We start from the raw sequence: 113,857 nt of genomic DNA on the forward strand, positions 1-113,857 counted from the left end.
CTGAGAGTCTGCGCCACAAACGCGACTGTCTCGCCGCTGGTTTCATCAGCCTGATCACTAAAGGCGTTCAGAAGGTTGGCGAACTGGTTCGCCGCCTCAGTACGCTGCTCGGCCTGATGGTTCTGCCAAGCCTGCCAACCGAACACAATGGCCAGGGCCGCACCAATGCCGATCAGCAGAGAACTGCCGTTCTTTTTCCACCAGTCCTTGATTGCCTGGATCTGTTCTTCTTCGGTGCGCAACTCTGCCATGAGGACTCCTGTAGTCGAATTTTGCTTTTGTATCAGTAAATTTGGTCAGATTCAGCTGGCCAGTGCTGCGGACAAAGTGTCGGCAAGCTCATCCTGGGCAACCTCGATTTGTGGTTCATCAGCACGCAAGGGCTTCAGTCCGACAGTTCCGTTAGCTACTTCGTTCTCGCCCAGAATCACCGCATAGCTTGCGCCGCTACGATCAGCTTTCTTCATCTGGCTCTTGAAGCTTCCGCCACCACAATGGGAAACGACCACCCGATCCGGCAAAGCTGCACGCAGTTTTTCAGCCAGCTGCATTGCCGGAGCCAACGCCCCCTCACCCATTGCCGTCACGTAGATATCAGCATTGTTGTTCACATAATCCGGAACCAGCTCAAGTGTTTCCAGCAGCAGAATAAGCCGCTCAAGGCCCATTGCGAAGCCAACCGCGAAAGTCGGCTTGCCGCCCAACTGTTCCACAAGCCCATCATACCGACCGCCTGCACACACAGTGCCCTGTGCACCAAGGCTGTCGGTTATCCATTCAAAAACCGTCTTGCCGTAATAATCGAGACCCCGGACCAGCGCCGGATTCACCGAATAACTCACGCCTGCGGCATCCAACAGTGCTTTCAGCCGGTCAAAATGCTCACGGGATTCCTCGTCAAGATAGTCGTCAAGACAGGGCGCGTTTTCCAGGATTCTGCGAGTGGAGGCATCCTTGCTGTCCAGGATTCGCAGTGGGTTGGATTCCAGACGACGCTGACTATCAGCATCCAGATCTGACTTGAACTGACTTAAATAGTCCACCAGTGCCGAACGGTAAACCCGGCGAGACTCGGACGTACCGATCGAATTGATCTCAAGTCGGGTATGCCCTTCAAGCCCCAGCGCTTTCCAGAGTCTGGCAGTCAATACCAGTAACTCGGCATCAACATCAGGGCCACTCATACCGAAACATTCCACGCCAATCTGGTGGAACTGACGATAGCGCCCTTTTTGCGGACGTTCGTGTCTGAACATCGGACCGGTATACCAGAGCCGGCGGGTCTGGTTAAACAGCAGACCGTGCTCCTCTGCCGCCCGAACACAGCCAGCCGTGCCCTCGGGACGCAATGTCAGGCTGTCACCGTTACGGTCTTCAAAGGTGTACATTTCCTTTTCGACAATGTCGGTAACTTCACCGATCGATCGCTTGAACAGATCGGTTTGCTCCACAATCGGCATCCGGATTTCCTGGTAGCCGTACTGGGCCAGAACCCGACGAACCGTAGCTTCCACGAACTGCCATACCGGCGTCTGCTCCGGCAGGATATCGTTCATCCCGCGAATTGCCTGAATCTTTGCCAATGTTAACCCTTAAACTCTGTCTGGATGATTATGCCCGGAAATGAAAACGATCAGTCGTCCGAACGGGCAATGATCGAATCTTCCTGTTCCTTGCGACGTGCCACTTCCTCTCGAATCAGACGCTCCAGATCTTCTGTCAATGTTGCATTATCCAGCTTCTGATTCGGTTTGCCCGCCATGTAGAAGAGGTTTCTGGGGCTGCCTCCGGTGAGTCCGAGATCCGCCACTTTGGCTTCACCCGGTCCGTTGACGATGCACCCGATGATCGCAACGTCGAGAGAATCGTTCACATCCTCAAGCCGAGATTCCAGATCATTCATCGTCTGGATGACATCGAAGTTCTGACGAGAGCAACTGGGGCAGGCAATGAAATTGATACCTCGGCTTCGAAGGCGAAGACTCTTGAGAATATCAAAGCCTACCTTGATTTCCTGAACCGGGTCTGCGGCAAGTGATACCCGGATCGTGTCGCCGATGCCATCCATCAGAAGCATGCCAAGACCCACCGATGACTTGACCGTACCGGAACGCAAGCCACCTGCCTCGGTGATACCAAGGTGCAGAGGCTGTTCAATCTGCCGGGCAATTTTGCGATAGGCATCTACCGTCATGAACACTTCTGATGCTTTCAGACTGACTTTGAAATCCTGAAAGTCATGACGGTCCAGGATGTCAATGTGGCGCATGGCTGATTCTACCAACGCGTCTGCCGTGGGCTCTCCGTATTTGCGCTGCAGGGACTTTTCCAAAGATCCGGCATTTACACCAATACGAATTGGAATGTTGCCATCCCGAGCGGCACTGATAACCGCGCTGACGCGATCATCGCGACCTATGTTGCCCGGGTTGATCCGAAGACAGTCCACACCGAGTTCCGCCACCCTCAGAGCGATCTTGTGATCGAAGTGGATATCAGCGACCAACGGGAGAGACACCTGTTCACGAATCTTTCCGAAAGCCTCTGCGGCGTCCATGGATGGAACAGAAACCCGCACGATGTCAGCACCCGCCTCCTGGAGCGCGCTAATCTGGCCAACCGTGGCCTCTACATCACAGGTATTGGTGTTGGTCATGCTCTGCACCGCTATGGGGGCATCACCACCCACAGGAACGTTACCCACCATGATCTGGCGAGATTTGCGTCTGATAATCGGGGAATCCTGTTTCATGTCTTACTGACCGATATAGAAATTTGATCGAGTTTCAGAGTGTCAGAGTAAATTCTGACCGGTTGTTGATAACCTGATAACCATCGATGTCCAGAGGTTCCCCCTGGAACCGAATGGATTCGACCGCATTAACTGCGCCAATAACAACCCGTAGCGGAGCCGGTCCGGCAACATCAATCTGCCCTCCGTCACGTTGAAGTGAATTCACCATACGGTTACCCGCGGCATCAACGACCTGAACCCAACAATCGTCGCTGAAACTGATCTGAAGGCGACCAGTATCGTCCGCCTCGGACACAGCAACGGAATTTTCCAGAACCGGCTCCGTGGTCTGGACAACTGTCGGAATCTGATCTGAGACAACGTCGACAGGCTCCTGTCGTGCATCTTCGTCGGCAACAGAATCCTCAACGGGCTGACGCTCGCCGGCATCCGCTTCAACAGATTGCGCCTCTGGGGCCACACTCTCTGATGGCATGGCAGTAGACGCGGACTCTTCCGAACTGGCTATCACTTCCGGCTCGCTTTGTTCCGGCTCTGGCACTGCTGCCGATTCGCCAGCGTCGTCCCGACTGTCCTGTACTGCCTCAGAGTCGGTTACCGGCTCAAAGGGAGACTCATCCTGTTGAGGAACCACAAACGTGAACGCCAGATACCCTGCCACACCAAGAATTACAAGAAAGAACAGCGCCTTGGCAAATCGTCGCTTTCGCCGCCTACGGCGCTCGATATCAACCAGGGGATTTGCTTCCTGCTCTTGTGCCCGTTGTTGCCGAATGGGCTCCAACTCCTGATCCAGAGCCGCAATAACAACATCTGCGCTCAGCCCTACGTGTTCCGCATAAGCCCGGACATACCCTTTCAGAAAGAGTTCGCTGTCAATCTGACTGTAGTCTCCGGCCTCTATCGCCTGTATAACCGCAGGACGTAAATGTTGCGCCGAGGCAATATCAGCCGAACTTAAACCGGCCTTCTCCCGTGCCTTTTGCAGAGTTTGCCCAACGGATTCCTTAATCTCTGGCTGTGCGCTTTCAGTTGCCATTAGAAATCAGCACCTTATATTGTTGATATTCGCCTGACTCCGGAAAGTTGTTTTTGAGCTGAAGGGCAAGACTCGCTTCCTGATCATCGTCATTGAGATAGCGAGCAATGCGGATGCCGGTAAGAAGGCTTTCCGGTGAGTGAACCAGACGCTGATCCCTTTGCATCAGTGAGATCAGGCGCGAATAGTAGCGTGCTGCAGTGTTGTAATTCCCGGACTCAACGGAGACTCGGGAAAGCGCCAGAAGCGAACGGGCGTCGCCCCGTGTAAGTTCTACGGCCCGGCGATAGGACGTGACTGCCGCCTCCAATTCACCGAGTCGTTCCTCAGTCATACCAAGGTTAAAAAACACAGACCCGCGATCCTGATATCCGGTATCCCGAGAAGCAGCGAGGAACTGGTCGCGCGCGTCGTCCATCCGCCCGTGGCCAAAAAGAAAGGCACCGTAGTAAACCCGAGCACGGGTAAAGTCTGAATCCTCAGATATTGCCTTCCTGAAGCTCCGTTCGGCCAACTCTGGCTCACCTTCAGCGTTGTACACCAGCCCCATCGCTGCCAGCGCGCCGGGTGCGCCCGGATCCAGATCCAGAGCTCTGTCCAGATGAAAACGGGCCCGTTCAAGGTTGCCCTGACCAATATAAGCGGTGGCAAGTTTTACATAGTTGTCGAGAGCTTCCTGACGGTCCGCTTCCCGTGAGAATCGACTATCGGTGGTGGTAACGCAACCTGAGACCAGCAGAGTCAGCAACATAACTGCCAACATGAAAAAACGTCGGTTTGCTGGAATTGTAATCACGGGTGTCCCCTTCCTAAAATGGGCTACAATACGTTCCTGACTCAGGGATTGACCTGCTGCACCTGAATATACCTCTGGCTTCGCCGGGTTCTGTCCTCAACCCGCCCCACCAACTGACCACAGGCTGCATCGATATCGTCACCCCTGGTTGTCCTGATCGTGGTGATGTAACCAGCCTCATTCAGAACGGTCTGGAACCGTCGGGTCGCGTTCATGCTCGGCCTCCGGAAATCACTCTCCGGGAAGGGATTAAACGGAATCAGGTTGATCTTGCATGGTAAATCCCGCAACAGCACTGCAAGCTCGCGAGCGTGTTCCGGTTGATCGTTCATACCCTCAATAACGGTATACTCGATTGTCGCCTTGCGCTTGTCGGGCAACCGCGCAAAGTAGCGCTTGGTTGCGGCCAACAGCTCCGCGATCGGATACTTTTTATTAAGCGGCACCAACTTGTTACGCAACTCATCATTGGGGGCGTGCAGAGAAATGGCCAGTGAAACATCAGTAACTTCCGCCAGTCGATCCAGCGCCGGCACCACACCCGATGTACTAAGAGTAACCCGACGTTTGGATATCCCGTAAGCCAGATCTTCCATCATGAGATTCATGGCATCGACGACATTGTCGAAATTAAGCAATGGTTCGCCCATGCCCATCATTACCACATTGGTAATCGGTCGGTCCGGACCCGGCTCAAACGGCATAAAGGCCTTGCGCGCAACCCACACCTGGCCGATGACTTCCGCCGCCGTGAGGTTGCGATTGAAGCCACGTTTTCCCGTGGAGCAAAAGGTACAATCCAGGCTACAGCCAATCTGGGAGGAAACACAGAGCGTACCCCGTTCGCCATCCGGAATCAGCACGGTCTCAACACTGTTGCCATTGTCCATCCGCATTACCCACTTGCGGGTGCCGTCTTTGGACGTTTCGTCGTAGACCACCTCAGGACCCCGAATTTCAGCCACCAGCTTGAGCTTTTCCCGGAGCGCCTTGCTCACATTGGTCATTTGATCGAAGTCATCAGCGCCACGCTGATGTATCCACTGCAACACCTGAGTGGCACGAAAACGCTTCTCTCCAAGGGAATCAAAGAAAGCCTCCAGTTTCGCTTTCGGCATCCCGAGAAGATTGGTTTTTTCAGCGGCCGCTGTCATTTCATAACCTCGATCAGATAACCAATTCGGAGGCGACCGGATGATCGCCTCCAATCAACCAGATCAGCCCCGCGGGCAGATCTCGTTGTCATTGAAGAAATAAGCGATTTCGCGCTCAGCGGAAGCCGCGGAATCAGAGCCGTGAACCGCGTTGGCATCGATAGAAGATGCAAAGTCCGCACGGATAGTGCCGGCATCCGCTTCCTTCGGATTGGTCGCACCCATCAGATCGCGGTTTTTAAGAATGGCACCTTCGCCTTCCAGAGCCTGGACAACCACCGGACCGGAGGTCATGAAGGCAACCAGATCATTAAAAAACGGGCGCTCTTTGTGCTCGGCGTAGAAGCCTTCAGCCTGCTCCTGGGTCAGGTGCATCATTTTGGCAGCAACAATATTCAGGCCGGCTTTTTCGAAGCGACTGTAAATTTCGCCGATCACGTTCTTTGCTACCGCGTCGGGCTTGATAATAGAGAGCGTGCGCTCAGTTGCCATGGTCTTTCTCCAGTTTGTGGATGGTAAAATTTCTGGCCTGCGATTATACGCAGTCCGGGGCAAACTTCCTACCGCACTGCACGGAGGCGGCTAACAACATCAACGATTTGCGAACTGGCGAAGGCCACTTCTTCTTCTGTAGTGAAGCGGCCGAAGGAAAATCGCAATGCCCTATGGGCCTGCTCATCACTCAGACCGATGCCACAAAGTACGTAAGAAGGCTCTACAGTGGCCGAGGCGCAGGCGGAACCGGAGGAGACAGCCAGATCGCGGAGCCCCAGCATAAGGGATTCAGCCTCAACGCCCTCAAAGGAAAGATTCACAATGCCCGGGACACGCCGGGTTACACTGCCATTGAGACTGACACCGTCCAGAGAGCTAAGCCCCTCGAGGAAAGCCTCACGGAGCGCTTCCAGCTTTGCCATCTCCTGCTCAAGTTCTGCCCGAGCCAGGGCGAAAGCCTGACCCATACCCACAATCTGATGAGTGGGCAAGGTTCCGGAGCGCATTCCTCTCTCATGCCCACCCCCATGAATACAGGCTTCAATACGAACGTCCGGAGACCGCCTCACATAGAGAGCACCCACCCCTTTCGGCCCGTACACCTTATGCCCGGACAGCGCCAACAGGTCCACCGGCATAGAGGTGACATCCACCGGCATCTTCCCGGCGGCCTGGGCTGCATCTACATGAAACAGAATGCCTCGCTTCCTGAGTTCGGAACCAATAGAGGCCACGTCGGTAATGGATCCGAGCTCATTGTTGACCAACATCAGGCTGACCAGCACGGTATTGTCCCGGAGCGCATCCATTACCTGGTCGCAGGCAATCGTTCCGTCTGCGGCAGGATTCAGCCAGGTCACTTCGACACCCTGGCCCTCCAGCCACTTGCAGGTATCGACAACCGCTTTATGCTCAATTCTTGAAGTAACCACATGAACACCCTGGCGACCTGCTACAGCACCCTTGAGCGCGAGGTTATCCGATTCTGTGGCACCTGAGGTCCAGACAATCTCGCGAGGATCCGCATGGATCAGCTCCGCAACCTGCTTGCGCGCCGTCTCCACAGCGGCTTCCGCCTGCCAGCCGTAAGCGTGGGTTCGGGATGCAGGGTTTCCGAATACACCGTCCAGAGTCAGGTATTTCATCATTTCATTAGCAACAGCAGGATCAACGGGCGTCGTGGCCGCGTAGTCCATATAAACAGGCTTTTTCATGGGTTCCGGGAACTTGTTGGTATCAGGCCGGCGCCTGATCAGACAGGCGTTCGGTGTTGATGGTTTCAGAGCCGTTGTCGGATTGGAGGCGATTTTGCCGATCCGCAACCTGGCGAATTTCATGCTTTCGCATCAGATCTCCGAGACTGATCTCGCTAAGGAACTGATGAATCTGGTCACTAAGATCGGACCAGAGATGATGAGTCAGGCATTTCTCGCCGTTCTGGCAGTCGCCCTTGTTACCACAACGCGTGGTATCCAGTGATTCACTGACGGCGTCAACGACTTCGGCGATGTACAGGTCTGCCGCAGGGCGGCTTAGTCTGTAACCGCCCCCCGGGCCACGAATACTGATAACCAGTTTCTGACGGCGGAGACGTGAGAAAAGTTGTTCCAGATAGGACAGTGAGATTTCCTGGCGAGCCGAAATATCGGCCAGACTCACCGGCCCCTCGCCCCCATGGAGAGCCAGGTCCAGCATTGCCGTAACAGCATAGCGGCCTTTGGTGGTCAACTTCATAGTGCCAGCCCCGTGACGGGATTGAATCTCGAAAAGCAGTCCAGAGTATGGATTAACCAACTATTTCAGTCAAGTATTCAGCGACGGACCTCTTCGTCGTCCCTGACACAATCGAAATCTTCCTCCTGCAGAGGCGGCAACTCGCCATTCTGGTAGTCGCTATTCACCTTACGCAAAGCCTTGCACATAGTCTCAATGCGGTCGTCTACCGCGTGCATGTGGTCGAGCAAAGACCGCATGGCCCGGGCAACCGGATCCGGCATTTCTTCAGTGACACCATAGGCGTCGAAGCCCATCCGCTCTTCCATTTCTTTGCGACGGACATCGTCTTCGTCCTGACGCTTTACAATGACCCTTCCGGGAATGCCAACGACGGTCGCACCCTCGGGTACCGCCTTGGTGACTACTGAATTTGAGCCAATCTTGGCACCCTCACCCACGTCAAAGGGGCCAAGGATCTTGGCGCCGGCCCCGACCACCACACCGTTACCGATCGTCGGGTGACGCTTCCCCTTATTCCAGCTAGTCCCACCAAGAGTAACCCCCTGGTAAAGCGTGACATCATCACCAATAACGGTGGTTTCACCAATAACGACACCCATGCCGTGGTCAATAAAGAATCGACGGCCAATGGTTGCACCCGGATGTATCTCAATACCGGTCAGCCAGCGGGCGATCGTTGAAATTGTGCGTGCCAGCCACTTGAGCCCCAGCCCCCACAGCCAGTGAGAAAAACGGTGAAAGAGCAGCGCATGCAGACCCGGATAATTGGTCAGGACCTCAAAGGTATTCCTGGCGGCAGGATCCCGGTGAAAAACGCTGTTAATGTCTTCCCGCAAACGCTCAAACATGGCCATTGTCCTGTTCCGAAGCCTCTGTGCCGGCCTCGATTGATTTGCTGTTTCTCCCGGCACCTGCCGCCTTCTGGGCGGCCGTGAGGATGCCTCGGAGAATATTGATTTCCATCTGATCCAGCCTCGCGCGCTGGAACAGGCGCCGCAGGCGTGTCATGAGTTGCCGCGGATTCTCCCGTCGATGAAAGTCCACATCGATCAACATCTGTTCCAGGTGCCCGAAAAACCCTTCCACATCCTGAACTTTTGCGGCCGGCACATCCCAACCTTCATCACCCGGCCTGATCATCGACTTAAGGTATGGGCTCCCTTCCCCGCCTTCAAGGCTGCGCAAATAATACATTCGCAACTCATAGCACATCACCTGCACTGCCATGGCCAGATTCAGGGAGCTGTAATCCGGGTTGGACGGTATATGAATATGATAGTGGCAACGCTGCAACTCATCGTTACTCAACCCATGATTTTCCCGACCGAATACCAGCGCCACAGGCCCGCTCTCAGCGTGACCGGACGCCGCGGCTGCAGCCTCAGGTGGCGCACAGACCGGCCATGGAACCTTCCGTCCCCGAGCACTTGTACCCATAACCAACACGCAATCCGCCAACGCCTCATCCAGAGTCGGGACTACCTGCGCGCCATCAAGCACGTCTGAGGCGCCTGCAGCGCGGGCGTAGGACGCCTCATCCGGAAAGGAGTTGGGGTTAACCAGCCAAAGATTTCCCAACCCCATGTTTTTCATGGCGCGAGCCACAGCACCGATGTTGCCCGAGTGGGATGTCTCGACAAGGACGATCCGGATGTTCTCCCGGAATGTCTCCGTCCCTTCCTGTGGAAGTGCGCTTTTGTGCATTGTTAGCAGACCCAATGTTATTGATCAGGCCGGCTATCATAGCAGAAAGCACCCGGGTCCTGCCCCTCCGGAGAACCCGTAACCTCTGGTTATCCGTGCTATTGCTGAGTCAAAAAACATACAAGCGGGGTGATCTTTTGCTATCATAGCCGGCCTTCACACACCCGGATAATGAACACTCAGATGCAACCAGCTATTAAAATGGCCCTGCGCGTCGCGCGTCAGGGGTCCGATTATCTGAAAGCCCACTTCGAGCGCCAGGAACCCACCGGCAAAGACGACCAGGAACGCCGTCGTCAACTGGAGCGGGTCGAGCAATCCATCTACGACAATTTCGCAGAACAGCTCGAGAAAGCCTACAAGGACCACAGCATCGCCCCTCTTAATGAAGCGGATGCCGGTACCAGCGAAAAAAGCTGGCACATTTTTCCTGTGCTGGGCCGCGAAAACTTCCTTCGGGGAATTCCGGAATTCGCATTGGCACTGTCCCAGAAGAAGAACAACCGCACCGAGAACCTTCTGCTGGTGAACCCCGTTACGGGCGAAGAATACTCGGCAAGCCGTGGCCATGGTGCTGCTCTCAATAGCCGTCGCGTTCGCGCCTCGGGTATCAAACTGACCGAGAAAGCCGCCATCGCCACCAACCTCCTGGACCAGGCTCGCAAGAGCGAAGACCCTCTGCTCTGGGGAGAAATGGCTGCCGTTCTGGCTCGGGATTCCGGAATGTTCCGCACATCCGGCTGCGTGGTACTGGATATCGCACGGGTTTCCGCCGGCCTGATGGATGCAGCAATCATTTTCCGCCCTGAGGCAGCAGACGTCGATCTGGGTGTCACGCTGGCCATGGAGTCCGGCGCACTCACCGGCGATTTCTCAGGCAATCCATCCACCGGTAATGCCCGCCAGTTAGTCGTCGCAAACCCGAAGCTGTTTCGCGAAGTACTCAAAGTACTGCACCCCTTCCGGGGCCGATTACCACGCTGAAGCTATCAGCGGAAAACACAGGCATAAAAAAAACCGCCATCATCCAATGGCGGTTTTTTTATGTCCCAATCAGAAGATCAGGTGCGATTACATCCTGTTCAGCCATTCCGGCGGCTGTTCCTCTTCCTCTGAATCATCAGCACCCTCTTTCTTCGGCACAATCAGGTCATCCCGGGACACTCCCATAAACATCAGGAGATTCGCGGATACATAGATTGATGAGTAGGTACCGACAACAACACCGATTATCAGGGCCAGAGCGAAATTATTAATGGCCTCGCCACCCAGGAAGTACAGCGCAATCAGGACCACCAGCGTGGTACCCGATGTATTTATGGTCCGGGTAATGGTTTGGTGAATCGACTCGTTAATAATGTCCCAAGCCTCACCGACACGCATCTTCCTGAAGTTTTCCCGGATACGATCCGCAACAACAATCGTGTCATTCAACGAATACCCGATAATCGCCAGCAGCGCTGCCAGAACGGTCAGATCAAATGTCCACTGGAAGAGCGAAAACACGCCAAGAACGATGATCACATCGTGAGCCAGAGGCACCACCGACGCGATACCGAACTTGAACTGGAAACGCATACCAACGTAGGCCAGCACAACTAGCAGAGCAATCAACAGGCCCAGCCCGCTATCCTCCCTGAGTTCTTCACCAACCTGGGATCCGACGAACTCGGAGCTGACCAGCTCAAGCTCGGCACCATTCTCCTCGAGTACCCGGGTTACCTCCGGTGCCAGCTGGTCGTTCCCAGCCTCAGCCATCCGGATCAGGACCGTGGTGTCGGCGCCGAAATTCTGGACAGAAAACTGCTCGTAGCCAGCAGCATCCAGTTCGGAGCGAATATCATCAAGTTGCGGAGCCGCTGCATATTCGAACTCAACAGAGGTTCCACCAGTGAAATCCATGCCAAGGTTCAGGCCACGCACAGCCAGCAGCGCGATGGACGCCACGACAAGTGAGATGGAGATAACGGAAGCAATCTTCCGCAACGCCATAAAATCAAACGGTTGCTTCTGATCTTCAGACATTGGCGAGCTTTCCTCCGATCGACAGTTTCTCGACCCTGCGGCCGCCATAAACAAGGTTAACAACGCTGCGACTGACCATCAGGCCAGTGAACATTGACGTCAGGATCCCGATGCACAGTGTTACCGCAAACCCTTTCACCGGACCGGAGCCCATGGCAAAGAGGATCACCGCCACCAGCAACGTTGTGATATTTGCATCAAAAATGGACACAAAGGCCCGCGAATAACCCGAGTTAATCGCCGTCTGGGGCGGCACTCCGGATCGGAGCTCTTCCTTGATACGTTCAAATATAAGGACGTTGGCATCCACGGCCATACCCACAGTCAGAACGATACCGGCAATACCTGGCAACGTCAGCGTAGCCGAGAGAATCGACATACACGCCACGAGCAACATAAGGTTCAGCGTCAGCGCAATATTCGCGACCACGCCAAAGCCACGGTAATAAACAAGCATGTAAAGCAGTACCAGACCGAAACCAAGGGCGACCGACATTATGCCTGCATCGATATTCTTCTCACCAAGGCTAGGCCCAATGGTCCGTTCCTGAACAAAATACATCGGAGCGGCCAGCGCACCTGCGCGCAACAGCAATGCCAACTCCGCCGCTTCCGGAATCGAATCCAGTCCGGTAATCCGGAAGCTGCTACCCAGCGCAGACTGCACGGTGGCAAGGCTGATAATGCCCTTCTCTACAACGCGATTCTCAATGTCCTGAGGCTCGCCATCCACCATGCGCGTTTCGGTTTCGGTGCGATACTCGATGAACAGCACCGCCATTCGGCGTCCGATAGCGTTACGGGTCGCCCGATTCATCAGGTCACCACCCACAGAATCCATGGTGATATTGACCTGCGGCTGACCATTCTCGTCAAAGGCCTGTTGCGCATTAGCAACATTATTACCCGTCGCAATTACTGCCTGTTCAAGGCGGGCAGTGCGCTGAGGCTGATCACGGAAACCGAAGGCCTCGGTTTCGCTGCTGGCCGTATCCTGACGAGCCTCCATGCGGAATTCCAGATTCGCCGTTGCCCCCAGAACACGCTTCGCTTGCGCGGTATCCTGCACGCCCGGAAGCTCAACAATAATCCGATCATTGCCTTGCTGCTGAACAAGCGGTTCCGCCACACCGAGCTCATTCACACGGTTACGGATGGTTGTGAGGTTCTGATCCAGCGCATAGTCTTTGATCGACGCCACTTCAGTTTCTGACAGGGTCAGTACCAAAAGGAACTCATCACCTTCGGTCTGTTCATCGAGCAAAAATTCGTTGTACTGATCACGCACCAGATTGAAAGCTTCTGTCCGTGACGCCTGGTCCCGGAAACTCAGAACAACTTCCCGATTATCCTGCACGTCGCCACCACGGTAACGAATCCGCTCTTCCCTCAACTCCCGCTTGATCTGGCCGGACATCGCCTCCAGCCGCTGACCAACCGCGGTTTCCATGTCGACTTCCAACAGGAAGTGAACACCGCCACGAAGATCCAGGCCCAGCTTCATGGGCCCTGCGCCCAGACTCTTTAGCCAGCCAGGCGTCGAAGCTGCCATGTTCAGTGCAACGAGGAAGTCTTTACCCAGAGCCGACTGCACTAGTGGGCGAGCCTGCAATTGGTCTTCAGAATTTGTCAGACGGATCAGAGCATCCCGATCCTGAAGAGCACTGCTTTTTACCTCTATGCCCTGGCTTTCGAGAACATCAACGGCCCTCTCCAGCAAACCAGAACTCACTTCGGTGCTACTGCGAGCTCCAGTGATCTGTATGGCGTAGTCGTCGGGGAAGAGATTGGGCAAAGCGTAGATAAACCCGATCACGAGAGCGACCAGGATAACCAGGTTTTTCCAAAGCGGATACTTGTTCAGCATGGGATCCCTTGTAGCCGGCCTAGTAGCCGGCCTTGGTGTTTCAGCCAGGAAGATTCAGACCGGCCACCAGGGATGGCCGGCTAAACAGCCCCGCTCAGATGTCCTTGAGCGTGCCTTTCGGCAGGGCCGCAGCAACAGCTACTTTCTGGACCTTGATCTCTACATTGTCGGCAACTTCAACAGTGATAAAATCATCGGTTACTTTGGTAATCTTGCCGGCAACACCACCGGACGTCACAACTTCGTCGCCCTTGTTCAATCCGGACATCAAAGCCTTGTGCTCTTTCGCTCGCTTGGACTGCGGACGCCAGATCAGGAAGTAGAAAATCAGGATAAAGCCTGCAAAAAAGATCACCTGACCCATAACACCCATTCCCTGAGCACCCGGGTCCTGCGCCATCGCCAGCGCAGGCATCAGGGCCATAAGGCCAGCAACGAGCATTTTAATTGATTTCATTGAATATCTCCGTTGGTTTAGCGAATAGATCAAACAGTGCTCATGGGCGGTACGGTCTCTCCGCGCAGAGCATAGAAGTCGGTTACAAAGCTCGACAATGTACCTGCTTCAATGGCCCCACGCAATCCAGCCATCAGGTTCTGATAGAACCGGAGGTTGTGGATTGTATTCAGTTGGGAGCCCAGCATTTCTCCACATTTATCCAGATGATGCAGATAACTTCTCGAAAAATTCTGGCACGTATAACAGTCACAGCGTTCGTCCAGCGGTGCAGTATCGTGCCGGTGTCTGGCATTTCTGATCTTCACAATACCGGTAGAGGTAAACAGGTAACCATTGCGGGCATTTCGCGTTGGCATCACACAGTCAAACATATCCACCCCGCGACGGACCGCCTCAACGATATCCTCCGGACGCCCCACACCCATCAGATACCGGGGTTTATCCTCCGGCATTTTCGGTGGCAAATGATCCAGAATGCGGATCATGTCTTCCTTCGGCTCGCCGACCGACAGTCCGCCAATAGCGTAGCCATCAAAGCCAATGCTTGTCAGACCCTCAAGTGACCTATCCCTCAAGCCTTCGTACATTCCGCCCTGAACAATGCCGAACAATGCTGCAGGATTCCCCTCATGGGCATCCTTGCTCCTTTGAGCCCAACGCAGCGACAACTCCATTGAGTCCTTTGCCTGGCGCTCAGTGGCAGGGTAAGGCGTGCATTCGTCGAATATCATGACGATGTCCGACCCAAGATCCCGCTGGACCTTGATGGCAATTTCCGGAGACAGCTTTACCGGCGAACCGTCCACCGGTGAACGGAAGGTTACATCGTCCTCGGTAATCTTTCGCATCTCACCGAGACTGAACACCTGAAAGCCGCCGGAGTCGGTAAGGATGGGCCCCTGCCATTGAGTGAAATCATGAAGGTCTCCATGAGCCTTGACCACTTCGGTTCCGGGCCGGAGCATCAGATGGAACGTGTTCCCCAGAATGATTTCCGCGCCGATTTCCTGAATATCACGGGGCAGCATTCCCTTGACGGTACCGTAGGTGCCCACAGGCATGAACGCTGGGGTTTCAACAGTTCCCCTGGGAAAGGTCAGACGGCCACGACGGGCTCGACCATCTTCCCCCAACTTTTCGAACGACATGAAACAGGTTTGCGTCACAAGGCCTCCCCGGCACTATCGTTGCCGGCTTCATTGGATTCCACGGCTGCCCCCAGCAACATCCCCCGACTGGGTTCCTGCCCACTGATAAACATGGCGTCACCGTAACTGAAAAAGCGGTAGCGTTCCGTCACTGCTTCACGGTATGCAGCCATTACATTGTCATAACCTGCAAACGCACTGACCAGCATAATCAACGTGGATTCCGGCAAATGAAAGTTGGTTATCAGGGCGTCAACAGTCTGGTAACGATATCCCGGATAAATAAAGATATTGGTTTCACCGGTAAACGGGCTGAGACGCCCTCCGCGGCTGGCGGATTCAAGAGAGCGAACCGAGGTGGTGCCCACGGCAACCACACGACCTCCCCTCGCCCGTGTCCGCGCCACAGCATCAACCGCGTCCTGTGGAACGTTCACGATCTCACTGTGCATGGTGTGATCTTCAATCTTATCCACCCGCACCGGCTGAAAGGTACCCGCACCTACGTGCAGAGTCACAAAGGTACTTTCAATACCGCAAGACGCCAACTGTTCCAGAAGCCCCTCGTCGAAATGCAGACCGGCCGTAGGCGCAGCAACGGCTCCTGCCTCCTGCGCGTATACAGTCTGGTAGCGCTCCCGGTCGGCAGACTCGTCCGGGCGATCGACATAAGGCGGCAGCGGCATATGGCCGATACGCTCAAGTACATCCAGTACTCGCTCTGAGGTCTCGCACACGAGATGGAACAGGGCCTCATCCCGACCAGCCATGCGCAATGAAGTGCCGTCGTCCAGGATTACCTTCTGCCCCTCTTTCAGGGCTTTAGAAGCCCGTACATGGGCAATAATTTCATGGTCCCCAACCACTCTTTCAACCAACACTTCTACCTGACCACCGGTTTCCTTCTTGCCGAAAAGCCGCGCAGGTATCACCCGTGTATTATTGAAAACCAGCAGGTCGCCGGGCTGGAGGAGGTCTGGAAGATCACTGAAGACCCGGTGTTCAAGCGCGCCGGAAAGGCCATTCAGACAGAGTAATCTGGACGCACTACGGTCTTTGAGTGGGTAGCGGGCGATCAATTCGTCCGGCAGGTCAAAATGAAAATCGGAGACATTCATGGAATGGACTGTTAACGACGCCGAAGAAAAGAAGATGGTAGCGGCGGGCGGACTCGAACCGCCACGGGTTTTACCCCAACGGATTTTGAATCCGTCGTGTCTACCAATTTCACCACGCCGCCATCGGAGAGTGTGGGGATTATACTGAGCTTAATCGCGAAAGCAACAAGCCAAGGTATACAACTTACCTGCCACCCCGGATATTTATAGCCTGTCGAACAGAGACAACTGAGACACCTGAGCAAAAGATTGCTGAGCCGCCTGCAGCACGAAGCTCTGGAAACTCAGGTTACTTATTGCTTCTGCGTAGTCCAAATCCTGCAATTGAGACCGGATTTCATTGGTATAAAGGGCGGAATCCTCAAGGAAGCTCTGAGTTGACTCTACAGCATTCATCCGCCCGCCCAACTCGGTCTGTTTCAGGAGAATACTTTCCTGGGCGCTATCCAGATTGATCAGAGAATTGGCAATCAGGTCATCGTATTCAGTCTGCCCTCCGGGCGCACTCTTGTCGATGTCTTGCAAACCTGAAATCAGGTTCTCAATGGTTCCGAACACAGACTGTTTTTCGTTGATCTTGAGCGTAAACACATCGCCCGCGCCAGGAACCGCGTCTGTTATGGTGGCCTCCACCCCTGCAACGGTAAACGGTTCCCCGCTCTCATAGAGCACCGGATCTACCGCCAACGCGTTGCCCTGATTATCAAACGCTCTCAACTCCGGAGGGTTCGGTGCTCCAGTGTCAATCACTTCCACCGTGATATCGTTCGGGAACGCGTTGGGATAAGCGGCATTCAGATCTGCTTCATTAACCAGGCTCACGCCTGAAATGGCGGCGGCCGGCGTAAACACAGCAGTGTGTTCGCCGGTAATGGCCACGGGAATCTTTTCAAAAATGTCCTTGCCGTTATCGCTGATGGGGACAGTAACGCCGTCATCAATCTCCAGGACTCGCTGGCCTTCATCGCCCTGATAAAACCAGCTACCGGTCGAATCCTGTTCAAAAGCCTTCACCGAGCCCTGGAATCCACTGAAGATGTATTCGCCCGAAGCATCCCGGGTGTTGGCAATATCCGCCAACTGCCCCAGGCGCTCCTCCAACTCGTAGGAAATCGAGAGCCTGTCGTTGGCAGACAGCGATCCATTTCCCGCCTGAACAGTCAGTTCGCGTATCCGCTGAATCACATCAATCGAGCTTTCCAGCGCACTTTCTTCCTGGCTCAGTCGATTATTCGCAAGGTCTGCATTGCGTTGATAGGTTTCAACTCGCGAAAGTTCCTGATCGAGCTTCAGAATCCGGGCCGCCGCTACCGGGTCGTCGGACGGTTTGTTCACCCGTTTTCCTGTGGAGATCTGTTGTTGAGTGTTATTCAGATTGGCATTCAATTCCTGAAGCCGGCTAATACCACTCGAGAAAATCTGCTGTGATGAAATCCTGATCATGTCACTTCACCTCAACCGTTACCGGAAAGTCTGCAACAGGGTATCAAACAGGTCCTGAGCCACCGACATAACCTGGGCTGAGGCGTTATAGGCGGCCTGATACTGGATCAGCCGGCCAGCTTCCTCATCCAGGTTTACACCGGATACCGATTCCTTTTGACTGGTTGACTGCTCGAGGAGGGTTTTGCCAGCATCCACGTCCAGCTGGCTCTGACGGGTTTTTACACCAATATCCTCTACCAGGCCGGCGTAGCCCTCAGCGAAACTCTGACTGCCTCCATTGAGCGTATTGGCAGTGCCCAATGACGCAAGCGCTTCGGCATTTCTGTTATCGGAAACGCCATTGGCATTAAAGACAACACTAAACGTATCTCCGATCGCCGGCCTTCCGCTCATTTCAAACTGATAGCCTTGATAGGCATCACCAGCGAGCGGATCTGAACTTAAGAACGTTTTGATTTCCAGGGGGTTATAGGTTCCGGCTTCGAGAGTGTTACCACTTTGGTCGGTGATTTCGTAGCCAAACGTATCGTTGCTCGAGTCATAGCTTGTAAACTCGAGCACTACCGGCCCGTTCGCAAGTTGGCCACTGGTTTCAAACCCGGGAAGCAGCACATTGGTATTCGGATTCCGCACATTGAGCATCGTGCCCTGACTGATTGTCCCTGTGCCGATATTCTGGTCGCCGGTTTCAAGTCGAATAGGACTGGCAAATGCCAGGTCTTCCTCGCGGTTTACTTCGAGCTCGATGTTCGCTGCGGCATTACGTGTCGGCTCTATCAGATATTTATCGCCGGCGTTAAAGGTGCCGCCCTCAACTTTGATATTGAAACCGGGCATGCCGATCTCAGACTGCACCGGATCCGGAAGACGTCCCTGGCTGACCGTTTCTCCGCTCTCCTGATCGATCACCTCAAAGCTCCGACCATCGCCACTGAACTGTAAGGTCCATCGGCCGGCAGGAAGTGCAGAGCTGTCTGTAATTTCAACGGCCAACTGGCCCGTAGTAGAGCTTGAGTTGTTGGCGTTGGGAACAACCCGGTTGCTTTGAGCCTCTGGCGAGTTGATGTCAGAAAAGAGCATCCCCCCCAGATCACCCTCCAGATCCATCCCGATCTCATGCTGCTGATTCAGGGTATCTGAAAGTGCAATGGCAATCCGGCCAAGCTCATCAAACGCCGGCTTCAGGCCTTCGGTATCGAATCGCAGAAGTCCACCAAGCGTCCCACCGGTAATCTGCTCATTGATGTTCAGCGTGCGCCCGCCGCTGTTCAAGGTGAATTCCAGGCGAGTCGGATCCTCTGCACTTTCCTGGGTCCCGAAGGTCGAAGCATTGCTGCCAACCACAAGAGACATGCCGTTCGACAGGGATACGTTCACCTGACTGCCATCCGCCGAGCTGACCTTTATATTAACCAGCTCGGAAAGCTGACGGAGTTTCTCATCCCGCTGATCCAGCAGCTCATTAGGCATCTGTCCCTGGGCAAGGCCCGGTGATTCAGAAATTGCCAGATTCAGCTCTGCGATACTCTTGAGTAGGGTGTTTGCGTCGTTGACGCCCTGCTCCATCTGCGTTTTGATCGACTCCCGCTGCTGAATAAACTCCTGATTCAAGGCCTGGAACCGGTTAACTACCTGTTGCGCTTCGCTCAGTACAAGCTGGCGCTGAGGTAACGATGTTGGATCTTCAGCTGCGTTCTGGAGGCTGGCGAAAAAATTATTCAGCGCATCACTAAGCCCAGTGCTTTCGCCACCCAGCAGGTTATCAAGTCTCGACAATTCGGAATTCAGGGCCTCTTGCTCGCCGAACAATGTGCTGTCTTCCCTCACCTGCTGAACCAGGTATTCATCGGTCAGGCGTCGGATGTCGTCGATATATACGCCGCTGCCAATCGTTCCCGCACCGGTGCGCTGCCCTTCCTGGGTTTCAAAAATCACCTCTTGACGACTGTAACCCGGGGTATTGGCGTTGGTTATGTTGTTGCCGGTGGTGTTCAATGCGGTCTGGTGACTCAGGACGCCTGTCAGACCAATACCTATCAGCCCTGCCATAAAATTTACTCCTTCATCCCGTCACTGCCCATCGACAGCGTCATCAGTGAGTCACGGTTCATGATCTGGCGGATCTTGTTGCCATAGTCCGGATCTGTTGCATAACCGGCCTCTTGTAACTTCTCGGCAAAGACCTCTGGCTGATCTGCTACCGACAGAACCTCCCGGTAACGGGGATTGGATTCCAGGAAAGACACATAGTCCCGAAAGCTCGACTCGTAGTCCCCGTAGGCCCGGAAGTTGGCCTGCTCTTTCATCGGCAAGCCTTCCCGGTATTCCGTGGTGGTAATGGATACACTGTCGCCCTGCCAACGGCTATCAGCCTTGATCCCGAACAGATTGAAACTGGGTTCGCCCTGTTCACCCCGAATCATGTGTCGTCCCCAACCCGTTTCCAGGGCAGCCTGAGCAACCATAAGCTTCGGATCGATACCTGTGTCTTCGGCAATCCGCTCTGCGACCGGCAACAGTTCGGTGACAAAATGCTCCGGCGAGTCGAATCGGTCAGGCAGCTGCGATGACGTCGATTGCGCAGCCTTAACGGCCTGCACAGCCACGGTAGCAACCTCCTGGACCCTCTCAGGCAACCCTTTCGACAGAGCGGGCAGGCTGCGGTCGTAATCCGCAAGGCTCGTTTTATGCCCGGGAAGTCTGCCACCCTCTGCATCCATTCCCGGGATCTGCTGGCTTAATTGCTGCACCAGCGCCTCGGCGAGCCCACTGCCCTGGCCTCCGGCCATGGTCAGGCTCATCTGGCTGTCGAACATATCGCGGTACAACTCGGACTGATTGCTGTTCAGGTAATTGCCCTCGGCAAAAACATCACCGGCCTTGCGCATGGACTTCAGCATTTCAGACAGAAACAGGCTCTCGAACTGACGCGCCACTTCGCGCAGCGCGGACTGCTTGTCGGAGCGAGCCTGGGATTTCAGTGCATTCAGACCATTGAAGTCGGTATACACCTGAGCCTGTTGAACCGTGTAATCCTGCATCACGTCACCTAGATAACGATCAGCTCGGCACGCAATGCGCCGGCCTGTTTCAGTGCTTCGAGGACCGCCATGACATCCCCTGGAGCTGCGCCTACCTGGTTCACAGCCTGAACAATCTGGTTAAGGGTGACCGCCGGTCCGAACTTGAACATCCTTGCCGGCTCCTCGGTAATGGCGATCTGGGAATCCTGCTCAAGAGCAGTGTTACCACCCGCGAACGGATTGGGCTGCTCAACGTTGGGATTTTCCTGAATGGTGACGGTCAGGTTGCCATGAGTAACCGCCGCCGGGCTGACCTGGACATTCTGGCCGACCACGATGGTGCCAGTACGGCTGTTAATCACCACTTTTGCGGCATCCTGTGCCGGATCCACCTCGATGTTTTCAAGGATCGAGAGGAAGCTGACCCGCTGGGATGGATCCCGCGGCGCACGAACGGAAACCGACGTGGCATCGTGGGCGTAAGCCATATCCGGACCGAGACGGCCATTAACGGCCTCCACCACCCGACGTGCCGTTGTAAAGTCCGGACGCAAGAGATGGAAGGTGATGGTGTCACCCTGACTGAACGGCGATTCGACTTCCCGTTCGATCGTTGCGCCGTTGGGTATACGGCCAACGCTGGGGACATTAACCGTTATTTTTGAGCCATCCTGCCCCTGAGCACCAAAGCCACCGACAACAAGGCTGCCCTGGGCCATGGCGTAAACCTGACCGTCAGCACCTTTAAGGGAGGTCATCAACAAGGTGCCACCTCGAAGGCTGTCCGCGTTACCAATGGAAGAGACCGTAATGTCGATTTCCTGCCCGGTCTTGGCGAAGGGTGGCAATGTCGCACTCACGGTAACCGCTGCAACGTTCGCCAGTTTCGGGTCAACGCCCTCCGGCAGGGTTACCCCGAACTGGTTCATCATGTTGCGGAAGGTCTGGTTAGTGAACGGAGCCTTGTCACCCGTACCATCAAGCCCCACTACCAGGCCATAGCCTACCAGCTGGTTATTACGAACCCCTTTGATTCGGGACAGGTCTTTGAGCCGGTCCGCCATAACCGGGGCAGCAACAACAACCAGTGCCAGCACCCAGGCCAGAAAACGACTCATACTCATAACGGCCACCACTCACTGTTAAAGAAGCGGGCAACCCAGCCCATCTGGTTGGCCTGATCGAAATCACCGGTACCGCCATAGGCAAATCGTGCGTTGGCAATGCGGTTTGAGGCCACTGTGTTGTCGGGCTGAATATCCTGGGGGCGAACCAATCCCGTCAAACGAATGTATTCATCGCCATTGGTCAAAGACAGCCACTTTTCACCACGAATCTTGAGGACGCCGTTAGGCAATACCTCAGTCACTGTCACGGTAATGCTGCCAGCGAGGCTGTTGCTCTGATCAGCCTCAGCGCTGCCCTCAAAATCACGGGCCTGGCTCAGCGATGTCTCAATACCAAAGTTGCTCTTGCCCAGAATGGTGGGCTCGGGCAACGAGATGTCATTGTCCTTGGTAATGCTGGTCTCGGCGTTCTTGCTGGCCCGGGTGGACTCCTCCAGATTAACGGTCAGGACATCGCCAACGTTCAGAGCAACCGTATCTCCGTAAAAGTTATAGTTGCGTGAGGCCTGATAAATGGATCCTGACTGAGTATCACGCTGCATCATGGCCTGTGGTCGCACCGGCGCATACTGCGGATCGTCCGGAATCGCACGGGGCCGGCTCATGGCCGTACAGCCCTGAAGCAGGATCAGGAAGAACACAATGAACAGCGTGCTGATGCCTGACCGTGCCTGCTTGAATGTCATCAGGTTCATGACGTCACCCCTGGCCACGTTAGCCAATATTGTTGGTAATGAACTGGAGCATCTGATCGGTTGTGGAGACCACTTTTGAGTTCATCTCGTAAGCTCGCTGGGTGGTAATCATATTCACCAGCTCTTCCACGACTTCGACGTTCGAAGACTCGATCGAGCCCTGCTCGATGCTGCCAAGGCCTGCCAGTCCAGGCTCGCCCTCAGCCGGATCACCACTGGCATTGGTAGCCTTGAACAGGTTATTACCAATTGCCTGCAATCCCTGGGGGTTAATAAAGTCAACCAGCGTGATCTGGCCAAGGTTCACCGGTGCGGACTCGTCATCCGTTACGGCCGTTACGGTACCGTCGTTACCGATGGTGATATTCGTCGCGCTCTCAGGCACGTTGATGGCCGGCTCCAGGGGATATCCGTCCGGGTTGACCACATCGCCATCAGCATTCAACTGGAATTGACCATCACGGGTATAGGCAATCTGCCCGTCCGGCAACTGCACCTGAAGGAAACCCCGGCCATTGATTGCCATATCCAGAGGCTGTTCGGTTATCTGCAGGTTGCCCTGCGTGAACTGCTTGGCCGTGCCGACAATACGTACACCGGTACCCAACTGCAGACCGGAAGGAAGTTCGGAGTTCTGGGTTGTCAGACCGCCCGGCTGCCGGTTGATCTGGTACAGGAGATCCTGGAAAACGGCTCGATCCCGCTTGAACCCGGTGGTGTTAACGTTCGCCAGGTTGTTGGAAATGGTGGACATATTCGTGTCCTGAGCGCTCAACCCGGTCTTACTGACCCAAAGTGCTGGATGCATGCTACTTACTCCTTGCCGGCGGGCAGTGAGGCGGCCAGTTATTGCCGCTTCTGGCCCACCAGGCCAATGTTTTCAGTCGTTACTTAAAGGTTCTGCAACAGACGTGCCGTTGCTTCGGAATTCTCGTTGGCAGTGGTCATCACCTTTACCTGCATCTCGTATTGCCGGGACAGCTGAAGGTTCGAGATCATCTCTTCCACCGCATTGACGTTGGAGCTCTCCAGGAACCCCTGAGCAATCCTGAGGTTGGCGTCTGGTGGTTCCGGGCCATCCAGGGCCTGATCCGGCTTGCGGCGCATGTGCCCGTCAAGACCCTTTTCGAGGGCTTCCGAAGGTGGATTGACCAGTTTCAGCCGGTCCACTTCGACCAGCTGGTCAGGCGCTCCACCAACAGGAACAATTGAGACGGTGCCGTCGGCGCCAATCTGGACGTTATCGAAAGGGGGAATCGCAACCGGCCCGCCATTACCGAGCACCAGCTCGCCATTACCCAGTCGAACCAGGCCATTGACATCTATCTGGAGACTTCCGCTACGGGTAAAGACTTCCTCGCCCTGATCGTTCTGGATAGCAAGCCATCCGTCACCTTCTACCGCCACATCCATCTGTCGACCGGTTTCCATGAGAGCACCTGCAGACAGATCCGTACCGGGCCTTTCAGTCATGGCATAGGCGCGGGTCGGGTGATGCTCCCCGTAGACGGGCATACTGCGGGCCTGAGCGAAGTCCTTCTTGAAGCCGGTGGTGCTGACGTTCGCCAGGTTATTAGCATGGGCCTGCTGGGCCAGCATATTCTGCTTGGCGCCAGACATACCGATATATAAGGCTTTGTCCATGGGAAAACTCCTGCCGGAATTTTGACTGTTTCCAGTCTTCCTGCAGGAGTCGTGCCATATTCTCTAGTTTGCGGTATTAACGGAGGTTGATGATGGTCTGAGTGACCGCATCGGAGGTTTCAATGGTCTTGGCGTTGGCCTGATAGTTGCGCTGGGCAATGATCAGGTTAACCAGCTCTGCAGACAGATCCACGTTGGATTCCTCAACCGAACTGGCCTTGATAGACCCCAGTGTTCCAGTATCCGGCGCCCCGATAATGGGTTGACCAGATTCAAAGGTCTCAACCCAACTGGTATCCCCAACCGGGGATAGCCCGTTGGTATTGTTGAACGATGCAAGGGCTACCTGACCCAGGGACTGGGACTGGCCGTTCGTATACCGCGCAAACAAAACCCCCTGATCGGAGACGTCGAGCCCGGAAAGCCTGCCAGTCGTGTAACCGTTCTGCTGTTGGTCATTGACCCCGAACTCCGCGCCGTACTGAGTGGTTCCACTAAGATTGATAACAAAAGCAGAAGTCGTTGGCGGATCTGGAATCGGTGTCACAACGTCCTCGCCATCAGCAGGTGGGCCATCCGCCCCGTTCGGCTGGCCATCAACGTCTTTCGGAATCCAGTCTGCAATCAGAACTTCGCCATTTGCATCTCCGTCTATCGACTGCAGTACCCCGTCTTGATCGAAGCGTGCCGTATACGGGGAAACGTCTGTGCCCCCAACCGATTCACCGTCGATCTGAACATAGACCGACCACTCACTGACACCCACTCCATCGCCTGGCGACGGGTTTTTCACAAAAAACTGCGTCAACTCATGAGAATTGCCAAGGCTATCGTAGATGCTGGTTGATGTAGCGTGGTTGTAGGTGCGCTGATCCAGCGGGTTGAATGCGTTCGTGATTGACAATTCGCCAGTATCATAGCCGCTAGCGACCAGACTGGTTATTGCAGGATCATTCGGGTCAGTGGTGGTTATATCCTGAATGCTTCGATCAGCGAAGACTTCCAGGTTGCCGACCTTATCGTAACCGGTCAGGCTTCCTGTTGTGCCGTAACTCACAGTCAGATCAGAGCCACGGTTATCGATAATCCGGATGTCCTCAATAGGGTTACCAGATCCATCTTCCGAATCAATCAGGAAAGCTGAAACCGAACTGGCATTAGAGGAATTGATGGCATCTATCAAACCCTGCTTTGTCGTTGCCCCCGACGTTGAAAAAATACTCTGACCATCGATTTCAAGCTCGAAAGCAAAGTCCGGATCAGCCAGAACCGCCTCAAGTGAGCTGACGCCACCGCCATCATCTTCAAAAACAAAGTTAGTGGTTGCAGAAGACGACACCCCGTCAATCCCGTTCAACTGGTCTGCAATTTCCCTTGCGGTTATATCTCGCGTACTGCTTCCACCGTCATCCGACACAGTAGCAGGGATTGTAATCTGCTGGTTGGGACTCCCATCCGCATAAGAGATGATAAATTCATCGCCACCATTGGCAATCAGGTCCTCAACAGACACCCCACCAAATTGCGTGACTCTGGATTCAAGCACCGCCTCTCGCGAATCAAGGTTCAGATCTGAATCCAGATTCGTCGTCCGGCGTGGCGCCAGATTGTCAGTTTCAATCTGAAGATCACCGCGAATACCGGAAAGGTTACCGTCCTCATCGGCCGTGTAACCCTGAACCCGCATCGACTGGTTGTTGGTTACGTACCCCTCCTTGTCGATACTAAACTGCCCCGCCCGGGAATAGCGAATCTCCCCCCCATTATTGAGGATAAAGAAACCGTCACCAGAGATTGCCATATCCAGCCCGTTATCTGTGAAGCTGATATTGCCCTGGCCAAACGATTGCGTTACATCCTGAACCCGCACACCGTCGCCGATCGGGTTGGTGCCTGCGCTCAGGAAACCGCTGGCGTATAGGTCGCCAAACTGGGTCTTGCTACTCTTGAAGCCCACCGTGCTGGCATTTGCAATATTATTGCCGGTGACATCCAGATCCACCGATGCCGCACGAAGGCCACTCAAACCTGTATTAAATGCCATGGTTAACCCCTTGGTGTTTCACCGGTTTCAGTTGATTTGCTGTACATCAGACAGGGCGATAGAACCCATGCCTGCTAGATTCAAGGTAACGGAACCGCTCTGGCCCAGAGAAACACTGTCCACGTTCGCACTCACCATAGTGCTCAGTTGCTCCTGTCCATCAGGATAAGAGGCCTCTGCCACAATCCGGTAGGACCCGGCCGGCAAGGAATTGCCGTTACCGTCCAGCCCATCCCAGCTGAACGAAACAACACCGGCCTGACTACTTCCCATGTCAATCTGGCGCACCAACTCACCACTCTGACCTTCGATCGACAATCTGAGGCCACCGGTAGAAGCAGGAACCTCAATGGTTCCGGTAATCTCGCCACCAGCGTCCAGGATCCCGATCTCGGACGGCGCAAGAACCGTTTTACCAACCATCGCAGAGGCCTGCAGTGCCTGGGTCGAACGGAACTGACTGACCACATCTTCGACAGTCCCGGACAGGTTTTGCATTTCCTCAAGTGAGCTGAACTGAGCCAGTTGGGAGATGAACTCGCCGTTGTCCTGGGGTTCCAGAGGATTCTGGTTTTTTAACTGCGCCAGCATCAGTTCCATGAACTCGTTACGCCCCAGGTCACTGGTACCCTGGGTGCTATCCTGCTCGCTCAGCTGATACTGGCTCAGAACATCCGACGCGCTTGTTGCGTTTACTGCAGTCATGCTGTGCTCCTCACCGTATTACTGCTGACCAAGTGTCAGAATGCGCTGCATCATGGATTTGGCGGCATTCATGACATCCACATTCATCTGGAAACTTCTGGACGACGACATCATATCGGCCATCTCCTCAACGACATTCACGTTCGGATAAAAGACATAACCGTCCTCGTTCGCCGCCGGATGATGAGGCTCGTATCGCATTTGCAGCTCTGCATCACTCTCAACAATGCCGTCCACCCGAACACCAGCACCGGGACCTTCGTCGCCGGCCATGGGCAGACCGCCCTGCCCCGGATTCAGCAAAGACTGCTGGATAGCCGAAAAAACCGGTTTTCGGGCCCGATAGGTTTCACCGGTACTGGAACTCGCCGTCTCGGCGTTCGCAATGTTGGATGCGGTGGTATTCAGCCGCAGTGATTGCGCTGTCATGCCGGAACCGGCGATATCAAAAATGCTGCCCAGTGACATGAAAACTCTCCTTCGCTAATCCTTTGACCGCGGTTTATTCGCCCGTAAGGGCTTTGCTTAAACCGCTGAACTTACTGTTCAGAAACTGGAAACTGGCCTGAAAATCCATGGCATTTCGCATAAAACGGGTCTGTTCCTGTTGCGCATCCACCGTATTACCGTCAACCGACGGCTGATCGGGGATCCGATACATCAAATCGCTGTCCGAGGCGATAGACGAAGTGTCCATATGGGCATCATCCGTCTTCGTCATCTGGAAACCACTGACAGACTCCTGGGCCTTCTGCATCATGGCCTGAAAATCGACATCTCGCGCCTTGAAGCCTGGCGTGTCGGCGTTCGCCAGATTGTTTGCCAGAACTTCGGCACGCTTGACGCGCGCTTCCACAGCGTGCTGATGAATGCCCAAAGCGTTATCGAACGAAATTGCCATGTTGCCTCCCGAAATCCGCAGCTATATGCCGACCTTCTTTTGCCGGCTGTGCTCTCTGACAGGGATAAAGCAAGCTGAATGCCAGATTTCACATGAGACTGAAAATAGCCAAAGAATCCAGTATTAACGGGCGTTCAGAGGGTGTGATCAGGAGTTTTCAGGAAGGCAGAGCGAAATGGATTCAGGAAAAGCGGCAAATTGCTTCCCCCGGCCATGGCCGGGGAAGCCAGGGAAAACCTTAAGGCCAGTGGCGCACGAATTCATCCACTGTCGGCCGGGGCACCGATGGTTTTGCGGAGGATACACTGCCGGTATAGAGGAAACCGACGATTTGTTCATGATCATCGAGCCCTAATCCGTGCCGGACTGATGCCTGGTAAGCCATGGGACCAGATCGCCACATCACGCCGAATCCCGCATCCTGCAAGGCAAGCTCAAGAAAGCTCATGCCCGCCGCAGCAGACATCACCTGCTCAACCTCAGGTACTTTTGGATGTACCTTCGGGGAAGCGATTCCGACAATCACCATAGGAGCCCGAAGAGGCGCACTCTTGAGCTTGGCAATGTCTTTGGCATCACTGTTATTCGGGCAGGTAGAGGCAAACAGCTCTCCAAGCGCCTCCAACCCCTCACCTTCCACAACCAGATAACGCCAGGGCCTCAGAAGCGCATGGTCCGGCGCACGCGCTGCGCAAGCAAAGGCGCGCTCGAGAGTCTCCCGGTCCGGCGCGGGCGACTCCAGCCTGGGCTCCGAAGAGCGGTTCAGGAGGAAATCGGTAACTGCTGTCATATCTGCTCGCTGTCTGGTGATTTTCGGGTTCTGTGTACTGAAACAATTCTCGATAGTGAATTGTGGCATATACGTAATGCTGTTAACCTTTAGTCGTAGTCGGGCCTGCCAACAATTATAAATGACGCGGTCGTACAATGGTGAGTGGCAACGCAATGAGCAACCAGAAAACCTTCAGCACTTTCTCCGAGTTCTACCCTTATTACCTCGAAGAGCACTCCGACGTAACCTGTCGTCGTCTTCATTTCACCGGCAGCCTGCTGGTCCTGATCGTGGCCTTATGGGCACTGACTACCGGCAAATTTTTATGGCTTCTTGCCCTACCCGTTATCGGATACGGTTTTGCCTGGGTCGGTCATTTCAAGTTTGAGAAAAACCGGCCTGCCACCTTCAAATACCCACTCTACAGCCTGATGGGCGACTGGGTCATGTTCCGCGATATGCTCATTGGCAGGATCCGTTTCTGAGATGATGAGTACCCCGGCAGACCTTCGCAGTGCCAGCAACGCCGCTGGCCGGTCCATGGCGCTTGAGGCGTCGGGTGACCCTATTGCCATTCCGCCGATGCCGGATTACAACGGTCGGGTGCTCGCCTATACGTCTACGGCACTCATTATTGTAACCGGTGTTCTGCAGGGTGCGTTTCCCCAGTGGCTTATGTGGTTGATCACAGGTGCGCTCACCTGGCCCCACATCGCTCACGCCCTGACCCGCCGCACGTTCCTGAGACATTCCGCTCGCATTCGTCAGAAAATGCTGATCTTCGATTGCATTTTCGGCGGCGCGCTCATTGGCTGCATCGGGTTGATCGTCATCCCTTCGCTGGCAGTCGCGCTTATGCTGATGTTCAGCTGCCTGATTGTCGGGGGCATTCGTCAGTGGGTTCTCGGCACTGTTTTCATGGCCGCAGGCATTGCTGGCGCCGTGGCAATTCTCGGACCGGCAGACGGGCCGCATTCACCGCTGTTAACCAGCATTGTCTCGATCCTCTCAACCGGGCTTTATATCTGTGTCACCGCTTATTACTCGCATCAACAGGCGCGGGCACTGATGCTGGCAAAGACCCAGATCCAGAACCAGCGGGAACAATCCATCGCACTCTCCCACAAGCTGTCGAAATACCTTTCTCCCCAGGTCTGGCAGTCGATCTTTACCGGTGAGCGAGATGTCCGCCTGGAGACTCAGCGCAAAAAACTGGCGGTGTTCTTTTCGGACATCAAAGGTTTTACCGAACTATCCGAGGAAATGGAGCCAGAGGCGCTGACAGAGCTGCTGAACCACTATTTCAATGAGATGTCGGAAGTCGCCCTGAGATATGGCGGCACCATCGACAAGTTCGTTGGCGACTCAATCATGGTGTTCTTTGGCGACCCCACCAGCCGGGGCCAGCGCGAGGATGCGTTTGCCTGCGTTTCCATGGCAATCGATATGCGCAAGCACATGAAAATCATGCGCCAGAAATGGCGCAGCCAGGGCATCAAGACGCCACTTGAAATTCGGATGGGGATCAGTACGGGCTACACCACCGTAGGCAACTTCGGTGCTGAAAACCGGATGGATTACACGATCATCGGCAAGGAAGTGAATCTTGCCAGCCGGCTTGAATCTCTGGCAGAGCCCGGTGAAATCCTGGTTTCCTATGAGACCTTCTCGCTGATCAAAGACAAGATCATGTGCCGGGACAAAGGCGAAATTACTGTGAAAGGCTTTGCCAAGCCGGTGCCAATCTACGAAGTGGTCGACTTTCGTCGCGATATGGGACCTAACCGCAGCTTCCTGGAGCATGAACACAGCGGCTTCGCCATGTACCTGGATTCCGACAAGATCACGGAAAAGGAACGCAGGGTCATTCTCTCCGCCCTCGAAGACGCCGCAGACCGCCTTCGACGGGAAGAAGACGTTTCATGAGGCGCCGTCCTGGCACCTCAATCGAGTCGGCTTACTGACGTATCAGCCGCGGGCCGGCGTCCATACCGGTCTCTGTGCTTCGCCAGGGGTTGATGTCCAACCCACCGCGCCGGGTGTAACGGGCACATACCGTCAGGGAATCGGGGACGAACCGGCTCATCAGATCGGTAAATATCGTTTCCACACAATGCTCATGGAAATCCTGTTTTTGTCGGAAACCCACCACATAACGAAGCAGTGCCGCCCGGTCTAATTTTGGCCCGGTGTAGCTGATCAGCAACGTGGCCCAGTCGGGCTGCCCGGTGACCGGGCAGTTGCTCTTCAGAAGATGGGAGCACAGATGCTCGGTCACCACCTCTTCACCGGCTGTCAGCACGTCCGGTGAATACTCGTAGACCACACTGCTCACCAATTCATCATCAATGAGTTCAAAACCGCCAGGGCGGCCAATCGCCTCTCCTGACTCATCCACACTCAACAGGCTAACCTGAACCGCACCACCGCAGGCACTGGAAAGATCCTGCGTGATCACTTCAGCGACCTGCTCCCCGGATGTATAGATTGCCTGGTTCAGTGAGTTCAGATAAAGCTTCAGCGATTTGGACTCTATGATCGATGGCGAAGCTGCAGGAAAGACAATTTTTGCCCAGGCCACCTGAGGCACGCCATTTGGCCGAAGCCAGGAAATCTCCCAGGCCTGCCAGAGATCCTCGCCAAACCATGGCCAGCGGCCATCTTCCAGGCCAAGGCGCCGACGGTTTTCCATCCGCGGTACAGGAAACAACAGGCTTGGATCATAGCTGTCCGGGTATTCGCTTGTCTTGCCAAGCGGCGCATCATTAAGTGCCATAACGGTTCCTGAAATCAGTGGCGAATGCCTTTACCACGCGCCAGCATTCGCAGGGCAATGAATGCCAGTATGGAGATGAAAAGCAGAATCATACCAAGAGAAACAAACGGATTAACGTCTGAAACTCCCAGAATCCCGTACCGGAAGCCATTGACCATATACAGGATAGGGTTCGCCATAGAAACGCCCTGCCAGAATCCGGGAAGAAGATCGATGCTGTAGAAAACACCCCCCAGATAAGTCAAAGGCGTTAAAACGAACGTAGGTACGATGGAGATATCATCAAACTTGGTCGCCAGCATGGCATTGATGAAGCCACCAAGGGCAAACAACGCTGAGGTAAGAAACACAGTCAGAACCATCATGGGCAGATTGTGGATCGACAACTGGGTAAACGCCAACGAGAGCAGCGTTACAATCAAACCTATCCCAAGCCCTCGGGCCATACCACCGGTCACATAGCCTGCCAGAATCACCCAGTTCGGCACTGGCGACACCAACAGCTCCTCAATACTGCGCTGGAACTTCATGGAGAAGAACGAAGACACCACATTTGCGTAGGAGCTTGTGATCACCGACATCATGATCAGGCCCGGTACGATGAATGACATATAGTCGAAGCCACCCATCTGCCCGATCCGCGAACCAATCAGGTTACCGAAAATAATGAAGTACAGGGTCATGGTAACCGCCGGCGGCAACAAGGTCTGCGCCCAGATACGGGTAAACCGGCGAATCTCCCGGACAACGATCGTACTGAATGCGGTAAAAATGGCGTGTGGTGTCATGCTACACCCTCCACTGACTGTCCCGAATCGGCTGCATTCTCCTCAACCATCCGGATAAACAGCTCCTCCAGTCGGTTTGCCTTGGTACGCATGCTGACCACCTTGATTCCCAGTTGCTCAAGCTGCACAAAGACCTGATTGAGCCCCAGGCCTTTTTCAACCTCCACTTCCAGCGCGCCTTCCCCGTCAAGCCGAGCGGGAAAACTGGTCAGTTCAGGAGCCACATCCAGCGGTTCCTCAGTGTCGAGAACGAAGGTCTCCACACTGAGCTGCTGAAGCAACGCCTTCTTGCTGGTATTCTTGAGGATCTTGCCGTGGTCGATAATGGCAATATTCCGGCAAAGGGCTTCCGCCTCCTCAAGGTAGTGAGTTGTCAGGATGATGGTGGTGCCCTGCCGGTTCATTTCTTCCAGAAAAGCCCACATCGAACGCCGAAGCTCGATATCAACACCGGCGGTCGGCTCATCGAGGATCAGCAGTTTGGGTTCATGGACCAGAGCCCGGGCAATCATCAGCCGGCGCTTCATTCCTCCAGACAGCATCCGGGCGGGAGTATCCCGCTTGTCCCAGAGACCAAGCTTTTTCAGGTACTTCTCAGCCGACGCATAGGCCTGCTTCAACGGAATTCCGTAGTAGCCGGCCTGGGTCGTCACGATATCAACAACCTTCTCGAACTGATTGAAGTTGAATTCCTGCGGCACCACACCGAGATTCAATTTGGCATCCGACAGATGGGTATCCGTATCGTATCCAAACACCCTGACCTTACCCTCGGTCTTGTTCACCAGGGAGCAAACAATACCAAGGGTGGTCGATTTGCCAGCCCCGTTGGGACCAAGCAAGGCAAAAAAGTCTCCCTCAGCAACATGGAGATCAATCCCCTTGAGAGCCTGAAACCCATCACCGTAGGTTTTAGTGAGTCCCTCAATTTCCAGTGCGTTGGTCATAAATCATCCCGGTTCGGTTAAAACGGCAATGAACGGGCTCAGCCGTCAGCCAGAAATTAGATTGCTATTTATTGTGACAAAGGCGCTGATTTCAAGGCCCCTGCCCGTCAATGCAGTTGCCGGGTAATAACGGAAACTGCGACAGGAATCCCGGCATAAGGCAGACCCCGCTCTTATAATGCGGTTACAACAACTTACAAAACGGGCCGCCGCACTCAGAGTGCGTGCACGCTGAATCAAAGGGATGTACGACCTATCATGAGACCCGCTCACCGCATCCGTATAACGTATACGCTGTTAGGAGCTCTGGCACTTTCTGGCTGCCTGGAAAACGACAGCGACTCCGGCGACGACACCAGCACTGGTCGTGTTAACTATAACGGGTTCAACGGCCTGACTTACCAGACGGCCAGCCAGGCGGGCACCACCAATGCCGATGGGCAGTTCCGCTATTACCCCGGCGAAACCCTGGTATTTCAGGTGGGAGACCTGCAGCTGGCCAGCGACGTGCCAGCACAGCAATACGTTACCCTGCTGGAATTCTTTGAAGCCACCCGCACATCCCTGCAATCAGCGATGGTGGATGACGAAGGTTTAAGTACCCATACACTGACCGAACAACAAGTACTGCAAAACACAACACTGATGAATCTCTCCCGATTCCTAATGCTTCTGAACTGGAACCAGAACGTTGCAGAAGGCGAAGGAATCGATATTCGTGACCGGGTTATCACCCAGCTGAATGCCGCCCTACCAAACCTTACAGCAGAGATTGATTTCAATGTCACCGAAGCCGAATTCACGGCTACCGATCCGATGTCTCCGGCTAATCAGCTTCTGGCCGCTATCTGCTTTTACCCGGAAGACGATGAGCTGTGTAATGAAGCTCCGACCCAGGAGGAAATCAATAACGCGCCTCCGCGGCCAGACAATGACGAGGATCGCGATCCGGATATCGAATACAGTGAAGATTTGCAGGCAAAAAAGGATCGGATCGAAAACGCTGTGCGCACAATGGAGGACATCGACGCAGACGATGCCCGGAATTATCTTTCAAGAGAACTGAAAGCAATCAGCACCACCGTCGCAAACCGCTATTTTCTCGATGACTACGAGGCCAGCCATCTATCCACAGATACAGATCTGCATCAGGTAACGATTCGAAAAATCGGGGGCTCCCCCTCTATTACAGAACTAGAGGCAATCAGCACCCGCCCCCACGATGTCCAGATCAATTCAACCGACTGGCAAAGCGGAGAGGTCGAGTATTTTGTAGCAGGCCCCACCGGTGGAGAGTCCGAACTTCTGCTCACTTTCCGCCCCGAACATACTTATCGGTGGGTGCGCAAACAGCTGCGGGTGATTATCCGCTAATCAACCGGGACAGGTTCCAGCGGGACTCAACACCAGTTACATCATAGGAAGACGGGTCCAGCCCTTCAGTGCCGTGCGGCAGGCAATCCCGAACCCGAACCGTCTCTGACGCTTCTTTACCGTCATTGTATCTCGCCAGATCAATGATCTTAGCGGTTTTCAGGGGTTTGCATGCGGTGTCTGTCATTACCATAACGCGAGGCCAAAGCCGGCGTTCGGGGGAATGTGAAACCACGATACCCCGCTGACCATCGGTCAGCTCAACCAGGCTGCCAGTCGGGTAGATACCAATTGCCTGGATGAAATTCTCAACCAGGTCTTCCTGAAACTCAATATTACGCATTTCGTAAAGCAGAGTTACCGCTTTTGCTGGCGTCATGGGTTCATTCTGAGAACGAGGTGCAATCAAGGTTTCGAAGAACTCCGCAATACCGGCCACCTTGGCCAGTAGCGGAATACGATCCCCCCGGACACCCTCGGGGAAACCAGATCCGTTGTGACGTTCACGATGCCCCTGAACCACACTGAGCACCGCTCGTGAGAGCCCGCTTCCCTCCAACATGGCAACACCACGACTGACATATCCGCGGTATATCAAATATTCCTCGGAATTCAACTGACCTTCCCGGGCCAGCAATTCGGCCGGCAGAGCAGTCTTGCCTACCTGCGACAGCAAACAGCCCAGACCAAGGTGATTCAGAAGCCCCTCATTCAAGCCAAGACGGCGCCCGCATACCAGCGCCCATACTGACGTGTTCAAGACGTGCCGGTACAGGTAGCTGTCACTAACGCGGGTGCGACTGAGCCATAATAAGGCATCGGGCTGGCGAATAACGCTACTCACCATTTTGCTCGTGATCTCAGCGATCGGCCTGATATCCGGCACGGCTTCGGTACGAAGGGTCTCGAAAAGCTGGTCCAACACCAGCTCCACATCATCAAGCAGGCGCTTGGACGCTTTCATTTCCTTTTTAAGGCTGGTGACGGTTTCGTAGGTTACCGGCTCACGAATGCTCAGCGGCGGCAATTGAAGCTGTTCTCGCCCACCACCACGTTTAGTCAGTGTCTTGCCAAACGCCTGCTTGCCACCACCTTTTACCGACTTCGATTCCCGCGTTTCCGCCTCGTCGACCATTACCCACTTGCAATGGGACACCAGGGCTCGGATATCGTCCTGCGAACGGATATGAAAACCCTGTATTGGAAACGGCGTCTGGTGCCACGGTCGGTCAAGATCAGACACGAACATGCCTACTACCAGATCATGTACTGCGACTTTTTTCTGCTGGACACCCACGGGGATACCTCACACAACCCATTCTTCGATGGATACCATTCTGACCGACTGGCCGGAAGACACAATTACAATATAGTATCGTCAAGTAACTCAAATGCGACAAAGCGTAACGCTAATATTCAACTGGAAACAGAATGTAGCAATGTGACAGCAGTCACACATTTTCGTCAAAAAGTGTCACTCAGCGTCACATACCGATTCATCGAATTCCGGCAATCTAGCTTGCATCGAACCGCGTGGCACCTTGCGAACATACACCGTATAAGGCACTGACGAGGCCCTCAGGTAATCGAAATTCAACGCTTCTGAACCCTGCCCCTCAGCGACAACCGAAGGCGTGCATGAAACCAGTAGCTCCAGTTTGTCACCCACCTCGGCAACACGGGCCGCAGGATCCGTCGGATTAATAGACACGCAGCGGATCTCTCCGGTTGCCGGCTCTTCCGTCCCGGCGACAAGATCCTTACCAGGCTGGCCACATGCACGAATGCCTTCGCCACAACTGGCCAGGTTGGCGTCATCGCCATCATGCAGACGCCAGATACGGTCGCTGCATTGTGTCTCCACTTTCACCGGCGTTGCCTTGTCTCCGGTCAGCCACCACCCCGGGTAATCAGCGCTCTGCCAGGACAGCCGCACCTGACGTGGTTCTCCTGACGAATTTTCCGCCGGGAACATCGCAAAGTGGGAGTAGTAACTGGCACAGCCCGACATAAGCGACAGCATCAGGCTTCCAATAACTGGCTTGTAGACTCGGGATAAGGCTGAAAGGATCATCTGGCGCATGCATTCCTGATGGTGACTCCCTGGGAAGGCTCATTATCCCTGGCAGGCATTTCAAATCCGCCGATCAGTCACCATTCTGGTCAAACTGAAGGCCATATCCATCATTGGTATTGCGTACGACCACCATTTCAAGCACCGGAGCGGAAACGGGTAGCCCCTGGACTTGCACGGTGACCTTATCACCCAGACTGGGGGTAAACGGCTCTGTGTCGACAACAACGAATACTCCGCCGTCGGAGATATCCCGGGTCGAGAATACGAACTCCCCCAGTTCGGCATGAACCACTTTTACTTTCGCACTCATGGCAGTGCGTATGTGCTCTCTTCGATCGTTCTCATCCATCTGACGATTCCACTACTTTTCACATAGTTTTTATAGTCTTCTGAAGCATAACACCATTTCCAGAGAAATATGCCAACGGAGATATTGACTGTACGCTTAATAGAAATGAGAATGGTTGACGTTTTTAAACGCCTGCCAATCTCAACGCAGGCAAATCATTACTGGAAATACCTGAAAGGATAGGATTATGCGAATGAAACTGGCAGCGACCGCAGCAATCGCCCTGACAGCCATGCCTATGGCGGCCTCTGCAGACGGCGAGGTTAACATCTACTCCTACCGCCAAGCATACCTTCTCGAACCCCTCCTCAATGCATTTGAGGAAGAAACCGGCATCCAGAGCAATGTGGTATTTGCCAAAAAGGGTCTCGCTGAACGCCTGGAGCGTGAAGGTCGCAACAGCCCTGCCGATGTCGTCATGACGGTAGATATTTCCCGTCTGAATGACCTGGTAGAGCGTGACCTGGTTCAGCCTGTGAAAAACGACACCCTGGAAGAGAACATCCCGGACAATCTGCGTCATCCAGAAGGTAAATGGTTTGCACTGACCAGCCGTGGTCGCCTGATCTTCGTTTCAAAGGATCGCGTTGAGGAAGGCGAGATTACCACTTACGAACAACTGGCAGACGACAAGTGGGATAACAGAATCTGTACTCGCAGCGGCAAACATCCCTACAACATCGCCCTGTTCTCCTCCATGATCGCCCACCACGGTGAGGCTGAGACAGAGAAGTGGCTGGAAGGCCTGAAGGACAACCTGGCCCGCAAGCCTCAAGGTGGCGATCGTGACCAGATCAAGGCTATCGCAGAAGGCGTTTGCGACATTTCCATCGGTAACAGCTACTACTACGGCAATATGCTCAAAGATGAGAACCAGCGTCCGGTTGCAGAGCAGGTTCGCCTTGTGTTCCCGAACGCCGAAGGCCGGGGAACCCATGTGAACATCAGCGGCATTTCCCTGACCAAAAGCGCGCCAAATCGCGAGAACGCCATCAAACTGATGGAGTTCCTGTCATCGCCTGAAGCCCAACGCATTTATGCCGAAGCGAATACCGAGTACCCGGCGAACCCGGACGTAAAGCCTGCCGGATTGGTTGCCGGATGGGGTGATATTCACCCGGATGACCTCTCACTGCAGGAAATTGCCGACAATCGCAATGCGGCAGTCAAGCTTGTTGACCGCGTCGACTACGACGGCGAATAAGGGTCAGTGGTGAGGGTGGTTCCGCCACCCTCACCGGCCGACAGGCATACGGCGGGGTAAATCGTTCATGGCCCCAGCCATTGCAGGCGTCGGGCGACGTGACTACAATCTCCAACCTTCAAAGGGAAAGACCCTCCATCCAGACACAGGAACACTATGAGCGAGGCCGCAACCAGCATTAACCCCGGGCTATCCCAGCCCCTGCTGGCAAAACGCACCTCCCCCAGATGGATGATCAGCGCCCTGCTGACCACCGCCATTGTGGTACTTCCGGTGTTCTCAGTCGTTTTCCTGGCGTTTTTTCCTGAAGAGAACATCTGGCCCCATCTGATCGAAACAACCCTACCGCGCTACCTGACAACGACCATCAAGTTAATGATTGGTGTCGGTGCCCTGACCCTCGTCATCGGTCTTGCCTCTGCCTGGGCGGTCACCATGTGCGAATTTCCCGGGCGCAAATTCTTCGAATGGGCCATGTTACTGCCGTTTGCTGTGCCGGCTTACGTCATAGCCTATGTCTACACGAGCCTCCTCGACTATGCCGGGCCAGTACAGGGCGCGCTCAGGGATCTCTTCGGCTGGACCACTGCAGCCGACTACTGGTTTCCGGAAATACGCAGCCTTGAAGGCGCCACCCTCATGATCGGGCTGGTCTTGTATCCTTATGTTTACCTGCTAGCCCGGGCCGCCTTCCTGGAACAGTCGCCTTCTCTCTTTGCGGTGAGCCGTAGTCTCGGCCATTCGGCACTTAGTACCTTTTTCAAGGTGGTTCTGCCCATAGCCCGACCAGCGGTTGCCGTAGGCCTTTCACTGGTACTCATGGAAACGCTGAACGATTTCGGGACGGTGGATTTCTTTGCGGTACAGACTCTCACAGCGGGCCTGTTCGACACCTGGATGAACCTGGGAAATCTTGGCGGCGCAGCCCAGATTGCCACCACCATGCTGATCTTCGTTGTTATTCTGGTTACCCTGGAACGCTACTCCAGGCGGCGCCAGCAACAATTCGCCGCCCGTGACAACCGAGAACCGATCCGACGCTTCACCATGTCATTTCCCCGCCAGATGGTTTGCATCGCTGTATGCGCATTGCCGGTGGTATTCGGATTCGTTATTCCCGGCGTCACACTTGGGATCTATGCCTGGGAATATTTTGGTGAAAGCTGGACGCCCGACTTCGTTCGGAATACTTTCAACAGCTTGTTCCTTTCAGGCACCGCCGCACTTACGACCATTTTGATCGGCGTCACCCTTGCTTACAGCCGCCGCCTCCACAATACAAAAGGTATGCAGGTCCTTATGCGCCTGTCCAGCCTTGGCTATGCCATGCCCGGAGCAGTGCTGGCGGTGGGCGTTATTGTACCACTGGCAGGTTTTGATAATTGGCTTGATAGCCTGATGCGAGATGCCTTCGGGATCAGTTCAGGCCTGCTACTGAGCGGTTCAGCATTTGCATTGGTGTTTGCCTATACCGTTCGGTTCCTGGCGGTTTCCGCCGGCAGCGTCGAAAGCGCACTGCAAAAGATTACACCGAGTATGGACATGGCGTCCCGATCCCTGGGGCATAGCCCAGGCAAGACTCTGGTTCGGGTTCATCTGCCAATGCTCAGAGGTACGCTGGTTACAGCGGCTCTGGTTGTGTTCGTGGACTGCATGAAGGAATTACCGGCGACCCTGATATTAAGGCCATTCAATTTTGAGACACTGGCCACCTATGTGTACCAGTTTGCGTCTGATGAGCGTCTGTATCATAGCGCCCTTCCGGCCCTGATAATCGTCCTGGCAGGCATAGTTCCAATCATTCTGATGAGCCGCTCAATCTCCAACAGTCGCTCAATCGCCTGATACGTCAGACGATTATCGAGACGCCACATCCTTGACCACAAAACGCCCCTGGAATACGGCAACAGGGTCACCTTCAGGCATGGTTTTCGGCTCGCCGCAGAACACCTCGGCGGTCAGATCCAGCCGACCCTTGCCATGCCTGGCAAGGCTTCTGCGAAAACGCTCCGGTATTTCATCACCCGGCAGACGGCAGATGACATAGAAATCAGAGGTAACCGGTTCAAGATAGTCGATATTCCCGTTCTGAACGACCACACCTCCCTTTAACCCAAGATCCGACAATGCAAGCTCAGTCAGTCCCCAGGCTGCAGTGACCGCCGCCGAGTATACGCTTCCTCCGAAACCGGTACCCTGATGGTTACTGTTAGGCTCCAGAGGTGCGCTAAGCAACAACGAATGGCCATCCCACGAATGCAATTGAATAGCCAATGCCCGAGAAAGGGGAATCTCGTCGTAGATACGTTTCTGGAAAAGGGACAGCTGGCTCATAACATCCTCCTGACATCTCTCCAGTCTAGGCTGGCTTCCCTCTTTTCCCTATGCGACTTATGTCGGTTTTCATCACGAAAAAGCCCGGCAGTGCCGGGCCAGAAGTTCCTCATCTGTCCTGCCAGGAATTACTGCCAGATAACAGGCTGACGCTGGGCATACCAGTGGTCGACTTTCTCCTGATAGGCGTCCTCAACCACGTTACGCTTCAGCTTCATCGTTGGTGTAAGAAAGCTGTTTTCAATCGACCATTCGTCGCTGACTACGGTGATGAACGCCAGCTGCTCATGAGGATCCACCGTCTTGTTCACATCAGCAATAAGCTGCCTGAAGCTTTGCTCGATCTCCTGACGAAACGCCTCATCCGCCATCTTCGGGCGAATCTCCTCACCCAGCATGACCAGCGCGTGAGGTTGAGTCTGATTGGCCCCCGAGACGCACACCATTTCAATGGCGTCGTGAGACATCAGGCGGTTCTCGATGGGCGCAGGCGCAATGTACTTGCCTTTACTGGTCTTGAAGATTTCCTTGATGCGGCCGGTTATCTTGAGTCGGCCCATTTCATCAATCTCGCCCTTGTCACCAGTCTTCAGGAAACCGTCCTCGGTAAAGGTTTCCCGGGTTTTCTCCTCATCCTTGTAGTAGCCCATCATGGTGGCCGGACTCTTGATCTGAATCTCACCTTCAGGGCTGATGCGGGTTTCAACACCCGGCATGGATTCACCCACGTACCCGGTTCTCGAGCGGCCCGGTTTACTCATGTGAGAATAGGCAAAATTCTCGGACATGCCGTAGCCTTCCAGCAACTCCAGGCCGAGGTTGCGATACCAGTCCAGAACATCGCTTGCCAGTGGCGCGGAACCGCTGCCAGCCAGCTTGACCCTGTCCAGACCGAGGCCCTTGAGAATCTTCTTCTTGATCAATTTGTTCACTACCGGAATCTTCAGCAACCGGTCCAGCTTTTTCTTCGGCAGCTTCTGAAGAACGCCGTGCTGAAATTTCACCCACAACCGCGGCACCGACAGGAACAACGTCGGCTGCGCCCTCTGCAGATCCTTCACGAAGGTATCCAGAGACTCGGCAAAATACAGCTCGAAACCGGCATACAACGATGCCAGTTCCACAAAAGTACGCTCGAATACGTGGGCCAGCGGCAGATAAGACAGCATGCGTTCGTCGGAACCCACACCCAGCACCTCCATACCTCCCTCTGCTGCATAAGCCATGTTGCCAAAGCTGAGCATTACACCCTTGGGTTTACCGGTACTTCCAGAGGTATAAACGATCGTGGCCAGTTCATTGGCATCACGCTGAACGCTTTCAGTCAGCGGGGGATACCTGGACACGATATCGTCCCAGGTTTCAAAATCGTTGGACGGGCTCAGGGGGAAGGAAATACAGCGTACCGACTCTGGAACACCGGGTTTCATCATATCCCAGTCATCCAGTTTGCCAACAAACACCACCTCACACTCGGCGTGGTTAAGGATGTACTTGACGGTATCCCCATTCAGCGTGGGGTAGAGTGGAACAGAAATGTGTCCAGCCATCCAGATAGCCCAATCCGTCATGATCCAATGGGCGCAATTTTTGGAGATAAGACCAATCCGACTTTTTTCCGGGAGGTTCAGGGACTTCAGATAAGACGCCATACGCCTTGCTTCATCCACCGCCCGGCCCCAGGTATATTCAACCACCTCCCCGCCGCCGACAGGCTGGGTCATGTAGAGGGAGTTCTCCTTGGCCTTCTCCCAGTGATAGACCATATCAAGGGGAAGTTTGTTTGTTGTGTCCATGGATCTTCCTTGCAGTTCGTTATTTGAGTTATAGACAACTGATCATTAGACTTTTGTAGGGTATTTCAACTTAACATGAGCCGTCAAAGCGTGACACATGCAAATTGAATATCAGCTACACGGATCACAACCCGGGCATCATGTGACACCACATCCCCTACCCCCTAGCCCCTGTGCCTGTGGTAAACTTTCGCGCCTTCAGAACTGAAATATTCCAGTTAACCTACCCGGAGATGGGCATATGGCCAAAACAACCCTGCGCACACTTCTCGGCGCCACGCTGCTGGCACTGACAACCCTCGTTCAGGCACAGGAGCCCCGTGTTGTTGCCATCACACAGATTGTGGAGCACCCGGCACTGGACGCAGTCTACCAGGGCGTTAAAGACGAGCTCGCCGAACACGGATTCGAAGAAGGTAACAATCTTGAAGTCATGCACGAAAGTGCCCAGGGCAATTCAGCCATCGCATCACAGATCGCCCGCAAGTTTGTCGGTGAAAGCCCTGACGTTATCGTTGCAATCGCCACTCCGTCTGCCCAGACGGTTGCTGCCGCTGCGCGCAAAACGCCCGTCATTTTCTCTGCGGTCACTGACCCACTTGGAGCCAAGCTGGTAAGCAACCTGGAAGCTCCGGGTGCCAACATCAGCGGCGTGAGTGACATGCTCCCCATAGACAAGCATCTGGACATGCTCCAACGCATCATGCCGGACGCCAAGCGCATTGGTACCGTTTACAATCCGGGTGAGGCCAATGCCGTTTCCCTCGTGGAGTTGCTGGAAGAACGTCTGGATGCCCGCGGCCTTGAACTGGTCAAGGGCGCTGCCACTAAAACGTCCGAGGTTCTGGGTGCCGCACGCTCCCTGGTTGGCAAGGCGGACGCGATTTACCTGACCACGGACAACACTGTCATCAGTGCCGCCGAGGCAGTTATTTCCGTTGGTGAGCGCGCGGGCATTCCAGTATTTGCAGCAGATACCGCCACCGTAGAACGCGGCGCTGTCGCTGCCCTGGGCTTTGACTACTACGATCACGGTCGCCAGACCGGTGCCATGGTTGCTCGGGTACTGAACGGTGAGAACCCCGGCGACATTGCTGTCGAAACCATGGAGAAGCTGGACCTTTTCGTAAACCCTGCCGCTGGCGAGCGCATGGGCATCTCACTGTCGGATGAAGTGATCGCGGATGCCGAAAAAGTAATCGATAGCTCCAAGTAATCCCTGAACCCTCACGGGCGGCTCCCCTCCGGGGCCGCCCGCTTTTATTACTGGTGATACCCAACCATGTTGAGTGACATTGCCCTTTATGGTGCCGTCGAGACAGGACTGATCTACGGCCTCGTCGCCTTCGGCATTTATCTTTCCTTTCGGGTGCTTGATTTTCCGGATCTCACCGTCGATGGCAGCTTCCCTTTGGGCGCTGCCGTGGCCGCAGTATTGATCATTGAGGGCTGGAACCCCTGGTTGGCCACTGGCTGCGCTGTGATGGCCGGCATGGCCGCCGGTGCCGTTACAGCGTTGTTGAATGTAAAACTCAACATTCTCAATCTGCTGGCCTCCATTCTGACCATGATTGCGCTCTATTCCGTCAATCTGCGCATTATGGGGCGGCCGAACGTTGCCCTTCTGACCGAAGAAACCGTTCTGACGCCCTGGTACGATCTGGACCTGGCCTACCATCAGGTGCCGGTGCTGCTGTTCGTTATTGTGGTTTTTATTGCCCTGCTCCTGTTGTGGCGCTTCATGAAATCCGAAACCGGCCTGGCGATGCGTGCTACTGGTGCCAATGCGAGAATGGCAAGAGCCCAGGGCATTGCAACCGGTGCCATGATCGTACTTGGTGTCGCCGTTTCCAACGGCCTCGTTGGCCTTGCCGGTGCTCTTTTTGCCCAGAGCCAGGGCGCCGCCGACGTCACCATGGGCGTAGGTGTGATCGTCATTGGTCTGGCATCCCTGATCGGCGGTGAAGCCGTAGTGACACCATCGACTGTGGTCCGCGCCCTGATTGCCTGTGTGGTGGGGGCGATTATCTATCGACTGGCCATCGCTTTTGCGCTGAACGCCGATTTCCTTGGCCTGCAAGCGCAGGATCTCAATCTGATTACCGCTGTTCTGGTAACTCTGGCTATCGTTTTGCCCGGCGTACGCTCATCCATTGCCGGCAAACTTTCCCGCAACAAGGCCTGAGGAGGCGACATGATCAGTGCAACCGATCTCCGGCTTACGTTCGGCAAAGGGACACCGCTGGAAAACCCCGCACTCCGGGGTATGAGCCTGACCGTTAATCAAGGCGAATTCGTCACCGTGATAGGCAGCAACGGTGCAGGCAAGTCCACCTTTCTGAACGCCCTTGCCGGCGAAGTGCTGGTAGACAGCGGCCAGATCATCGTGGACAACCTGGACGTTACGAAGCTGCCCACCCACAAACGCGCCGGACGAGTTGCCCGGGTTTTCCAGGATCCGTTGGCAGGTACCTGCGAAGGGCTGAGCATTGAGGAGAACCTGGCGCTGGCCATCAAGCGCGGCCAACGACGGGGCCTGACATCCGCGGTTAAAAAGCAGTACATGGAAAAGTTCAGGGACAGCCTCTCGTCCCTGAATCTCGGCCTGGAGAAACGCCTCGGAGATAAGATGGGCCTTCTTTCAGGCGGACAGCGTCAGGCTGTCAGCCTGTTAATGGCGAGCCTGACGCCTTCCAGCATCTTGCTTCTGGACGAGCACACCGCCGCTCTGGACCCCAAAACCGCCGCTTTCGTGCTGGAACTCACCACCAAGATCATCGAAGAGCAGAAACTCACGGCTCTGATGGTGACCCACAGCATGAAGCAAGCGCTGGAAGTCGGCAGCCGTACGGTGATGCTGCATCAGGGCCAGGTTGTATTCGATATCGAAGGCCGGGACCGAGAAGGCCTGGAAGTGAAAGATCTGCTCGGCCTGTTCGAAAAACAACGTGGTCTGGAAGTTGATGACGACAGCCTCTTACTGGGCTAAAACGACGGGGCCTGATTGGCCCCGTTGCCCTTCCCACCATTTCATTTCGTAAATTACGGACTGAAATTGATCAAATCCCTCTTGACATACTCTCCTTAGAAAAACACTAGATGTAGTGTTTTTGAGTCTTGAATCCCAAACCGCTGTTTTGGAATATATTTCCCGGTTTCAAGCCTCGTTTGATTGATTTTCTTTGCCCGGTCGTCTTTATCAATAGTTGCGCCCTTCTTCACAGACCACTATATCCTGTTATACTTCCTTCATATTCAACCTATATATAGTGGTTAAAAAGAAAACAGACCCAAAGCCAATCAAACGTTTTTACGGGGTATGGCGCCGTCAGCACAAGGTCTGGCGCCGTTAAAAGAAGACATATCGGAAGACAGAGGGTGGAAATGAGCGCTAAGGCACAGGCAGTGGTAACGACAATCCCGATGCAGGAAGCTTCGATCGACATCTGGCACAGCAAATACCAGTTGAAGACCAAGACCGGCGAACCCGTAGACAAGAACATCAACGCGACCTACGAGCGAGTTGCCAAAGCCCTGGCTGAGGTGGAAAACAAAGCAGTTCGCACAGAGCACATGAAAAATTTCATCTGGGCTCTGCAGAACGGTGCCATTCCTGCCGGCCGCATCACCTCGAACGCTGGTGCCGAAGCGCACAAGCCGGCAACATCTACCATTAACTGTACCGTTTCCGGCACCATTCAGGATTCCATGAATGACATCCTGGAAAAGAATCACGAAGCCGGGCTTACCCTCAAAGCAGGCTGTGGTATCGGTTATGAGTTCTCGACTCTGCGTCCAAAAGGTGCCTACGTAGCTGGCGCCGGAGCCACCACCTCCGGCCCGTTGTCCTTCATGGATATCTTCGATCGCATGTGTTTTACCGTATCGTCTGCCGGCGGCCGCCGGGGCGCCCAGATGGCTACGTTCGATGTACACCACCCTGACATCATCGACTTCATCCAGGCCAAGCGCGAAGACGGTCGCCTGCGCCAGTTCAACCTGTCACTCCTGATCACCGAAGACTTTATCGAGGCCGTTCGCAACGGCGACGACTGGCACCTCTCCTTCCCTGTTACCCAGAAGGAAGTGGAAGACGAGAAGCTGGATCTGAGTGACGAGAGCCAGTTTGTGTACCGTGATTTTCCGGAACAGAAGGGTTATGTGATCAACGATGAAGGCAAGGTTGCCTGCCGCATCTATCGCACCCTGAAAGCCCAGTTCATCTGGGACACCATTATGACCAGCACCTACGACTACGCCGAGCCGGGCTTTATCCTGATCGACAAGGTCAACCAGATGAACAATAACTGGTTCTGCGAGGATATCCGCGCCACCAACCCGTGCGGTGAGCAGCCTTTGCCCCCGTATGGCAGCTGCCTGCTGGGCTCGGTAAACCTGACCAAGTTCGTTGACTACCCGTTCACCGACAAGGCGAGCTTCAACTACGAGAAATATCGCAAGGTGGTAGGCATCTTCACCCGCATGCTGGATAACGTAGTAGAAATCAACGGTCTGCCGCTGGCCGAGCAGCGCCATGAAATCACCTACAAGCGCCGCCACGGCATGGGCATCCTGGGCCTGGGTTCCACTCTCGCAATGCTGCGCATGCCCTACGGTTCTGACGAGTCCGTAGAGTTCACCGAAGAAGTCGTGCGTGAAATGGCCGTGGAAGGCTGGCGCCAGTCCCTCTCTCTGGCAGAGGAAAAAGGCGTGGCACCAATCATGGACGACGAATTTGAAGTTACCCCCAAGATGCTGGGCAAATGCCCGCAGCTGTCTGAAGACGGCTACAAACTGGGCGACAAGATCAAAGGCCGTATCCTGCACGCCAAGTACAGCAAGTACATGCAGCAGATTGCCAACGTAGAACCAAAACTGGTGGAAGAACTGGCCGAGAAAGGTGGCCGCTTCACCCACCATACCTCCATAGCCCCAACGGGTACCATCAGTCTGTCTCTGGCCAACAACGCCAGTAACGGCATTGAGCCCAGCTTCTCGCACCATTATGCGCGCAACATCATTCGCGAAGGCCGGAAAACCAAAGAAAAGGTTGACGTATTCTCCTTCGAACTGCTGGCCTACCGTCACCTGGTGAATTCCGGCGCCATGCCATTTTCCGAGGAGGAAGATAAAAAACTGCCTTCCTACTTCACGACTTCCGACGACGTGACGCCGGCGCAGCACGTAGATATTCAGGCTGCTGCCCAGAAATGGGTGGATTCCTCGATTTCCAAAACCGCAAACGTTCCGACAGACTTCGACTATCAGGACTTCAAAGGTATTTACCTCTATGCCTATGACAAGGGCCTGAAGGGGTGCACCACGTTCCGCTTCAATCCGGAAGCCTTCCAGGGCGTACTGGTTAAGGAAAAAGACCTGGAGAACACAATGTACGAGTTCACCCTGGACGACGGCAGCAAGGTCACCCTTAAGGGCAATGAACAGGTAGAGTACGACGGCGAAATCCACAACGCCGCCAACCTGTTTGACGCGCTGAAAGAAGGCACCTACGGCAAATATTGATCCGGGAACCGAGACAGGACAACGAACATGACAGTTAAAATCAGCAACAAAATCGTCGGCTACCGGGTAAAGAAAGCCGACCCGGAAACGACGACCGAACACCAGGCGCCGTTGCAGCCAGAATCCAAGCCCGTTCAGATGAACGAATACATCGAACGGCCGGATTTCCTGCTGGGTACCACCTACAAGATCAAGCCGCCGGTGGCCGAGCATGCGATGTACATCACCATCAACGACATCCTGCTCAACGAAGGTACCGATCACGAGAGTCGGCAGCCTTATGAAGTGTTCATCAACTCCAAGTCGATGGAACACTTCCAGTGGGTTATCGCCCTCACCCGCGTAATCTCCGCAGTATTCCGTAAGGGTGGCGACGTAACCTTCCTGGTGGAAGAGCTGCGCAGTGTTTACGATCCCAACGGCGGCTATTTCAAAAAAGGTGGCGTGTTCATGCCCTCGCTGGTCGCTGAGATCGGCGCCGTGATCGAGAAGCACCTGAAGGCCATCGGCCTGCTGGAAAACGAGGAAATGAGCGAAACTACCAAACGTATCCTCGCAGAGAAGCGCGCCGAGTTCGAAGCCAGCCAGACCACGGCCACGAACGACGAGAAAGCCAGCGACTATCCTGCCAATGCCACCATGTGCGGCAAGTGCAACACCAAGGCCGTGATCGTGATGGACGGATGCGCGACTTGCCTGTCCTGCGGCGACAGCAAGTGCGGTTGAAGTAATGACCTGCAATGAGTGACGAGAAGGCCCGGAGCGAGAACTTCGGGCCTTCTTGTTTGTGGTGGAACCCTATCGATTGATCAAAAAGTGGCCGAAACTACTTTTCTTAATCACTAAGATTCATTTGGGCCATCTGGAATGGGAGCAATTTCCTGTCGTTGACTAATGTCACAACGTCGAGCTCATCAATGAGGCCAGGATTCAAGTACTGGTACGTCCACAGATAATCGAACCCGTTGTTTTCCGCCTCATATCTATCCGATAATATACGAACGTTTGTAATACCGGCCATACGGATCGCCATATAACAGAGAGCGCAAGGCTCTCCTGAAGCAATCAGAGTGGCTCCTGTTACAGAAACGCATTTTTCATTCCTTGAAGCCGCTCTTATCGCCTGGATTTCAGCGTGGGCAGTACAATCCAGATGCTTGGCAACCTGATTTACCCCCTTGCCAACCACTTCTCCATTCTGATTGACGATTACAGCGGAAAACGGCAAACCTCCCACTTTTACGTTGCTGATAGCCAAATCAATCGCGTTTTCTCCACACGTTTCGAGAAGCTCTTCGTCAATACCCTCACACATTGGTGACCTCAGTTTTTGACAATGAAGCCTGGGCTGAAAGACTCAGTTCTGAAGCAAGCCCCTCGGCTCGGTCTTTTGCGTTGGCTACTGAAATGCGGTGTCTCTCGTCGCCAAATTCCTGGTATTCGGCGGCAATCTCGTAAATTGTGTCCACTCCAAGATATTTACTTAACGTTCTGAGGTGCGGCACCAGGTGACCAGACGCCTCTCTTATTCCTCCTTTTTCAAAACCAAACTCTCCGCTGGAAGTCACTATGATCAATGTCTTACCGGAGAGTAGGGACTGCAGCGGGAAGTCCCCTCGTGCGAGATCAAAATCAAACGTTTTGTCGATACGTACGATCTGATCGAACCACGCTTTTAGCTGAGCCGGCATACCATAGTTATACATGGGTGAGGAGATCAGGATAACGTCGGCCGCTGACACCTCAGCGATCAGTGTATCGGAGAGTGCCAGTGTCTCTTGCTGTGCCGGGGTCCTTTTATCCTCAGGGGTAAACACCGCGCCAATCCAATCCTGGGTAATGAAAGCAGGTGGACTCACCCCAACATCACGATAGATATACTCATCTTCAGGCCGGTTCTGTTTCCATGTATCAATAAACCGACGAGCAATATTCTTCGATATGGAATCGTGATCCGGGTTCGGGTTGGTAGCGGCTCTAACGCTTGAATCAATGTGTAATAATGTGCTCATGTTCATTGCCTTGGTTGATTGATGACAGGAGCTAGTTTGTGGCGCGGAATGGACTTCCGCAAACGGAAAAATTACACTTTCAGATGAATTTAACTCATCCAAACGCTCATGAACTAGTGATCGACCTGGAGATTCACATTGCAGGTGTCATTACAGGCGCTGAAAGCATTCGAGTCGGCTGCCCGCCGGGGAAGTTTCAAGTTGGCGGCTGAAGAACTTTCGCTGACGCCGACAGCCATCTCACACCACATTGGCAACCTGGAAAGCCGGTTGAATGTGAGCCTGTTTCATCGGCAGGGGAGGCGGATCTCCTTGACCGGAACGGGTGTCAGATTAGCCAAAGCGACCTCGGAAGGGTTTCGGAAAATTGACAGCGCTTTAGAAGAGGTGATGAAGGCTGGCAATACGGTCAGGGTGACGACGACATCGTCGTTAGCAGCTATGGTGCTAATTCCCTCTCAGCACGAATTTGAACAAGCCAACCCCGATATTACTATGGAAATTTCGACCGGCGAGTCGGTCGACAGCCAATCCTATATTATTCCCGTTCGGCTTGGTGATACCTCAGTCGCTGAGGATTCGGATGTCATTCGATTTGAGTCATTCAATGCATTTGGTGCTATTGGAATGACGCCCCCCTCTTGGGCAAACGAACCTATCACTCTTTTTAGCACGGAGTGGAAAAATAAATCGTTACCGGCTCCTCCCCTAGCCGCCTGGTTAGAAAAAAATGGACTGGAGGGAGCCAATATTCAACTCAAAACGTTTGACCAGGAGCTTTTCGGAATCCAGCAGGCTATGGCAGGAAATGGGCTTGCGTTCTGTTCTACAACGCTCGCCCAAAGGCTTTTAAAAGCCGACGTTCTACAGCAATTCGAAACCCAATCGGTCAAATCAGACTTGTGCTATTACGTTCCGGGTAAGGATAGCTTCGAAACGAGGAGCGCGGCCAAATTCTTGCATTGGATCGAAGATATTTTGAATCAATAGCTACCGCCATCACCCTGGCGCTTATACTGAATAGCAAACCACTAGGGAAGCGCCATGGAACCCGAATCAACAACCTTGAGCATGACCGTCCTGATGACGCCGGACAAAGCCAATTTCTCCGGCAATGTGCACGGCGGCACCCTGCTAAAATACCTGGATGAAGTTGCGTACGCATGTGCCAGCCGTTACGCGGGCACGTATGTCGTCACCCTGTCCGTCGACCAGGTGATGTTTCTTCAACCCATCCACGTTGGCGAGCTGGTCACCTTTCTGGCCAGTGTCAATTACACCGGTCGTACCTCCATGGAGATCGGCATCAAGGTGGTTACCGAGAACATCCGTGACAAATTGGTTCGCCACAGCAACAGCTGCTTTTTTACCATGGTGGCGGTTGATGACAACGGCAAAGCCGTCGCAGTGCCTAAGCTGGATCCACGCACCGATGATCAGATCCGTCGATTTGCCAACGGTAAGGAGCGCCGCGCCATTCGTGCCGAACTCGAGGAGCGCTACAGAGCGCTTCATAAAAAGTGAGATCCGCACCCAAGAAGCGCCACAAGCATTGTTGGTGCCGGCCTGTTGGTTCTGCAAACCTGATTTTGATACGGAATACGCGCCCGTGTTTTTAGTCGTGCGAGGAGAACACGAGATCAAACCGGCTCAACAAAGGAGTACATTTGAATATTTACAGGACGCCCTAGAGGAAAATCCCTGTGCCTGAACTTAAAACCGTCGGCCTTTTTCTCGTCACCGCCGTCGCTGAAATCGTTGGCTGTTATCTGCCCTATCTTTGGCTTCGCGAAGGGAAAAGTATCTGGCTGTTGTTACCAGGAGCACTGAGCCTCGCAGCATTTGCCTGGTTGCTCTCTTTGCACCCCACCGCTGCTGGGCGGGTGTATGCCGCCTATGGCGGTGTTTATATCTTCATGGCCATTATCTGGCTTTGGGCTGTTGATGGCATCAGGCCAACCCTCTGGGATCTTGTGGGTTCCGGCGTCGCTTTGCTGGGCATGGCTATCATCATGTTTGCGCCTCGCACCACGTAGGCAGTACCGAAGCGCCTTGCCCCTATCACGGGTGTCCAGACAATCCCGACAGTTATCGATACCTTGCCTCCTCAACTATACTGATTCTTGACGAATGCCAAGGAGGAATGGAAATGAACAGGATCGCAATCACTGTATTGTCAGCACTGTTAATCTCACCACTACATGCATTTGCAAAGGACATGATGTCGGACGCACCGGCCAACGCCGAAGTGTATTTCGTCCAGCCAGCCGATGGTGCAACCGTCGATAAAACCTTCAAAGTCGTGTTCGGTCTTCGGAATATGGGCGTCGCACCTGCCGGCGTCGAGAAAGCAGGCACCGGCCACCACCATTTGCTGATCGATACCGATATACCCTCCGATTTGAGCAAGCCACTGCCGGCCACAGATCAGGTCAAACATTTCGGTGGTGGGCAAACTGAAACAGAAATAACACTGGCGCCCGGCAAGCACACCCTGCAGCTGTTACTGGGCAATTATGCTCACGTGCCACATCGTCAGCCGGTTGTCTCGGAGCAGATCACGGTTACGGTCGAATAACCAGGTACGGAAAGGGTTAAAAAATGGCTGGGGAAGCGGGTCCAACAACTCCCCCAGCCAGCGCCACGCCTGTGGCGACTTGCTATCGCACTTTAGAAAGAAACTTCTGGGTAAGCGGGTTTTGCGGATCAGTAATCACCTGTCTGGCTTCGCCAATTTCCGCAATAACGCCCTGATGGAAATACGCCACACGATCAGACACATCCCGTGCGAAACCCATTTCATGGGTTACACAGATCATGGTCATCCCCTCTTCCGCCAGCAGACGCAGGGTATCCAGTACCTCGCCGACCAGCTCCGGGTCGAGCGCCGAGGTGACCTCATCGAGCAACATATAGTCAGGCTTCATCGCCAGAGCACGGGCAATCGCCAGGCGTTGCTGTTGGCCGCCAGACATTTTGGTGGGGTATACGTCGAACTTGTCACCCAGACCAACATGCTCCAGTTCCTTCTTGGCGATTTCAATCGCTTCGTCCTTGCTCATTTTCTTGACGATCTGAGGAGCAAGTGCCGCGTTCTCCAGGACCGTCATGTGAGGGAAAGAATTCCACTGCTGGAAGACCATCCCCAGTTTCTGACGCAACTTGTCCTTGTTGGTTTCCTTGGCATGGACATCGACATCATCAACGAGGATCTTGCCCTTGTTGATACTTTCAATCGCATTAATGCAATACAGAAGAGTCGACTTACCGCTGCCGGAGCCCCCGATAACGCTCACGACTTCGCCTTTTTTTACATCCAGGCTGACGCCTTTCAGTACTTCAAGATCTCCAAAGGACTTATGGACATTCTGGACGCTGATCATATTGCCATTTTCCTCTCAACATACCGGCCGTAATGGGACAACGGGTATGAAATAATGAAGTAAAAGATACCAACCCCTATCAGAATCTCGAGCGGTTGCTGGGTGCGTGAGATAAGTTGTTCTGACGTGCGCAGCAATTCCATGTAACCGATAACCGAGACCAGGGCCGAGTCCTTGATCACACTCAGTGCAACACCCAGCCAGGACGGGAACACGGCCCGCAAACCAATGGGTAACCGGATATGGTAGATGGTTTGCCACTTGGTCATTCCCAATGAGCGGGCAGCTGTCTGCATCGAGGGGCTCACGCTTTCAAAGCCACTACGGAACACTTCACTCATAAAGGCCATGGTGTACAACGAAAGCACGATTGATCCCGCCACAAACGGCGCCAATGGGCTCCCCATCGCACCGACAAGCGTAGAAAACAGGATCAGCTGGATGATCAGGGGCACACTTCTCAGAACGTCCAGCACACTGCCAAACAGTATATTGACCGTCTTGTTACTCTCAGCACGGGCAAAACCGACGATCAACCCCAGAAAGGTGCCCACCAGAATGGCAACAACAGAGATAGTGACGGTATTCCAGATACCGGTCAGAATTAAGCCGCTATCGCTCCAGGACAAGGGTGTGAATAAGGAGTTCATCAGATTTCCCCCTTGAAGAGTCTGCGAGCAAGCAGTGACGAACCAAACAACACCAGTTTGGTGATTACAAAATACATCACAGCCGCCACGATGAAGAACTCAAGCGTTCTGAACGACAGAGACTGCAACCGCTGAGTGGTGCCGGAAAGTTCACTCATTCCCACCAGAATCCCCAACGAGCTCATCAGAATCGACCATACAAACTGGTTGGTCATCGGGTGGTAGATGCGTCTCAGCATCTGTGGAAGGATGATGTATCGATAGGTCTGGATGCTGGTCATGCCCAGCGATTTGGAGGCACTGTATTGGGTACTTGGAATTGACTGGAACCCACCGCGAAAGGTCTCGGTCAGGTACCCGGCATTAATGAAGACCAGTGCGCACAATACCGCCAGGTAAGGGCTCAGGTGTATACCAAACGCCCCAAGGCCAAAGTAAGCCATGTAGATCTGAAACAAAGCCGGCGTATTCCGGGCAATCTCTACCCATACCGTCGCAACGTAGCAGAAAGGCTTACTGTTGTTCATTTTGGCGATCGCCAACAATATTGCGATCACCACCCCCAGAAGCATGGCTAGAACGGATACGTGCAGGGTAACAAAAGCACCGTTCAGCAGCTGGGGTATGTTCTGGAAGACAACGTTCCAGTGAAATTCGTAGTCCATACCTTGGCCATTTTCTTAGAATGGAAGGAAACTCGACCAACGCTGATTGCTAGCCGTGATCAGATGCTGGGCAGGGTACAGAGTACTCTGCACCCTGCCCGTGTGACATGCTAACGCGGCCGCCTGACAGGCGGCCGACAGTCCAGCCGTTTACTTGTTATCCCGCAGGGACTGGATCAGATCTGCAGGCGCATCTGTACCGAAGTGCTTATTGTATGTCTCGTTCATGTTGCCACCACGAATCTGGTGTACCAGGAACAGGTTCAGGTAGTTGATCCAGGCAACTTCGTCACGCTTGGCGATGATACCCACAACGTCGTCATAATTAGGAACGTAAGGGCCGGCTTCGAAATCCGCGAACTCTTCACTACGCAGTTTGGTCGCGATGTTCGTGTTGGTTGAGATGATGGCGTCAACCTTGCCCTGATAGAGGCCCAGATAGGCATCATTCTCGGATTTGAAAGACGTGTAGTTGTCGTCTCCCCAGCCCTGCTGCTCAGCATAGGCCAGATACTCGGTTTCGTAGGTGGTACCGAGCGCCGCACCGACCTTCAGGTCTTTCAGATCATCGAATGACTCGATGTTCTTGTCTTCGTTAGCAATAACCTGGAATTTGAAAACAAAGTACGGATAGGTGAAGCCAACAGTCTTGGCTCGTTCCAGCGTATCAGAGGTGGAACCGATAACCACATCCGTTTTGCCAGACACCAGAGATGGAATCCGCTCACCCCAGGTAAGATTGAGAACATTAACGTCTACGCCGAGCGCTTCGCCCAGGTCGTTGCAATAATCGACGTCAAAACCAGCCGGTTCGTTGTTCTCGTCAAAGTATCCCATTGGTGGAAAATCCAGAACCACGCCACAGTTCAGAGTGCCACGCTGAATCACGGTGTCCAGCTGATCGGCTGTCGCGCTTACGGAGGTGGCCGCAGCACAAGCAAATACCAGCGGTGCAAGTTTGCGAATCATAGTTATTCTCTCTTTTTCTTTCGTGGGCGAAAAGGTTGAGTCCGTTATGCCTACACAGTACGCGTTATGTGTAACAAGCATACGTAAAAATACTACCGTAGATTATTTAGTGAAAATTCTTGAAATTAGCCATTTCGTAGTCAATTTGCCTAATTTTGGAAATTTTTGCCAAACTTTATGAGATGGAAACTCAAGAAACTGACCATAAAACCACCAATTAACATTATAAAATAACGTTATTTATCTGATTTATATGTTTTTTTTGAATATTATCACTCAAAGGAAAATTGATTACGACTCCAGGCTTGTCAGGCGGCTCTGAGTGCCTTCAAAAGTCCGCCCCGAATTCCGGGAACGTCGTCATTCCACTCTTTTTTTCCAACAATTCCAATGGCATCCAATCATGGTAGTCTGGGCACCTACTACCCGAACAGATGAAGATAAAACTGATGCGACAAAACATTCTGATTACCGGCGCCAGCACAGGTCTCGGTGAAGGTATGGCGCGCGAGTGGGCCGCCAAAGGCTGTAATCTGGCACTGTGCGCACGTCGTGCCGGTAAACTGGAGGCGCTGCAACGGGAACTCCAGCAGGCGAATCCCGAGATCCGTGTGCTGGTTCGTGGTCTGGATGTGTGCGACTACGATCAGGTATTCGACGTGTTTCGGGGCTTCCGGGATGAACTGGGCAGTCTGGACCGGGTCGTGGTCAACGCGGGCATTGGCAGCTCACAGCCCATCGGCCGGGGTCACTTTGCCGCCAACCGGCACACTGCCGAAACCAATTTCGTGGCCGTGATTGCCCAGAGTGAGGCGGCCATGGAAATATTCACAGAGCAGAACAGTGGCCACCTGGTACTGATGTCTTCGGTCAGCGGCGTGCGAGGTTTCCGCGGACCTCTCAATGTCTACGCTGCCACCAAAGCCGCCGTGGCGTCCCTGGCAGAGGGATTGCAACTGGATACCAGGGGCAAACCAATCAACGTCAGCAACATTATGCCCGGTTATATTCTGACAGATATTAACAGGGGCACGAAGAATGCCCCCTTCCGGGTCGATCTTGAAACCGGGGTGAAGGCTCTAGTGAAGGCTATCGAATCCGAAAAACGCCGCGCCTATGTGCCCTGGTGGCCCTGGACACCACTGAGCTACGTATTGAAGTCCCTTCCCTTCGGGATTTTCGCAAGGGCCATGTAACCGGCTTGGAAACTATCTGATGATCAAATCCATTGCCCTCGCGGCACTGATTCTTCTATTGCTGGGCCTATTGGGTTTTCAGTACTTCATCACCTCAGTGCCGGACCTCACCGAGCCCGTTTCTGTTGAGGAAGCCCGGTTCATTGAACAGGACAGTTCACTTCTGGTAACACTGAAAGATGCTGACGGCCGCCGCTTCATCGCGGGCCTGCGCGGCGACATGGACAACGAACCGCAAGAGGCTGCCCTCTTTTTTATCAGCAATCCGGATCTGGTGCCCTATGTGTACTGGCCTGGCCTTCGCAGTAACGATGAGAAGCGGGTTCTGGAGTTGTTTGAAGAGGTGCTGGAAAAGCCGGAGCAGGATGAGACGGCTGTTCAGATCCACAAAATTCTGAAAAACCGGAATTGATGTCATGCAACATCCGCGGTGGATTTTCCACATTCCAGGATGTTCAACGCGCCCGGCAGGGCTTGCAGTGTCTCGTCACTCAGGGTATCGGTATAGAAGCGATCAACGTACCGGAACGAAGCAATCTTGCAATGTGAGTTCGTGCTCCATTTACTGTGGTCAGCGACCAGCAGACGAGTTCGGGTGTTGGCAATGATTGCTCGGCTGACTTCCGCTTCGCGGATATCATAATCCATCAGGCCATGCTGAGGATCCATGCTGCCGGTACTGATAATACCGAAGTCAGTAATAAAGGAACTGAAGAAACTCGTCACTTCCGGCCCTACCACATCATGGTGTTGATGCCGATAATGCCCTCCTGAAACAATGACTTCGATACCGGGATTGCCTGACAGCGCCGCGGCGACACTGAGATTATTGGTCAGGATCCGTAGCCTGTGATGGTGTATCAGAGCCTGCGCTACCAGCTCAACGGTACTGCCCACGCCAAGACTAACAGTGGCACCTTCCGGAATATCTGCAGCGACCCGTCGGGCCATTTGCTGCTTGGCATGAAGGTACCTTACCTGGGCGTCTCCGGGCGCTGAAGTTGCAGTATTGGCGGGCAGGCTTACGCCACCATAACGACGTCGCAGCAAACCCTGTTCGCACAGTTTGTTGATGTCGCGACGAACCGTCTGGGTTGTGACGCCAAAACGATTGGCAATGTCCTCAACTTCGACGTGCTTTTGCTCGTGCACCCATTCAAGAATGCTTTGCTGCCGGTCTTTGGCGCCCATCTGACTAGATACCCGATCTACTGTTCCTGGCTGGCATTACGCAGATCCTGTTTCGGTCTGTGGCAGGCCCGACTCGACCCGTTGCTTCAGCCAGTTTTCCGCCATTTCCGCAAACCCCAACCCGGAGCGCTGACTGACAATAGTTGCCGGCCGATGGGTCATTGCCGACAGGTGCTTCTGAATGTTTGCCACGCCAATGCTCAGGGGGAAACGGCAGAACATGCTCTCATCATTGGGCGCATCGCCAATGAAGATGGCACGTTGCTGCAGGGTTGGCAGATCCAGCCCCAGCACGTCCTGACCGACGCGCACTGCCATGGTGGATTTGTCAAAATCACCAAGCCAGACATTGAGGTGGATTGAGCTTTGTCGGACGTTGAAGCCCAGGTCGACCAGAGCATCGTGAAGTGTCACCACTTGTTCAGGCGTCAAAGACTGCTGCTGGTTGTAGTCCACGGCAACATCCACGTATCGGAACGCCTGATCACTGGCGAGTCTGGGTTCAAAATCCAGCTTCAGACCGGCAATCCCGGCCAGGATGGCCTGCTGATCACGCTTATGGGAGGCTGCGTCATTCCAGTAGTGCCAGCGCACCGTCTGGGGGGCTGTGCGCTCGGCATAAAAGGCGCCCCCCTCTCCAATCACCGCAGTAACAGGCCAGGTTCTTATGATCTGGTCGCACCAGCCAGCGCAACCACCAGTAACTGGAATCACGCGAATGCCGGCAGCGGCCAGCCGACAAAGGGCCAGATAGGTTTCTGGCAGCAATCGGCCATCCGTTGTCAGGGTATCGTCCACATCGGTAAACAATACGTCTGCCTGGCCAAAGTCAAAGCTGTTCGTCATGAATTGCAATTTCCTGTTCATTGCCACAGTCGTCACCGCCCGGAATTCCGGGCGGGACAATAGCAGGGTCAGATGACCTTTTTCCGCAAGACACTGGTGAGCGCCTCGCCCATAATCACCAGTACAACAATGGCAAGCAGAATCGTTGCTACCGTCTGCCAGGCAAACAGATCAATGGATCCCTGCAGCAACACGCCAATGCCACCCGCGCCCACCAGGCCCAGCACCGTGGATTCACGAATGTTGATATCCCAGCGCAGAATGATGATGGCGAAGAACGCCGGCATTACCTGGGGCACAATGGCGTACAACACCACCTTCAACTTACTGGCTCCGGTGGCCTGCATGGCCTCGACGGGCCGGCGATCAATCTCCTCTATGGCCTCTCCCATCAGCTTCCCGATGAACCCGATTGACCGGAACATCACGGCCAGGATCCCTGCCAGGACACCCGGTCCGAAAATAGCCACAAACAACAGTGCCCAGATGATGGTATTCACCGAACGGCTGGACACCAGGATAAACCGGCCAAGCCATAGCGTGGCCTTGTTCGGAGTGGTGTTCTGCGCCGCGATGTAGGACACCGGCAAGGCGATGAAGATCGTCAGCATGGTAGACAGGGTAGCAATGTGTACCGTTTCCAGCATGGCCGCAAAAATGGCATTCCAGGTGCTGAATTCCGGTGGCCACATGCGTGCGCCCAGGCTCTGGATCTGGTTGGGAGCGTCCCATACCCAGGGCCAGAAAATGTCGATGTCACGCACCGCCCAGACAATCGCCACCAGAGTAAACAAATAAACGCCATAGCGTGTCCATTGTTCTTTCCGGTCATAACGGGACCAGACACGGTCGGTCAGTTTTTCAGCGTGATCTACCATACTTTCTTCCTCACCCATCCGCTGACGCCTTCACTGATCAGAATAATGCCAATAATCATCAGCAGAATGGCAAAGGCGAAATCATAATCGTAACGTCCGAACGCGTTCATCAGTGTGCCGCCGATACCACCCGCACCGACAATACCCACCACGGCGGATGCGCGCAGGTTGCTATCAAGCTGGTACATGGACAGACCAATCTGGCGTGGCATGATCTGCGGAAACACGCCGTAAATCAGCATCTTCAGATAGCCGGCGCCGACTGAACGCATGGCTTCCACCTGACCCCAGTCAATTTCTTCTATTTCCTCGGCCAGCAACTTGGCGACAAATCCGATGGAATACAGGGTCAGGGTCAGAATACCGGCCACAGGGCCAAATCCGACTGCTGCCACAAACAGGATGGCGACGATGACCGGGTGGAAGCTACGGGAGATGATAATAATGGCACGACCCAGCAGATAAATCGGCTTGGGTGCCACATTCTTGGCAGCCATCACAGCGATCGGAATCGACAGAAATACACCCAGCAACGTTGCCAGAAATGCTATCTGAAAGCTCTCTTTGAATCCTTTCCACAACAGCTCGGCGCGCTCAAAGCTGGGAGGAAATGCCCCCCCGAATATCTTGGCGGCCCGGGGCAGGCCCTCGGAAATACGTTCCCAATCAAAAGGCAGTGTGGAGAATGCCCAAAAGAGGTATGTCAGGGTCAGTGCAATCAAGCCATAGCGAACCCAGGGGTTAGCGATGAAGGGAGGCTTCTTCCAGACCCTGCCCGACGTTATGCCGGAGGCAGTTCCTCTGGTTGTCATGCGGTCGCCTCCTGAGCCGGGCCGTTAGCCTCGGCAGCGTCTTCTTCGGGCGACTCAATGCCACCGTAGATCGAGTCCAGGGCATCCTGATTGAAGTCCTTGGGCGCCCCATCGAAAATCATCTGGCCATGGCGCATGCCCACAATGCGATCCGTATACATCCGCGCCTGGGTCACGTTGTGGATATTGATAAGCACCGGCAATGACATTTCACTGGCCAGGGTTTGCAGCAGGCTCATGATCTGTTGCGAGGTTTTCGGGTCCAGTGACGCCGTTGGCTCATCCGCCAGCAGAATCTCGGGCTCTTGCATCAATGCCCGCACCACGGCCACCCGCTGCCGCTCGCCCCCGGACAGCTGATCAGCCCGCTTATTGGCATAGTGGGCAATCCCCACCCGTTCCATCAGATGGAAAGCACGGTCGATGTCGGCTTGAGGGAACCGGCGGGTCAACGCCTGGAACAACGATACATACCCGAGGCGTCCGGACAGTACGTTCTCCATCACCGTCAGTCGATCAATCAGGTTAAAGCCCTGAAATACCATGCCTATGCGGCGGCGGGAATGACGTAAGTCGCTGCCGCGAAGATTGACCAGTTCGTGGCCGTTCAGTTTGATCGAACCCGACGTGGGTTCAACCAACCGGTTGATACACCGAAGCAAGGTGCTTTTCCCCGCGCCCGAGGCCCCGACGATGGAAACGACGCTGCTGCCATCTACTTTGAGGTCCAGGCCTTTGAGCACGGGCTCGTTGTGCCCGTATCGCTTAACCAGGTTGGAAATTTCTAACATGTGCTTTACTCCGGCCAGAATCCCCGGCCCGAGGCCGGGGACTCCCGTTTCTCTTATTTAAGGTTGTCGCGGGTGTACTGAACGCCGTTGGACGCCTGGATGGTGCGGATCACGCGCCAGTTGTCCTTGTAATTGATGGGAATGAAGGTTTCGACGCCCTCAAACTCCTCACCCAACTCGGTGCCGGCAAACTTGAAGCTGTAGAACGCTTCACGAATTTTTTCGACGAGGTCGGGGTGAAGGTTGTGAGCGTAGTTGTAAGAGGTAGTCGGGAATCGGTCAGACTCCCAGACCAGCCGAACATCTTCCTCATCGTACAGACCACGAGCGGCCATGCGCTCAACAACCTCCGAGGCCACAGGAGCAGCGTCATAATCCTTTGCGACCACACCCAGCATGGACTGGTCATGACTGCCGGAGAAGGTAATTTCATAGTCTTCCCCTGGCACTATGCCCATCTCCGGGAACAGGGCTCTGGGAGCCTGATTACCGGAGTTGGAGGTCGGCGAAGTGTGTCCGACTCGCTTGCCTTTCAGGTCAGCCATCTCGTGGATGTCAGAATCACTGTGGGTGTAAACCTGCAGTGAGTAACCGAACTGGCCAGAGTCGGAGCCCATCAGGGCAAAAGGCACGGCACCGGCGAGATTAACCGCGAAAGGCGTTGGTCCGGTGGAGAAACCCGCCACATGCAAACGCCCGCTGCGCATGGCTTCTACTTGTGCAGAGTTGGATTGCACCGCAAAGAAACGGACATCTTTGCCGGTAACTTCAGACAAATGATCGATGAACGGCTGCCAGATGTCGGAATAGATAGCAGGATCTTCAACCGGAGTGTAGGCAAAGATCAGGGTGTCGGGGTTCACCCACGCTGACTCATCTGCCGGCAGGTCAGCGACCAGGTCGCCGTTTTCATCGCAGTATTTGACGTCCAGAGCACCTCGTTCGCAGTCAGCAAAGGCTTGGCCGCTGAAGCCTACCAACAAGGCGGATGCCGCCAGAGTGAAAGACGGCACAATGCCGCGGAACACTTTTTTCTTAGACAGGTCCATTCTTGTTCTCCGTTTGGAGCGGTCCATGCCTGAGGTTTCTGTGCCTCGCATTGAACATCGTGGAAGGACCAGCTCCCAAGGTTTGTTGTTGTGAGATGTTCAATTGAACATTTAGCATAACAGCAAAACATGATTAGACAAATCCAAAAATAACCTGAAATCTGGCCATGATTACCGTGCATCGGCGCCGGGTTAGGAATCTTATCCACCTGTCTCTGACGTGTTCAATTGAATGAAACAGGGCGGTACTCGCGCGATATTCGACTCCTGTGCTAATTTCAAACTGGCCTGGGCACGCCTTCATTGGCCTGCCATGCGGCGCCCTATGCGTATGCTCTGGCCCCGTATACCGGGAATATAAATCCTTTTTCAGATCCAGGACCCGCTCTTTTATGTCAATTGCTTTTAGCTTGGTCACCCCCACTGAGATTCTGTTCGGGCGGGGTAAAGCCGCTCAACTCAACGAACGGGCGGAAGCGCTGGGAAGGCGTGCCCTGATTGTGCATGGTCGTAATCCGGCCAGGCTCTCTGACGTTTTCGCATCCTTGCGGGGCATCGATATTGCTCAGACCCTGTCAATCGCAAAAGAACCAGACCTGGACACCCTGACTGCAGCGATTCATCAGGGAAAATCACTTGGCATTGATCTGGTGCTTGGTATCGGCGGCGGTTCGGTTATGGATTCCGCCAAAGTGCTTGCGGCCATGCTACCCAGCCAGACTGAGCTGATGAACCACCTGGAAGTGGTGGGAGACGGGCTGCCATTATCCGCCAAACGCCTGCCCCTGATCCTGATTCCTACTACGTCCGGCACCGGGGCCGAGGTAACCCGCAACGCTGTTGTGGACATTCCGCAAGCCCAGCGCAAGGTAAGCCTGCGTGATAACCAATTACTGCCGGATCTCGCGTTGATAGACCCTGCCCTTACCGATCATTGCCCCAGGAATGTCAGCCTTCATTCAGGGCTGGATGCCATTACCCAGGTGATCGAGCCCTACCTCTCGTCCCGGGCCAACCCGGTTACCGATGCGTTATGTGCACAGGCCATCCCCAAAGGTCTCAGGTCACTAAAGAACCTGATGAACGAGGAATCAGAGGAAGCGAGGGATACTCTGGCACAGGTGAGCCTCTTTGGCGGCCTGGCGCTCGCCAACTCCGGGCTTGGAGTCGTTCACGGCATCGCCGGCCCATTGGGCGGTCTATGCGGAGCACCCCATGGTGCTATCTGTGGCGCCCTGTTACCCGCTGGCATTGCCGCGAACCGCGAGCACGTGGTGGATGCAGAAAAACGCAACCGGATCGAACAGGTTATCGACTGGATCGCGGAGGTGTTTGAGACATCCAGAGAGCAGGCATTGGCGGATTTCCGCCAATGGATTGGGCGCAACGGCCTGCCCGGACTGGCGTCAATCGGCGTGACCGAGGAACATATACGTTCAGCTACCGAAGCCGCCGCCAGCTCCTCGTCCATGAAGGCAAACCCGGTTGAGTTATCTGCGGAAACCATAGAGAACATCATGCGCCAGTCTTTGTGATGCCAGGACTGAAGTAAGCCTGTACGAGGAATGATGACGAAACTATCCCTGATTCTGGGCCTTGCGATGCTCGGTGCGCTGATCGCCACTGTCAGCTCACAGCCCATGCTGATAGAAGAGAGACTGATCCGGATTCAGGCGGAAGATACGCTCCGGGAGTTTCCCGATATCGAAACGGCACCTCTGGAAGTTCAGGCCGCACTTCTGGATATGGCCGATGACGAACTTCTTTTGCTGAAAGCCCGCGCAGCTTATTTGCGGTACCCGGCAATAACCCGCGAGGTCTTCCCTGCTTTCGGTCCCGCACCGGAGTTCCGCGAAATTCTCCGACGTTATGGCGAAAACATTCTTCCTCCCATTCAATATTTCCTGAGCAACCCTGTTGGCTCCATTGAACTGATGAACGATCTTGCCAACAAGTACCAGGCGGCTATGGAGTTCTTCACCGGAGACGGAAAAACCGATTCAGAAACCACCAAAAATCTGACCAGGGAGGCGCGCGGATGGTATGCGGTGCACTTCATTCAGCAAGAGGGGCATGATTTCCTGGGCCAGTTTATAGTCAACAATCAGGGCGACATCATCTGGGTTCGAACCGAACGCATACTGGAAAACATAAACCGTTTTTTTGCCAGCGGCATCCGCAATCTGGAGATCCAGCACCGCTCGGGTGACGATGTATCTGCAGAGGATATAGGCTGGGCATCGGTGGATGTGCTGGTTTTTGCCAGCGCTTTGAAGGTGCTTCAGGCAGGACGCTCAATTGCCGTTTCTTCCCGGGGGACCCGATCCGCAGCACTGGCTGCCCGGTTTACCAACAGCGGTCGTATGTTGATGACCACCGCTCGCTATGCAAAATGGCCAGCCGTAGTTGGCGTCGGGTACCTGGTGGTCACGCACCCGGCCATTATCAACGACTTTCTGGCAGAGGTATCTGAAATACTGGGCTACCCTGCCAAACTGGTGCAGTTCCTGGGTTGGATGCTGATATTGCTGCCCGTGTTGTACATCGGCAGCTGGATATTCCGATTGATCGTGCGACCGGCCCTCACATTACTGAGCGTTGTGAGTGCAGGCCTGTCGCGCATTGGCCAACGAAAATCACTTAACAGACTGGACTGATTCAGAGACAACTATGTCCTTTTCCCGAATATACGAGCAGGCCGTACTCCAGAAAGGCGGCGAGAGTGAGGTTCGCGCACGGCTGCCGAGCATTGCAGAACCGGGCGAACTGGAAGCCCTGGGTGATGATCGATACCTCTCAGAAATGACCCGCTGCATCTTCAAGGCCGGATTTGTCTGGCGGGTCATTGAGAACAAGTGGCCCCAGTTTGAAGCAGCGTTTGAGGGTTTCGTGCCGCTGTACTGGCAACAGGTCCCACCGGAAGTTCTTGAGCAGTTGGCAGGTGATGAGCGGATCGTTCGTAACGCCCAGAAAATCCGGACGGTGCCCGAGAACGCCCGGATGATTGTGGATGCCTCGCGGGAGCATGGCAGTTTTGGCAAGTTCCTCGCCGACTGGCCCAACAGTGACCAGGCCGGGCTTCTGCTCTGGCTGAAACGCAACGGTGCGCGGCTCGGTGGCAACAGCGCACAGTATTTTCTGCGCCGCGTAGGTTGGGACGGGTTTATCCTCTCCCGTGATGTGATAGCTGCGCTGCATCGCGAAGAAGTACTGGACGCCTCCCCAACCAGTAAAAAGGGGCTGATGCAGGCTCAGGAGGCTTTCAACCAATGGCACCAAGAATCCGGGCTGCCGTATAGCCATCTTTCCAAGATTTTATCGCTCACCGTGGACTGAGCACAGGTGTGAATCAGCCGGGAGCCGTCATTAAAGGTTGGGAGTCGGAGGCAGTGGAGATATTGCCTGTTTTCAGAAAATCCCGGTTCACACTTTACAAACTATGCTTTACCCGCAATCCTGAAGATACGAGGAGCCAGCAAAGAGTGTAACCAAATCATACACTTCCGCCCTCGACTAACGGAGATTAACGCATGCTAATGGCATTGCTTCTCGCTTCTATGTCAGTGACGTCCTGATGTAACAAAGTTGTCTTGCCCTTCCGCTAGCGCTTCAGTTTGGGCCCGGTTGTATTGTCTGAAGAGTCTGTTCCCAGCAGGAGCAACGACCCTGATGCACACGCAACGGGAAGGGACCTATCATGCCAGACCAACTCAGGCTGACCATCGAACCCAGGAACGGCGTCGACAGCACGGAAGCCGAATCACTCCAGGTACGCATCACCTACCAGATTCCAGGAACAACCGCTGACGGTGAACCTACCATCTATCCGGGAAGCGACATACTGCGCCTCGACCGCCACGCCAAGGCCGAAGCAACTATCCAGCCCATTGCCCTCGAGGAATCGATCAATGCACTCCTGGAAAACCGGCAAGGCCTGGAAATCGCGGATCTTGGCACCATTGACGCGGGCCCGGCCAGTGAAGGTGAGTCGGCACAACTCCTGATACCTGCGGATATTCTGAAACAGGCTTTAACCCGGCTGGAGCCAGTTCAGCAACCAGTCCTCGTTCGTTCCGGCCGTTTTGTGCGCCTTGGACAATCCGATCAACGCTTTGATAAGTACACGCTCAGTGTTGATCTGATCAATACCCCGGCAAAGCAGAATGCCCTGAAAACCCTGCTCGGCCAAACAAGCGAGGCGCCACTGGGTACCAGTGCCAGCCAGGTGCCTCTGGATGCCCTCACGGCCGAACAGCTTGGTGCTCTGTCTTTGACCGCTGCCGACCTGAAATTTGACGGCACCTTTCAAATCAATCGCCACTTAAATCCCGAAACCGAAGCTTCCGGTTGGGCCTGGATACTGAATGGCCCGGAACTGATTATTGGTTTTCGGGAGGACAGCTCTCTGGCCCTGCCTCAAAGAGATCTCCGACTACTACTTCCCTGGCAGGAAACCGGGAGTGATGATTCAGACCGCGTTGGCGCCGAAACCGCAGAAAGTGGCAAGAATCCACCGCTGAATATTGACGAAGAAAGCCTGCTGAATGAGCCAGACCTTTTCAGCGACGATCCCGGGTCTTACTGCAAGCCATTCAGCAATCCGGCCAGAATTCTTGGGGAACGCCGATTTCACACGGTATTCCGAGTTGAGCAGCCGGAGATTGAATCCACAGCCAATACCAAACCCGACTACAAAGGATTGTTGCACCCGAAGGACACCAACCAACCAATGATGATCATGAGCGCTATGGTAGCCCAGCCAGGTTCCGCCAGCAGCTCCGCAAGCAGCTCCGCGAACTCGGGATTTCCGGTGATCAAGAATCTGGGAACCAGCCTCAACCGATTTCTTCCCAGGGATGTCGGCTCGTTAATGCCTCCGACCAAAGCAATCGACTTTCTGCCTATACCCAGATTTCCATGGCTGAACCGTCGCAAACCTGTCGGACCGGACAACCCCATCGACTGGGATGGCGACACCACCCAATACCAGGCGCTGTCTGTTGCCGGTGGTCATATTCTTGAGTGGCGGGTGCAATGGCGCTCCAACGGCTATTCCCTAGGTGATGTCGCCCACACACTCACCCTGGCGCCTCGGCAAACCAGGCGAATCATGAAGCTGGACTGGCGCCGCCGGGAACAGAGCATCCGCACCGAACGCACGGAATTCGGCGAGGCAGTTTCTCAGGAGACGCTCCGGGAAAGGGACTACAACGATGCGGTGCGTTCTAATCTGAACGAATGGAGTAAAGGCGGCAGCAAATCCCAGACAACCGGTGTAGCAGGCGGCATCGGCTTTGCTATGGGACCTGTCGTGATCGGTGGTGGTGCCGCCCATGGCCGCGCCAGCTCAAGCAGTTGGCAACAAGGCGGTCGCAGCGTCGCAGCCGCAGAAGAACAGAGTCTGCGTGATGCGGTTCGCCAATTTGGCGACTCGCTTCGTCAGTTCGAGAGTACCGTGGTGAACGAGGTTAGCCAGGACGAATCCATCGAGGGGGTCTCCGAAGTGGTTCGCAACCCAAACTATTGCCATTCCCTCACCGTGATCTACCACGAGATACTTCGCCACATGCGCGTGGATACAGTGCTGGCGGGTGTTCGTGAATGCCTGTTCGTCCCCTTCTCCATCCGCCCGTTTACCCTCTTCCGGGTTGCTCGCTGGCGAGATGTATTCGAACGGTACCTGCAAAAGCCGGAACTGCGTTGGGCGCTCAGATACACTGAAGAGGTTGCCAACAACTGGGAGGGTGTGGACTCCCCGCCAGACGGACCTCGCACATCCCAGTCTGTGGTAAGTCTTTCTGGTTCTATCTACATCAAGATGGGCATAGAGCGGCCCCGGGATGAAGTTGTTTCGGAAGAAATTGATGATCAACTAAAAGATGAAGGCGCCGTCGGAGAAAAGATCACTACAAAAGTCTGGCAAGCCTATGCGAGCATACTCCCCATTCCCGTTGGACAGATAGTGTCCAGGTTAAGGGACTATAGCGCTTCCCAAAGGGATGCCTATTTTCAGCGCGAAATCGCGCCGTCCATGGCCCGTCGCTGGGTTGACCGTTTAAAGCTCGAGACCGATGCAAACGAGCTACAGGGCGCCGACTTCACTCTGGTCGGCGAGTATCACTTCAACCGTACAATCCGAGTTGACTTCAACGTACCACACGAGGCACTGACAGACACCACAAGAGCACAGATAACCAGACTCTTTCTGTCGGCCTCAGAGCATCTGCCGAAAGGTTCGGTTGCCAATGTAAAAAGCGCATCAGTGCACATCCACACGGAGCACTACAACCGCCGAATAAAAGCCTCAACGGGCACCCAGGACCTGATTTCTCCGCCCGCATGGGATGATGACGAAAGCACCCGGCCAGCCCCAAGCGAGAGTGCAACTCTCACCTTCAATCCATCATCCTGGGAGGAATATAATCCAAGGCGCGAAGCAGAGAAAGCGAACCAGAAGATTCTCGACCACATCAACGACAACATTCATTACTACCACAAGGTGCTCTGGTGGACGATGGATCGAGATGAGCTGTACATGTTGCTGGATGGCTTCGCCATCTCATCCAGCGACCGGCGCTCCATCGCCTCCGTAGTAGAGCGAGAACCCATAGCGATACTCGGAAACTCCCTTGTTTTTCGCGTCGCCGCCGGTGCGTTTCTTGGGGTAAACGGTCATGAAAGTTACGAGGAAGCCTTCAATTACTACAAAGGCGAAGGTGCGCCCTCCACACCTATGCGAGTCAGTCTGCCAACCGATGGCTTATACGCCCAGGCCATCATGGATCAGTGCGAAGCCTGCGAGGAGCATGAAGGCTCAACCGACTGGGTGCTGAACGATGAAGACCCTGCTCTGGCAGATTTCCCGAGCAATTTCTTCGATTCACGGCGAAGCCAACCCCAGAACATGACACCGACGGACATGCCGGACTCCATCATCAATCTGCACAACGCACCGGCTGCACCTGCACCTCAGGGCTTCAACGATGTTCTGGGGGTCCTTGGCAGTAGCAGTGCATTCCGGGATATGGCCGGGCTCGAAGGCACTCAGAAAAACGCTATGGGCGCTCTCAATTCGGCCGCCAATCTTGCCGGTCAATTTGGTGGCTATGCGCTTCAGGCGCGTTTGGCTGAACTGCAAGCGGAGCGTGATGCCGGGAAGAATTTCGACAAGAAGCGGGCGGCAGTCGATCGGGCCGTAGAAAAGGGTTCCATGTCCAAGTCTGATGGCGAAAAGGCACTGCAATCCCAGGCCGAGGCCATGGGACGTAGACCGCCCTCCGGGCTGTCAACAACGTCGAAGGATCTCATCGAGCGCTTTGGTGGGGAGCGTGATGTATCCGTAACGGAAACGACGCCTGACGGACAGGTAACCACCAGCGTCATGGCAGCCAGTTCCCGCTCGGGACAAGGCGATGGATCAACTCCGGATGGTCTGGACGGTGCAGTAGCCGGCCCAGGCGGAACCGCAGTTTCCAGGTACAGCTTCCCGATTGCTGAGTCTGACCCGCTTGATGAGGAGGCTATCTTCAACCACAACTTCTTTGCCACCCCCACCAAGGACTCCATGGAATCGTTTTTCCCCGTCATGGAGCCTGTTGGAGGTCAGGTCAGCGACGCCGAACGTCAACGCTCCATGACTCGACCTTTCTTCTTTACTGTTGGAAATCTTACCCCCGACAAGTTAATGGCCAGTGCCGAGAATCCGGAGCTGATCCAATTACTGTCTTACATTGTTTACGATTTCCCGGTGGCGGAATCGGAGATAACCCGCGATGACCTGCTCCCCCTGAGAAGCCTTCTCGAACGACGCGCTCAGGCGCTCAGGAACAGGAACCAGGCCCTTGAAATCCAGATCCTGGGCACCGCAGACAGTACCGGGCCTGCAGATGAGAACGCGACACTCCAGCAAAAACGAGCTCAGGCCGTGGCCACCGGACTCCAGAGCACGGGATACCGCATCTCTTACATTGGTCCTTCCGGTAGCCGACTGTTCAACGACAACAATGAATACCAGCGAGCGCTCAATCGATCGGTCACCATTCGCGAAACACTCACCTCAACCAATGGCATTCAGATACGCAGGAAAGACGGTGATATCGACGACCTGAAAATCAGAATCCGGGAAATCCTGACCGACGAGGCCACCACCGGAAATACAGATGCCAACATCGCACTGACCATCATGGACCTCTATGATTCGCATGGAAATCTGGAGGTCATATTCGCCAGCAAGGTTCGGGAGTACTACACAACCTATGCACCGGGACTGGCACGACGTTACAACAATCCACTGTATCGTCCGGAGATCTTCTTCACAGACGGCCGGCCCTATTTGGAGCACAACCTGCAATATGCCCCGAGTGTGGCCACGCTGAACGATTTCGATGCGTCAGCCCGCGACGTTATCGACCTTCTCAAGATCCTTGCCAAGGCTACCTACGATGGTATCAACGTCCATGTGAAGTTTGGCGGCAGCGGTAACACCCCGGACAGCGACGTAGACGCCTGGGATATGATGGGAAGGACCATTAATTCCCTGATGGAAAGCAACAAAACAATCTACAACAACGCTTTCGACAAATACCAAGAAGAACTGGAAGGTCCGTTTGACTAGGCCTGATTCGTGCCCCTCAAAGGCTGCGTCCGGAGGGGCACGAACATGAACAGTCGAGGTATTCGTGTTCAGTGCCCGTAAATTGTGGTCCTATCTACCGTGATAACAATCGATTTGCAGGGAGAGGTTCCATGAAAACCATTGGCCTTCTTGGCGGCATGAGCTGGGAATCCACCGAAACCTATTACCGGTTGATCAACGAAGGCGTAAAGGCCCGTCTGGGCGGACTGCATTCGGCGCGCCTGCTTCTGTACAGCGTCGACTTTGCCGAAATCGAGGCACTTCAACACAGAGGCGACTGGCCGGCTACGGCGGAGATTCTCTCCGGCGCGGCCCTGTCACTTGAAAAGGCCGGAGCGGATTTCCTCGTCATCGGGACCAACACCATGCACAAGGTCGCTCCCGAGATTGAGCAAGCCATCGGCATGCCATTACTCCATATAGCGGACGCCACTGCCCAGGTGCTGGTGAAGGATGGAATTAGCCGCGTCGGTCTGCTGGGCACGCGATTTACCATGGAACAGGCGTTCTACCGCAGCCGCCTGGAAGAGGCCGGCATTGAGGTAATCACGCCGGACGAGTCGCAACGCGCTGAAGTTCACCGGGTCATCTATGAGGAGCTCTGCCAGGGCACTATCAATTCTGACTCTCGCAATGCCTACCTGGATATCGTCGCTTCGCTGTCAGAACGCGAAGCGCAGGCGGTGATTCTGGGCTGCACCGAGATCGGTCTGCTGATCCGACAGTCAGACACCAGGGTTCCGCTTTACGACACAACCCGGATCCACGCCGAACAGGCGGTCGAACTTGCCTTGAGTCATCCGTAGAAGACCGACCAAGACGAACGCCTGTAAAAACTGGATAATGGCCGCCATTAGTAGCCATGGTGCGCCAAATTTTACGATCCGGGACTCTTTGCAATGGAAATCAACGTCAACTTTCTCGAGAACCTCAGACTTGAAGCCAGGTTTGACGATTTCACAGTCGTGACGGACCAGCCCATCCGCTACAAGGGCGACGGTTCTGCACCCAGCCCTTTCGACTATTTTCTGGCATCGTCGGCCCTGTGTGCAGCCTACTTTGTTCGGGTTTACTGTCTGGCACGGGACATTCCTACCGAAAATATCCGCCTGTCCCAGAACAACATCGTAGACCCGGAAAACCGCTACAACCAGATCTTCAAGATCTCAGTGGAACTGCCGGAAGACATCTCCGAGAAAGACCGGCAAGGCATCCTGCGATCCATCGACCGGTGCACGGTTAAAAAAGTGGTCCAGACCGGCCCCACCTTCGAGATTGAGACGGTCGAGAACCTGGACGCAGACGCCCAGGCACTCCTGATGACCCAGCCCGAAGGCGGCAGCCAGACCTTTATCGAAGGCAAGGACCTGCCTCTGGAACAGACCATCGCCAACATGACCGGCATCCTCGAAAATCTCGGCATGAAGATTGAGATTGCCTCATGGCGCAACATTGTGCCCCACGTGTGGTCCCTGCATATCCGTGACGCCGCCTCGCCCATGTGCTTCACCAACGGCAAGGGCTCCACCAAAGAGAGTGCCCTGTGTTCGGCGTTGGGTGAGTTCATCGAGCGCCTCAACTGCAACTTTTTCTACAACGACCAGTTTTTCGGCGAAGAAATCGCCAACAGCGAGTTCGTGCATTATCCGAACGAGAAATGGTTCAAGCCGGGTCCGGACGACGAGCTTCCCGAAGGCATACTGGATGAACACTGCCTCGCCATCTACAACCCGGACGGCGAATTGGGCGGCTCCAATCTGATCGACACCAATTCCGGCAACATCGAGCGAGGCATCGTATCGCTGCCCTTCGTGCGCCAGTCCGATGGCGAGGTGGTGTATTTCCCGTCCAACCTGATCGAGAACCTTTTTCTGAGCAACGGCATGAGCGCCGGAAACACCCTGAAAGAGGCGGAAGTACAGTGCCTGTCGGAAATTTTTGAAAGAGCCGTCAAGAAGCAGATTATCGAACAGGAAATTGCCCTGCCGGACGTGCCCCGGGAGGTGCTGGAAAAATACCCCGACATCCTTGAAGGTATTGAAGCCCTTGAAGCTCAGGGCTTTCCTACCCTGGTGAAGGACGCCTCACTGGGCGGGCAATTCCCGGTGATGTGCGTCACCCTGATGAACCCGAGGACCGGCGGTGTGTTTGCTTCCTTTGGTGCCCATCCAAGCTTTGAGGTGGCACTTGAGCGAAGTCTGACTGAGCTGCTGCAGGGCCGCAGCTTCGAAGGTCTGAACGATGTGCCAGCACCAACGTTCAACAGCCTGGCGGTCACCGAGCCCAACAACTACGTAGAACACTTCATTGATTCCACCGGCGTGGTGTCCTGGCGTTTCTTCAGCGCCAGATCCGATTACGACTTCGTTGAATGGGACTTCTCCGGCTCCAACGCAGAGGAAGCGGCGTGCCTGTTCGGAATCCTTGGGGACCTGGGTAAGGAAGTCTATGTTGCGGTCCACGAGGAGCTGGGCGCGCCGGTCTGCCGGATTCTGGTTCCGGGCTACTCCGAGGTATATCCAGTGGAAGACCTGATCATGGATAACACCAACATGGCTCTGGACTACCGGGAAGACATCCTCAACCTTCACCGCCTGGACGATGAGCAACTGGCTGATCTGGTGGAGCGCCTGGAAGCCAGTCAGCTGGACAACTACATGACGATCATCACCCTGATCGGCGTGGAGTTTGATGAAAACACCATCTGGGGCCAGCTCACCATCCTGGAGCTGAAGATCCTGATATGCCTCGCCCTGCAGTGGCACGAAGAGGCCCTGGAATTCGTCGACATGTTCCTGCAGTTCAATGACAACACCGTTGAACGTGGCCTGTTCTATCGCGCCATTTACGCCGTGCTGGAAGTCACCCTGGATGATGATATGGAGCTGGATGACTACATCACCAATTTCACACGCATGTTTGGTGAGCAAACCATGGCATCCGTTGTCGGCTCGGTGGATGGCAGTGTGCGCTTCCAGGGCCTAGAGCCAACCAACATGCAGCTGGAAGGGCTCGAAAAGCATCAGCGGCTGATCGAAAGCTACAAGAAACTCCACACTGCGCGCGCGGCGGGAGCCGGTTTCTAAGAAAATCAGAATTTTTTCTGGAATAAATCCTTAGCTGGTTCGTCCTCCTGATGAAAGCAACCCGAAACGGGAAAACAGGAGGACGTAACCATGAAAAAGCATGCACTGACACTCGCAATCTGCTCACTTCTCTCCACCGGTGCCTTTGCCTCTGAAGGCTCGGCCAATGCCAACGTGCAAGCTGACGCCAATATGAAGGCCGAAGCCAGCAGCCAGAACGGCGTCTCTGCACAGGGTGGCGCATCTGCCAGCGCCCAGGGTGGTGCAGATGGTAATGCGGCGAGAGACGAAGCTCGCCAGAGCGCCAACCAGTCTATCAGTGCCGGTGTTGAAGCCGGGCAGCAGGTACGGAGCACAGCTTCGGCAACGGCAACCAAAGCAAAAAACGAAGCCAGTGAACAAGCCGGTGAAGCACAGGCTGAAATGAACAAGGCTCGGAATGCCGAGGTCCGTGCCCAGACCAACCAGCAGATCAGCACATCTGTTTCCGACAGCGTTAAAAGCGAAGTCCAGAACTCGGTACGGAGCGCCGTGAAAGGTTCCGCCGGTGGTGGGTTGCTTTAAAGAAACCACCACATCTGGTTAGCCGGGCCTGAGGGCCCGGCTCATTTTTTTCAGCTCAGGAGCGTTACATAGCCATGCACCTCAAACGATCCTTCCCTTGTGTCGTCACAGTTTTAGGCCTCATGGTGCCTCTTGCCACAGCCAAGGCTGCTGATTCAGCGACTCTGAACGGATATCTCGCAACCGGGTTCGAGCACGACAGCAATGTGTCGGTCGATGACCTGAATGCTGCCTCGAACCAAAGCGACCAGGCGTGGGTCTTTGACGCCGGCCTTGAAGGGGTACTAAAACCGGCCGAACCACTGAATCTCACCCTGGGGTATTCCCTGTCTGGCAGTCGATATCAGGATCTTGATCAGTTCGATCAGGATATCCATTTGCTCTCAGCAGACCTCAGCTATGATTTTGATCCGGTGACCATTGGCACCAGTTATCACTACTCGCACTCTACCCTTGGCTCGGAACCCTTCCTCGACTACCACAGAGCCAGCGCTTATGTCGGCAGTCTCATCGGTAACGATGTCTACCTGCTTGCCAGCCTGCAAAAGAAGCGAAAAGAGTACGATGAGAGTGATGCCCGAGACGCGGACATCCGAGGCGGAAGCCTGGATTCATTCTTCTTTTTTAACGACGCCCGCAGCCATTTCGTCGTCGGGCTGGATTATGATCAGGAAGACGCACAGGCTGACGATTTCGACAACGATCTCTGGCGTGTGAGGGCAACACTGCTTAACAGGTTCAGACTCGCCGGCGAGGACAATCAGTTTCGCCTGGGCTGGAGATACGAAACCCGGAAGTATGACCAGGCCGCAGTCACAACGTCTAATCCGTTTCTCGATAACCCGTTCACTGACGATATCGTGGATGCGTCAACCAGCCGGCGCGCGGAGCATGCCCACGTATTCGAAGCCAGCTGGCGAGTTGGTCTGAATGATATTTTCAGCCTTGAACCCTCAGTCTCCCATGGAATCTACCGGGCAGATGAGGAGTCGTCCGACTATACCCGGACCATCGCCGGGGTGACTCTCAGGGCGGGGTTCTAATAGCGGCCGATCAATACGGAAGGAAACCGAAACCAAAAAGACCATCGCGACCGGGCTCACCGAGATCCTGAGCCTGGTCAATCAACGCTTCCAGTGCCATTTCATCATCACTCCCATTTACCTGACACGCCAGGGCTGCCGCAACCACCGGCGCCGCCAGAGACGTTCCACTATCTGTAACAGTGCCACCGCCCGGATGGGAAACCTCAACCTCGACACCGTGTGCCGCAAACATCACCTGATCTCCCCGATTAGCCCAACGGTATAGCTCGCCCGTCCGGGAGGTTGCGGTAACGCCCACTACCTCCGGGTAAGCAGCGGGATACAGAGGTGGCGCTGTGGGCCCGTCATTTCCAACTGCAGCAACCAGCAAGGTGCCCTGTTTCTGAAGGTTTTTGATGGCTGCAGCCAACAAACGGTTGTTCGGGCCGGTAAGACTGATATTGATCACGGAAAGCTGCTGAGCCGCCAACCAGTTCAGCCCCTCTAGCAGATGACCCAACGTTGCACCGGAGAGATCTTCTGTCCGTCTGTAAAAAACCGAGGCATTGAAGAGGGTTGCAGCAGGTAATCTGGCCTGCCCCGATTCGCCCCGTCTGCCAACCAGCTGGCCCGCTACCGCCGTACCATGGGCCGTCACGGAGGAAAGCTCACCGGCGGCATCGTCAATTGACAAAAAACGTTGTTCAACGACCCTGGCATCACGAAAATCGGCGTGATCGGTTGCCACAGAGGTATCAATCATTCCTATCCTGACAGGCGCCTCACACAGGCTTTCCCCCGAAGAAGCCAGAGGATTTCCCGAAGGGCTCGATGTGCCCGCCTGGGGACTGTATGTGTGGTTGCGGTCGAGTCGGTCAGCAAGTTCCGGAAGCGCGATTCGCAGCGCCTCGAGCGAGTCCATATCAGCCCTCACACGGAACCTGGCGATGATCATGCCGAGCCCGTCTAACGCTTTCTGTTCCAGAACCGTAATCCCCGGATGGTCCAGACGTTTGATTTCCTCTGCTGTGCCAGCTACCAGCCATTGCCGCTCGACGGCCCTGAATCCGTCCTCCAGCAGGACATCATTGAATGCCTTCTCTCCTTCGGCCGTGTTGATAGTCAGGACCTCTGGCAAGTTCTGGAGACCTTCTTCAGGAATCCCGGCCTTTTCCTCCAGGCGGCTTTCAATTCTCCGGTCGGCTGCCCGTTCAACCAGCCGCTCGGCATTTCTCTCAACCTGGCGTGTAATGCTGCTCGCGGGGTTATCCAATACCGAACCGCCGGTCAGCGCCGCGGCCGTGACCGGCACACAACACAGAACCAAGGCGGACAACATCGTGGACTTGATAACAGGTATCATTTTTACCATCCAAATTCCGGAACGTTTCACTTAATCTAACGGCCCGACCTGAAAAAAATTCCGTTCCGCATGGAATAAAAGATTGGCCCGCTCGTCTATCCGGTAACCCCAACGCAGAATGAGCACTATGCAACAGGAAATCACGGAACTACTACCAGGTCTTCGAAAGTTCGCCTACTCGCTGACTGGCTCTGTCGCAGATGCTGACGACTTGCTGCAGAACACGGTTGAACGGCTTCTGACCCGTGAGAGGCCAGACGATGTGGATCTCACCAAGTGGGCCTTCCGAATATGCCGTAACGTCTGGATAGACGAGTGTCGGGCCCGAAAAGTTCGCCGCGAGGCCGCCAATCAGCCTGAACTGACCGATGGCCTGGTAACCAACGGCGAACACCAGACAACCAAAGAAATCGAGTGGAACCGGGTGGATTCGGCTATGTCTCAACTGTCCGAAGACCAGCGTCAGATCATATCTCTCGTGGCCATCCAGGGCATGCCCTACAAAACGGTAGCAGAGATACTCGATGTGCCCAAAGGCACCGTGATGAGCCGGCTCGCTCGCGCTCGGGCAGCACTGCACGAAGCCCTGTCACCAGCCACCTTGAGGACCGACTCATGAAACCTACAGACGAGACCCTCTCAGCTTTCCTTGATAGCGAGCTCAGCCCGGCCGAAATGAGTGCTGTCAGAGACCAGATCGCCGATGACCCCACACTGGCGGACCGGTTGGCCGAACTCGCGACGGTGGATGCGGAACTCCGGGCACATTACAGTTCCATTGATGACCCGCCCATGCCGGAAGCGGTCAGCAGGATGCTGGCCAATGAGAGTCAGGGTGCCACTCCGGGCGGCAGGGATAATGTGATTGCGTTTCCATGGTGGCGAAGACTGCGCGAACACTCAGGCAAAGCCGTTGCCGCCGCAGTAATTGCCGGCTTTGCGATGACACAGTGGCTGACAATGCCAACCGAGGGGAATCCACCCTGGCCCGCGGTAGCGGAGATACTGGATAGCCAACCCAGCGGACAGGCTTACGCTGTGAACGACGATGCCGTGCTGACGCCTCGTTTAACCTTTATGAGTCAAGCCGGGGAATGGTGCCGCCAGTTCCACCTCGACGCCGGCGGCCAGGCCTCAGAACAGATCGCCTGTCGCACCCAGACAGGCAGCTGGGAACAGAGGGTTCGCAAGGAGGCTGACCAAGCAGCTGCCACAGGCGGCTATCAGACGGCCAGCGGTGGAAGTCTGCTTGACCGTCAGCTTGATCAGTTGATGGCCGATCTGCCCCTGGGACGCGAGGCAGAACGTCAGCTGCTGGAACAGCGCTGGTCTGACCGCTAATCCGGTGCGCCACCCCAGCGCAAGATCTGTTGACGGCTTGCCTTATGCCGGCATATCCGGCCCCTCAGCTTCCTGGGTCTGGCTGGCTGCCAGATTTCGAACTCTCTCGAAATCCTCCTCGGTGAACGCACCGTTCACTCCGGAAATGGCGGCCAGTTTCATGCCGTGCTTCAAGCCCAGCTTATAAATCTCTCGCACCTTTTCCCATTCGATATTGCGCCCCAGTGTGAAGTTTTCGAACTTGGCCTCCAGAGCCAGTACGATGGTCTCCGCCAGGCAGGCATAAGCTATCCCTTTGGGCAAACCTATGTCTTTCATGTGCACCTCGCCCGGCAGCTGAATTTCACCTGACTCAATGACCAGCACATCCGGACGTTTTGCCACGTCTTCCGCGGAAATATCCAGGGGTCTGGCCACGTCGGTGATCACGCAACCCGGCTTCACTTTCATGATGTCCAGAATTCGTTTACCAGCGCCCGAGGTAGCGGTAACGATCATGTCCATATTCGACAGATCGCGCTCTGCAGAACCTGCGACATGCACGATAGCGCCCGGTGTTTCCTGTTCAATGCTTTCCTTGAGGGCAAGCAGCTTCGCAGGCTCCGGCGCTGCGAGATAAATCTCGTCAACTGCCTTGGCAAGCAATCGGGCGCAAACAGACCCGATCGCACCCGTAGCGCCCACGACCATGGCCTTGCCGGCAGCTTTACCGTTGGCTCCGATACTCACCCGCCCTATTTTCTTCATGGCGTCGTGGGCGGCCCAGAGAGCTCCCGAAGCGCTGTAGCTGTTACCAGTAGTGATTGGCAGTGGCGCCCGTTTGGCTACCGTAACACCGGCATCGCCGACAACCTTGGTGAAGGCCCCCAGGCCCATGATCTGGGCTCCCAGTTTTTTCGCCAGTTTTGCCGCCTGCAGCAGCCTTGCATAGGTAAATTCAGGCCCATGCGCCATGATTTCCCTGGGCGTACCACCAACGGTAATCAGCCAGCCCTCTACCTCATCGCCGTTGGGAGACCGGATGCCGGACACCTTCGAATAGATAAACGGCGGTGAATAGGCGATGGCCTTCTCCACCAGGTTCATCACCACCGGCGGAGAAACACTGGCAACCCAGTCCAGCGGCGGTGTCTTGGTCAGGTACTGCTGGGACAACGGGTGGATCACGAAGGCGAAACGGTTGACCCGTCGGTAACCGTCCGGATACAGGATCCTGGGCTCAATGCCCAGGTTCTGGATAACATCCAGATAGTCGTCCGGCCCAAGTTGCTCCGGAGTCCGCGAAAGAGCCGCACTGATCATGGCCTCCATCACGTTTACGCCCACAGGCCGGCCTTCCAGCCAGGGACTGTAATCCACGACCATGGCAACCCCCCGGGAGCGCATCCAGTCCAGAGCCGAGTCGGTGACACGGGAGGTAATGATGGTTTTTCCATCCAGCTCTTTCTTGCTGAAATTCTCCAGATCTCCCATGGATGCAACAATCACGTGCGCCTGGGAAACGGCCTGATGCAGCGAACCTTTCACAAGGCCCTCTCCCAGTCGGTACAACGGGGAACGAAGAAGGGCTTCTACCGTTTTTACCGCCACGGGCTTGAACATGATCGGTGCGGTCAGCGAGGTGTAAGTTTCCAGCTGTTTCAGAGACGTCAGCAATCTCGGCACCCCGAAATCGGTGTAGGGGTCCGCAAAAAACAGATTCTCGGTATGTTCTGACAGCGCCCTGGCAATTCGATAGCCGGCCTGACCGTTCATGAAAAGAACACGGGCATTGTCAAAAAAATGCCCCAGCTCAGACTGGGTATGACGCACCGCCCACTCCTGCAGGATGGCCCGCAGACCAGCACCCGTGGTAACAGGCTTGTCCGGGACACGGGCTTCAAGACGGGCCGTATCCGGGTGCTCCAATTGCTCCCGTCCTACCTCATAGTGATCATGGAACATGCTCAGACCAATGGCGTCCGCCTCAGCATGCACCGACTCCAGTGCCGCTTCTGCCCTGGAAAGATCCCCATCGGCGCCTATCCGGATAATCCGGAAAGGCTGGCCCAGAAACGTGGTTTCAAGATCGTAATCGTATTCTGCAGATCCCTGGCTGACACTGACAACGGTTTTCATATACCGAGGTTTCCTGTTTCCTGTTGCTTTCAACTACAGCGTAATTCAGGACATCCGTTTCTGCCTTAGCGCAGATCAAATTTCATACTGTGATTCAGCGTCTACAATTAGGTGGCGGGCCGACCGACCACTCAGACTAATGCGGATCAATCAGGAGTTCATTATGACCATTCAGGAAGAACTGAGCGCCACTATCCAGGAATTGGTTCAGCCCGGCAAAGGAATACTCGCGGCCGATGAGAGCCACCCCACCATCGCCAAACGCTTCAAGGCCATCGGGGTGGAGTCAGCCGAGGAGAAAAGGCGGGAATACCGCAGCCTGATTTTTTCGGCCGCAGGGCTCGGAGAGTTCATCAGTGGCGTGATCCTGTTCGAGGAGACTCTGGGTCAGAACAGCCTGGACAACGTCCCCATACCAAAGCTGCTTGCCAGCAATGGCATTGTACCGGGTATCAAAGTGGATAAAGGCAAGCAACCTCTGGTCAATGCACCGGGTGACGAAATCACGCTTGGCCTGGACGGACTTGAAGACCGCCTTGAAATCTACAAACACCAGGGCGCCCGGTTCGCCAAGTGGCGCGATGTATTTCATATTTCGGAGACACTGCCATCACGACAGGCTGTGGAGGCCAATGCCGAGGTGCTCGCCCGCTATGCCGCTATTTGTCAGTCTATGGGCATAGTGCCCATTGTCGAGCCGGAGGTGCTGATTGATGGCAACCATACCATCGAGCGCTGCACAGACGTGAGTGAGACCGTTATCCGCGAGGTCTTTCATGCCCTCTACCGCCACAAAGTAAACCTTGAGTACATGATTCTTAAACCCAGCATGGTCACACCGGGCAAAGACACTCCGAAGGCGTCCCCGGAACAGGTGGCAAAGGCGACTCTTGACGTTTTCCGCCGGGCCGTACCGGCGGCAGTGCCCGGCATCTGTTTCCTGTCGGGGGGGCAGACTCCGGAAGAAGCCACGGTTAATCTCAATGCCATGAACAGCATGGGTCCACAGCCCTGGGCACTGAGCTTCTCCTACGGACGCGCCCTGCAGGAGCCGGCGCAGAAGGCCTGGGCCGGGAACCTCGACAACGGCCAGGAAGCTCAGGCGGCAATACTCAAGCGCGCCCGACTTAATGGTGCCGCGCGCTCTGGAAACTACCGTCAGGAAATGGAAGACTGATCTTCCATTTCCGGCCCCGGCAATGCCCGGTCACGGCTACAAAGCTCGCCATCGTGACTCCCCAACGGCGTCACCTTCACAACGTGATCGTCAGCTGCTACCGGCATAACGGCGCCCAACTGCAAGCAAGCGGATGCTCCGACGAACGCCATTGATACCAGTGTAGCCGCAGAAAAAACCAGCGATCGGAAAAACGGAGATCAGGCCGCGCGGGAGTCCGAAACCGCCACCCGCTGATCCAGACACGCCATCATAGGGGCCACCTCGCGGATTTTTCGGGCCTCGGGCCAGAGCGTTTCCGCCTCAGAGAAACCCTGACGCAAGAAGTTGAGCCATTGTTTGATGCGTCCTGTCACATACCGGTCTTCCAGCCAGCCCTGCAAAACCATGGCGTATTCGCGTACCAGCGCCACTGCTTCCGGCCAGGTCATATCCGGCACCTGTTCACCCTGCTGGCTGGCCTTTATCTGCCGGGCCAGGTCTGGCCGTGCAATCAGGCCACGGCCAATCATCACGTCCTCACAACCAGACACTTCCCGGCAGCGCCAGTAATCTGCAACGGTCCAGATCTCTCCGTTTGCAATGACATGGGTGCTCACGGCTTCCCTTGCCCGGGCGATCTCCTCCCAGTAGGCGGGCGGCTTGTACCCATCGACTTTGCTCCGGGCATGGATGACGATTTCTTCAGCGCCGGCCGCTTCAAGTGCCTGCGCACAAGCCACGCCCATGGATCGATCGTCATAGCCCAGACGCATCTTGGCCGTAACCGGCACCGATTGTGGCACTGCCTGACGCACCGCAGCCACAATCTCATGCATCAGCTCCGGCTCACGCATCAGCACACAACCACCCTTGTGCTTGTTCACGGTTTTGGCCGGGCAGCCAAAATTGATATCCACCTGAGTTGCCCCGAGTTCCGCAGCCCGGACGCCATGGAGCGCCATCTGGTGCGGATCTGAACCGAGTAACTGAACGGCAACGGGAGTCCCCACCTGGGTAAGTGACTGGTTATGCAGTTCCGGGGCGTACTTGAAGAACACTCTGGGTGGCAGCATGCCGTGTGTAACGCGCACGAATTCCGTCACGCACCGGTCAATCCCGCCAACCTTGGTCAGGGTTTCACGGATGGGCGCATCGACCAGCCCTTCCATAGGGGCGAGAATAATTCGCATGAGTGCTCCAGCAGAAAGACGGTCTGTTCAGGGTGAGACTGATCAAAAATCAGACGGAGCGGATTGTAAGGAATTTGGCGGGAAGTTGGTAGACGGGCACCCCGTTATCGGAGTGCCCATTTGCTTACTTTCAGGTTTTATTCAACGTCGAAACGATCGGCGTTCATGACCTTTGTCCATGCGGCAACGAAGTCATTCACGAACTTCGCTTCATTGTCGTCCTGGGCGTACAGCTCTGCGTAAGCACGCAGGATAGAGTTGGAACCGAATACAAGGTCAACACGAGTCGCGGTAAACCTTGTGTTTCCATTATTGCGATCAACAATGTTGTAGGCGTTTTTGCCAGTGGGCTCCCACCGATTCGCCATGTCAGTCAGATTCACGAAGAAATCATTGGTCAACTGACCGACGCGATCCGTAAAGACACCGTGTTTGCTGTCGCCATGGTTGGTTCCGAGTACCCGCATACCTCCGAGCAGAACGGTCATTTCAGGCGCAGTCAGTCCCATCAGCTGGGCACGGTCCAGAAGCATCTCTTCCGGCTTGACCACGTAATCCTTCTTCTGCCAGTTGCGGAAGCCATCAGACAACGGCTCCAGCGGATCGAAGGATTCAGCATCCGTCATTGCCTCAGTCGCATCACCACGGCCTTTCAGGAACGGAACATGAACGTCGTGACCGGCAGCCTTCGCGGCCATCTCGACACCCAGGTTCCCGCCCAGAACAATGACGTCAGCAATGCTGGCACCGGTGTCGGCCGAAATCTTCTCATAAACCTTCAATACCCTGGCCAGGCGCTCAGGCTCATTGCCTTCCCAATCTTTCTGGGGAGCAAGGCGGATGCGCGCACCGTTGGCACCACCACGCCGGTCAGAACCACGGAAGGTCCGTGCACTATCCCACGCTGTGCTTACCAGCTCGTTCAGGTTCAGGCCTGATTCAGCGATCTTTTCCTTGACCACTTCCTCAATATAATTGGTTTCACCCTGGGGAACCGGATCTTGCCAGATCAGATCTTCACCCGGCACGTCCGGACCAATGTAACGGGACTTTGGCCCCATATCCCGGTGGGTCAGCTTGAACCAGGCGCGGGCAAAGCAATCCCTGAAATAGTCCGGATCCGCCATGAACCTTTCACAGATCGCGCGAAACTTCGGGTCCACTTTCATGGCCATATCCGCATCGGTCATCATCGGCATGCGACGAACCGATGAATCGGTGGTATCAACAGGCATGTGCTCTTCTTTGATGTCCACCGGCTCCCACTGATGTGCGCCCGCAGGACTCTTCGTCAGCTGCCATTCATAGCCAAACAGCAGATCGAAATACCCCATGTCGAAGGTGGTTGGATTCGTCGTCCAGGCACCCTCAACGCCAGAGGTTACCGCGTTGGTAGCCTTACCCTGCAGATTCGGATTAACCCATCCAAGACCCTGCTCCTGAACATCCGCCCCTTCCGGCTCGGCCCCGAGAGCATCTGCATCGCCATTACCATGAGCCTTACCGACGGTGTGGCCGCCTGCCGTCAAGGCAGCAGTCTCTTCATCATTCATTGCCATGCGGGCGAAGGTAACACGTACTTGCTCGGCCGTTTTCTGCGGATCCGGCTGGCCATTGACACCTTCCGGATTCACGTAAATCAGACCCATCTGCACGGCAGCCAACGGATTTTCCATGGTGTCTGGCTTGTCGACATTTTCGTATCGGCTGTCAGACGGTGCCAGCCACTCCTTCTCCGCCCCCCAATAGATGTCCTTTTCCGGATGCCAGATGTCCTCGCGACCATAGGAGAACCCAAAGGTTTTCAGACCGAACGACTCGTAAGCCACATTTCCGGCCAGAATAAACAAATCTGCCCAGCTTACTTTATTGCCGTACTTTTTCTTGAGTGGCCACAGTAAACGCCGAGCCTTGTCGAGGTTACCGTTATCCGGCCAGGAGTTGAGCGGGGCAAACCGCTGGTTACCGGTTCCCGCGCCACCGCGGCCGTCCGCCAATCGATAGGTACCGGCAGCATGCCACGCCAGACGAATCATCAGGCCTCCGTAATGACCCCAGTCGGCAGGCCACCACTCCTGGCTGCTGGTCATCAACTCGTGCATGTCTTTTTCAAGGGCCTCGTGGTCAAGCTTTTTAACCTCTTCGCGATAGTTAAAATTCTCACCGAGGGGATTGGTTTTACTGTCGTGCTGATGAAGGATGTCAAGATTGAGGTTTTCAGGCCACCAGCCGGCAACATCGGCCTTTTCCTGAGTATTAGATCCATGCATCACGGGGCACTTTCCGCCCGGGCTGTTGTTGTCGGTCATTGTCTTTTCCTCACTGAGTTGGCAAATCAACACTTCGTTGAAGGTGGCACTACTAACTATAGGACACAGTAAACACTCTGCTCTGAGCATTTCTTATATCCCGGATAGCGTGTCCCTATGAAAATCTGCAGGCGCTGCGTCGTTCGTTCCGGTTACTGAGCACACGCGTAATCGCTCCAGTAAGCCGCCAGGATTCCAAGAAAATCCTTCCGGGCAATCAAACGATCGGATGAAAACATAGCTAACATGGGCAAGCTCCTGCCTATCGAGAACGGAAACACGATAGCGTGAGGCAGATGCTTTGATACAATTAATTAAACGTAAGTTCGTGAAAGGTTTTATTTATGGATGGTGCGGTGAAGCGTTTAGATCCGCTCAATAGAAGAGAACTTGCCGGCATCGTCAAACACAATGCGGAAACTACCGCGAACACCGTCGCGAAGATAGTAACGGGAGAGGATACGGGCCGGGAACCGGACAGAGCGTCCGTCCCGGGCCGTGGTGCGGACATCGGTAGCAACTCCCTGATAGAGCTTGATCCACTCCTCAGGGCTAATGTTGATGTCCACTACAATCTGCTGCATGGGCGTTTAATTGGCCAGTTCCAGCAACAGGCGGTTCAAGCGGGTGACGTAGGCCCCCGGATCCGGAAGCTGCTCACCGCTGGCCAGGGTGGCCTGGTCCAGCAGAACAGCCGAGAGCTCACTGAATCGTTCTTCGCCTTTTTCGCGTTCAAGGCGCTGAACCAGTGGGTGATCCACATTGATCTCAAAGATCGGCTTGCTATCAGGCACCTGCTGGCCGGCAGCCTCCATGATCTTCTTCATCTGGGCACCCATGTCGAAGTCACCCACGACCAGACAGGCCGGTGAATCTGTCAGACGGTTGGTCACACGCACTTCCTGAACCCGATCATCCAGTGCGCTCTTAATGCGCTCAAGAAGGTCCTTGTGCTCCTCCGCAGCCTCTTCCTTGTGCTTCTTGTCCTCATCGGTCTCAATTTCACCAAGATCCAGATCACCCCGGGCAACATCCTGGAACTGCTTGCCGTCGTATTCGCTGAGGTAGCCCATCATCCACTCATCAATGCGATCAGTGAGAATCAGCACCTCGATGCCCTTTTTACGGAACACTTCCAGATGTGGGCTACTCTTCGCCGCGGTGAAGTTGTCTGCAGTGATGTAGTAGAGCTTCTTCTGCCCATCTTTCATCCGGCTGATGTAGTCATCCAGCGACACATTCTGCGCGCTCTCGCCAGTGTGGGTAGAAGCAAAGCGCAGCAGACCGGCAACCTTCTCTCGGTTGCTGAAATCTTCAGCCGGCCCTTCTTTCAATACGGTACCGAACTCGGTCCAGAACTTCTGGAACTGCTCAGGATCCTTTTTGGCCAGCTTGGACAGCATATCCAGAACCCGCTTGGTAAGCGCGGTGCGGATACTTTCCACGGTACTGTCGTTCTGCAGAATCTCCCGGGATACGTTCAGGGACAGGTCATTGGAATCAATCACGCCCTTGGCGAAACGCAGGTAAAGCGGCAGGAACTGCTCGGCGTCATCCATGATGAACACGCGCTGCACGTAAAGCTTCAGGCCACGAGGTGCTTCCCGGTTGTATAGATCAAACGGAGCTCGGGCCGGGATATACAGCAGGCTGGTGTAGTCCAGCTTGCCTTCTACCTTGTTGTGGGACCAGGTCAGCGGGTCTTCAAAGTCATGGGCGATGTGCTTGTAGAATTCCTTGTACTCTTCGTCCTTGATCTCGTTACGCGGAAGGGTCCAGAGTGCCGTCGCGTCGTTTACGGTTTCGTACTCCTCCTTCTTCTCGCCTTCTTCGCCTTCACTTGCCTCCGGCTTCATTACGACCGGGAAGGAGATATGATCCGAATACTTCTTCACCAGGCTACGCAACTTCCAGCCATTGGCGAATTCCTTGGTGTCCGGTTTCAGATGCAACACAATCTGGGTACCACGGTTTTCGAGGTTCACCTGCTCAATCGAGAACTCGCCGTCGCCCTTGGATTCCCAATGCACGCCGTTCTCCGCAGACTCACCAGCACGACGGGTAAAGACATCAACCTTGTCGGCCACGATAAACGCCGAGTAGAAACCAACACCAAACTGCCCAATCAGCTTGCTGTCCTTCTTTTCATCTCCAGACAGCTGTTGCAGGAATTCAGCCGTACCAGAGCGGGCAATGGTACCCAGGTTCTGGATTACGTCGTCGCGGGTCATACCGATGCCGTTATCGGTGAGCGTGACTGTGTTGGCCTCTTCATCAAAATCCAGACGAATTTTCAGATCGGGATCGCCTTCATACAGGCTGTCATCCTTCAGGGCCGCGAAGCGCAGTTTGTCCTCGGCATCTGAAGCATTCGAAATCAGCTCACGAAGGAAGATTTCCTTGTTGGAGTAGAGGGAATGGATCATCAACTGAAGCAGTTGCTTCACTTCCGTCTGAAAACCCAGAGTCTCTTTTTGCGTCTCAACCGTCATGGCGTTTATATCTCCTGAATACGAATAAACAGGCACGGTGTGCCCACATTGCCTCATGGTTCGTGTTGAACAGGAATTGGGGGCATACCGGAGCATTTCAAGCCCCGATACATCGAGAAAATCAGTCCTCGAGCAGGAAGTGCGCGCGTGCCGTCGCAATGGGTTGGGAACGGGATTTTTGCCAGGCGCTGACCATCACATTGGCAACCCGGTTACCCTGACGTGTCAGTCGACATTCAGCGTAGGTTTCGCGGTTGAGCCCCGCCCTGAGGTAGTCCAGAGAAAAATCAACGATGCGAGGCATACGAAGACTTTCCTGCGACATGATCAGATAGATATTGGCGGACATCTCCATGAAACCACCAATCACGCCACCGTGGATTGCCGGCAGAATCGGGTTGCCAAGATTGGAATCCTTGCAGGGCAAGCGAAAAATCAGGTCGTCTCCGAACTGCTCACACTGCAGGCCTATCCAGATGGCGTAGGGAATGCTCTCAAGCATACGGCTGAAGTCGCCGGTTTCCTGGGTATAACGGAGGATTTCCGGATCAGTCATTCTTCACCCCCTGTAATCAGGTCCCGGTAGTGTTTGGGGCTGGCATCCTTCCCGATACGCATAAAGGTGGCCACGCAGTTGGCAATGGTCTCACCCCCTTCCTGGAACGCTTCACAGCGGGTGAAAATGATATTTCGGGTTACCCGATAGGTTTCAGCGCGGGCATAAACCGGCTTCCGTGGCGAGGCCGGACGCATATAGTCCACCCGCAGATCCAGCGTCGGACAGAGTTCGAACTCTTCCAGGGAACACAGGATCACGCAACCAGAAGTCGTATCCATTAATGTGGTTATAGCCCCGCCATGGATCACACCGGTGTCAGGGTTACCGATGATCCGGTCACTGTAGGGCAGGCAAAGTGTCAGACTGCCTTTTTTTGCCTCGGTGACAGTGAGGCCGAGTTCTTTGGCCTGGTTGAGTGTATCGATAAAACGGGTAACCCGTTTACGTCGGATCTCATCGTTCATTCAGGGCAACCTGCGAATCAGCTTTTGGGTTTAGGGCTACTGTCGGGCTTACCTGGCGCAGGCTCCTCGAACACCTTCCCTGCCCTCAACGCCTCCAATGCATAGGAACAGAATTCCCGGCGGTACAGTACGATGACCACCAGCGTAGAAGCAGCCATGAAAACAATCGGATGAATAAACCAACCTACCACGGCGAGTGCGTAGTAGTAGGATCGCAGTCCAAGGTTAAATGCATCACCGGCGAGATTACAGATATTGCCGGCACTGCGGGCAAACGCCTCCCGGCCAGCCGGGCTGGTTTTGGTATCGCCAGGCGGTGGAGCACTGCCCACCATCACCGACACAAAATTATACATCCGCATCGACCAGGTGAATTTGAAGAAGGCATATATAAACACGACCAACAAAACCACCATGCGCAGCTCCCAGATTTCCCGACTTGGCAGTGTGCCAAACGGCATGGTGCTGAACACTTCCATCACTTCCTGGGTATAACCGAGTGCGGTAATAATACCTGCAAGAATCAGCAGGCAGCTGGAGGCGAAAAACGCCCCATTCCGTTCGAGGTTACCAACGACCGAGGCATCGGCAATCCGATTTTCCCTGCGTAGCATGACGCGCATCCAGTCTTCCCGGTAGAGATCCAGGGTGTTGGACAAACAGGGACGGTCTGCGGCACGGCGTTTGGAGTACTCGGTGTAACCGAGCCAACAAACCAGGAACCAGAGCAAAGCGGTCAGTTCGAGTACGTTACCCATCGGCTGCCTTAGATCGAAAATGGCGAAACATTGAAGGAACAGAGACTTATGATACGCCAAGGGTCGGCCTGCCACCACCGCTGAACATTGCCCGATAATCCACCGGCAAGCCATCCTATGCTATAAACTGACCACTCAGGAATCAGGCACGGATCTGCAAAGGTGCCTGAGGTTGCATTACTCAAAGGGAGCTCATTGTGTACCTGTCTGCCATGAAAACCAGTCTTCTCGCCATTGCGCTGGTCACAACTCTCAGTGGTTGCTCGGTCAACCCGGTAACCGGGGAAAAACAGCTTTCGCTGATCGGGGAAAGCCAGGAACTCTCCATGGGCGCGGAGCAGTACGTGCCCACCCAGCAAACCCAGGGTGGTCGGTTTTATGTGGATCCCGAACTGACACTCTACGTGAGCGATGTTGGGCAGAAAATGGCCGCGGTCAGCGATCGACCGGATCTGCCCTACGAGTTTGTCGTTCTGAACAGCAGTGTGCCTAATGCATGGGCGTTGCCCGGTGGCAAAATCGCCATCAACCGCGGGCTCTTGACCGAGTTGGAAGACGAAGCCCAACTGGCATCCGTTCTGGGTCATGAAATCGTCCATGCGGCGGCCAGACACAGCGTACAGCGCATGCAACAAAGTATGCTTATAAGCGCCGGCGTCGCTGGTCTGGGCTTTGCCTTGTCCGATAACGAATGGGCCGGGCTGATTATGGGAGGCGCTGCACTGGGTGCACAGCTGGCGCTGGCTCAGTACAGCCAGGGTGACGAGCTGGAATCAGACCACTACGGCATCCTCTATATGAAAGAAGCAGGCTACGATCCCGAGGCGGCAGTAGAGCTACAGGAGATCTTTCTGAAACTGTCTGAAGGCCGGAAGTCCAGCTTTGTTGATGGCCTGTTCGCTACCCACCCACCCTCAGCAAAACGGGTAGAAGAAAACCAGGAACTGACTCAGACCATTGGTGCCGGCGGCTACCGGGGCAAGGATGTCTACGACCGTAAAATGGCCACGCTCCGGTCACTGCAGCCGGCCTACGATGCCCACGACCAGGCCATGGAACTTGCGTCTAACGGCGAAATGAAAGCGGCCCTGGACAAGGTCACTGAAGCCATTCAGCTGCTCCCACGGGAAGCCATGTTTTACGCGCTGCGGGGCCGTATTTATCAGGATCAGAAAGAAACCGAGAATGCCGCGGCCGACTTCGAGAAGGCTGTTGAACTGTATCCGGAGATGTTCGAGTACCGGCTATATAACGGGCTGGCTGCCCTGAGTCTGAACAATCTCGACAAAGCCAGGGAGAATCTCACCAAAGCCAATGAGACAGTACCCACATCCATTGCTTTCCTGCGCCTGGGGGATGTTGCCGTCAGGCAAAACAACCGCGATGAGGCCATTGCCTACTATGGAAAGGCCGCGGAGGCCGGCGGAGACATCGCTGAGGAGGCCAAACGCAAACTGGCGGTATTAACCCAATAAAGCCGCGCCGGATCAAAGGTGCAAAAAGGCCGGAGTCCTGAAGGATTCCGGCCTTTTTGGTTTCATCGAGGGCAAATTGCCGCAGAGACCGGCATCTTCTGTGATCGTCTCCATTGACTTTTAGAGCATTAACTCTAAAAATCAGATGACATCAACAACGATTGGATGACGGACATGTTAGCGAAACGTATCCAGCCCATGGCCTTCCATGCGCGACGTCTGTATGTGGGGCTGATGTTCCAGGTGATGGGGCGAGCCCTGCAGGCAGTGAGCGAGGTAGACGAACAAGTTCAGAACGAAGCCAGGGTTCTGCCAGATGGTTTTCTTTTTGAAATGATGGTGATGCCAGACGGCTCAAAGCTGATTGTGGAGCACACCGGCCAGGGGCGTTTCCGCTACCACGGCGACAGCGCGCCCCGTCCTGTGGACCTCTCGATTCAGTTCAAACACATTGCCCATGCGTTTCTGGTGCTGTCATTCCAGGAAAAGACATCGGTGGCCTTTGCCAGTGACCGCATGCTGGTGGATGGCGACATCAGTTATGCCGTGCGGATGACCCGGATTCTGAACCGCCTTGAGTCCTTCATTCTGCCCAAACTGATCGCCCAGCGTGCCGTGAAGGAATACCCGGCAGACCTGCACCTGCCGGAAAAACTGATCAGCGCCGCACGCATCTACCTGAAAGTTGCTACCAATTTCGTCGAGACAGCGAGACCATGATGACCAACAAATACTATGAGTTTTTCTGCCCGGTAAAAGTAATTGCCGGCAAGGCCGCCCTTGAGCATATTCCTTACGAGCTCAGCGGAGTGGGCGCCAGGCGACCAATGATTGTGACGGACAAGGGCGTGCGTGCCGCTGGATTACTGGAACCCGTTATTGCGGCCTGTGAGGAAAGCGGGCTGGAAATCGTGACCATCTACGATGACGTACCCCCGGATTCATCGACCACAGTGGTGCGTGATATCGCCGGCATCTACCGTCAGGAAAAGTGTGACTCCATCATCGCCATTGGTGGTGGTTCAGCTATCGATACTGGTAAGGCCGTCAATATTCTGGTTTCCGAGGGTGGCGAAGACATCGCCAAATACAGTGGCGCCGGCGTGATCAAGCATCCCCTGAAACCGTTCTTCGTGGTTCCGACAACGGCCGGCACCGGCTCGGAAGTCACCTCCGTTGCGGTGATTACCGATGAGGCCAAGGGCGTCAAGCTGCCCTTCACCTCATCGTTCCTGCTGCCGAACGCGGCCATCATTGATCCACGCATGACTCTCACCCTTCCCCCCCATATCACCGCAGCAACGGCTATGGACGCCTTGACCCATGCAACCGAAGCTTTTACCTGCATGGCAAAGAACCCCCTGAGCGATGCCTATGCCACTGCGGCCATCAAAAAGATCAGCCAGTCACTGCTGAAAGTCATGGACAATCCGAAAGACGTAGACGGCCGACTTGAACTGGCTCAGGCATCTACAATGGCTGGCATTGCCTTCTCGAACAGCATGGTAGGTCTGGTGCATGCGCTTGGACACGCAACAGGCGCTATCTGCCACCTCCCCCACGGCCTTTGCATGAGCCTTTACCTGCCCTATGTCCTGGACTACAACCTGGAGACTATCCGTGAGCCTCTGGGCGAGTTGCTGCTCTACCTGGAAGGCCCGGAAGTCTACGCAGCTACGCCGGCAAGCCGCCGCGCAGAAACGACCATTTCCGCCATCCGCAAACTCCGGGATGCTCTTCACAAACGGTGTCAGCTACCGCGCACGCTGAAGGAAACCGGCAAGGTAACCGAAGTACAGATGGACCAGATCGCTGAGATGGCTCTTGACGACGGATCTATCATGTTCAATCCGAAAGAGGTGACGCTCGAGGATGCCCGAGCCGTTCTGAGACGCGCCTGGGCCTGACCTGAGAGCCAGGGCCCCGTCTCCGGGGCCTTCAATCTGGCTTTCGAGAAATCCGGATTCACTTCATTGAACATGGTTATTTAAAAGAGGACAATCAAAGAGTACTGGCACGAATGTTAGCCGGGTTCACGCATCACCTACAGTTCTGTTTCGTAAAGAGTTCCTTCGTATGCAAAACAGACACTTCCTCCGTACGCCCACAGTTCTGAGTACCCTGTTACTTGTTCTGGTATTCCTGTCCTTTCCCACCGCAGGCTCCCAGGACAGTCTTCAGGGAAAACAGGTTTTCCGCTTCAACATTTCTCCCAATGGCTACCCTCCCTACCTGATTGTTGATCAGAACGAACCTGCTGGCATCATGTGGGATGTAGTGTCAGCTGTAACCAAGCGGTTGGGTTACAAGGTGGTGGCGGAGCAGATTCCACGTAAGCGGGTTGATAAGCTGCTTCTGAAGGAGTACATCGACGGCACACCCAGAGCACGGGAATGGGCGAAAGACCCCGAACAATTCCTGTTTACCGACCCTGTGGTGCAGATCGAAGAGGTGCTATTTATGCCGGCACAATCGGCATTTACCTACAACAGCCCTGAGGACCTGACTTCGAAAACCGTCGTTACTCATCTTGGCTACCATTACCCGGTGCTCGAACCCTATTTTGAGGAAGGCAGTATTCACCGTTTCGATGTTGCCCGGGACAGGGATATGTTCACCTTTTTACTCCATGGTGACCGTTTCGACGCTGCTATCGCTGACCGGCTGGTAGGCCAATGGATTCTGCGCAACGAAGGGCTCCGGCAGCAATTTGCAATAACGAGCAAAGGCATCAGCAACTTCGGGTTCCGGCTGATGCTGCGAGAAGAGTGGCAATCCTTTGCCAAAGAGTTCAATGAAGAGCTGGCGAAGATGAAAAAGAATGGCGAGCTGGACGCCATTCTGGCCAATTACCGATAACCCAGGTCTATTCCAGGCGTCGCAATAACAGCATGGGCGACACATTGAGCACAGGGCGCAACTGCCAACGTCCAAACAGGGCCAGAACAACGGCACTGATCACCGGGATAGGCAGCACGACGTGCCAATGCCACTGGAACGTCCCTTCGAACATTCGGAACTGAAGCGCCCAGACGGCGGCTTCACCGGCAATTACACCCAACACTCCCGCAAAGCCCCCCAGCAATGCGAATTCCAGCATCGTGCTACGTACCAGAAGGCTCTGCCGACCACCCAGGGTTCTGAGCAGCGCGCCTTCCCGTTGCCGGTCCTGGAGCGTGGCACTTACCACCGCAGCCATCACCACGAGCGCCGCAGCCAGAATCAGCGCAAGAATCGCCTCAATGGCCTGGGTCACTTGCCGGACAATCTCCTGGATTCGCTCAATAATATTGTCTATTTCCAGCACGGAGACCGTCGGGAACTGCCTGGAAAACTCATTCAACGCCTCTTTCCTGTCTGAGGGCAGGTAAAAGCTGGTAATCCAAGTAGCCGGCATATCACTCAGGCCACCTTCCGGCGGGAAAGCCATATAGAAATTCGGCTTCATGCTGTCCCACTGAACCGTGCGGATACTGGTGACAGTTTCGGTGACCTTCTCCGAACCTATGGTGAACGTCAATCTGTCCCCCAACACCAGCCCAAGTTTTCCCGCCAGCTCGGCTTCAACGGAAACCCCTTCCCGCTGGTCGTCATCAAACCAGGTACCCTCAACAATCCGGTTATCCTCCGGCATCGTCGACATCCAGGTGAGGTTCAACTCGCGGTTAAGCGCGTTAACTCTCTCATCCTTACTGACAGCTTCCTTCACAGGCTTACCGTTCAGCTCGGTGAGGCGCCCGCGAACCATCGGGTACAGTTGATCCAGCGGCTGACCACGCGCCTCCCAGAACGCATCAACCTCCGCGACAGCGTCCGGCGCTATGTTGATCAGAAAATGGTTTGGAGCATCGTCAGGCAACTGGGCCTGCCAATCTGTTAATAAAGAGGTCCGGACCAGAATCAGCGTGGCCGCCAGCATCAACGTCATTGCAAACACCGCAATTTGCGACAGACTCGCCCGGCGATGCCGGTACAGGCCTACCAGCGCAAGGCGCCAGGCGTTTCCGCCACCCCGGACTTTCCTCAAGGTGGCCACCAATAACCAACCGATCAGGCCCAGCGCGCCGAGCAGCAATGCAAGCCCGCCCAGGAGAGAGACCACAAGCGCCAGTTCACCAGCGTACATCCAGACCAGACCGAAAACCGCCACGATGGCTATCATCATGTCCGGCAATGCCTCACGACCGGTTTCACCGGGTTGGCTACGCAACACTCGCATCGCAGGAACGCGACGAAGGCGGCGCACAGGCGGATAGGCAAAGGCAAACAGTGAAACCAGTGCGGTCAGCAACGCAGGCACCAGAGCAGAAGGGTCCAGCTGGAAATCCACCGGACGCTCCAGCACTTCACTCAACATACGCACCAGCAACCAGTAAAGCGGAATGGCCACCAGAAGACCGCCAATAATCCCGGTCGCCCCCCAGAGCGCCAGGCGCCTGAGGTAGAGACCCCCGATGCCGGCTCCGGTGAGGCCGAGCGTTTTGAGCAGTGCCACGGTATCCCGCTGAGACAAGGCGTATTGTCGACTTGCCACCGCCACCGCTACAGCGGCAAGCAGGACCGCCAGGCTGCCACCAAGCAACAGGAATCGTTCGGCACGCTGCAGGGATCGGGAGAAGGTCTCCCCATCGCGTACACCCTCCCATTCATGGCTCGGCTCAAGTTGTGGCTGCAACCATTGGTAGTAAGCCTCAAGCGATGCTTCTTCACCGGCGAACAGATAGACATACTCAACCCGGCTGCCCTCCTGGACGACCCCGGTTGAGGCCACATCGTCCACGTGCATCATTACACGCGGCGCCAGGGCCGAGAGCCGGAACCCACCGTCGGGCTCACGAATGAGCAGACCGGAAACCGTCAAATTGAGATTACCAACTTCCAGTGAATCTCCGATCTCAAGATCCAGGAGCCGCAAAAGGCGCGGATTGACCCAGACTTCGCCGGGCCCGGGCCCCTGTTTGACCTGCTCCCTGGTGGCGTCAGAATCCCGCTGGATTTCGATATCGCCCCGCAGCGGATATTCGTTGCTCACCGCCTTGACTGACACCAACTGGAAGTTGTCTGCACCAAACACCATGGTGGAGAACTCAACCATTCGACCGGTTTCCAGACCTCGATCGGATGCTTCCTGCAACCAGGCCCCGGGAATCGGACGGCCGTTTTCCGCTTCCAGCTGCCGATCTGCAGCCAGAAACGAGCTGGCAGAAGACACCAGAGTACGCTGTAACTGGCTGGCGAACAGTGCGATGGTGGCAACGGTAGCTACGGCGATGATCAGGGCAGCCAGAACAACGCGAACATCCCGCTCTCGCCAATCCCGGCGAACCGACATCAGTTTTTTTGCAGCAGCCATCAGTGCGCCATCTCCTGTTCGGCTTCCGGTTCGGTAAGAACGCCGGCTTCGATGTGAAATTGGCGGTTGCAGCGGGCTGCCAGCTGCTCATCATGGGTCACCATCACCAGGGTGGTGCCCTGCTCCCGGTTCAGAGCCATCAGAAGGTCGGAGACCGCCTGGCCGGTGCGATTGTCCAGGTTGCCCGTGGGCTCATCTGCGAACAGGATCAGTGGATCCGAGGCAAATGCCCTGGCGATGGCAACCCGCTGTTGCTCACCGCCGGAAAGCTGACGGGGTGTGTGGGTCAGGCGCTGGCCCAGGCCGACCCGCTCCAGAAGCTCCCGCGCCCTATTCTCAGGTGACGCCATACCGGCAAGCTCCAGCGGTAACATCACATTTTCCAGTGCTGTGAGTGCCGGCAAGAGCTGGAAGGACTGAAAAACAAATCCTACCCTGTGGGCCCGAAGTTTCGCCCGCTCATCCTCGCTGAGCTTGCTGATCACCGATCCATCCAGCTCAACCGTTCCATCGCTCGGGGTATCAAGACCTGCCAACAGGCCCAGCAGCGTTGTTTTACCCGACCCGGAACGCCCGACAATGGCTACGGACTCTCCGCGATTGATTTCGAGGTTGACCCCCTGCAAGATCGTCAGCGTATCGGTTTCAACACTGACGCGGTGAGTCAGGTTATTTACCCGTAACATTGGGCTTCGGCTATCCGGGTTAACATTAGTCATCTGATTCACGGAATCTCCCTGTCCTGGGTCCTGAAAGCGGTTTAAAAGGTGTATTGGTTCTCTATGCATACGGCATTGGTATACGTCAGATCAATTCTATTTCTCGGGTTTGCGCTGCTATCGCTGCCAGCGATGGCCAGTCAGAACACGCTGCTGATTATCGGTGACAGTCTCAGTGCTGCCTATGGGGTCCCCTCCGAAACGGCCTGGGTACAGTTGCTGCGCAATCGCTTGCAAAGCAATGGTCTCGAGGGCTGGGCCGTGGTCAATGCCAGTATCAGCGGAGAGACCACCGATGGCGGGGCCCGCCGCTTACCGGAACTGCTTGAGGAAAACGACCCGGAAGTGGTTGTAATCGAACTGGGTGGCAATGACGGCCTTCGTGGTTTTCCACCCAATGTCATTGAATCCAATCTCGCCTCCATGATTGAAAAGGTTCAGGGTTCAGGCGCCCGCGCGATCCTTGTTGGCATGCAGATACCTCCCAATTACGGACAGAGATACACAGAAATGTTCGCCAACATCTACCCGAAACTGTCAGACCGCTACAACACCGATCTGGTTCCCTTCTTTCTGGACGGCATCTACAACCAGGACAACCTGATGCAGGACGACGGTATTCATCCCACGGAAGAAGCCCAGGTCAGGCTCCTGGATAACGTCTGGCCGGTAATACGTCCGATACTTCAGTAAGCCAGGTTCAGTTTATCTGCTGAAGAAAAGCCAGGGCTCGTCGCTCGGACCAGTAACACCCATCCCGGGCATGCTCGACAAACCCTACGTGGCCACCCCAGCGCGGAGCTTCCAGGCTCACGTGGGCACCCAGTTGTTGTCGAGATTCCGGAAAACACCGGGAAGACAGGAACGGATCATCGGCGGCATTGACCATCAGTGACGGCACCCGGATATCCTTCATCCTCGTCAGTGCCGAACATTGAGCCCAGTAATCCCGGGCATCACGAAAACCGTGCAACGGTGCCGTATATCGATCATCAAATTCATGAAACGTGCGGATGGCATCGAAGCCTGAAACATCAATCAGCTCCGGATAATGTTCCGCCTTCCCCTGCATCTTCACTTTAAGATCGCTCAGAAAACGCTGCATATAGATTTTGCGGCTGGGTAGCGCCAGCATATCGGCGCTGCCAGCCAGATCGCAGGGAACAGAATAGGCAACCGCGCCGCAGATCCGGCTGTCTACCCGCTCGCTCTGCTCACCAAGATAGAGCAGAGTCAGGTTACCGCCCATGCTGAAACCCGACATAAACACGGTTTCGTAGTTGTCTGCCAGGCCCCGATTAACAACCAGAGCAAGATCTCCGGTAGCACCACTGTGGTAAAACCGGGGTTGCCGGTTCATCACGCCCCCGCAAGAGCGGAAATTCCAGGCCAGAACATCCCATCCCTCCCGCAACAGGGCACGGGTAAGACCGAGCACATAGGGCCGTCGACTGTGACCTTCGAGACCGTGGGACACAATCGCCAGGCGACGACTGCCCTGCCGATACCAGTCCAGATGCAGTTCATCGTCATCTGGTGTGGCAATAACCTCAGTTTCCGGATCCACCATTGGCACTCTGCGAAACAGTGTCGGCCAGACGGACTGGACATGACCGTTACGTAGCCACGGCGGTGGGCGATAATGAAGGGTCCTGCTTTCGTACAATTTTTAACCTTTCATATCAGGGGGTTGACCCCGTAAATCAAAGCGCTTAATATGCGCGCCACTTGATGCTGTTCCCCGATAGCTCAGTTGGTAGAGCAACGGACTGTTAATCCGTTTGTCGCTGGTTCGAGCCCAGCTCGGGGAGCCACTTATTCCGAAGCGCCGCTGTTTCTTACGAACCAGCGGCGTTTTTCGTTTCAGGCGTCAGAAAATCTGCTTACGCTGCATGAATTCAGTCAGCACTCGAAAGAGCGTGAAGCCATCCTCGGCCCCAATCAGCTCACGTATGGAATGCATCCCGAACTGGGGCACCCCAATATCGAGTGTGGTGACGCCAAGGTTTCCCGCCGTCAGTGGTCCGATGGTACTGCCACAACCCATATCGCTTCGCACCACAAACGTCTGATGCGGCAGGCCCAACTCATCGCTGATATGGCGATACACACCGGCGGACCGGCTATTGGTAGCATAGCGCTGGTTGTGATTGACCTTGATGACCGGGCCCTGATTCAGAATCGGCCCGTGATTCTCATCGTGCTTGTCCATATAGTTCGGATGAACACCGTGGGCGTTATCCGCCGACACCATCATTGAGCGGGCAATGGCCCGTGCTTTACCCGCACCGACCCAGCGATCCAGAACCGCCGTCAGGAAAGGCCCCTGGGCACCCTCCGCCGACACACTGCCTACCTCTTCGTGATCGTTGCAGACCAACAACGCGGCTTCGTCGCCAGAGGTTTCCAGCAGCGACTGAAGTCCTATGTAACAACTGAGCAGGTTATCCAGGCGGGCCGAAGCAATGAAATCATCGCGCAGCCCCACAAATGAGGCCTCATGAGCATCGTAGAAACTCAGCTCGTAGCCCAGAACCTTGCGAATCTTGAGGCCCGATTCGGTTTCAATCTGGTGCGATAACAAATCTTCGAAGCTGGTGCTGTCGCTGTCAGGAACCTGCATCAAAACGGGCGGCAGGTCAGTCTGGGCATTGACTGTCCGGTTGCTGTTGGCCTCCCGGTCCAGGTGAATCGCAAGGCTGGGAATGAACGCCATCGGTTTGATGAAATCCACCAGGGTATCCCGCACCTTGCCGTCTTCATCCAGCACGGTCACCCGACCGGCAAGCGACAGATCCCGGTCAAACCAGGGATTCAGCAGAACACCGCCGTAAACCTCCACACCAAGCTGGAAAAAACCCTTGCGGCGAAGCTCTGGATTTGGCTTGACCTTCAGGCAGGGGCTATCTGTGTGCGCGCCCACCATGCGGATACCGGATGTGGTGACATCGTTCGTGCCCGAGCGAAACGCAACAATCGAAGACCCATTGCGGATAACGTAGTAGCCCTGATTACTCTCCAGCGACCAGTCTTCCCGCTCATCGAGTTCCTGAAACCCGGCCGCATGCAATCGTTGCTTCATGGCCTCCACCGCATGCCAGGGCGTTGGGGAAGTGTTCAGAAACTTCAATAAATCTTTGTTAAATTCAGCGTGTTCCATGATGTCCCTGATTGAAAGATAATTGCGACAACAGTATGGCACGAAGCCACAAAGCCTCATAATGGATGAACGCACATTCCCTGACACGGGACCACAAATCAACGACAACCGGGAGCTGAACGTGCCTGCACCGAAATTTCTCGACATCGAGTATTGCCAGACCGATGACGCCCTTTTTCCAACGGCCATGGCCTGGTCACTTGAAGACGGCAGGATGAAAACGGTCGTGATTGCCCCTTCCGACGACTGGCTTCCAGACGACGGCGATTTGGGGGACCTGGATCTCATGTATCTTGAAGAACAAGGCGTGCCACTGATCGAACTGGTCCGGGAACTGCACCAGGATCTGCCAGATCAGACAGTCTTTGTGGATGGACTGGATCCGGACGAAATCCTTGTTGACCTGATCTTTACCGCTGTAGCACAGGAAGCCCCCTTCGAGATTGCCCCCATCGGTGAGCTCATAACCGGCCTGGACAGCGAAACCCTGGAAGACCGTCGACGTCAACTTCTGTTCGAGGAAAGCCTGGAGCCGCAACTGCCTGAAAACGGCGTCTACGCCCTGCTTCTGATGGCCCGCGAGGAAGGTCTGTTCGACGAGGACCTGTAACCGGGTCAAATCGACACAGGGAAGTGTGACACGGGTCGACGTAACAAACGGTTACACAAGGCAGAATCAGCCCGTAGCCGCCCACGTCAGGAAGCCCGATAACAATGAACAAGGTTGTGCGAACACCCCTCGTCTTTTCACTAGTCCCTGCCCTTCTTATCGCCGCTCAGACCGCCATGGCTCAGGAGACGCCACGGGCAGACAAACACTACATCGGCCTGCTGGCAACCGTTTACAACCATCGCACCATCGGTGAAAGCACCACAGAAACTGCCTGGGGTTCCGGCGGGACCCTCGTCGTCGGTAGCCATATAACCGATCTGTTTCATGCCGAGTTGCGTGCTGGCGCCGGCCTCAAAGACGCTGACGTACCCAACAGCGACCTGAGCCTCACCGTTGACTACTTTGCGAGTTGGTACATGGGCCTGCACTACCCCATCACCAGCTACGCGAACCTCTACGGTCAGTTCGGCTTCTCCTACATTCACGGTGAAGGCGACATCAGCGATCCCGCAAACGATCGCAACAACGCCTACCTTGATTTCGAGGGCGATTTTCCGGATAGCGGCTTCAGCGTGAGTTGGCTGGCTGGCCTCGACTTTGCCGTGATGGACAACACATACCTGGTGCTTGAAGGCGGCAAGCTGTTTAAAGATACCGGTTCAGATGTGAACACATTCCAGTTCTCTGGCGGCGTGCGCTACGAATTCTGAACAGGCAGGAGAGATTGCCCCTCCTGCCTGTACGCTGATGCTCAGGCCTTGTGCCGAATGTGCCAGCACCGATGAATCCGCGAGTTCCGCTGAAAATCCTTATCCAGAGTATCCCGCGTAACCTCGGTAACCTCATACTCACTTTCCAGCGACTCATCCAACTTGAACCTCCGAAAATTATTGGAAAAAATCAGCAATCCATCGGAGCTCAGTCGCGCCATCGCCTGACGGACCAGCGTCGGATGGTCCTTCTGAATATCCAGCACGCCGGCCATACGGGCAGAATTCGAGAAGGTTGGCGGATCCATGAAAATCAGATCAAACCGCTGATCCATTGTCTTGCGATCCGCCAACCAGGCCAGACAGTCTGCCTGTTCGACCCGATGCTTCTTCGGATCAGCGCCGTTCAGGGCAAGATTGTCCTCTGCCCAACCAACATAGGTTTTCGACATATCCAGGCTCAGTGAGCGGCTGGCACCTCCCACCACGGCATGCACAGTGGCCGCACCGGTATAACAGAACAGATTCAGGAAACGTTGGTTCGCCGAATTCTGCTGAATCCACTGGCGCACCGGCCGATGATCCAGAAACAGACCGGTATCCAGATAATCTTTCAGGTTCACCTTGAGCACACAACCATGTTCGTGAACCTTGAAAAACTCGCCACTGACAGCTTGTTTCTCATACTGATTGGTGCCTGTCTGACGCTGACGCTGCTTGCAGACCAGGTTCTCCCTATCGATCCCCAGAGCTTCAGGGATGACAGCCAGCGCTTCCGCAAGTCGCTCCCGCGCCGATCGCTCGTCCACCGATTTAGGGGCCGCGTACTCCTGGATATGTACCCTCTCTTCATACATATCGATGGCCAGAGCGAACTCCGGCATATCCGCGTCATAAAGGCGGTAACAGCCAATCCCCTGCTTTCTCGCCCACTGACCGATCGTCTTCATGTTTTTCTTCAATCGGTTACGAAGCATGGCAGCGCGTTCATCATTGGCAATTCTGGGGGTGACCTCTCCGGGAATATCTGGCCCTCGTGGTGTCCTGGCACTGGCTTCATTGATTTCGAAGAGCAACAACTGAGCGGGCAGCTTGCCATTGAACAGGCGATACTGCTTGTTGCTGCGCAAACCGATGGATTTACCGAATTCAGGCGCCCCCGTAAAGACACCCAGTCGCCAGCCGGATACCACGCGTTTCACGGCATCACCCAGTGCCTGATAAAGAGCCCCCAACTCTTTGCGCTCACTCAGCCGTTCACCGTACGGCGGGTTGGTCAACACAAGTCCCTGTTGCGCCCACTCACCGTCCAGCTGCAGATCGTCAACAGCGCGCGTCTCAACATGAAGAATGCTGTCCAGTCCGGCCCGCTGAATATTTTTCCAGGCTGTCGCTATAACCCGACTGTCCTGATCAAATCCTGCCAACCTGGGAATGCGTTTCTGCTTACCCTCATGGGCACGACGCTCCGCTTCCTGGCGCAGAGACAGCCACAGATCCGGCTGGTGGCCGGGCCATTGCTCAAAACCGAATCGCTCCTGCTTGCGCCCGGGCGCCATGTCCAATGCCATCATGGCAGCCTCGATCACCAGGGTGCCGGAGCCACACATGGGATCTACAAAGTCACCGCCAGCTGCGGCAATTTCAGGCCAGCCGGCCCGCATCAGAAGAGCAGCAGCGAGGTTCTCTTTCAGAGGCGCGAGACCCTGGTCGGTCCGATAGCCACGCATGTGCAGGCTGTGACCGCTTAGATCAATCCCTAACGACAAACGCCCCCGGTTAAGACGAGCCGACACAATCACATCAGGATTCTTTGCATCCACCGAAGGCCGTGGACCACCGTTCGCCTGAAAGCGATCAACAATGCCATCCTTGACGCGCTGAGCCCCGTACTGGGTGTTTCGAATGGCTTCATTCTGACCAAGGAATGTGACCCGGAAACTGCCATGCACCGGAATGTGCTGCTGCCAGTCCATGTGAACAACCCCGTCGTAGAGCTGATCGCCGCTGTTGGCATCCACTTCATCAATATGAAGGATCACACGGTTAGCCAGGCGTGACCACAGGCAAGCCCGATAACCACCCTCCAGAGAGCCTTCCACCCAGACACCGGCCGGCGCATTGCGCACGGTTTCCAGACCGAACGTACTGAGCTCGTCCGCCAGAAGGTATTCCACTCCCTTCGGGCAGGTTACGAAAAAGACAGATTTGGACAAAGGTAACTCCTGGTTCGTCAGCGACTTTTGGTAAGTTTCCGGAATAACGGCTGTTCCCGGAATGGCTGCAATTCTTTTAGTTCACATAACTATAAAAAAAGCGTCATTTAGATGAAATAATTAGTGTACATCGGCTCAATGTTCGACTTACCTTGTAGATGACGCGTCGTTCCGGAAGGCAATTATCCTTCCGTTAACAGGATCCTGACTGCTCTGGCTTGAGCTGACAATAGTGGGTTATCCCTGAAAGGGTCGCACTTGTCGCAGCCACTGCAGATGTGTACACGCTTGTTCTGTTAATCCATCAGTGAGGAACGGCATGAAAAGACAGAAAAGAGACATGTACGCTCGTGCATTCAAGCGGGGTTATCTCGCTGGCGTGTCCGGTAAATCCAAAGACAGCTGCCCGATCGAACAGGCAGAAGTTCGCCAGGAATGGCTGAACGGGTGGCGAGAAGGCCGCACAGATCAATGGGAGGGCATGACCGGCGTATCCGGCATACACAAACTGGCAACCGTCACGACAGCGTGACGGTCTGATCTGACCCCGAATCTTAATCTGATCTTTTTCTACACAATTTGACGCAGTACCCAGAGTAACCGAAACGGGGCCTCCCGCCCCGTACCATGCGAAGAAGCGCTACGGGGTTCATTCCCCGCTCGGGCCCGCTATGCGGGCCCATCTTCGTTCTGGAATACGGAAATTACTTTATCTGCCGTATTGCCTCCACCGCTTCCCTGATCAGTTCCGGCCCACGATAAATAAATCCGGTATAGACCTGAACCAGCTTGGCACCAGCGCGAATTTTTTCTGCCGCACTGTCTCCATCGGTAATCCCCCCCACGCCGATAATCGGTAAAGAGTCGCCGAGCTCGGCGTATAGCCCCCTGATGACTCTGAGAGACGCCTCGCGAACCGGCGCGCCACTGAGACCACCCGCTTCGTTTGCATGAACATGGCCAGCTACAGCTTCCCGGCTGACGGTGGTATTGGTCGCGATCACTCCGTCAATCCCTGTCTCACGCAACGCCGACGCCACAAAGCGAATACCCTCATCGTCCATATCCGGGGCAATCTTCACGGCCACAGGAACGTAGCGACCATACTCTTTCTCGCACTTAAGCTGTTCGTCCTTGATGGCAATCAACAGATCCTTGAGGGAATCACCGAACTGAAGATCCCTTAGCCCTGGCGTGTTGGGAGAGGAAACATTCACAGTAATATAGTCGGCCCGGGTGTAGACCGCCGATATACCTTTGCGGTAATCGCTTTCGGACTGGTCATTCGGGGTGTCTTTATTCTTGCCGACGTTGATTCCCAGCACACCCTTGTAACGGCGTTTATCGACACGCTCCAGAAGGTGATCAAGACCGTCATTATTGAAGCCCATGCGATTGATAATCGCCTGATGCTCCGGCAACCGGAACATTCTCGGTTTCGGATTTCCGGGCTGCGCCACAGGCGTGACCGTCCCCACTTCAATAAATCCAAAACCCAGGTTACCAAGACCGTCCAAGTGATCGGCGTTCTTATCAAGACCTGCCGCAAGACCAACCGGGTTCGGAAAATCCAGACCCATAACATTCACTGGCAATGCATCTATCTTTGGCGACAACGCATTTAACACGCCAAGCCGATCGGCAAAATCGATACCCTTCAATGCAAAGTTATGAGCCTGCTCCGGCGGAAGGCGAAAAAGCAGGTTACGGATAACGCCGTACATCTGAAAAACTCCCTTGATCCAAGTGGGCGGAGTATACCGGAAGTTTTCCACAGCATCCCGACCTGGACTCAAATCTGCTGTAAATGACTGTATCATGGCAGTCTCGTGACCTTTTCCACGGAATCTGTGGATAACCCTGTTGAAAATCACGGGGCAACGGTTGCCATCCCTTGATAACTGCGCCAATCTACAAATTGATCATTTTTTGATCAGTTATTTTATCCTTTATTTTCAATGCGTTACGCTTTTTATAGGTTTGTGTCGACAAATTCTGTACAAAATGTTACCCGGTCACCTTTCTGCAATCATGTGCATAAATCACTCAAGCGAACGCCCAGAAATCGACGCTGCCACAGCCTCCAAGAATAACGTTATACTGACATCAGTCATCTGATCAGGAGTGCCCCATGCAAGAGCCGATGTCCCCCGCCCAACAATACCGGGAGAAGCTCAAGGTAGAAATGAAGGCGGCATCGCGGGTCACAATTATCGGAATGATTCTCGATGCTGCACTCGGCATCATTAAAGTCATCGCAGGCGCTCTTTTTCATTCACAGGCGCTTCTGGTGGATGGCATCCACTCTTTTACCGACGTTGCATCCGATCTCGTTGTTCTGGGTGTCATGAAGGTATCCCGTCAGGAACCCGATGACGACCACCCCTATGGTCATCAACGAATTGAAACTTTCGGCACACTGGTTCTCGGCAGTATTCTGATTGCCGTCGGCGCCGCTTTGGCCTGGGAGAACACCCTGCGATTGATCGAAGGCGGTGTTGATACCGTTCCGGGCTGGCCGGTTCTGGTAGCGGCAGCGGTATCTGTTGCGGGAAAGGAATGGATCTTCCGGTACACCCGCCGTGTCGGTCTGAAGATTCGATCCGATCTGATTATTGCCAATGCCTGGCACAGCCGCACCGACGCCTTCTCTTCAGTCGTGGTTCTTGTTTCCACCATTGGCGCCATGCTCGGCATGGTATGGCTGGACGTGTTTGCCGCCGTAATTATCGCCGGGATCATTATTCATGTTGGCTGGAAATTCACCTGGGACAGTGTGCAGGAGCTGGTCGATACGGGACTGTCCCGGGAAGACACCCAGATGCTCAAGCGTATTGCCCGGGACACCGACGGTGTCCGTAACGTCCACGAGCTCCGCAGTCGGCGTATGGGGCACGATATCCTGCTGGACATTCATCTGGTGGTCCGCCCGGAAATCAGCGTTTCAGAGGGACACCAGATTGGTACACAAGTGGTCGCCGGCATGCGCAATGCCCTGGAAAATATCCGCGACATCAACTTTCACATCGACGCCGAGAACGACGAAGATCAGCTACTGACATCAGAACGACTGCCCTCGCGGCAAGAGCTCCGGGCCATCATGGAACAACACCTGGGCGAACTCCCCCAACACAGCCGCCTGCGACTCCACTACCTCAAGAACAAGGTGCACCTGGAGCTGTTCCTCGACGAACCGGAATCAGAAACGGCTTTCTCCACCACCAACATCCGGGAGCAGCTTCGGGATTACCCCTGGTTTGGCAGCATACGGGTGTGGGTGGCCGGGCCCTGAAAGCAGCGGACCGAAATGACCAGGCTGATCAACCGGTCCGTAAAGCCGCCTCTTTCAGCTCCGCGATATCGTCCCGCAGGCGGGCGGCCGTCTCGAAATCCAGCTCCGAAGCGGCCTTGTACATTTCATCCTCCAGGCGGGACACCTCTTTCAGAACCTCCTCCGGGGACCGGTTTCCGGCTTTCGCGCGGTACTGCTCGGCCTCTTCTGCAGCTTTCTGCCCCGGTCGCTCGGCTTTGCGACGGCCACGACCGCCGCCTGCGCCTTCCATAATATCGGCAATCTTTTTGTTCAGGCCCTGAGGCGTAATGCCCTGCTCCAGGTTATGGGCTTCCTGCTTGGCCCGGCGACGCTCGGTTTCATCAATGGCCCGCTGCATGGAACCTGTGATCCGGTCACCATAGAGAATGGCTTTGCCGTGAACATTCCGCGCAGCCCGGCCCATGGTCTGAATCAGTGACCGCTCAGATCTCAGAAACCCTTCCTTGTCAGCGTCCAGAATGGCCACCAGCGAAACTTCGGGCATATCCAGGCCTTCCCGCAGCAGGTTAATGCCGACCAGCACATCAAATTCGCCCCGCCGGAGGTCACGGATGATCTCCACCCGTTCCACGGTGTCGATATCCGAGTGCAGATATCGGACCTTGATATCGTGCTCCATCAGGAAGTCGGTGAGATCCTCGGCCATGCGCTTGGTCAGCGTTGTAACCAGAACGCGCTCCTTCACCTTTACCCGGGTATGAATCTCCGAGAGCAAATCATCCACCTGAGTCGAGGCAGGCCGAACTTCGATTTCCGGGTCCAGAAGGCCGGTGGGGCGCACCACCTGCTCCACTATCTGTCCCGCATTCTCGGCCTCGTAATTCGCCGGGGTTGCGGACACAAAGATCATCTGTGGCGCTATCCGCTCCCATTCCTCGAACCGCATGGGCCGGTTATCCAGGGCTGAAGGCAGACGAAAACCATATTCCACCAGGGTTTCCTTACGTGACCGGTCACCTTTGTACATGGCGCCGATCTGCGGAATGGTTACGTGGGATTCGTCCACCACCAGCAAGGCATTGGGTGGCAGGTAATCAAACAGTGTGGGTGGTGCCTCACCGGGGCGGCGACCGGAGAGGTAGCGCGAGTAATTCTCGATGCCGTTGCAATAGCCAAGCTCCAGCATCATTTCGATGTCGTAGCGGGTTCGTTCTTCCAGTCGTTGGGCTTCCACCAGACGATTATTGTCCCGCAGTTGCTGAAGCCGCTCATCCAGCTCCACCTTGATATGCTCGATTGCATCCAACACGGTCTGGCGCGGCGTCACATAGTGGGACTTCGGGTAAATGGTTACTCTGGGCACCCGGCGAAGGACCTCGCCGGTCAGCGGGTCGAAATAGCTGAGATTTTCCACCTCGTCATCAAACAGCTCAATGCGTATGGCCTCTTTCTCGGATTCCGCGGGAAATACATCAATCACATCGCCCCTGACCCGGTAATTGGCCCGGTGAAACTCGACATCATTCCGGGTGTACTGAAGCTCAGCCAGACGCCGGAGAATGAAACGCTGATCAATCTGATCACCTCGATCCAGGTGCAGCATCATTTTCAGGTAGGACTGGGGATCCCCCAGACCATAAATAGCCGAAACCGTCGCCACGATGATGGCATCCGGACGCTCCAGCAAAGCCTTGGTAGCCGACAGGCGCATCTGCTCGATGTGCTCGTTAATGGAAGCGTCTTTCTCGATAAACGTGTCTGACGAGGGCACATAGGCTTCAGGCTGGTAATAGTCGTAGTAGGAGACGAAATACTCCACGGCGTTGTCAGGAAAAAACTCCCGGAATTCGCCGTACAGCTGGGCCGCCAGAGTCTTGTTATGGGCCATAATGATGGTAGGCCGCTGGATCTGCTGGATGACATTGGCAATGGTGAAGGTTTTACCTGACCCGGTCACACCCAGCAGAGTCTGGTGGGCAAGGCCGGAGTGAATGCCGTCCACCAGCCCCTCGATGGCCTTGGGCTGATCGCCGGCTGGCTGGAACGGTGAATCAACCTTGAACACACCCTCTCTGGCGGAAAAGCTTGCCTGATTACTGGCCATAACTGGCGAAAACCTCCGGTAGAACCAATGCAGGGACAAAACAGCCCCTGTCATTAGAGAAATTTAGCGATACACTGGCTTCATGATACCATCAGTGCGATCGACGGCTGGGCGAAAATCAGCCAGAAGCTCTGGCACCCGGCGGTCGCAGCCCTATCAGACGCAGCTTTAAGGAGCGCAAGTTTGGACCTTCAACTTTCCAGCCGAGTACAGGCGATCAAGCCCTCTCCCACCCTCGCAGTCACCAACAAGGCCGCGGAATTACGCGCAGCAGGCCAGGATATTATCGGCCTGGGTGCCGGCGAGCCGGACTTCGACACACCTGATCACATCAAACAGGCAGCGATAGAGGCTATCAATAACGGCCAGACCAAATACACTGCCGTTGATGGTACGCCAGCCCTGAAAAAAGCGATTATTGCGAAGTTCAAACGGGACAACGGCCTGGATTACGAAGCCAACCAGATACTGGTAAGCAGTGGTGGCAAACAGAGCTTTTTCAACCTCGCACTCGCCACACTGAATCCCGGTGACGAAGCCATCATTCCTGCACCCTATTGGGTTTCCTACCCGGACATGGTGCTGGTAGCCGAAGGCAAGCCGGTGATTATTGAAACCGGCGCCGAGACCCGCTTCAAGATCACCCCTGATCAACTTGAGAGCGCGATCACCGAGCGTACCCGCCTGTTCGTCATCAACAGCCCATCGAACCCAAGCGGTATGGCCTACACTCTGGAAGAACTGCAGGCTATCGGTGAAGTGCTGAAGAAACACCCGAACATCATGATTGCCACCGATGATATGTACGAGCCGATTCTCTGGACCGGCAAGCCGTTCTGCAACATCCTGAACGCTACGCCGGATCTGTACGATCGGACCTTCGTACTCAACGGCGTCTCCAAGGCCTACTCCATGACTGGCTGGCGTATCGGCTACGCAGCAGGGCCGGCAAAAATCATCGGTGCCATGAAGAAGATCCAGTCACAGAGCACCTCCAACCCGGCCTCCATCTCCCAGGCTGCGGCTCAGGCCGCGCTTGAAGGTGACCAGGCCTGTGTTGGCGACATGGTCAAAGCGTTCAAAGAACGCCATGACTGGCTGGTAGATGCCCTGAACAAGCTACCGGGCGTTGAGTGCCTGACCGGTGACGGTACTTTCTACGTGTTTCCGAGCTTTCAGGGTGCCATCGACGCCGACTCCGACGTCAGCACCGATGTCGAATTTGCCGAGAAACTGCTATCCGAAGCCGGCGTTGCTCTGGTTCCGGGTTCGGCCTTCGGCTGCCCGGGCCATATGCGCCTGAGCTTTGCCACCAGCATGGGTAACCTGGAGAAGGCGATCGAACGTCTACAGAAGGCGCTCGGTTAAAAAACTTCGGACAGGGGTTGACGGGGCGGTATGACCGACTTAATATACGCGCCTCGTCACACGACGACGTTCCCCGATAGCTCAGTTGGTAGAGCAACGGACTGTTAATCCGTTTGTCGCTGGTTCGAGCCCAGCTCGGGGAGCCACTATTCAAAAAGCCCGCTAATTTCATGAATTAGCGGGCTTTTTTTTGCTCTACTTCCGAAAGCCATCCTCCGCCATTACAAATCCAGCACTACCCCGGCGCTCGTGTTTTGCAGGAAGATCCCCCACATCACACGTCGCCAGACCAACAGGCTGAAGCAGAACTCAGGCAGCAGATAACGTCATAGGCCTGCGACCTCAGCATGAATAGCCTCCAGCGCTGCCAGAGGATCTGGTGCCTGGGTAATTGGGCGACCAATCACCAGATAATCGGAACCTGCCTTCAGGGCCTCCGTAGGCGTCATGATACGCTGCTGATCGCCTTTATCCGCCGTCAGCGGTCGAATACCCGGGGTAACCAACTTGAAGTCGGCACCTTGCTCAGCCTTCAGTTTCGATGCCTCCTGCGCCGAACATACAACACCGTCGAGGCCGCAATTTCTGGTGAGAGTTGCCAGCCGGCTCACATGGGCTTCGGGAGAACTGGCAATGCCAATACCGGCCAGATCGTCAGCATTCATGCTGGTCAGGACCGTTACCGCAATCAGTAACGGACGGCTGGAACCGAAGGCTTCCAAGCGCTCCCGGCAGGCCGTCATCATTTTTTCGCCACCAGAGGCATGCACATTCACCATCCAGACACCCAAGTCAGCCGCAGCCGCTACGGCCGCCGATGTGGTGTTGGGAATGTCGTGGAATTTCAGATCCAGAAACACGTCGAACCCACGCTTCTGAAACTCTTCGACCAGTTGAGGCCCGGAACGGGTGAACAGTTCTTTACCCACCTTCAGACGGCATTTGGCGGGATCCAGTCTCCCGACCATTTCCATAGCTGGATTCCTGGAAGGGAAGTCAAGGGCGACGATGATCTTCGGATCGTTAGGGGTTTGCACGTTCATTTGTCCTGAGGAAATTCAGTAAAGGTTTATTCGGCTTCAACACCCTGAATCGGGCGAACGGTTTCCCATTGCTTGCAGCTCGGGCACAACCAGTGCAGCTGACGACCTGAAAAGCCACAGCTTACACAACGGTATACCGGACGGTTGACCAGTATCAGATGACCAATACAACTCACCAGCCGACCTTCATCGGTGGTCATACCCTTTTCGTACCCGGCCATTTCCACCAACCTTAACAGACCGCGGACGCTGGGCCGGGATTCCAGCTCCTGCCTGAGCAGATCGATCGCTGCCGGCCGCCCCGAGGCCCGCTCTACGGATTCAACCAGGGCAAGCAGCAAACTGGTACCGGGATAGTCTTCGTAAAGCTTGTGCAGCTTCTTGGCCAGCCGGCCAATATCGCCGTGTTCATGCTCGAGCTTCATCAAGCGATCAATTGCTTCCGGCCCAAACTCGGCGTTCTGGTCAAACACCTTCAGGCACTGGTTTCCAGCTTCACGGTAACTGCCCTGCCGAATCAGCAAATTCATCAGAATCAGATTCGCCCGAACGCAAGAACGGTCATAGTCGAGCGCCTCCTTCGCCAGCTTCTGGGCAGCCCAGCGATCGTCCTGTTTCAGGGATTCCTCAGCTAACTCGCAGGTCAAATAGGCCAGGACCTTGAACATCGCCGGGGCGGCATCTCCCCGGGTCAGGGTTCGTGCGACCTCTGCCGCCTTACCCCATTCCTTCTCTTGCTGGTAAAGATCTATCAATTGCTGGGAAGACCGCCGGCCGTAGTCCTTGTCGCCCATCAATTGATGCAACAGCGCCTCGGCTCGATCCAGGAGACCGGCATTCAGATAGTCCCGAGCAAGTTCAAGGGTTACTTGCGGCGAAAAACGTGGGGGAAGCTCGGGTCTGGCCAGAAGGTTCTGGTGAATGAGTATTGCCCGGTCTGTTTCGCCCTTGTTGCGAAAATGGCTACCAATGGACAGGTGCAGACTGACGGTGTCCTTATTCACCGCAAGGGATTGGACGAAATTCTCAACAGCCTGATCAGAGTAATTGGTAAAAAGGAACTGAAGACGATCCTTTACCGATTCCTCATCGGAAATCGCCTTACCGGCTCGGCTTTCGCTGCTCCCCAGCCGGCCAACAAGCCAGCCAATGGCGACTGCGACAGTCAGCAGCAGCCACTGAAGTACCATATCCATTAGAGAGTCCGGTCGTTCTGGGCCCTGGATTTCTCCAATGCCTGCTCAGCACGATCAAGTCGTTTCTGAAGGGTTCGCCGGGACGCAGAGTTGCGTACCGTTGCCAGCAAGGTCATCAGGACACCAACGAGTGCACCGATAACAAACGCCATGATAATCCAGACAGCAACGCCCTGAGGCTGGGTTTCAAACAGCAGCAAATTTAGAGCAACCGCCGTCTGATTATTGAGCGAGAACACCAATGCCAGCAGAATTAGGACTAAAACCAACAGAATAGTGAGGATCTTCTGCAATCCTGCCATAGCGATAGCACTCCCAAAGGGGCCTGAAAGCCCGAATTATATTCGTTCCCTGAGCAGCGGTTAGAAGCCCTTTTTCAAGCTGTCATTAACCTGCTCTCTCAATTCCTTTCCCGGTTTGAAGTGCGGCACAAACTTAGCTGGTAGTTGAACAGCCTCTCCGGTTTTAGGGTTGCGGCCCGTGCGTGCAGACCGATGATGAAGGGAAAAGCTGCCAAATCCCCGGATTTCAATTCTCTGACCATCAGCAAGCGACTGGGACATGTGCTCAATGATGGTTTTTACTGCCAGTTCGACATCTTTAACGGAGAGCTGAGTCTGCTTGGAAGCAATCAGTTCGACCAGTTCGGACTTCGTCATGAGGCGTTTCCCTTTTCCATTTTTATTGGGCCGTCGGTTACCTGATCCCCATGACTACCTAGTTTAGCCAAACCAGAAAAAAACACAAAAAAAACGGGCTCTTAGAGCCCGTTTTTTTCGTACCAACCGGAATTTTAATCCTTATTGGCGTTTTGCTGCTGCATCTGCTCTTTGATGAGATCACCGATGGTGGTCGCACCAGACGAAGTTTCTGCAGTTTTAGTCCGCACATTTTCCAGTGCCTGCTTGTCGTCCTCAACATCTTTGGACTTCACAGACAGGTTGATGATGCGATTCTTGCGGTCGATGCTGATGATCTTCGCTTCAACTTCTTCGCCTTCCTTCAGCGCGTTGCGAGCGTCTTCGACGCGGTCACGGCTGATTTCCGAGGCTTTGAGTACCGCTTCAACTTCCTCGTTCAGGGCAATGGTAGCTGCCTTGGCATCAACTGCAGACACGGTGCCCTTAACAATGGAGCCCTTGTCGTTCAGCTGTACGAACTCGGCGAACGGATCGCTCTCGAGCTGCTTGATACCCAGGGAGATACGCTCACGCTCCGGATCAACAGACAGGATAACGGTTTCAACTTCGTCACCCTTCTTGTATTCACGAACCGCTTCTTCGCCAGTCTCGTTCCAG

Annotated in this window: 108 protein-coding genes and 3 tRNA genes (2 of these 111 only partly in view); 40 read left to right on the top strand and 71 right to left on the bottom strand. The window is 54.9% G+C overall.

All coding sequences use genetic code 11. The features are described 5' to 3' along the window. From KO499_RS02005 to trmJ, 11 genes are all read right to left on the bottom strand, one after another. On the bottom strand, window positions 1–251 hold the 5' portion of the coding sequence (locus KO499_RS02005) for a YfgM family protein (protein WP_215982053.1). It extends 406 nt beyond the left edge of the window; only the first 251 of its 657 coding nucleotides appear in the window; it begins with the start codon at window positions 249–251; its stop codon lies beyond the left edge, outside the window. A 51-nt stretch (window positions 252–302) separates the two neighbouring features. Beyond that, entirely contained in the window at window positions 303–1,583 is a 1,281-nt protein-coding gene (gene hisS / locus KO499_RS02010; RefSeq protein WP_215982054.1) for a histidine--tRNA ligase, read from the bottom strand. A gap of 50 nt (window positions 1,584–1,633) precedes the next feature. Next, window positions 1,634–2,752 carry a flavodoxin-dependent (E)-4-hydroxy-3-methylbut-2-enyl-diphosphate synthase gene (gene ispG / locus KO499_RS02015; RefSeq protein WP_215982055.1) on the bottom strand — a complete coding sequence of 373 codons (1,119 nt, stop codon included), beginning with the start codon at window positions 2,750–2,752 and terminating at the stop codon, window positions 1,634–1,636. Between the two features lie 34 nt (window positions 2,753–2,786). Continuing rightward, window positions 2,787–3,794 (bottom strand): RodZ domain-containing protein, encoded by a 1,008-nt coding sequence (locus KO499_RS02020; RefSeq protein WP_215982056.1) that lies wholly within the window; start codon window positions 3,792–3,794, stop codon window positions 2,787–2,789. Next, window positions 3,784–4,557: a type IV pilus biogenesis/stability protein PilW gene (gene pilW / locus KO499_RS02025; RefSeq protein WP_215982215.1), complete on the bottom strand. Its 774-nt coding sequence runs from the start codon at window positions 4,555–4,557 to the stop codon at window positions 3,784–3,786. Before pilW ends, KO499_RS02020 begins: the two co-directional genes overlap by 11 nt. Window positions 4,558–4,631: 74 nt before the next feature. Further along, entirely contained in the window at window positions 4,632–5,744 is a 1,113-nt protein-coding gene (gene rlmN, locus KO499_RS02030) for a 23S rRNA (adenine(2503)-C(2))-methyltransferase RlmN (protein ID WP_215982057.1), read from the bottom strand. Between the two features lie 63 nt (window positions 5,745–5,807). Next, window positions 5,808–6,236, bottom strand: a complete 429-nt coding sequence (ndk, locus tag KO499_RS02035) for a nucleoside-diphosphate kinase (protein ID WP_064228070.1) — start codon at window positions 6,234–6,236, stop codon at window positions 5,808–5,810. Window positions 6,237–6,304: 68 nt separating this feature from the next. Further along, on the bottom strand, window positions 6,305–7,453 hold the full coding sequence (locus KO499_RS02040) for an IscS subfamily cysteine desulfurase (protein WP_215982058.1): 1,149 nt from the start codon (window positions 7,451–7,453) through the stop codon (window positions 6,305–6,307). Between the two features lie 22 nt (window positions 7,454–7,475). Then, on the bottom strand, window positions 7,476–7,973 hold the full coding sequence (locus KO499_RS02045) for an Rrf2 family transcriptional regulator (protein ID WP_215982059.1): 498 nt from the start codon (window positions 7,971–7,973) through the stop codon (window positions 7,476–7,478). A 77-nt stretch (window positions 7,974–8,050) separates the two neighbouring features. Further along, window positions 8,051–8,824 carry a serine O-acetyltransferase gene (gene cysE / locus KO499_RS02050; protein WP_215982060.1) on the bottom strand — a complete coding sequence of 258 codons (774 nt, stop codon included), beginning with the start codon at window positions 8,822–8,824 and terminating at the stop codon, window positions 8,051–8,053. Then, window positions 8,817–9,680: a tRNA (cytosine(32)/uridine(32)-2'-O)-methyltransferase TrmJ gene (gene trmJ / locus KO499_RS02055; RefSeq protein WP_215982061.1), complete on the bottom strand. Its 864-nt coding sequence runs from the start codon at window positions 9,678–9,680 to the stop codon at window positions 8,817–8,819. Before trmJ ends, cysE begins: the two co-directional genes overlap by 8 nt. 183 nt (window positions 9,681–9,863) lie before the next feature. On the opposite strand from trmJ, the gene KO499_RS02060 reads away from it, so the two are divergent. Further along, complete coding sequence (locus tag KO499_RS02060; RefSeq protein ID WP_215982062.1) at window positions 9,864–10,664, top strand: inositol monophosphatase family protein; 801 nt, start codon at window positions 9,864–9,866, stop codon at window positions 10,662–10,664. 87 nt (window positions 10,665–10,751) lie between these two features. Here the strand turns inward: KO499_RS02060 and secF are convergent, their stop codons facing one another. The 18 genes from secF to KO499_RS02150 all read right to left on the bottom strand — a co-directional run bounded on the left by secF (window position 10,752) and on the right by KO499_RS02150 (window position 28,673). Beyond that, window positions 10,752–11,705 (bottom strand): protein translocase subunit SecF, encoded by a 954-nt coding sequence (gene secF / locus KO499_RS02065; protein WP_215982063.1) that lies wholly within the window; start codon window positions 11,703–11,705, stop codon window positions 10,752–10,754. Next, window positions 11,698–13,572, bottom strand: a complete 1,875-nt coding sequence (gene secD, locus KO499_RS02070) for a protein translocase subunit SecD (RefSeq protein WP_215982064.1) — start codon at window positions 13,570–13,572, stop codon at window positions 11,698–11,700. Before secD ends, secF begins: the two co-directional genes overlap by 8 nt. A gap of 94 nt (window positions 13,573–13,666) precedes the next feature. Then, window positions 13,667–13,972: a preprotein translocase subunit YajC gene (gene yajC, locus KO499_RS02075; RefSeq protein WP_416240376.1), complete on the bottom strand. Its 306-nt coding sequence runs from the start codon at window positions 13,970–13,972 to the stop codon at window positions 13,667–13,669. A gap of 86 nt (window positions 13,973–14,058) precedes the next feature. After that, window positions 14,059–15,180: a tRNA guanosine(34) transglycosylase Tgt gene (gene tgt / locus KO499_RS02080; protein WP_215982217.1), complete on the bottom strand. Its 1,122-nt coding sequence runs from the start codon at window positions 15,178–15,180 to the stop codon at window positions 14,059–14,061. Window positions 15,181–15,194: 14 nt separating this feature from the next. Beyond that, window positions 15,195–16,298 carry a tRNA preQ1(34) S-adenosylmethionine ribosyltransferase-isomerase QueA gene (queA, locus tag KO499_RS02085; protein ID WP_215982065.1) on the bottom strand — a complete coding sequence of 368 codons (1,104 nt, stop codon included), beginning with the start codon at window positions 16,296–16,298 and terminating at the stop codon, window positions 15,195–15,197. A gap of 35 nt (window positions 16,299–16,333) precedes the next feature. Beyond that, window positions 16,334–16,420: transfer RNA gene (locus KO499_RS02090), tRNA-Leu, on the bottom strand. Window positions 16,421–16,502: 82 nt separating this feature from the next. Then, window positions 16,503–17,741, bottom strand: coding sequence for a flagellar hook-associated protein FlgL (gene flgL, locus KO499_RS02095; protein WP_215982066.1), 1,239 nt, complete (start codon window positions 17,739–17,741; stop codon window positions 16,503–16,505). An 18-nt stretch (window positions 17,742–17,759) separates the two neighbouring features. Beyond that, window positions 17,760–19,793, bottom strand: a complete 2,034-nt coding sequence (gene flgK, locus KO499_RS02100) for a flagellar hook-associated protein FlgK (protein ID WP_215982067.1) — start codon at window positions 19,791–19,793, stop codon at window positions 17,760–17,762. 5 nt (window positions 19,794–19,798) lie between these two features. Continuing rightward, window positions 19,799–20,785, bottom strand: a complete 987-nt coding sequence (flgJ, locus tag KO499_RS02105) for a flagellar assembly peptidoglycan hydrolase FlgJ (RefSeq protein WP_215982068.1) — start codon at window positions 20,783–20,785, stop codon at window positions 19,799–19,801. An 8-nt stretch (window positions 20,786–20,793) separates the two neighbouring features. After that, on the bottom strand, window positions 20,794–21,891 hold the full coding sequence (locus KO499_RS02110) for a flagellar basal body P-ring protein FlgI (RefSeq protein ID WP_215982069.1): 1,098 nt from the start codon (window positions 21,889–21,891) through the stop codon (window positions 20,794–20,796). Further along, window positions 21,888–22,580: a flagellar basal body L-ring protein FlgH gene (gene flgH / locus KO499_RS02115; RefSeq protein ID WP_228339735.1), complete on the bottom strand. Its 693-nt coding sequence runs from the start codon at window positions 22,578–22,580 to the stop codon at window positions 21,888–21,890. The genes KO499_RS02110 and flgH overlap by 4 nt, the downstream gene beginning before the upstream one ends. A 28-nt stretch (window positions 22,581–22,608) precedes the next feature. Continuing rightward, window positions 22,609–23,397, bottom strand: a complete 789-nt coding sequence (flgG, locus tag KO499_RS02120; protein ID WP_215982071.1) for a flagellar basal-body rod protein FlgG — start codon at window positions 23,395–23,397, stop codon at window positions 22,609–22,611. Between the two features lie 83 nt (window positions 23,398–23,480). Further along, window positions 23,481–24,233, bottom strand: coding sequence for a flagellar basal body rod protein FlgF (locus tag KO499_RS02125; protein WP_215982072.1), 753 nt, complete (start codon window positions 24,231–24,233; stop codon window positions 23,481–23,483). 76 nt (window positions 24,234–24,309) lie between these two features. Then, a complete protein-coding gene (locus tag KO499_RS02130) occupies window positions 24,310–26,277 on the bottom strand; it encodes a flagellar hook protein FlgE (RefSeq protein WP_215982073.1) in 1,968 nt (655 codons plus the stop codon). 27 nt (window positions 26,278–26,304) lie between these two features. Then, window positions 26,305–26,982, bottom strand: coding sequence for a flagellar hook assembly protein FlgD (locus KO499_RS02135; RefSeq protein WP_215982074.1), 678 nt, complete (start codon window positions 26,980–26,982; stop codon window positions 26,305–26,307). A gap of 18 nt (window positions 26,983–27,000) precedes the next feature. Beyond that, the gene (gene flgC / locus KO499_RS02140) at window positions 27,001–27,450 is read right to left on the bottom strand and encodes a flagellar basal body rod protein FlgC (RefSeq protein WP_215982075.1); all 450 of its coding nucleotides are present in this window, start codon (window positions 27,448–27,450) and stop codon (window positions 27,001–27,003) included. A gap of 34 nt (window positions 27,451–27,484) precedes the next feature. Continuing rightward, window positions 27,485–27,883 (bottom strand): flagellar basal body rod protein FlgB, encoded by a 399-nt coding sequence (flgB, locus tag KO499_RS02145; RefSeq protein WP_215982076.1) that lies wholly within the window; start codon window positions 27,881–27,883, stop codon window positions 27,485–27,487. A 238-nt stretch (window positions 27,884–28,121) separates the two neighbouring features. Next, complete coding sequence (locus KO499_RS02150; protein WP_215982077.1) at window positions 28,122–28,673, bottom strand: nitroreductase family protein; 552 nt, start codon at window positions 28,671–28,673, stop codon at window positions 28,122–28,124. A 155-nt stretch (window positions 28,674–28,828) separates the two neighbouring features. Between KO499_RS02150 and KO499_RS02155 the strand changes: the two genes are divergently transcribed. Together KO499_RS02155 and KO499_RS02160 are read left to right on the top strand one after the other, a co-directional pair. After that, on the top strand, window positions 28,829–29,140 hold the full coding sequence (locus KO499_RS02155) for an Mpo1-like protein (RefSeq protein ID WP_215982078.1): 312 nt from the start codon (window positions 28,829–28,831) through the stop codon (window positions 29,138–29,140). 1 nt (window position 29,141) lies between these two features. Then, entirely contained in the window at window positions 29,142–30,581 is a 1,440-nt protein-coding gene (locus KO499_RS02160) for an adenylate/guanylate cyclase domain-containing protein (protein ID WP_215982079.1), read from the top strand. 31 nt (window positions 30,582–30,612) lie between these two features. On the opposite strand, the gene queF is transcribed toward KO499_RS02160, so the two are convergent. Genes queF through KO499_RS02175 form a run of 3 tightly spaced genes read right to left on the bottom strand, consistent with a single transcriptional unit; the run spans window position 30,613 to window position 33,166 of the window. Further along, window positions 30,613–31,431 (bottom strand): NADPH-dependent 7-cyano-7-deazaguanine reductase QueF, encoded by an 819-nt coding sequence (gene queF / locus KO499_RS02165; protein WP_215982080.1) that lies wholly within the window; start codon window positions 31,429–31,431, stop codon window positions 30,613–30,615. A gap of 14 nt (window positions 31,432–31,445) precedes the next feature. Continuing rightward, window positions 31,446–32,219, bottom strand: coding sequence for an ABC transporter permease (locus KO499_RS02170; RefSeq protein ID WP_215982081.1), 774 nt, complete (start codon window positions 32,217–32,219; stop codon window positions 31,446–31,448). Next, window positions 32,216–33,166, bottom strand: coding sequence for an ABC transporter ATP-binding protein (locus KO499_RS02175; protein ID WP_215982082.1), 951 nt, complete (start codon window positions 33,164–33,166; stop codon window positions 32,216–32,218). The genes KO499_RS02170 and KO499_RS02175 overlap by 4 nt, the downstream gene beginning before the upstream one ends. Window positions 33,167–33,424: 258 nt before the next feature. Between KO499_RS02175 and KO499_RS02180 the strand changes: the two genes are divergently transcribed. Further along, window positions 33,425–34,540, top strand: a complete 1,116-nt coding sequence (locus KO499_RS02180; RefSeq protein ID WP_215982083.1) for an organic solvent ABC transporter permease — start codon at window positions 33,425–33,427, stop codon at window positions 34,538–34,540. On the opposite strand, the gene KO499_RS02185 is transcribed toward KO499_RS02180, so the two are convergent. The 3 genes from KO499_RS02185 to KO499_RS02195 form a co-directional block, all read right to left on the bottom strand. Continuing rightward, window positions 34,530–35,837, bottom strand: coding sequence for an HD-GYP domain-containing protein (locus tag KO499_RS02185; RefSeq protein ID WP_215982084.1), 1,308 nt, complete (start codon window positions 35,835–35,837; stop codon window positions 34,530–34,532). The two genes, KO499_RS02180 and KO499_RS02185, sit on opposite strands and share 11 nt — an antisense overlap. 177 nt (window positions 35,838–36,014) lie before the next feature. Beyond that, complete coding sequence (locus tag KO499_RS02190) at window positions 36,015–36,563, bottom strand: hypothetical protein (RefSeq protein WP_228339725.1); 549 nt, start codon at window positions 36,561–36,563, stop codon at window positions 36,015–36,017. Window positions 36,564–36,687: 124 nt separating this feature from the next. Continuing rightward, window positions 36,688–36,966, bottom strand: coding sequence for a PilZ domain-containing protein (locus KO499_RS02195; protein WP_215982085.1), 279 nt, complete (start codon window positions 36,964–36,966; stop codon window positions 36,688–36,690). A gap of 187 nt (window positions 36,967–37,153) precedes the next feature. On the opposite strand from KO499_RS02195, the gene KO499_RS02200 reads away from it, so the two are divergent. Further along, entirely contained in the window at window positions 37,154–38,170 is a 1,017-nt protein-coding gene (locus KO499_RS02200) for a Fe(3+) ABC transporter substrate-binding protein (protein ID WP_215982086.1), read from the top strand. 156 nt (window positions 38,171–38,326) lie between these two features. Further along, a complete protein-coding gene (locus KO499_RS02205; RefSeq protein ID WP_215982087.1) occupies window positions 38,327–40,015 on the top strand; it encodes an ABC transporter permease in 1,689 nt (562 codons plus the stop codon). Window positions 40,016–40,027: 12 nt separating this feature from the next. Here KO499_RS02205 and KO499_RS02210 read toward each other — a convergent pair whose 3' ends face one another. Beyond that, window positions 40,028–40,504 carry a thioesterase domain-containing protein gene (locus KO499_RS02210; RefSeq protein WP_215982088.1) on the bottom strand — a complete coding sequence of 159 codons (477 nt, stop codon included), beginning with the start codon at window positions 40,502–40,504 and terminating at the stop codon, window positions 40,028–40,030. Window positions 40,505–40,632: 128 nt separating this feature from the next. After that, entirely contained in the window at window positions 40,633–42,300 is a 1,668-nt protein-coding gene (locus tag KO499_RS02215) for an AMP-binding protein (RefSeq protein ID WP_215982089.1), read from the bottom strand. Between the two features lie 241 nt (window positions 42,301–42,541). Between KO499_RS02215 and KO499_RS02220 the strand changes: the two genes are divergently transcribed. From KO499_RS02220 to KO499_RS02240, 5 genes are all read left to right on the top strand, one after another. Next, window positions 42,542–43,516 (top strand): ABC transporter substrate-binding protein, encoded by a 975-nt coding sequence (locus KO499_RS02220; RefSeq protein WP_215982090.1) that lies wholly within the window; start codon window positions 42,542–42,544, stop codon window positions 43,514–43,516. Window positions 43,517–43,582: 66 nt separating this feature from the next. Next, entirely contained in the window at window positions 43,583–44,485 is a 903-nt protein-coding gene (locus KO499_RS02225; RefSeq protein WP_215982091.1) for an ABC transporter permease, read from the top strand. Window positions 44,486–44,494: 9 nt separating this feature from the next. Then, window positions 44,495–45,289 carry an ABC transporter ATP-binding protein gene (locus KO499_RS02230; RefSeq protein ID WP_215982092.1) on the top strand — a complete coding sequence of 265 codons (795 nt, stop codon included), beginning with the start codon at window positions 44,495–44,497 and terminating at the stop codon, window positions 45,287–45,289. Between the two features lie 395 nt (window positions 45,290–45,684). Then, the gene (locus tag KO499_RS02235) at window positions 45,685–47,823 is read left to right on the top strand and encodes an adenosylcobalamin-dependent ribonucleoside-diphosphate reductase (protein ID WP_215982093.1); all 2,139 of its coding nucleotides are present in this window, start codon (window positions 45,685–45,687) and stop codon (window positions 47,821–47,823) included. 27 nt (window positions 47,824–47,850) lie between these two features. Further along, entirely contained in the window at window positions 47,851–48,549 is a 699-nt protein-coding gene (locus tag KO499_RS02240; RefSeq protein WP_215982094.1) for an NrdJb, read from the top strand. A gap of 109 nt (window positions 48,550–48,658) precedes the next feature. Here KO499_RS02240 and KO499_RS02245 read toward each other — a convergent pair whose 3' ends face one another. Beyond that, a complete protein-coding gene (locus KO499_RS02245) occupies window positions 48,659–49,138 on the bottom strand; it encodes a nucleoside deaminase (protein ID WP_215982095.1) in 480 nt (159 codons plus the stop codon). Continuing rightward, the gene (locus KO499_RS02250; RefSeq protein WP_215982096.1) at window positions 49,131–49,835 is read right to left on the bottom strand and encodes an FMN-dependent NADH-azoreductase; all 705 of its coding nucleotides are present in this window, start codon (window positions 49,833–49,835) and stop codon (window positions 49,131–49,133) included. The genes KO499_RS02245 and KO499_RS02250 overlap by 8 nt, the downstream gene beginning before the upstream one ends. Before the next feature lie 144 nt (window positions 49,836–49,979). Between KO499_RS02250 and KO499_RS02255 the strand changes: the two genes are divergently transcribed. The 4 genes from KO499_RS02255 to KO499_RS02270 all read left to right on the top strand — a co-directional run bounded on the left by KO499_RS02255 (window position 49,980) and on the right by KO499_RS02270 (window position 52,413). Beyond that, window positions 49,980–50,825 carry a LysR family transcriptional regulator gene (locus tag KO499_RS02255; protein ID WP_323133309.1) on the top strand — a complete coding sequence of 282 codons (846 nt, stop codon included), beginning with the start codon at window positions 49,980–49,982 and terminating at the stop codon, window positions 50,823–50,825. Window positions 50,826–50,879: 54 nt separating this feature from the next. Further along, window positions 50,880–51,359 carry an acyl-CoA thioesterase gene (locus KO499_RS02260; RefSeq protein WP_215982098.1) on the top strand — a complete coding sequence of 160 codons (480 nt, stop codon included), beginning with the start codon at window positions 50,880–50,882 and terminating at the stop codon, window positions 51,357–51,359. A gap of 179 nt (window positions 51,360–51,538) precedes the next feature. After that, complete coding sequence (locus KO499_RS02265) at window positions 51,539–51,871, top strand: YnfA family protein (RefSeq protein ID WP_215982099.1); 333 nt, start codon at window positions 51,539–51,541, stop codon at window positions 51,869–51,871. 182 nt (window positions 51,872–52,053) lie between these two features. Further along, window positions 52,054–52,413, top strand: coding sequence for a DUF4399 domain-containing protein (locus KO499_RS02270; protein WP_416240377.1), 360 nt, complete (start codon window positions 52,054–52,056; stop codon window positions 52,411–52,413). Window positions 52,414–52,495: 82 nt separating this feature from the next. Here KO499_RS02270 and KO499_RS02275 read toward each other — a convergent pair whose 3' ends face one another. From KO499_RS02275 to KO499_RS02290, 4 genes are all read right to left on the bottom strand, one after another. After that, window positions 52,496–53,218 (bottom strand): amino acid ABC transporter ATP-binding protein, encoded by a 723-nt coding sequence (locus KO499_RS02275; RefSeq protein ID WP_215982101.1) that lies wholly within the window; start codon window positions 53,216–53,218, stop codon window positions 52,496–52,498. Next, entirely contained in the window at window positions 53,215–53,868 is a 654-nt protein-coding gene (locus KO499_RS02280) for an amino acid ABC transporter permease (RefSeq protein ID WP_215982102.1), read from the bottom strand. The genes KO499_RS02275 and KO499_RS02280 overlap by 4 nt, the downstream gene beginning before the upstream one ends. Beyond that, entirely contained in the window at window positions 53,868–54,533 is a 666-nt protein-coding gene (locus KO499_RS02285) for an amino acid ABC transporter permease (protein ID WP_215982103.1), read from the bottom strand. The genes KO499_RS02280 and KO499_RS02285 overlap by 1 nt, the downstream gene beginning before the upstream one ends. Window positions 54,534–54,683: 150 nt before the next feature. Then, complete coding sequence (locus tag KO499_RS02290) at window positions 54,684–55,502, bottom strand: transporter substrate-binding domain-containing protein (RefSeq protein WP_215982104.1); 819 nt, start codon at window positions 55,500–55,502, stop codon at window positions 54,684–54,686. Window positions 55,503–55,951: 449 nt separating this feature from the next. Between KO499_RS02290 and KO499_RS02295 the strand changes: the two genes are divergently transcribed. Both KO499_RS02295 and KO499_RS02300 read left to right on the top strand, forming a co-directional pair. Then, window positions 55,952–56,698, top strand: coding sequence for an SDR family oxidoreductase (locus KO499_RS02295; RefSeq protein ID WP_215982105.1), 747 nt, complete (start codon window positions 55,952–55,954; stop codon window positions 56,696–56,698). A gap of 19 nt (window positions 56,699–56,717) precedes the next feature. After that, window positions 56,718–57,110: a hypothetical protein gene (locus KO499_RS02300; protein WP_215982106.1), complete on the top strand. Its 393-nt coding sequence runs from the start codon at window positions 56,718–56,720 to the stop codon at window positions 57,108–57,110. A gap of 2 nt (window positions 57,111–57,112) precedes the next feature. On the opposite strand, the gene KO499_RS02305 is transcribed toward KO499_RS02300, so the two are convergent. The 6 genes from KO499_RS02305 to phnD form a co-directional block, all read right to left on the bottom strand. Continuing rightward, window positions 57,113–57,889 (bottom strand): DeoR/GlpR family DNA-binding transcription regulator, encoded by a 777-nt coding sequence (locus KO499_RS02305; RefSeq protein WP_215982107.1) that lies wholly within the window; start codon window positions 57,887–57,889, stop codon window positions 57,113–57,115. Window positions 57,890–57,925: 36 nt separating this feature from the next. Next, a complete protein-coding gene (locus KO499_RS02310; protein ID WP_215982108.1) occupies window positions 57,926–58,735 on the bottom strand; it encodes an HAD-IIB family hydrolase in 810 nt (269 codons plus the stop codon). Window positions 58,736–58,803: 68 nt separating this feature from the next. Continuing rightward, entirely contained in the window at window positions 58,804–59,613 is an 810-nt protein-coding gene (gene phnE / locus KO499_RS02315) for a phosphonate ABC transporter, permease protein PhnE (protein WP_215982109.1), read from the bottom strand. Next, window positions 59,607–60,425: a phosphonate ABC transporter, permease protein PhnE gene (gene phnE, locus KO499_RS02320; protein WP_215982110.1), complete on the bottom strand. Its 819-nt coding sequence runs from the start codon at window positions 60,423–60,425 to the stop codon at window positions 59,607–59,609. Before phnE (KO499_RS02320) ends, phnE (KO499_RS02315) begins: the two co-directional genes overlap by 7 nt. Beyond that, window positions 60,422–61,216 (bottom strand): phosphonate ABC transporter ATP-binding protein, encoded by a 795-nt coding sequence (phnC, locus tag KO499_RS02325; protein WP_215982111.1) that lies wholly within the window; start codon window positions 61,214–61,216, stop codon window positions 60,422–60,424. Before phnC ends, phnE (KO499_RS02320) begins: the two co-directional genes overlap by 4 nt. A 53-nt stretch (window positions 61,217–61,269) precedes the next feature. Further along, complete coding sequence (gene phnD / locus KO499_RS02330; RefSeq protein WP_215982112.1) at window positions 61,270–62,265, bottom strand: phosphate/phosphite/phosphonate ABC transporter substrate-binding protein; 996 nt, start codon at window positions 62,263–62,265, stop codon at window positions 61,270–61,272. A 392-nt stretch (window positions 62,266–62,657) separates the two neighbouring features. Here phnD and KO499_RS02335 point away from each other — a divergent pair, with 392 nt between their 5' ends. From KO499_RS02335 to KO499_RS02370, 8 genes are all read left to right on the top strand, one after another. Beyond that, a complete protein-coding gene (locus tag KO499_RS02335; protein WP_215982113.1) occupies window positions 62,658–63,800 on the top strand; it encodes an iron-containing alcohol dehydrogenase in 1,143 nt (380 codons plus the stop codon). Between the two features lie 33 nt (window positions 63,801–63,833). After that, complete coding sequence (locus tag KO499_RS02340) at window positions 63,834–64,922, top strand: hypothetical protein (protein ID WP_215982114.1); 1,089 nt, start codon at window positions 63,834–63,836, stop codon at window positions 64,920–64,922. Window positions 64,923–64,935: 13 nt separating this feature from the next. After that, window positions 64,936–65,601: a DNA-3-methyladenine glycosylase I gene (locus KO499_RS02345; RefSeq protein ID WP_215982115.1), complete on the top strand. Its 666-nt coding sequence runs from the start codon at window positions 64,936–64,938 to the stop codon at window positions 65,599–65,601. A gap of 361 nt (window positions 65,602–65,962) precedes the next feature. After that, window positions 65,963–70,879 (top strand): OmpA family protein, encoded by a 4,917-nt coding sequence (locus KO499_RS02350; protein WP_215982116.1) that lies wholly within the window; start codon window positions 65,963–65,965, stop codon window positions 70,877–70,879. 131 nt (window positions 70,880–71,010) lie between these two features. Beyond that, window positions 71,011–71,706, top strand: a complete 696-nt coding sequence (locus KO499_RS02355) for an aspartate/glutamate racemase family protein (RefSeq protein ID WP_215982117.1) — start codon at window positions 71,011–71,013, stop codon at window positions 71,704–71,706. Window positions 71,707–71,799: 93 nt separating this feature from the next. Further along, on the top strand, window positions 71,800–73,986 hold the full coding sequence (locus KO499_RS02360; RefSeq protein WP_215982118.1) for an OsmC domain/YcaO domain-containing protein: 2,187 nt from the start codon (window positions 71,800–71,802) through the stop codon (window positions 73,984–73,986). A gap of 90 nt (window positions 73,987–74,076) precedes the next feature. After that, window positions 74,077–74,550, top strand: coding sequence for a hypothetical protein (locus tag KO499_RS02365; protein ID WP_215982119.1), 474 nt, complete (start codon window positions 74,077–74,079; stop codon window positions 74,548–74,550). Window positions 74,551–74,624: 74 nt separating this feature from the next. After that, a complete protein-coding gene (locus KO499_RS02370; RefSeq protein WP_215982120.1) occupies window positions 74,625–75,593 on the top strand; it encodes a surface lipoprotein assembly modifier in 969 nt (322 codons plus the stop codon). Between the two features lie 10 nt (window positions 75,594–75,603). Here the strand turns inward: KO499_RS02370 and KO499_RS02375 are convergent, their stop codons facing one another. Further along, window positions 75,604–76,938, bottom strand: coding sequence for a S8 family serine peptidase (locus KO499_RS02375; RefSeq protein WP_215982121.1), 1,335 nt, complete (start codon window positions 76,936–76,938; stop codon window positions 75,604–75,606). A 118-nt stretch (window positions 76,939–77,056) separates the two neighbouring features. Between KO499_RS02375 and KO499_RS02380 the strand changes: the two genes are divergently transcribed. Further along, window positions 77,057–77,557 (top strand): RNA polymerase sigma factor, encoded by a 501-nt coding sequence (locus KO499_RS02380; RefSeq protein ID WP_228339726.1) that lies wholly within the window; start codon window positions 77,057–77,059, stop codon window positions 77,555–77,557. Next, the gene (locus KO499_RS02385) at window positions 77,554–78,279 is read left to right on the top strand and encodes a hypothetical protein (RefSeq protein WP_215982122.1); all 726 of its coding nucleotides are present in this window, start codon (window positions 77,554–77,556) and stop codon (window positions 78,277–78,279) included. The genes KO499_RS02380 and KO499_RS02385 overlap by 4 nt, the downstream gene beginning before the upstream one ends. 42 nt (window positions 78,280–78,321) lie before the next feature. On the opposite strand, the gene KO499_RS02390 is transcribed toward KO499_RS02385, so the two are convergent. Continuing rightward, entirely contained in the window at window positions 78,322–80,397 is a 2,076-nt protein-coding gene (locus KO499_RS02390; protein ID WP_215982123.1) for a dehydrogenase, read from the bottom strand. Window positions 80,398–80,560: 163 nt separating this feature from the next. On the opposite strand from KO499_RS02390, the gene KO499_RS02395 reads away from it, so the two are divergent. Beyond that, entirely contained in the window at window positions 80,561–81,574 is a 1,014-nt protein-coding gene (locus KO499_RS02395) for a class I fructose-bisphosphate aldolase (RefSeq protein ID WP_215982124.1), read from the top strand. Here KO499_RS02395 and KO499_RS19795 read toward each other — a convergent pair. From KO499_RS19795 to KO499_RS02435, 8 genes are all read right to left on the bottom strand, one after another. Then, on the bottom strand, window positions 81,556–81,681 hold the full coding sequence (locus tag KO499_RS19795) for a hypothetical protein (protein ID WP_266100632.1): 126 nt from the start codon (window positions 81,679–81,681) through the stop codon (window positions 81,556–81,558). The two genes, KO499_RS02395 and KO499_RS19795, sit on opposite strands and share 19 nt — an antisense overlap. Before the next feature lie 93 nt (window positions 81,682–81,774). Continuing rightward, on the bottom strand, window positions 81,775–82,746 hold the full coding sequence (locus tag KO499_RS02405) for a tRNA dihydrouridine synthase (RefSeq protein ID WP_215982125.1): 972 nt from the start codon (window positions 82,744–82,746) through the stop codon (window positions 81,775–81,777). Window positions 82,747–82,883: 137 nt separating this feature from the next. Beyond that, a complete protein-coding gene (katG, locus tag KO499_RS02410; protein WP_215982126.1) occupies window positions 82,884–85,055 on the bottom strand; it encodes a catalase/peroxidase HPI in 2,172 nt (723 codons plus the stop codon). Between the two features lie 365 nt (window positions 85,056–85,420). Beyond that, complete coding sequence (locus tag KO499_RS02415; RefSeq protein WP_215982127.1) at window positions 85,421–85,639, bottom strand: DUF2835 domain-containing protein; 219 nt, start codon at window positions 85,637–85,639, stop codon at window positions 85,421–85,423. A 6-nt stretch (window positions 85,640–85,645) separates the two neighbouring features. Continuing rightward, the gene (htpG, locus tag KO499_RS02420; RefSeq protein WP_215982128.1) at window positions 85,646–87,547 is read right to left on the bottom strand and encodes a molecular chaperone HtpG; all 1,902 of its coding nucleotides are present in this window, start codon (window positions 87,545–87,547) and stop codon (window positions 85,646–85,648) included. Window positions 87,548–87,668: 121 nt separating this feature from the next. Next, on the bottom strand, window positions 87,669–88,103 hold the full coding sequence (locus KO499_RS02425) for a PaaI family thioesterase (RefSeq protein WP_215982129.1): 435 nt from the start codon (window positions 88,101–88,103) through the stop codon (window positions 87,669–87,671). After that, the gene (locus KO499_RS02430) at window positions 88,100–88,570 is read right to left on the bottom strand and encodes a PaaI family thioesterase (RefSeq protein WP_215982130.1); all 471 of its coding nucleotides are present in this window, start codon (window positions 88,568–88,570) and stop codon (window positions 88,100–88,102) included. The genes KO499_RS02425 and KO499_RS02430 overlap by 4 nt, the downstream gene beginning before the upstream one ends. A gap of 17 nt (window positions 88,571–88,587) precedes the next feature. Beyond that, window positions 88,588–89,328: a DUF599 domain-containing protein gene (locus KO499_RS02435; RefSeq protein ID WP_215982131.1), complete on the bottom strand. Its 741-nt coding sequence runs from the start codon at window positions 89,326–89,328 to the stop codon at window positions 88,588–88,590. Window positions 89,329–89,540: 212 nt separating this feature from the next. On the opposite strand from KO499_RS02435, the gene KO499_RS02440 reads away from it, so the two are divergent. From KO499_RS02440 to KO499_RS02455, 4 genes are all read left to right on the top strand, one after another. Continuing rightward, entirely contained in the window at window positions 89,541–90,803 is a 1,263-nt protein-coding gene (locus tag KO499_RS02440) for a M48 family metalloprotease (protein WP_215982220.1), read from the top strand. 174 nt (window positions 90,804–90,977) lie between these two features. Then, entirely contained in the window at window positions 90,978–91,523 is a 546-nt protein-coding gene (locus KO499_RS02445; RefSeq protein ID WP_215982132.1) for a hypothetical protein, read from the top strand. Next, a complete protein-coding gene (locus KO499_RS02450) occupies window positions 91,523–92,710 on the top strand; it encodes an iron-containing alcohol dehydrogenase (RefSeq protein ID WP_215982221.1) in 1,188 nt (395 codons plus the stop codon). Before KO499_RS02445 ends, KO499_RS02450 begins: the two co-directional genes overlap by 1 nt. Window positions 92,711–92,879: 169 nt before the next feature. Beyond that, complete coding sequence (locus KO499_RS02455; RefSeq protein ID WP_215982133.1) at window positions 92,880–93,662, top strand: substrate-binding periplasmic protein; 783 nt, start codon at window positions 92,880–92,882, stop codon at window positions 93,660–93,662. A 7-nt stretch (window positions 93,663–93,669) separates the two neighbouring features. Here the strand turns inward: KO499_RS02455 and KO499_RS02460 are convergent, their stop codons facing one another. Next, window positions 93,670–96,156: an ABC transporter permease gene (locus tag KO499_RS02460; protein ID WP_215982134.1), complete on the bottom strand. Its 2,487-nt coding sequence runs from the start codon at window positions 96,154–96,156 to the stop codon at window positions 93,670–93,672. Next, window positions 96,156–96,875 carry an ABC transporter ATP-binding protein gene (locus tag KO499_RS02465; protein WP_215982222.1) on the bottom strand — a complete coding sequence of 240 codons (720 nt, stop codon included), beginning with the start codon at window positions 96,873–96,875 and terminating at the stop codon, window positions 96,156–96,158. Before KO499_RS02465 ends, KO499_RS02460 begins: the two co-directional genes overlap by 1 nt. A gap of 63 nt (window positions 96,876–96,938) precedes the next feature. On the opposite strand from KO499_RS02465, the gene KO499_RS02470 reads away from it, so the two are divergent. Then, window positions 96,939–97,568, top strand: a complete 630-nt coding sequence (locus KO499_RS02470; RefSeq protein ID WP_215982135.1) for an arylesterase — start codon at window positions 96,939–96,941, stop codon at window positions 97,566–97,568. A 7-nt stretch (window positions 97,569–97,575) separates the two neighbouring features. Here the strand turns inward: KO499_RS02470 and KO499_RS02475 are convergent, their stop codons facing one another. After that, on the bottom strand, window positions 97,576–98,445 hold the full coding sequence (locus KO499_RS02475) for a YheT family hydrolase (RefSeq protein WP_228339727.1): 870 nt from the start codon (window positions 98,443–98,445) through the stop codon (window positions 97,576–97,578). 168 nt (window positions 98,446–98,613) lie between these two features. On the opposite strand from KO499_RS02475, the gene KO499_RS02480 reads away from it, so the two are divergent. After that, a tRNA-Asn gene (locus KO499_RS02480) sits at window positions 98,614–98,689 on the top strand. 56 nt (window positions 98,690–98,745) lie between these two features. On the opposite strand, the gene KO499_RS02485 is transcribed toward KO499_RS02480, so the two are convergent. Further along, complete coding sequence (locus KO499_RS02485; RefSeq protein WP_215982137.1) at window positions 98,746–100,035, bottom strand: M18 family aminopeptidase; 1,290 nt, start codon at window positions 100,033–100,035, stop codon at window positions 98,746–98,748. A 121-nt stretch (window positions 100,036–100,156) separates the two neighbouring features. Here KO499_RS02485 and KO499_RS02490 point away from each other — a divergent pair, with 121 nt between their 5' ends. Next, window positions 100,157–100,645 carry a hypothetical protein gene (locus KO499_RS02490; RefSeq protein WP_215982138.1) on the top strand — a complete coding sequence of 163 codons (489 nt, stop codon included), beginning with the start codon at window positions 100,157–100,159 and terminating at the stop codon, window positions 100,643–100,645. A gap of 104 nt (window positions 100,646–100,749) precedes the next feature. Then, window positions 100,750–101,358, top strand: coding sequence for a porin family protein (locus KO499_RS02495; RefSeq protein WP_215982139.1), 609 nt, complete (start codon window positions 100,750–100,752; stop codon window positions 101,356–101,358). A 41-nt stretch (window positions 101,359–101,399) separates the two neighbouring features. Here the strand turns inward: KO499_RS02495 and rlmKL are convergent, their stop codons facing one another. Then, a complete protein-coding gene (gene rlmKL / locus KO499_RS02500; RefSeq protein WP_215982140.1) occupies window positions 101,400–103,574 on the bottom strand; it encodes a bifunctional 23S rRNA (guanine(2069)-N(7))-methyltransferase RlmK/23S rRNA (guanine(2445)-N(2))-methyltransferase RlmL in 2,175 nt (724 codons plus the stop codon). Window positions 103,575–103,893: 319 nt separating this feature from the next. On the opposite strand from rlmKL, the gene rmf reads away from it, so the two are divergent. Continuing rightward, window positions 103,894–104,106, top strand: a complete 213-nt coding sequence (gene rmf, locus KO499_RS02505; RefSeq protein ID WP_215982141.1) for a ribosome modulation factor — start codon at window positions 103,894–103,896, stop codon at window positions 104,104–104,106. 172 nt (window positions 104,107–104,278) lie between these two features. On the opposite strand, the gene KO499_RS02510 is transcribed toward rmf, so the two are convergent. After that, window positions 104,279–105,298, bottom strand: a complete 1,020-nt coding sequence (locus KO499_RS02510; protein WP_215982142.1) for a quinone-dependent dihydroorotate dehydrogenase — start codon at window positions 105,296–105,298, stop codon at window positions 104,279–104,281. Window positions 105,299–105,705: 407 nt separating this feature from the next. Here KO499_RS02510 and KO499_RS02515 point away from each other — a divergent pair, with 407 nt between their 5' ends. After that, complete coding sequence (locus KO499_RS02515; RefSeq protein ID WP_215982143.1) at window positions 105,706–106,866, top strand: cation diffusion facilitator family transporter; 1,161 nt, start codon at window positions 105,706–105,708, stop codon at window positions 106,864–106,866. A 28-nt stretch (window positions 106,867–106,894) separates the two neighbouring features. On the opposite strand, the gene uvrB is transcribed toward KO499_RS02515, so the two are convergent. Continuing rightward, entirely contained in the window at window positions 106,895–108,952 is a 2,058-nt protein-coding gene (gene uvrB, locus KO499_RS02520) for an excinuclease ABC subunit UvrB (RefSeq protein WP_215982144.1), read from the bottom strand. A gap of 183 nt (window positions 108,953–109,135) precedes the next feature. Between uvrB and KO499_RS02525 the strand changes: the two genes are divergently transcribed. Further along, window positions 109,136–110,320, top strand: coding sequence for a pyridoxal phosphate-dependent aminotransferase (locus KO499_RS02525; RefSeq protein ID WP_215982145.1), 1,185 nt, complete (start codon window positions 109,136–109,138; stop codon window positions 110,318–110,320). A 70-nt stretch (window positions 110,321–110,390) separates the two neighbouring features. Beyond that, window positions 110,391–110,466: transfer RNA gene (locus KO499_RS02530), tRNA-Asn, on the top strand. 180 nt (window positions 110,467–110,646) lie between these two features. Here KO499_RS02530 and pyrF read toward each other — a convergent pair. The 5 genes from pyrF to rpsA form a co-directional block, all read right to left on the bottom strand. Next, a complete protein-coding gene (pyrF, locus tag KO499_RS02535; RefSeq protein WP_215982146.1) occupies window positions 110,647–111,363 on the bottom strand; it encodes an orotidine-5'-phosphate decarboxylase in 717 nt (238 codons plus the stop codon). A gap of 26 nt (window positions 111,364–111,389) precedes the next feature. Beyond that, entirely contained in the window at window positions 111,390–112,559 is a 1,170-nt protein-coding gene (gene lapB / locus KO499_RS02540; protein WP_215982147.1) for a lipopolysaccharide assembly protein LapB, read from the bottom strand. Next, the gene (locus tag KO499_RS02545) at window positions 112,559–112,861 is read right to left on the bottom strand and encodes a LapA family protein (RefSeq protein ID WP_215982148.1); all 303 of its coding nucleotides are present in this window, start codon (window positions 112,859–112,861) and stop codon (window positions 112,559–112,561) included. Before KO499_RS02545 ends, lapB begins: the two co-directional genes overlap by 1 nt. Window positions 112,862–112,921: 60 nt before the next feature. Continuing rightward, entirely contained in the window at window positions 112,922–113,218 is a 297-nt protein-coding gene (locus tag KO499_RS02550; RefSeq protein WP_215982149.1) for an integration host factor subunit beta, read from the bottom strand. 134 nt (window positions 113,219–113,352) lie between these two features. Then, a protein-coding gene (gene rpsA / locus KO499_RS02555) for a 30S ribosomal protein S1 (RefSeq protein ID WP_215982150.1) crosses the window boundary here: on the bottom strand, window positions 113,353–113,857 show its 3' end. Its footprint extends 1,190 nt past the window's final position; the window shows 505 of its 1,695 coding nt (coding positions 1,191–1,695); its start codon lies beyond the right edge, outside the window — the gene reads right to left on this strand; it ends in the stop codon at window positions 113,353–113,355.

It is taken from the genome of Marinobacter sp. F3R08 (genome assembly GCF_018860425.1).
GTDB lineage: Bacteria > Pseudomonadota > Gammaproteobacteria > Pseudomonadales > Oleiphilaceae > Marinobacter.

What these genes read in the sequence shown, in the direction of transcription:
- phnD (WP_215982112.1), bottom strand. Translation starts at nt 62,265, where the DNA reads ATGGACCTGTCTAAGAAAAAAGTGTTCCGCGGCATTGTGCCGTCTTTC.
- KO499_RS02430 (WP_215982130.1), bottom strand. Translation starts at nt 88,570, where the DNA reads ATGAACGATGAGATCCGACGTAAACGGGTTACCCGTTTTATCGATACA.
- KO499_RS02345 (WP_215982115.1), top strand. Translation starts at nt 64,936, where the DNA reads ATGTCCTTTTCCCGAATATACGAGCAGGCCGTACTCCAGAAAGGCGGC.
- rmf (WP_215982141.1), top strand. Translation starts at nt 103,894, where the DNA reads ATGAAAAGACAGAAAAGAGACATGTACGCTCGTGCATTCAAGCGGGGT.
- KO499_RS02225 (WP_215982091.1), top strand. Translation starts at nt 43,583, where the DNA reads ATGTTGAGTGACATTGCCCTTTATGGTGCCGTCGAGACAGGACTGATC.
- queA (WP_215982065.1), bottom strand. Translation starts at nt 16,298, where the DNA reads ATGAATGTCTCCGATTTTCATTTTGACCTGCCGGACGAATTGATCGCC.
- KO499_RS02245 (WP_215982095.1), bottom strand. Translation starts at nt 49,138, where the DNA reads ATGTGTGAGGGTATTGACGAAGAGCTTCTCGAAACGTGTGGAGAAAAC.
- KO499_RS02250 (WP_215982096.1), bottom strand. Translation starts at nt 49,835, where the DNA reads ATGAGCACATTATTACACATTGATTCAAGCGTTAGAGCCGCTACCAAC.
- KO499_RS02335 (WP_215982113.1), top strand. Translation starts at nt 62,658, where the DNA reads ATGTCAATTGCTTTTAGCTTGGTCACCCCCACTGAGATTCTGTTCGGG.
- ndk (WP_064228070.1), bottom strand. Translation starts at nt 6,236, where the DNA reads ATGGCAACTGAGCGCACGCTCTCTATTATCAAGCCCGACGCGGTAGCA.
- KO499_RS02395 (WP_215982124.1), top strand. Translation starts at nt 80,561, where the DNA reads ATGACCATTCAGGAAGAACTGAGCGCCACTATCCAGGAATTGGTTCAG.
- rlmN (WP_215982057.1), bottom strand. Translation starts at nt 5,744, where the DNA reads ATGACAGCGGCCGCTGAAAAAACCAATCTTCTCGGGATGCCGAAAGCG.
- KO499_RS02295 (WP_215982105.1), top strand. Translation starts at nt 55,952, where the DNA reads ATGCGACAAAACATTCTGATTACCGGCGCCAGCACAGGTCTCGGTGAA.
- KO499_RS02510 (WP_215982142.1), bottom strand. Translation starts at nt 105,298, where the DNA reads ATGTACGGCGTTATCCGTAACCTGCTTTTTCGCCTTCCGCCGGAGCAG.
- KO499_RS02445 (WP_215982132.1), top strand. Translation starts at nt 90,978, where the DNA reads ATGTTAGCGAAACGTATCCAGCCCATGGCCTTCCATGCGCGACGTCTG.
- KO499_RS02305 (WP_215982107.1), bottom strand. Translation starts at nt 57,889, where the DNA reads ATGGGCGCCAAAGACCGGCAGCAAAGCATTCTTGAATGGGTGCACGAG.
- KO499_RS02195 (WP_215982085.1), bottom strand. Translation starts at nt 36,966, where the DNA reads ATGGATGAGAACGATCGAAGAGAGCACATACGCACTGCCATGAGTGCG.
- KO499_RS02450 (WP_215982221.1), top strand. Translation starts at nt 91,523, where the DNA reads ATGACCAACAAATACTATGAGTTTTTCTGCCCGGTAAAAGTAATTGCC.
- KO499_RS02040 (WP_215982058.1), bottom strand. Translation starts at nt 7,453, where the DNA reads ATGAAAAAGCCTGTTTATATGGACTACGCGGCCACGACGCCCGTTGAT.
- KO499_RS02360 (WP_215982118.1), top strand. Translation starts at nt 71,800, where the DNA reads ATGGAAATCAACGTCAACTTTCTCGAGAACCTCAGACTTGAAGCCAGG.
- phnC (WP_215982111.1), bottom strand. Translation starts at nt 61,216, where the DNA reads ATGTTAGAAATTTCCAACCTGGTTAAGCGATACGGGCACAACGAGCCC.
- KO499_RS02110 (WP_215982069.1), bottom strand. Translation starts at nt 21,891, where the DNA reads ATGAGTATGAGTCGTTTTCTGGCCTGGGTGCTGGCACTGGTTGTTGTT.
- flgK (WP_215982067.1), bottom strand. Translation starts at nt 19,793, where the DNA reads ATGGCAGGGCTGATAGGTATTGGTCTGACAGGCGTCCTGAGTCACCAG.
- KO499_RS02215 (WP_215982089.1), bottom strand. Translation starts at nt 42,300, where the DNA reads ATGGACACAACAAACAAACTTCCCCTTGATATGGTCTATCACTGGGAG.
- KO499_RS02405 (WP_215982125.1), bottom strand. Translation starts at nt 82,746, where the DNA reads ATGCGAATTATTCTCGCCCCTATGGAAGGGCTGGTCGATGCGCCCATC.
- KO499_RS02190 (WP_228339725.1), bottom strand. Translation starts at nt 36,563, where the DNA reads ATGCTGTCGCTTATGTCGGGCTGTGCCAGTTACTACTCCCACTTTGCG.
- uvrB (WP_215982144.1), bottom strand. Translation starts at nt 108,952, where the DNA reads ATGGCCAGTAATCAGGCAAGCTTTTCCGCCAGAGAGGGTGTGTTCAAG.
- KO499_RS02475 (WP_228339727.1), bottom strand. Translation starts at nt 98,445, where the DNA reads ATGGTGGATCCGGAAACTGAGGTTATTGCCACACCAGATGACGATGAA.
- KO499_RS02060 (WP_215982062.1), top strand. Translation starts at nt 9,864, where the DNA reads ATGCAACCAGCTATTAAAATGGCCCTGCGCGTCGCGCGTCAGGGGTCC.
- KO499_RS02465 (WP_215982222.1), bottom strand. Translation starts at nt 96,875, where the DNA reads ATGACTAATGTTAACCCGGATAGCCGAAGCCCAATGTTACGGGTAAAT.
- KO499_RS02470 (WP_215982135.1), top strand. Translation starts at nt 96,939, where the DNA reads ATGCATACGGCATTGGTATACGTCAGATCAATTCTATTTCTCGGGTTT.
- KO499_RS02375 (WP_215982121.1), bottom strand. Translation starts at nt 76,938, where the DNA reads ATGATACCTGTTATCAAGTCCACGATGTTGTCCGCCTTGGTTCTGTGT.
- pyrF (WP_215982146.1), bottom strand. Translation starts at nt 111,363, where the DNA reads ATGAACGTGCAAACCCCTAACGATCCGAAGATCATCGTCGCCCTTGAC.
- KO499_RS02235 (WP_215982093.1), top strand. Translation starts at nt 45,685, where the DNA reads ATGAGCGCTAAGGCACAGGCAGTGGTAACGACAATCCCGATGCAGGAA.
- KO499_RS02310 (WP_215982108.1), bottom strand. Translation starts at nt 58,735, where the DNA reads ATGACGAACAGCTTTGACTTTGGCCAGGCAGACGTATTGTTTACCGAT.
- KO499_RS02455 (WP_215982133.1), top strand. Translation starts at nt 92,880, where the DNA reads ATGCAAAACAGACACTTCCTCCGTACGCCCACAGTTCTGAGTACCCTG.
- queF (WP_215982080.1), bottom strand. Translation starts at nt 31,431, where the DNA reads ATGGCACTTAATGATGCGCCGCTTGGCAAGACAAGCGAATACCCGGAC.
- KO499_RS02350 (WP_215982116.1), top strand. Translation starts at nt 65,963, where the DNA reads ATGCCAGACCAACTCAGGCTGACCATCGAACCCAGGAACGGCGTCGAC.
- KO499_RS02495 (WP_215982139.1), top strand. Translation starts at nt 100,750, where the DNA reads ATGAACAAGGTTGTGCGAACACCCCTCGTCTTTTCACTAGTCCCTGCC.
- lapB (WP_215982147.1), bottom strand. Translation starts at nt 112,559, where the DNA reads ATGGATATGGTACTTCAGTGGCTGCTGCTGACTGTCGCAGTCGCCATT.
- KO499_RS02385 (WP_215982122.1), top strand. Translation starts at nt 77,554, where the DNA reads ATGAAACCTACAGACGAGACCCTCTCAGCTTTCCTTGATAGCGAGCTC.
- cysE (WP_215982060.1), bottom strand. Translation starts at nt 8,824, where the DNA reads ATGTTTGAGCGTTTGCGGGAAGACATTAACAGCGTTTTTCACCGGGAT.
- KO499_RS02440 (WP_215982220.1), top strand. Translation starts at nt 89,541, where the DNA reads ATGAAAACCAGTCTTCTCGCCATTGCGCTGGTCACAACTCTCAGTGGT.
- KO499_RS02205 (WP_215982087.1), top strand. Translation starts at nt 38,327, where the DNA reads ATGAGCGAGGCCGCAACCAGCATTAACCCCGGGCTATCCCAGCCCCTG.
- KO499_RS02210 (WP_215982088.1), bottom strand. Translation starts at nt 40,504, where the DNA reads ATGAGCCAGCTGTCCCTTTTCCAGAAACGTATCTACGACGAGATTCCC.
- flgC (WP_215982075.1), bottom strand. Translation starts at nt 27,450, where the DNA reads ATGTCACTGGGCAGCATTTTTGATATCGCCGGTTCCGGCATGACAGCG.
- KO499_RS02020 (WP_215982056.1), bottom strand. Translation starts at nt 3,794, where the DNA reads ATGGCAACTGAAAGCGCACAGCCAGAGATTAAGGAATCCGTTGGGCAA.
- KO499_RS02285 (WP_215982103.1), bottom strand. Translation starts at nt 54,533, where the DNA reads ATGGACTACGAATTTCACTGGAACGTTGTCTTCCAGAACATACCCCAG.
- yajC (WP_416240376.1), bottom strand. Translation starts at nt 13,972, where the DNA reads ATGGCGCAGGACCCGGGTGCTCAGGGAATGGGTGTTATGGGTCAGGTG.
- KO499_RS02045 (WP_215982059.1), bottom strand. Translation starts at nt 7,973, where the DNA reads ATGAAGTTGACCACCAAAGGCCGCTATGCTGTTACGGCAATGCTGGAC.
- pilW (WP_215982215.1), bottom strand. Translation starts at nt 4,557, where the DNA reads ATGTTGGCAGTTATGTTGCTGACTCTGCTGGTCTCAGGTTGCGTTACC.
- KO499_RS02460 (WP_215982134.1), bottom strand. Translation starts at nt 96,156, where the DNA reads ATGGCTGCTGCAAAAAAACTGATGTCGGTTCGCCGGGATTGGCGAGAG.
- secD (WP_215982064.1), bottom strand. Translation starts at nt 13,572, where the DNA reads ATGCTGAACAAGTATCCGCTTTGGAAAAACCTGGTTATCCTGGTCGCT.
- KO499_RS02270 (WP_416240377.1), top strand. Translation starts at nt 52,054, where the DNA reads ATGATGTCGGACGCACCGGCCAACGCCGAAGTGTATTTCGTCCAGCCA.
- KO499_RS19795 (WP_266100632.1), bottom strand. Translation starts at nt 81,681, where the DNA reads ATGCCGGTAGCAGCTGACGATCACGTTGTGAAGGTGACGCCGTTGGGG.
- phnE (WP_215982110.1), bottom strand. Translation starts at nt 60,425, where the DNA reads ATGACAACCAGAGGAACTGCCTCCGGCATAACGTCGGGCAGGGTCTGG.
- KO499_RS02230 (WP_215982092.1), top strand. Translation starts at nt 44,495, where the DNA reads ATGATCAGTGCAACCGATCTCCGGCTTACGTTCGGCAAAGGGACACCG.
- flgG (WP_215982071.1), bottom strand. Translation starts at nt 23,397, where the DNA reads ATGCATCCAGCACTTTGGGTCAGTAAGACCGGGTTGAGCGCTCAGGAC.
- KO499_RS02300 (WP_215982106.1), top strand. Translation starts at nt 56,718, where the DNA reads ATGATCAAATCCATTGCCCTCGCGGCACTGATTCTTCTATTGCTGGGC.
- KO499_RS02160 (WP_215982079.1), top strand. Translation starts at nt 29,142, where the DNA reads ATGATGAGTACCCCGGCAGACCTTCGCAGTGCCAGCAACGCCGCTGGC.
- KO499_RS02135 (WP_215982074.1), bottom strand. Translation starts at nt 26,982, where the DNA reads ATGACTGCAGTAAACGCAACAAGCGCGTCGGATGTTCTGAGCCAGTAT.
- secF (WP_215982063.1), bottom strand. Translation starts at nt 11,705, where the DNA reads ATGTCTGAAGATCAGAAGCAACCGTTTGATTTTATGGCGTTGCGGAAG.
- trmJ (WP_215982061.1), bottom strand. Translation starts at nt 9,680, where the DNA reads ATGCACAAAAGCGCACTTCCACAGGAAGGGACGGAGACATTCCGGGAG.
- KO499_RS02390 (WP_215982123.1), bottom strand. Translation starts at nt 80,397, where the DNA reads ATGAAAACCGTTGTCAGTGTCAGCCAGGGATCTGCAGAATACGATTAC.
- KO499_RS02170 (WP_215982081.1), bottom strand. Translation starts at nt 32,219, where the DNA reads ATGACACCACACGCCATTTTTACCGCATTCAGTACGATCGTTGTCCGG.
- KO499_RS02180 (WP_215982083.1), top strand. Translation starts at nt 33,425, where the DNA reads ATGAGACCCGCTCACCGCATCCGTATAACGTATACGCTGTTAGGAGCT.
- KO499_RS02380 (WP_228339726.1), top strand. Translation starts at nt 77,057, where the DNA reads ATGAGCACTATGCAACAGGAAATCACGGAACTACTACCAGGTCTTCGA.
- KO499_RS02260 (WP_215982098.1), top strand. Translation starts at nt 50,880, where the DNA reads ATGGAACCCGAATCAACAACCTTGAGCATGACCGTCCTGATGACGCCG.
- KO499_RS02200 (WP_215982086.1), top strand. Translation starts at nt 37,154, where the DNA reads ATGCGAATGAAACTGGCAGCGACCGCAGCAATCGCCCTGACAGCCATG.
- KO499_RS02485 (WP_215982137.1), bottom strand. Translation starts at nt 100,035, where the DNA reads ATGGAACACGCTGAATTTAACAAAGATTTATTGAAGTTTCTGAACACT.
- KO499_RS02220 (WP_215982090.1), top strand. Translation starts at nt 42,542, where the DNA reads ATGGCCAAAACAACCCTGCGCACACTTCTCGGCGCCACGCTGCTGGCA.
- KO499_RS02370 (WP_215982120.1), top strand. Translation starts at nt 74,625, where the DNA reads ATGCACCTCAAACGATCCTTCCCTTGTGTCGTCACAGTTTTAGGCCTC.
- KO499_RS02550 (WP_215982149.1), bottom strand. Translation starts at nt 113,218, where the DNA reads ATGACGAAGTCCGAACTGGTCGAACTGATTGCTTCCAAGCAGACTCAG.
- flgH (WP_228339735.1), bottom strand. Translation starts at nt 22,580, where the DNA reads ATGACATTCAAGCAGGCACGGTCAGGCATCAGCACGCTGTTCATTGTG.
- KO499_RS02155 (WP_215982078.1), top strand. Translation starts at nt 28,829, where the DNA reads ATGAGCAACCAGAAAACCTTCAGCACTTTCTCCGAGTTCTACCCTTAT.
- KO499_RS02175 (WP_215982082.1), bottom strand. Translation starts at nt 33,166, where the DNA reads ATGACCAACGCACTGGAAATTGAGGGACTCACTAAAACCTACGGTGAT.
- KO499_RS02275 (WP_215982101.1), bottom strand. Translation starts at nt 53,218, where the DNA reads ATGATCAGCGTCCAGAATGTCCATAAGTCCTTTGGAGATCTTGAAGTA.
- KO499_RS02415 (WP_215982127.1), bottom strand. Translation starts at nt 85,639, where the DNA reads ATGCAGCAGATTGTAGTGGACATCAACATTAGCCCTGAGGAGTGGATC.
- katG (WP_215982126.1), bottom strand. Translation starts at nt 85,055, where the DNA reads ATGACCGACAACAACAGCCCGGGCGGAAAGTGCCCCGTGATGCATGGA.
- KO499_RS02515 (WP_215982143.1), top strand. Translation starts at nt 105,706, where the DNA reads ATGCAAGAGCCGATGTCCCCCGCCCAACAATACCGGGAGAAGCTCAAG.
- KO499_RS02355 (WP_215982117.1), top strand. Translation starts at nt 71,011, where the DNA reads ATGAAAACCATTGGCCTTCTTGGCGGCATGAGCTGGGAATCCACCGAA.
- KO499_RS02280 (WP_215982102.1), bottom strand. Translation starts at nt 53,868, where the DNA reads ATGAACTCCTTATTCACACCCTTGTCCTGGAGCGATAGCGGCTTAATT.
- KO499_RS02425 (WP_215982129.1), bottom strand. Translation starts at nt 88,103, where the DNA reads ATGACTGATCCGGAAATCCTCCGTTATACCCAGGAAACCGGCGACTTC.
- KO499_RS02435 (WP_215982131.1), bottom strand. Translation starts at nt 89,328, where the DNA reads ATGGGTAACGTACTCGAACTGACCGCTTTGCTCTGGTTCCTGGTTTGT.
- KO499_RS02130 (WP_215982073.1), bottom strand. Translation starts at nt 26,277, where the DNA reads ATGGCATTTAATACAGGTTTGAGTGGCCTTCGTGCGGCATCGGTGGAT.
- KO499_RS02150 (WP_215982077.1), bottom strand. Translation starts at nt 28,673, where the DNA reads ATGACAGCAGTTACCGATTTCCTCCTGAACCGCTCTTCGGAGCCCAGG.
- ispG (WP_215982055.1), bottom strand. Translation starts at nt 2,752, where the DNA reads ATGAAACAGGATTCCCCGATTATCAGACGCAAATCTCGCCAGATCATG.
- KO499_RS02545 (WP_215982148.1), bottom strand. Translation starts at nt 112,861, where the DNA reads ATGGCAGGATTGCAGAAGATCCTCACTATTCTGTTGGTTTTAGTCCTA.
- flgL (WP_215982066.1), bottom strand. Translation starts at nt 17,741, where the DNA reads ATGATCAGGATTTCATCACAGCAGATTTTCTCGAGTGGTATTAGCCGG.
- tgt (WP_215982217.1), bottom strand. Translation starts at nt 15,180, where the DNA reads ATGTCGTTCGAAAAGTTGGGGGAAGATGGTCGAGCCCGTCGTGGCCGT.
- KO499_RS02340 (WP_215982114.1), top strand. Translation starts at nt 63,834, where the DNA reads ATGACGAAACTATCCCTGATTCTGGGCCTTGCGATGCTCGGTGCGCTG.
- KO499_RS02240 (WP_215982094.1), top strand. Translation starts at nt 47,851, where the DNA reads ATGACAGTTAAAATCAGCAACAAAATCGTCGGCTACCGGGTAAAGAAA.
- KO499_RS02290 (WP_215982104.1), bottom strand. Translation starts at nt 55,502, where the DNA reads ATGATTCGCAAACTTGCACCGCTGGTATTTGCTTGTGCTGCGGCCACC.
- KO499_RS02125 (WP_215982072.1), bottom strand. Translation starts at nt 24,233, where the DNA reads ATGGACAAAGCCTTATATATCGGTATGTCTGGCGCCAAGCAGAATATG.
- KO499_RS02365 (WP_215982119.1), top strand. Translation starts at nt 74,077, where the DNA reads ATGAAAAAGCATGCACTGACACTCGCAATCTGCTCACTTCTCTCCACC.
- flgB (WP_215982076.1), bottom strand. Translation starts at nt 27,883, where the DNA reads ATGGCAATTTCGTTCGATAACGCTTTGGGCATTCATCAGCACGCTGTG.
- phnE (WP_215982109.1), bottom strand. Translation starts at nt 59,613, where the DNA reads ATGGTAGATCACGCTGAAAAACTGACCGACCGTGTCTGGTCCCGTTAT.
- flgJ (WP_215982068.1), bottom strand. Translation starts at nt 20,785, where the DNA reads ATGCAGGATTACACGGTTCAACAGGCTCAGGTGTATACCGACTTCAAT.
- htpG (WP_215982128.1), bottom strand. Translation starts at nt 87,547, where the DNA reads ATGACGGTTGAGACGCAAAAAGAGACTCTGGGTTTTCAGACGGAAGTG.